This is a genomic window from Priestia sp. ABM2_011, assembly GCF_056158845.1.
This window is the reverse complement of record NZ_JBSWUB010000001.1, coordinates 2358409-2473751: the sequence shown is the minus strand read 5'-3', so window position 1 is coordinate 2473751 and position 115343 is coordinate 2358409. Positions and strand designations below refer to the sequence as shown.

The window sequence follows — 115343 nt, the reverse complement described above, 5'->3', positions numbered from 1 at the left end:
TTTAAACCACTCAGCAAGAGGCGTTGTCGGATTATTCGGCCTGAAGCCAGCTTCTGAAAATGAAGTAGCTCATAGTGAAGAAGAACTTAGAATTATTTTATCTGAAAGCTATCAGAGCGGTGAAATTAATCAATCGGAATTTAAGTTCATGAATAATATCTTTGAATTTGATAATCGTACGGCTAAAGAAATCATGGTGCCTCGTACAGAAATTGTTAGCGTATCAGCAGATGAAACGATAGAAGAATTCTTAAAAATGGCTAGAGTAGAGCAATATACTCGCTATCCAGTAGTTATAGATGGAAACAAAGATCAAGTGGTGGGATTAGTTAATATTAAAGAAATATTAGCGGATTACATAAAAGAAGATGATATCAAACCACGTCCCGTGCAAACGTATATGAAACCCATCATTCAAGTCATTGATTCCATCGCCATTTACGACTTATTGCTTAAAATTCAAAGGGACAGAATTCACATGGCCATCTTAATAGACGAGTATGGAGGAACAACCGGGCTTGTAACGGTAGAAGACATTTTAGAAGAAATTGTTGGTGAAATTCGTGATGAATTTGATGATGATGAAATACCGGACGTACACAAAATTAATGAAAATCACTACGTACTAGATGCGAAGGTGTTGATTGAAGAAGTAAATGATTTACTCGGAACAACTATTGAACAAGAAGACGTTGATACCATTGGCGGCTGGATGCTGACCGAAAAGTTTGATCTTGCTAAAGGTGATAGCATCAAAAACGAAGGTTTTTCATTTAAAGTCATTGATATTGAACATCACCATATTAAACGAATCGAAATAACAAAGGAAAAAAGTACGGATCCCAGCTGATTATCCGTACTTTTTTTGATGCTCTTTTTTCATTTTCAAGTACTCTTTATTCTCTCGTACCTCTTTCCATTTTTCCATAAAAATAGATGCCGATTCTGCTTTTTGTTCATCAATTTGCCGTTCGTTACGCTCGCCGTCTTTGTTGTATTTCTTTCCGCCTTTGTAGTTCGCGTAGCGCCTCGATCGCGTGTATCCCATTTGGAGAAATTTCCGGGCCATGTCCATTCCAACAAAATCGCTTTTTTCTTTGTAGGTTAAAAAAAGCTGATAGATGGCGGCGGCGGATTCCTCAGCAATGTCAGGTGTACGAAAACGCCAGTGAGGAAGAATTTCACTTTTGTATGGCTCAACAAGGAGAACTCCTTGTTCTCCTTTTCCTACTCTATACTTTTCAGGATGCTTTCTAAAATCGATATGTTCAAAGTCAAGTGAATAATCAAATGCCACGGTTCTTCCCTCCTTTTTGATCTCTACCCTTTACAAATGAATGATAAAACTTTTCTTAAAGAAGTTTTTCACATGCAGGTGAGGGTAATAATAGGTGGATAAGTATGGTTAACTTTTTTCTTCATACTAAAAGAAGTCCGAACTTATTAAATCATGATACGGGAGAGTTCGCTATGTCAATAAAGCTACAGCAAAATCGAATAAAAGCTAATTTTTGGATTACTCCTTCTATATACGGAATTGTTGCTTTTGTTTTAGCCACTATTAGTACATTTTTAGATCGATATTTGACAGCTCACAAACAGTGGTTAAAGTTAGTTCCTTCCGTGTTTCTAACGGATAAAGAGCTTGCTCATACTATTTTAAGTTCAGTATCAAATTCCTTATTAACGATGACGACAATTACGTTTTCTTCTGTGTTAGTGGTACTGACTACGTTTGTAGGTCAGTTTTCTCCTAGAACGATTCAGAACTTTAATACAGATGCCAAAACTCAGCGCGTGCTTGGCACTTTTATCGGTGGATACGTATACGTGCTTGTACTGCTCATTCAAGTTCGCAGCAACCAAGTCAGCAATACTTTTATTGTTCCTTCATTAGCCATCGTGGTAGCATTCATTTGCTTAGGGATGTTTGTGTTTTTGATTCACCACGTCATCAACTGGATTAAAGTCGGAAATTTAATTTCAAACATTGCAAAAAAAACGATGCTTACCATTGAAGAGAGACGGCTAGAACAACAAAAGCACCCCGAATCAAAGAATGAAATACAGGTTGATTTTGATAGTGAAAACACACTGCAAATTAAAAGTAATAGACAAGGATATATTCAATATATAGAACTCAACCATTTAACAGCACTAGCATCTAAATTAAATGTCATTGTTAAACTCGAAAAAGCACCCGGAGAGTATGTAGAAGCAGACACACCGTTATTAACTGTAATCACTCACAATCAATCGTTAGAACGTGAAAAATTTCTTCATTGCTTGTTTATTACAAATGACCAAGAATCGATCCAAGACGTAAAATTAGGTATTCAAAAACTAAGTGAAATTGCATTAAGAGCTATTTCACCAGCTATTAATGACCCTGAAACAGCTATTAACTGCATTGAACAGCTCACGCAAGTGTTTATCAAACTCGGACAAAGCTATTCTTCCTCTCCTTATTATTGCGATGAAGAAGGACGTATTCGAGTGCTGCTAGAAAAACCTTCTTTTACGGATTATTTGTACAAAGCGTTCTATCAAATTCGCCATTATGGAAAAGAAGATGTTTCCGTGATGTCTGCTGTCATTAAGGCATTAACTGTAATCGCTGAAACAAATCGCTCTGCCATCAAAAACGACGTGTGGGTTTTTTCTTCCTATATCGTAGAAGGACTGCAAAAGGAAGAGTGGCTTAAAATGGACAAAGAGTTTCTTAATCAGCTTCTCAAAAACCTTGCAAAAGCTTGTGAAAAAAAATGCGGGTCTATGTTGATAGAATAAAAACCAAAAAAAGCCGCTCATCAACTGAGCGGCGTTTTCTTACGATATAAAGTGCTCTATCTCTTCTCTCTTTTTCACTATTATAAGTTTATCGTTATATGACGTACAAAGGATATGCAAAATTTCAGGTTTACTTTGCTTTTTGAAAGCTGAATTCCACTGAAACATTTTAATGAAAATAGAAAACGTGGGTGCATAATTCGCTTTTTCGATTTTAGCTTTTTGCAGAACATACCTTTTGATAATAAACCATATTCTTCTTAGGTAATGGGTATCGAGAAAAATAATAAGGTCAGCTTCATTAAAGCTTTCATTCACCCACGTATAGTGTACACCTTCTATGATCCATCCTTGTGAAGCTGCAATATGATGTAAACACTTTTTTCTATCCGCTTCACTTCTTCTTTTATCTCCTTCATGTGTTCGTTCCCACATAATATTATCAAGTTCGTAGTGAGGAACTTCTAATCTATGGGATAACAAACGGGCTAGAGTCGTTTTTCCACTTCCAACGGATCCAACGATATGTATTTTTTTACATGAAGCGCTTTGAATACTTCATCTCCTCCTACTTCAAACCTGTTCTTCTATACATATTGTATCATTCAAGTTCTTTTTCTCTAATGCAAACCAAAACGTTTTATGCTAGTATTTTATGGTACTTGACTGACAAAAGGAGTGAAAACACAGTGCCTAAAACCCTTTTTGGAAAACTTACGCTGTTTTGGATTGGACTATTTTTATTAATTACAGGTCTATTTTTTTATTATAAATATACAAACCAAGGGTTTACAGCTGCAGATTTATTCTTTCGCGCCTCTCCTCCTTTAGCTACTATTGGCTTTCTTTTAAGCGCAGCCGGACTATATGAAGAACGAGGAAAAAACAAGCTAATTCCTCTTGTTGTACTCACCATTAGTTTTATCATGCTCTGCCAAGCAGGCTATCACTTTATCCATATGCATACTCCACCGCCGCGTCCCTGACTTTGTCTCATTCTCATTTATAAAAAAGCTCTCGTTTAGTATATTAAACGAAGAGCTTTATTTTCTATTCAAATAAACGCACAAGCTTTTTTGTATAGGGATGCCTGTTTTTATCAAATAGCTGTGCACGGTCAAATTGATCGATAACCTCGCCTTGCTGCATAACCATCATGCGACTGCTCATAAATTTTACTGCTGCTAAATCATGCGAAATAAAAAGATAAGACAGCTGAAAAGTCTCCTGCAAATCTTTTAATAAATTTAAAATCTTTGCTTGTACCGTAACATCAAGGCTCGCTGTTGGTTCGTCTAACAGTACCAGAGACGGACCTACGCTAATGGCACGCGCAATCGCTACACGCTGAAGCTGTCCTCCGCTGAGTTCATGGGGATAATTCAACGCATATTCTGCGTTAATTCCGACTTTTTCTAACAAATAAAAAGCGATTTCTTTTTCATTTCTGCTCACATGAGATAAAAATGAAGGAACGGTTCGCTGCTGCCGCAAAGGCTCGAGCAAAGAATCGATGATTTTTACTTTTGGATTAAAAGAAGCCGCGGGGTTTTGAAATACCACTTGCATGCCTAGACGAGCTTGCTGCAGTTTTTTCCCTTTTAACCGGTGAAGAGGTTTCTCTGCAAACCATACTTCTCCCTGCTGAGTCTCTGTTAACCTTAGCACGCTTTTTACAAGCGTACTTTTTCCGCTTCCACTTTCTCCGACAATCCCTACACATTCCCCTTTATCGATATGCAGGGAAACATTATTTAGCGCTTTAACGTCTTTATACTGTTTCACAAGCTGCGTGACGCGTAATATATTTTTTTCTTTCATATCTCACTCCTATATCAACACTTTTTTCTGCGTATCTAACAATCGATCAGGCGTTTTCCGTAAAGAAGGAATGGCGTTAAACAGTTTTTTTGTGTAAAAATGACGCGGAGTGTGAAGCAGAGATTCGATACTGTTTTCTTCCACGATTTCTCCTGCTAGCATAATGGCTCCCCGGTCCGCATATTTCCGCACATGACGCAAATCATGAGTAATAAACAGAATGGCACAGCCAGCTTCTTCTTTCAGCTTATACAGCAGCTGAAGAACTTCAGCTGCTGCCACGCTATCTAAAGCCGTAGTTGGTTCATCTGCGATAATCAAGGCAGGCTTCATCACCAGCGCTAAAGCAATCGCTGCTCGCTGAAGCTGTCCTCCGCTCAGCTGAGCAGCATAGCTTTTATACACGCGTTCATTAGGTAAATTCACCGCTTTTAAAGCCTGAAAAATGGCGGCTTTCCTGTCTTTTTTAGACAGCTCACTATGAGTACGAACCGTTTCATCAAACTGCTTTCCAATTGTTAAAAAAGGCGTAAAAGCGCTTCGATAATCTTGAAAGATATACGAAATATCTTTTCCAAGGATAGGAGCCTCTCCTTTCTGTTTAAAGGTGATAGAGCCTTCTTTAAGCGTTACACCTGAAGGCAGCAGTCCTCCTATCGAAGAAGCAGTGATGCTTTTCCCGCTTCCGCTTTCTCCAACGAGCGCCATCCACTGTCCTTGTTCGATTGTGAAAGAAACGTCTTTTATGATTTGTTTTGTTTTATTATAAATGGCTAAATGCTTTACTTCTAAAACGATGACGATCACCTCTTTTATCGATTAACTTGATATTTCCCTCGAATATATTCACCTAAAGCTGTAAACGTCAGCACAAATAAAATAATGGCCACACCTGGTATCAACATTAGCTGCGGAGCATTGTAAAAGTAAGCCCTGCCTTCATTTAGCATCGTTCCCCATTCCGGAGTAGGCGGCTGAGTCCCTAGTCCAATATAGGATAATGAAGCCATCATTAAAATAATTTTCCCTATATCCAGCGTAGCAAGAACAAGAATATGTCCCCCGACGTGAGGAAGAAAATGGCGAAGGATTAAAGGTAGTGTTCCCACTCCGTTTAATTTAGCAATCAGCACATATTCTTTTGACTTCTCTTGAAGCACAATACTCCGCACTACCCTTGCATAACTAACCCACTTTACAATAACCATTGCAGCAATTAAGTTAAATAATCCAGGCCCTAACAGTCCGCTTAAGACAATGGCTGCAATATAATCAGGAAAAGCTAAAAAAGCATCTACAATTCTCATTAAAAAGCGATCTATCTTTCCTCCAATATACCCTGAAACTAAACCAACCGGGACTCCAATCAAAAGAGAGAGCGCTAAGACAAGACAACTAGTTCCAATCGTAGTCTGAGCTCCAGCTATGATTCGTGAAAAAAGATCTCTGCCTAAGTGATCAGTCCCTAGCCAGTGATCACTGTTGGCTTTTTGAAGCCGGTCTTGCATATTGACTTGTGTGGGGTCCATTGGTATTAGCTGACTTCCAAACAGACAAAATAAAATAAGCACAATACCACACATGCTTATTACTACAAAAAGAAGCTGCGGCTTTTTCACGTTTTATCCCCTCCCTTTACATAGAGCTGGGGATTTACATATTTGTAGCTCAAATCCACAAGTGAATTGATTAAAACAACAAACAGGCCCATCCACAAAATATACCCTTGAATCACAGGATAATCACGATTCATAATCGCATCAATAACTAGTTTTCCGATTCCAGGATAAGCAAAAAGCACTTCAATAATAACCGTTCCTCCAAGTAAACTCCCTAAGCTTGTCCCTAAAATGGTAAGAATGGGTGTTAAGCTATACCGAAACGCATGGAAAATAAAAATGCGGCTTTCACTTATTCCTCTTGCTCGAGCAGATCGTACAAAATCTTGTTTCAATCCTTCTAGCAGACTAGCTCTAATCATTCGCATATACACAGCGGACATGGCAAAACCAAGTGTTAAAGAAGGCAGCACAAGATGGGCTGCTGTGCCTGTACCCATTGAAGGAAGCCATTGAAGACGTACAGAGAACAGCTGTATAAACAAAAGACCGAGCCAAAAGCTTGGAATAGACGCTCCAATTAAAGAAATACTTCTGCTGAGATAATCAATCCACTTATTTGGATATAGTGCTGACAGCGTTCCGAGTGGCACAGCTATTAAAAGCATCACAACCAAAGATGCAACCGTCAAGCGCAGCGTAGCCGGAAACTTCTCAACTAATTCGTCGATGACAGGCTCTTTTGTCATATATGAAGATCCTAAATCAAACTGAAAAAAACGCTTCAGCCACTTTACATATTGAATATATACGGGTTCGTTAAACCCTAGCTCTGTTCGCAAACTATTTATTTGTTCCTCAGACACTGCCACGTCATCTACGCGAAGCATTTGCTTAACTGGGTCTCCTGGAGCCAGCTTCATTAAAACAAAGCTGAGAAACGATAGGATAACTAAAAAAATGAGTAATTCTATTATTCTTTTACCAATTAATTTCATATCTATTTCACATCTAAATCCTTTGTTATCACATAGTATTCACTTTTGGCTGTAACCCAATTTTTCACATTGTCTCTATAGGCTACAAAATTGTTCGGGTGAACAATCGAAGAATGCAGCGTTTCCTTTTCTGCTATTTCTCCCGCTTGTCTTGCTAACTTATTGCGCTGTTTTTGATCAACGGTTTTATTAAGCTCATCAATAATGGAAGCTAATGCTGGTTCATGAAAATGTCCAACATTAAATGCCCCTCCCTCCGTATAAAGAGCATTAAAGAAATATCCTGCATCTCCTCGCGGCGCGGTTACTAGGCTGTATGTAACGATTCCCCAATCATCTTTTGTTGTCATATACTCATCCATATTTTCCACTTGTTGAATGTCTATTTTCACACCAATCTTTTTGGCTTCTGACTGAAGCATTTGTGACATTAAAGGCAGTTCTGGACGATAAGGGTATGTAACAAGCTTAAAAGAAAGTTGTTTTCCATTTTTTATTGCTTTTCCATCCTTGAGTATATAACCGGCTTTTTCTAAATGTTTTTGAGCCTCACTTGGTCCGTAGGTTTTCGTTTTTTGATCGTTCGAAAAATCCAAACTATCTAAAAATGGACCTGCTGCTGGTGAACCTTGACCTGCGAGCGCTGTGTTGACAACATCCGTGGGATTTAATAATACATCAAACGCTTTTCTCACATTTTTATCTTTAAACGCTTCTTGCCTTGAATTATAGAAAAGCATTTGATTTCTGAGGCTCGGCTGTATATCTACTACAATAGATGAATCTTGTTTTAAAGTATTTAAGCTTTCAATTGCCGGACGATATACAATATCAGCTTCACCTGATTGTAAAGCAGACGTGCGTGCATTTTCATCATCATTAAATGTTAACACAACTTCATCCAATTTTGGTTCCCCGTCCCAGTATTCTTTGTATTTTTTTACTTTCATTTCACTATCCGGTTTAAACGAAGCTACTTTAAATGGTCCCGTTCCCACTGGTTTACTTTTTATATCTGAAGTATCTACATCAATAATTGCCGTGTTTGGATGAACAAGTTCAGAAGGCAGCGTAGCAAGCGGCTCTGTTGTTGTAATGATCAAGATTTGGCCACTGGCTTTCATTTCTTTAATTTTAAGTGCACTTTTCATTGCTTCGCTTTCTTTTATCGTTCTTTCTAACGAATGTTTCACGGCTTCAGCATTCAGAATCCTTGCCATTTTGAAACGTAATCCCGCCTCTAATCTCAAATATCCAGGTCGTCCCATTATCTTCTGTTTTCCATTTCTTTGCGAGCCATGGTTCAATCTGTAATTGCTCATTCACTTTGACTAGCGTCTCAGCAATTCCCGCTCTTACAGTTGTATAATTTAGCTGCGGATCGAGCGTGTCGCTTGGAAAATTTGATACAAAAGTAAGTGATTTCTTTCCACTCTTTTGTTCGGTACTCGCGGAGTTATCCGAACATGCAGCCAGCAGACCTATCGTAACAAGCATTGAGCATAGCAGACTTATCTTTTTTCTCATATAAACCCTTCCTTTATTAAAAACTATCCTTCTTTTATGTACTGCCTCTAAATATAACCCTCCTTTAAATCGTAACGATTATTATTATCATAAAAAGTTTAATTTGTTTACCTTACTTTGTCAACAAAGGTTTTTAAAGGATACAGGTGCTCTAGCACCTGCTTTCACTCGTTGTGATGATTGAATTTATTGATAACGTATACAAATGAGCATAAAAAAACAAAGCCTTCTCGAGGCTTTGTTTATACAGCATGTTTTTTTCTTTTATATTTCCACATCATATATCGATAACGAATCGTGCAGCCTATACAATATCCCATCAGCGCTACACCCGCAGCAAGAATCACCATTATACTAAATACATAGCCAACAAACGTATAACTAAGTAAAAATGAAATGAAAGCAATCCCAATGCATATCGTTGCAATCCATTGATTAAAAAGCTGCTGATCACGGTCTTCCATCTGATACGAAGAAATAGGTTTTTTGAGAAGCTTTTTACCTGCCATAATTACAGGATTACGCTTTGTTACAAGTGTGACTACTCCAACGAGAAAAGGCAAAAGTAAAAGCCACTTTGCCGCAAGTAAAGCGAGCACAACCGTTATAACGATAAAGAGTTGATTAAGCTGAACTAATGGTTTGGGAATGCTCATGGAACTCCTCCTTCTTAAAACCTATTATACAAATTGGTTTACTAATTTAAAAGAAAAAGCACTCCAAATGAGCGATAAGACTTATATAAAAAAGTTACATAATTTCACTAACGTACTTTAAGATCAGTATCGTAAATAAAATCAAGACAACGTATCGTAAAGAACGGATTCGACGTTGAAGAAGACGTTTTACATGCCTTTTATTACGCATATGGGTTCTTCCTTTCGTATATTGAATTGTCTTTAGACACACTTATATCATACTTTTTCGGAAAACACCAACGTCAGAAAAAATTGCCAAGAACCACAGCTTTATGCGCTTAAAAAGCCTTTTCCAATTACGTCTCGTACATCGTGTACAATCACAAATGCTTCATCATCAATTTTTTTAATTAACTTTTTAAGTTTAAGAAGCTCTTGTTTATTAATGACAACGTACAAAATTTCTTTTGATTCTTTTGTATAGTTCCCTCGACCGTTTAGAATCGTTACCCCGCGATCAAGCTGTTCATTGATTTGGTCCGCTACCTCGTTTTTGTTGCTTGAAATAACGGTAACGGCCTTTTTGGCATCAAATCCTTCAATAACGAAGTCAATTACTTTTGTTGTAATGTAAAGCATGACGATCGTAAATAGTAACTTTTCGATTCCAATAATAAAATAAGAAGCCAATACCACTAGTAAATCAACAATTAAGAGTGCATGACTGACTTTCCAGTTTAAAAACTTATTTAGAATTCGAGCAATAATGGCTGACCCTGCTGTTGTTCCACCAACTCGCAAAATCATCCCAATTCCAACGCCTAGCAGTACACCGGCAAAAACGATGCCAATGAGCTCTTCGTGAAGATGAAGACCCCAGCCTTCAGTTACGTGAAGAAAAATAGATGTAGTGATAATCGTAATCATTGTATAGACGATGGTTTTTTTCTCTAAAAATTTATACCCTACGATAAGCAAGATACCGTTTAGAATAAAGTTAGTGACGCCTGTTGAAAGATGCGTTGTATAATATAAAATAATGGATATACCCGTAACGCCGCCTTCACCCAGTCCTATTGGAATGACGAACATGTTAACTGCAAGTGAAAATACAAACGAACCTATTAATAAAAAGATGACATCTTTTACTATTTTACTCATCGATTAAACCCTCCTCGGCATAAAAATTCACATAAAAAAGCCCCTTCTCCAAAAGAGAAGAGACGCTTATGTTTAGTTTTTATATTACGTATTCTTAAATTGCCATGTATGACTATAATATGTTCACATACGTTTGTCAAACGGAAAGTTTATGCATTATGTGTAACCAAGGCTATGAGTCATTTATCTTTTATGTATACTAGGAATGTTTTAATTTATTTAAGCAAAGACGGATGCAGGAATTAGTCGACTCAATTAATTCTTTATCGCCTTTTTTCAATCGAATTTCTAACGCGCGTTGAAAATAGTGATGTGCTCTGGAAACAACCCGCTGATCAAGTAAAAATTTTCCATAATGCTGATAGACAAAGTCTTCATATATGTGAAGGTCTTCATCTGCTTTTAATTGTTCGATGAGTAGCTGAAACGTTTCATTCGCCTTATCCCACTGTTCTTGCCAGTGATATGTATGTCCAAGTCGGATTGTATTCAAAAATTCACCTATTGTATCAGCATGTCGGTCATATAGATAAATGGCCAGCTGCAAGTGTCTTTCACTGCTCGTTAATTCTCCAAGTATGCGCTCGTATACACCAATATGTCCATATGTTTTAGCAGCGGCACACTCATCCTCTTCTTCAAGAGCTCGTTTCTTTAAATAGATGATTCCCTGCTTCATTTGGTTTGGGTTAACCGGAACTTCTCGAAGCTGTTCATTAAATCGATAACTCATATTAAACGGAAGATCTCTGATGTTCATGCACGCTCCTTTCATGTGGCACATCAGCAAACATACTTTCATGACCGCTTGCTTATGGTCCATTGGATGTAGGATTCTTTCCATTTTGATACGTTTACGCGATTTACAGGAAAGCTCAGCAAAAGTGCTGAGCTGTTGGTTCTTATTATTTTACTTATATATCCATTTTATCACAAAAAATACTACCGTAAAGATGATCAGGCAGTCTTCATATAAAAAAATGGTTTTTTATCAATAAAAATGGTTTTATGCTCTTGAAAGCCTATACGCTGATACAATTTTTTGGCTTCTATGTTATTGTATTCAACGTTTAACGATAAAAACATCTTACGCTTTTTGGCTTCTTGCTTGGCTACATTTAAAAGAGCCGTTCCTATCCCTTTTCCGCGGTAATCTTCGTCTACACATAGAGAATCAATATAATAATCTCCATGTTCAGTTTCTATATCAATTTCCCACGCTGGATTATTAAGTTTCGCACGCACAAAACGCTTAACTGGTTCATAAAGCGTTTGTAACATACTTCCTTCGTAGCAAAGCATAAGTCCAACTACCTTCTCATCGACTTCTGCGACTGTAATATGATGATAGCTATAGCGATTCTTCTCAGACAGAATAAACGCTTTAAGTCTTAAAAGCGCTTCTTCATTCGTTGTAGCCGCCGTATGAGAGCGTGCAATACTCCCAAGCATGTCATAAAGTAATTCCGTTACAGCAGAAGCATCTTCTTTTCTTGCTTTCCTTATTTTCACGATTTTCAAACTCCCTTTATTCTCTTCGCTTGCGTTATTTGTAGCAAAACTTCTTACCTATCTACTTTAACACGAAAAAGAAAAGAAAGAAAAAATTAACTCCTAATCTTCCTTTCATTGTATAATTAATGTATATTTTCAAATGAATGGATGATGACTATGAAAAAACGCTGCCAGCAGAAAGATAATACGATGAGCGGGAGAGAACTTATAGCGGAGGTTCTTTTACAAGTGCCTCAGCTGCTCATATGGCCCCTGCGTCTTCTTATACGAATTGGTCGTTCTTTGTTGGACGGTATTTAGCCAATCCTATACACATACTTACGGAACTCACAAAAAAAGAAACTCAGCAGCTACTGAATTTCTTTGTTAGTTTTTTGCTTTTTTGTATCCTGCTTCTTGTGCATCTTTTTCAGTACAGAACCAAATGACGTTGTTCATTGTTTGATTGTAGTGTGCCCCTGTTGGCACGTGATAAATTTTAGAGTTTTGATTTCCTTTTATTTTACCTTCGCAGCTTGTGGCAGATTGAGTATCTTTTTGATTAGAAGAGGACTGATTTTTTACAGCATCCGTATTATATCCTTTTTCTTGGGCATAGTTTTCAATACTCCAGATGCCTTTTTCGCTTTTCCGAGCCTGCTCCTGTATTTTCTTAAATTCGTCTACGTACTTTGTGTTAGGAGGAAATACCGCTACGCGGGCTAGCCCTTTTGCTAGCAGCTCTTCATTGTATAGCTCATTGTCTATCCATATATACGCAAGTAACCGTCCATATTGATCACGTTCTTGCACATCAAATTCAAGAGTGATTTCCTGCCCTTCTAGCCTTTTTTTCGTGTAAGCAGATGCTTCTGGACCAAAGGGCTGTACGCCTAGTTTGGGATGCTTTGTTTCTGGGGTATCGACAAGAAGTAGTCGTACGCGATCCGTCTTTCCGTTCAGCATTTTTACTTTAAGCGTATCGCCATCCACCACTCTTTCTACCGTAGCTGCCTCACCTACTACGTCTTCACGACTTGCTTTAGAAGGACTATGGTCTTCTTCTTGATCTGATGAACCTTCTACTTGAACTTCTTGTTTTGTATCCGTAGAAGGTGTGCTTGAATGACTTGCCTGCTCATCACTGCATCCAGTAAGAAGCAGCATAAACATCGCGATCATGATGTAAATAATTGCTTTTATTTCTTTCAAAACCCGGGTCCTCCTTTAACACATTCCCTATCTACTATATAAAAGTAAAATGATTTTATAAATAGTGTAAATCACCTAAAAACAAAAACTCGTGAAAATACCTTTCACGAGTTTTTCGCGCAGCTTGTTTTAAAGTCATTATTTTAAATAGCATTTATTTTATTTTTATTTCACAAACACATTTTTCGTTTTTGTGTATCCAGATTTTTAATCATGAGGATATTTTACACTACAAATACATTTATCGTCTACCGGCTTATAAAAATAAGGAATAGCCGCACAAATAGAATAAGTGTGAATATTTCAATATCATAACTGACTACCATAATGACTATTTTTTTGTAACATAAATAAGAGCCCTTACTAACAATAGCTAATAGGGCTCTTCAAACCTTTGTTTTTACGATCGAATTTTTTGTTTGCGCATCCACTGGGTAGCGACCCACTTTTCTCCTTTTATAACAGGAGCTCCCCCGTGGAGAGTACGGTCATTAAGTTCAGCATCACTATAAAAATATTCAAAGTACACGGCCATTCCCTTTGTCGGAGATACGGAAAGACCCAGCTTAGGAAAATAAGTTTCTCCTCCTTCTTCCACATCATTTAAGTACATAACCAATGTACTAATACGGTTATTTTTAGATGCTTTACTTGCAGAAGTGAAATAGTCGTGATGCGCTTTGTATTCTTGATCAGGCAAGTATTTTAAAACTTGAAGGCCTTCAGCATATTCAATAGACGGTCCCATTATCTTAGAAAGTCTCTTTTCAATTTGATGTACAAGCTCGTTTTCACTTTCTTCAAAAAACATGCCGCTGCTCGTTCGAATACTGTTTACTTCACGTTCAGCTCCAATTTTTGATCGCTGCATTTTATCTTTGGATAGCTGTACAAGTTCGTCACATTCTTCGGTACTTAGGACATTTCCTAAAACTAGAACAAGAGGCTCTTCAAATCGAGCAACAATATTAATCTCTCTGTCTTCTAATTTAATTTTATTCCCTGAATGGCTAAAAATCGTTTGTTCTTTCGTTAGTAAAGATGTATTAGTTGTAATCATCTTTTATCGGCTCCTCAAAATAGCTATTTTCCAATTCTTCACTCCATTACATGTAAACGCTTACTAATAAGAATTATATCATGTATACGAAGTAAATTCTGCTAGCAAAGGAAATAAATAAAAAGAAGCCCGCAATATAACGGAGCTCCTTCATTTTTTCTTATAGATTTCACTTATATTTTAAACACTTTATAAAGCAGCCTAAAAAAATTCTTTTAATCTAAAGCATACGTGCCAAAGGCCGCCTAAAATCAGCGGTACGCAAGTTCTTTTTTACTTAAATTCAGCGTTTGTGCTGTAGAAACATGAATTTCGTTAAAAAGCGCTGGATTTTCTACCAGTGACAAGCCGTAAGAAGGAATCATTTCTTTTATTTTTGGTTCCCATTTCTTCATATGCTGGGGGAAACACTTTTCTAGCACTTCAAGCATAACATGAACGGCAGTCGAAGCGCCTGGCGAAGCCCCGAGCAATGCAGCAACGGAACCATCCGCTGAACTCACAACTTCTGTACCAAATTGAAGAGTTCCTTTACCTCCGGCTTCCGTATCTTTGATTACTTGTACACGCTGACCCGCTACGACGATATCCCAGTCTTCGCTTTTTGCGTTTGGAATAAACTCGCGAAGTTCTTCCATACGCTTTTCATTGGACAACAGCACCTGCTGAATCAAGTATTTCGTTAAGCCCATCTCTTTGACGCCTGCTGCTAACATCGTTAAGATATTATTCGGTTTTACAGAATTGATTAAGTCCAAATTTGAACCCGTTTTTAAGAACTTTGGTGAAAATCCGGCAAAAGGTCCAAACAGCAGTGTTTTTTTGCGGTCGATATAGCGTGTATCAAGGTGTGGAACCGACATCGGTGGAGCGCCAACCTTTGCTTTTCCGTACACTTTCCCGTGATGCTGCGCCACAACTTCGGGATTAGTGCATACCATAAATAATCCGCTTACCGGGAACCCTCCAATATGTTTGGACTCAGGAATACCCGTTTTTTGGAGTAAAGACAGACTTCCGCCTCCTCCTCCGATAAAAACAAAGTTCGCCGTGTGATATTCCTGTTTGCCGCTATGAATATCATGTACTTTTACTTCCCACGAGCCGTCTGCGTTACGTGTCAGATTTTCAACGCTGTGGTTATAGTTTATTTCTACGCTTTTACTTTTTAAATGTGTAAACAACATACGAGTTAAAGCTCCAAAGTTCACGTCCGTCCCTGAGTCAATTTTGGTTGCCGCAATTGCTTCAGTCGATGTACGCCCTTTCATAACAAGCGGCATCCATTCTTTTAACTTTTCAGGACGATCCGAATACTCCATCCCTTGAAACAACGGATTATTTGATAGCGCTTCAAAACGTTTTTTCAAAAAGGATACGTTCTTTTCTCCTTGTACGAAACTCATGTGAGGGATTGGCATAATAAACTCTTGCGGATGATGAATTAAATTACTGCTTACAAGGTACGACCAAAACTGTCTTGAAAGCTGAAACTGTTCATTAATTCGCACGGCTTTCGTAATATCTATGGATCCGTCAGCTTGTTCAGATGTATAGTTCAACTCGCACAGTGCAGCATGGCCCGTCCCTGCATTATTCCATTCATTGGAGCTTTCTTCTCCTGCATCTGCGAGTTTCTCAAATACTTTGATTTCCCATTCCGGCGCTAACTCTTTTAGTAAAGATCCCAACGTTGCGCTCATCACTCCGGCCCCAATTAAGATAACGTCTGTTTTTTTATATACATTGCTCATCACAATCTTCCTTATCTTTTATATTTTAAAAAAGCACCTTTTAGCAACACGCCTGTTCTACCTGACTCTCTATAGATTAAGTATGTCTGACAAGTTGTCTGTCTTACATAATGGGAGTTTTTATACATACCCTTTCATCTTGTCCTTTTTTAACATGCTCAATATCACTTCAGCGGTTTCTTCAACTGCTTTACCTGAGACATTAACAATAGGACAGCCAATGCGCTTCATAATTTTCTCAGCATAGTCCAGCTCTTCAAGGATTCGATCTACATTGGCATAATTGGCTTGAGACGCTAAACCTAAATTTTTTAATCGTTCTTTTCGGATTTCATTGAGCTTATCCGGTGTAATAACTAAACCAATACATTTATTTTTTGGAATAGTAAAAAGTTCGTCAGGAGGCGTCACTTCTGGAACTAACGGTATATTCGCTACTTTAAGACTTTTATGAGCTAAATACATAGAAAGTGGCGTCTTAGACGTTCTCGAAACACCAATCAACACTAGATCAGCTCGCTTGATGCCTCTGAAGTCTTGTCCATCATCATATTTAACAGCGAATTCAACTGCTTCTACTCTTCGAAAATAGTTATCGTCTAATTTTCTTGTTAATCTCGGTTGAAGATTAGGTTCTTTATTAAAGGTTTGGCTAAAGGCACTCATAAGAGGGGTCATCAAATCAATGGCTACAATTCCTTCGTCTTGTGCCGTTTGGTCAAGATACTGTTTTAAAGGTGGGATGACGATAGTATACGCAATGATGGCCTCGTTACACCTTGCTTCGGCAATGATATTATCAATATTTTCCTCATTTTCTACGTAAGAAGTATTTTGAATTTCAATATCTTCTCCACTAAATTGAGTTAAAACTGCTTTTACCATCAGCTCAGCCGTTTCACCTACTGAGTCGGAAACTATATAGACAATTTTTCTTTTATTCACATTAAATCTTCCTATTCTTTGATTTTAATAGTTTAATAACGCTAATATTTTTTATTTAGCAGCTTACAAGATACACAATTTAATAGTAATGAATAGATAAATATGCTGGTCACTGTGATTATAAACACTTTAACAAAACAATTAAATTAAGAATTTGTGTCATACTAATTACGAAATAAAGCTAAATATGTTATACTATTTTCATTAAATGTTATATTAGCATTAAATATACGGAGATACAATCCCTTTTCTGCGCATTTTATAAAAAGTTTGAAGAAAGAAAAAGTTTAGATTTTAAAATGTTTTATGCTTTGGCATGGTGCACTCATCAGGGCTGAGAGGCGTTTTGCAGGAATAGGCACGAGGATAGTTATGTTGTTTATAACATGATTTTTAAATTATAGAAGATTTATTCTTATCTATTCTTTTTAGCTAAGAGTGCTATAACTAAAAATAATGAACGGTTTACTTTTTACCTTATGCATACTAAAAACACCGCCTAAAAGACGATGTTTTGAATAGTTGGTTATATGTCGTAAAATAGATTCATTTTTATAAAACGGGATTACTTCTAGTAGATTTTTGTAATAAAAATTTAGAAAGGTAATGGGAGACGCCGTTTTCGTCACAGTTAAATTCCGTTACGTCATCGACAATTTCTTTAATATGATCCGGCGCGTTTTTCATCGCTACAGCATAGCTGGCAAACTGAAACATTGGTAAATCATTGTTGCTGTCGCCAATTGCTAGAATGTCTTGCTCGGGCAAATTAAAATGTTTTAACATTTGCTGAATTCCCGTTGCTTTATTTACGTTTGCCACCATCACTTCGACATTGTGTTTAGATGAAGTAGAAGTTGTAAAGTCTGTTTCTTGCTTGAGTTTTTCAAGCTCTTCTTTCCATTTATCGATATGCTCGTGCGTTCTTGCAAAGAAATAGAACTTTGAAAATTCACTTCCTTCTACGGAATCTTTCCAGTCAATTTCTTCTTTAATTGCTTGTTTACGAGAAAGCCATTCGTTAATTTCCACACTGTCTGGCTTTGGCTCTTTAATTTCATTTTCAACATACGGCTGATCTTGTTTTAACGTCACGCGAGGTGTGCCATACGGGAAAAGCTCGTAGTATACCTTGTTCGCTCTTGCTTTTTCAATAATAGTTTCCACCAATTGAAGTGAAAGCGAATGCTGAAAGACTGATTCTTTTCCTACGTATCCTGCCATACCATTTGATGTGATAAATCCATCTACTTGAAAGCCTTCAGGAACTAACTCTTCTATTTCATCAAACGCTCTTCCCGTAGCAATAAAAACAAAAATTCCCTGTTTTCGTAATTCGTCAATGGTTTCTTTTGTTTGAATACTTACTTTGTTGGAGCGATTTAATATCGTACCGTCCATATCTAAAAAAATTGCTTTAGGTTTTAACAACATATTTATTCCCCCTATTTGTAAAAAGAGTGTACTTGGCAAGTATAAACTTTTCCATTTTCAAACTCAATGAATGTACTTTGCTTTTCTCTTTTATAAAGCTACTATAATACTCTCCTTACATCTAAAATTGTACAAGCGCTATAAAGAAAGAATTTTATATTTGCAATAAGCCTTTATATACTAATAGCTGGTTAGGCTAATTTGATATAAAACAGCATTCACAAAAACGAATTTTCCTTTTAGCCTTTAGAGTATCGTTCAAAAAAGATATAATAAGAGTGTTACAGATTAAATACATGCAGAGGAGGTCAACATGAACGAACCATCCAATTTTTCTCCTTACCTTATTAAACAAATCAGCGATGCGATCGATGACAATATCAAAGCAAAGTGTATAGACTTTTTATATGATTCTCATTCGTTTTTTTCGAATGAAAAAGATTTTATAGAAGACTACATTTTAAATATATTGCAAGATACGTTTGTTTTAGAGAATAAATTAATAAATCCTAAGGAAATACGAAACCCAGCCTACAAAAGAAGACAATCAAATAAGAAAAACTGGCTGCAAACATTAAAAAAAGATATTAAAGCAGAAAAGCCTAATCCTATTTTTGAAGACATTGAATTAGCCAAAAAAGTGATGGATAAAAAAGTAGATACCGAACACTTAAAAAAGCTGTTTGGCGTGGAAAAACCTGAAGATATTTTAAAGATAAAGTTAAAAGAAGTAGAGGCATGGGCTAAAAGCAAAAAAACAAACATTACCGATTTTCCTTATTTAGATTCAAAAATGAATTATCAAATAGAGAAAGCATTTCACACGGACTTTACTTTTTTAATTGCGGAAATCATCTTAGAAAAATACAATGGAAATTTAAGCAACTGGATTGATAAACGATTAAATTCGTGGGTAGAGGCGCCTATCTTCTCAAACGAAAGTCATTCTCTTAAAACCAATATGGAAGTTAAAACAAACTCCCAAGAAGTCGTTTTATATAATGACTATAAAGTTGATGAAGAATATTTCATTCGCACCATTATCCCTGTGAATGATAATCAAACGGTTCTTTCCAAACGAAATATGGTTTTAGACCCAAAAGATTCCCAAATTATCCAGTTTGCTCTTTCACAGCGCGACGAGATGTTTTATAAAGAAAAAACGGTGACTCTTGATTTAGCGGATATCGTGAAAGAAATTTATAATTCAAAAGGTGTAAAAAACTATGAAGCCGTTGAAGCCCGCATTATGAAAATTGCCAGGTATCACGTAGAAGGTGTAGCAAAGAAGAAAAATTCCAGAGATACAAAATTTGCGATCAACTTCTTTCAAAAGGCTGTTATTGAAACCGATGAAGTAACGGGCAGACGATATGCAACGATTGTATTTAGCGATGATACGCATCAAGGCTTTTTAAATCAGCAGTTTGTACAAATATACAGTGATGTTATTAAAAAGTTTAAAGATAACTCGCTGTCTTCTTTACTGCTTTATGCATTTCAAAAAGAGCGTTTAGACTGTTATTTACAAGAAAAGTCTTACACTCATTTTTACCCGTATCAATATTTTGCTTCAAAAGTTCGTTTTCGTTCAAAGAAAATTGATGTAAACCTAAAATTAATTAATGAATCTCTAGCAGAATTTGTTAGCAATCAAGTACTGATCCAAAGTTATCAGCAAAAACTTCAAGGATTTGAAATCTCTTTTATTCCTCTTCAAAATTATGAAATTCAAGACTATTTTGGAGGAGAACATAGAGAAACATTGGAAGGGTAAATCATTCCCTTCCTTTTTTATTTGACATTTTGCCATTTTCGTCTTTTTGATACAAAATCTCCCTCTATTTTCATTTCATAGTTTGGAAGTTTTGTCATTTTTAACGTACTACACAAAAGCTTTTGCCGTTTTTGACGTACTACTCCGCTACTTTTGCCGTTTTCTGCGTACTAATTACTGTCTTTTGCTGTTTTTGACGTACTACTTTGCTTCTTTTGCTGTTTTTGACGTACTAAATTCATTTTATTTACTCGTCATCACTTATTAATTGTTAATTATTCTCTTTTTTTCGTAAAACAATCCTACCTTTTGCCATTTTTGACGTACTCCTTCACTACTTTTGCCGTTTTCTGCGTACTAAACATTGCTTTTCCCTTTGTTATGTCCTTTTCAAACCCTATTTTTTATTTTTTTCGCAGCATATATAAAGCTTTTGCCATTTTTGACGTACCAAACGATATCTTTTGCTGTTTTTAGCGTACTACCAGGTCGTTTTTGACGTTTTTCACGTACTAAAAATAGCTTTTGCCATTTTTGACGTACTATTGAAATTCATTGTGTTATTTACAGCGATCAGAGAAGTGATTTTTTTCCCTTTTTTTAGGTGAATCGAGATCACTTTTGCTGTTTTTGGCGTACCACTCTTCACTTTTGCTATTTTCGGCGTACTATATTGAGCCTTTTGCCGTTTTTTACGTACTAAAACGCATAAAGTTTTTTTTGATTTTTACTGATCGTAACAAACACTGTTCTACCGGCGCTTGCTTGCTTTTGCCGTTTTTGTCGTACTAAAAAACCTATACGCTGAATCCCTTGCTATGACAGCATTCTTTGAGCCTTTTGCCGTTTTTCGCGTACTACTCGTTCGTTTGCGATTCTGTTTCTTATTGATATAATTTTCACAAGGTATTCTTTGTTATTTTACCCTAATAAATTATTGTTGATATGAAATAGATTGGAGGGATTCTCATGATAAAAAAAGAATTTGCAAAAATTGGAAAACAAATTATTCGCCAATTGTCTAGCACCGTAGAAAAATATAAAGATATTGAAGATCACATGGACCTAGACGCTCATGGGAACCCTACAATCAAAACAGTGGCAGAACATCACCGTTTATCTAAATCTCAAATTTCACAATTAATTTTTTATCACTTCCTTCACGTTGATGAAAGAGGTATTATTTGTGATGTTTCTGAAAAAGAGATTGCAGCCGCTTTGAATTGTACAGTTCGAACAGTTCGCAACAACAATGTAGTATTAGCAGAAACAGAATTAATTTCCTATTCTCGCAGCGGCAAAGGAATCAATATTTGTATTGTTCCCTACCCTCAATATTTTGAAGAACACGGCTTTGGGTTTATGGAATTAGAATATACTCGCTTTGAAGAACTTATTCTAATTGAAAACGTAAATGCCCTTCGCTTAGAGCTGCGCAAAGAATTGGTTTATGACAACGATACGATTAAGCGTCAGTTTAATCCTGGAGAAAACACTTCAAAAATTAGCTTTAATGACTATAAAATTTTTACGCCGAAATATACTCACTACAAGGGTATGATGCAAAAAATAGCTGAAACGCAGGCGAGCGCATTTAAAACCGTTGTCCAAGGATCTACTATTTTCTTTGTTTTAAAAGACGGAGCTAAAAATGGCAAGATGTCAAAACAAGAAAAGAGAGATCAATACGATGCGGCGATTCGACGTACTATTGAAGAGACTTTTGTAAAATTATCTGGACACAGCACAGATTCTACAGGAATTGTTATGTCTTCATTCCAAAACGAAGACATCGCTGATTTGGTTCAGCTTTCTTTTGAATATGGTATTGAACGAGTGAAGTCTGCCCTTTATACATTGATTGAACAGGCCTTCTTCAGCCATGATGCTCAAGTCGTTGAAAATTACGGTGGGAAAATCCGTACGCTCATTCGAAAAGAGCTTTCAAAAAATCTTCAAGATCAAGTCCCTGCCGAACTTACAGCTTCATAAGGGGCTTCTTTGGCATGCCTTTTTTTTATTTTCTATCCCTTCTCCTCTCTTTTTGATACAAATAGTACAAACAAACACCCATTTTTTCAGCTCTCCAATTCCATTATCCTACCCATATAAACGTAATGAGTTTAAATAAATGATATTTCTTGTGTATAACTATGGAATATTACTAAAAAAACACCTTCATACTTATCCACAAAAGAAAGAAAACATATTCAATGACTGTTATATCATCCTCTTTATTAATAAAAACATCCCTTTTATTTTTTTATTAACGATAATTTCCAGGTTATTTACTCTTTAATATAACTACTTTTATCCACAGTGGAAATAATTCATACTTTTAACAGCAATCTTCATACTATTGATTTTAAAATCCATCTATTATAGAAGAAAAAACATAGTAAATAAAATAGCTTCCATATCTACTACGATAAAAAACATCCTTTAGCCAAAGGATGCTGTTCACAAAAAAGGGCTATTTTCCACACAGTTATTTATTGAAATACTATTTTCTTTCTAACCCTTGATATCATTGGGTTTTTAGAGGATTTTTCTTTCTTTAATATCTGTATATAATGTTTGCTAATAAGATCTATACTAATCTCTGCTATAAGATTTTATTTAATATTTGTATAAAGAAATGTTTTAAAAATATCTATACCTGAGGATTTTCACTTTTTCTAAATTAAGGAGTTTTCATTACATATACCAAATACAAATAAATTAAAATAAAATAAAACAATAGTTCAAACGCCTCTTAATAAATTCTAGTAGTATATTTTTTAAAATAAATTATACTATTCAGTAGAGAAAAATTTATAAAGCAAGAAAGGGACTTAGTCATGAAATACATACAGTGGGTACAGCAAACTTTATTTAATACCGGTAGGTGGATTGACATTAGTGAAGTAATCATAAAGATTATCCTCATTTTTATCATTGCTCAAATTGTCATCCGGTTTGCTCGCAGTGTCATTAATAAAATCTTTGATTTCAGATTTAAAACTAAACTGCTGAGGTACAACGAACGAAAAGAAATAACGCTGAAAAAACTTTGTCTGAGCATTGTCATGTACGTTGTGTATTTTATTGCACTTATTACGTCTTTAGAGGCAATCGGAATTAATATGAAAGCACTTTTAGCTGGTATTAGCGTAGCAGGGTTTATTACAGGCTTAGGTGCACAGAATTTGATTAAAGATATTTTAAATGGGTTTTTTATTCTATTTGAAGATCAATTCTCAGTAGGAGATCACGTATCTATAAATGATACGAAAGGAACTGTTGAAGAAATTGGATTACGCACGACAAAAATTCGCGGAGTCGACGGAGAGTTTTATTTTTTTGCTAATAGTAACATTACAAAAGTAGCGAACTACACGCTCGGTGAAATCCCCGAAATACATACACCTGAACAAATAAAAACTCGTGAAGAATAGCTTCACGAGTTTTTATTTACGACCGTTGTAAAGAATTGATCATATGATGTAAGGTGATAATCTGCTTCAATATCGTTATTTTGAAATGCACATGTTTTAATTCCCAGTTCACGGGCAGGTTTTAAGTCGAGTTCGCGATCCCCAATTACTAAATCGAGCTGATACTTATCGTGAAGATAGGCATAAGCTCCGCTATCAGGCTTTCGTTTGTAGCCATCATCCTTTGTAATAATCTCCGTGAAGTAGTGCTCCATATTAAAAAATGCCAGGATATCAAGCGTAGATTGTCTAGACTTGTGCGTAACAATTACATTTGTATCCGCAAAGCTCAGTACGTCTTCTACGTGAGAAAAAGCAGGCTTATCTTTAGGATTGATTTTTTGTTCGAGCACATGGAAGTGTTTATCAAACAAAGACTTTTCAATATTAAAATGCTTGATTGCTACGTCAGAAGATATTTTCATTTGTTTTAAAATATCATCTTCTGAAATCGTTTGATCTGTTAGTAATTCTTTGAATGCTTTCACGATAGTCGGATAGGTATCAAAGATGGTTCCATCAAAGTCCCATAAAATATTCATTTTCGCTGTCTCTCCTTTTTAAAAACGTAACGATTATACCAAATTTTTCACCGCTTGTCAGTGAATCATTTTGTCGTCGTTGCATTTAAAGTAAAAAAACTCGTTTTATACGAGTTTTTTTACTTTATTAGCTGCTGCTGCACCCACTCCCGCAGCTAGAGCTTGAACAGCTTGAACTGCTGCAGTTTGAACTCGAACAGCTGCTGCCGCTGTCATGATGGTGATGGCCTCCATCGTTGTGGTGATGGTGGCGGTTGTCTTCCCAGGGGCTTGAACAGCTATACCCACTGTAAGAGGCTGTCTCTCCCGCATACATCGTCTTTTTATATAGCAACAGTTCATTCATATGGCTTGAAAAGTTGGTGGCTTTGTAGAGAGAATAAAAAACAAAGCCTTGAAGAAGAAGTTCGTTTGATACATTTCCTTTTTTAGCCGCTTTTTTAAAATAAGTTGATCCGCCCGTTTTTTTTCTTTTTCGTGCAGCAGTGACTTCTTCTTTTAACGTTTGAATCAGGGCTCTCTGCTGTTTTTCCCATTTGCCGTTTCTTAAAAAATAGCGATCTAGTAATTCATCTTCTGATAACCTTTGAAAATCTTGAAGCGTACTTTTATCAAGCGGATGCTGAAAAAATTTCCCCCAAAGCAGTCGGCTGTTACCCGTTATGTCAAACAAATGAGCATACATCCAATCGAAGAACGCTCGCTTATCCGGCTGTGGGGATGGAGCTGTTTCTACATTTGGCTGGTGATGCAAAAAGCGGTTGAAAAAGTGTTCTGTAAAACGCTCATAATCTACTGTAAACATAATCATTTCATGCCATACTTCATCCACTTTTGCACTAAACATCGGTACGTCTTTGATGACTGCATTTAATAAAAAGTAGCGCTTCATCTCAAAAAACGTCCATTCCACTTCATCGTCTTTTGTATTTTTTCCTTTCATGCGCTGTTTCACTTGCTGAACATAGGCTGCCGGTAAAGAATCTTCTAGTGAATGAACAATATCTTCAAAGCCATTATCTTTATGTATTCCGAGCTCATCTGGAAGCTCCTCTTTATACAAGCGAAATCTTCTCGACTTTGCAACCCCTTTAATAATCAAAACTAAAAGAATTACCGCTACTACTATAATTGCTGCTATCATCTTCTTCCCCCTGTATCGTATCTATATATTCAATATTTTACCACATTCGTAAAACACAAAAAAAGAGCTCAATTAACTTGAGCTCTCGTCATCATCGGGTATCTCGTCTACCTTTTCTACTTTGACTAGACCTTTCGTGCTATATTCAAGATCAAAGTATGCTTTGACGATATCCCCTTTTTTCAAATTGCTTGGAATCGGTTCATTTAAATTTTTATCGGAAAATTTAATGCCCGTTCCTTCTTTTGTTGTTCCGCTGTATGTACCATTTTCGATTTTTTCAATAGTAATATAATACACTCGATATTTGTGCGCTTCCTCGTCGCCTTTCGCTTTTTCTTTAACGGTTTCTTGTTCAGGAAGCTTACTCAGTGTTTCTTGGGCCTGTCCAGAAGTCGGCTCTGCTGATCGATTTATGAATTGCATCACAACTAACACTAAACATATAACTACTAAAACTAATAATAATATCTTTTTTGCTGATAAAGACAATGAACTGTGCCTCCTTACACCTTTATGTATATCATGCTGCACACAAGAGATTATACACGATAAAGGATTAGAAATTGGAATAAATTCTATAAAAATAGTAAAAATATGAGAAAGTACCTAGAATTTTTTACGCTTTTCTGCACTTTTTTGAGATAGAAAAGAAATTTGGTACCTTATCCTTAAATTGTAACTGATTCACTTCATTTTCGGAAAGAGTTTTGCCCATTTTGTCGTAAAAAAGTCATAATAAGAAGGAATATCACACCATATTGTCGAACGTATGTATATACTTATAATGAACTGCCGAACTGCTTTTCTCTATCCTCATTGTTGAGGCAATATGGCAACTGAAACAGCTTGCTGTTAAATTCAGATTACACATCTATACTCAGGAGGTGGAATGCAAAATGATGTTTGCACTTATTGTTGTGGTTGGTATCGTAGCACTTGGCGTAGCTAGCTTCTACGTCATTAAGCGACCTCAAGGCGCTGTTGATCCTGAGGATCGCAAACCGCTTGTTTCTGTAAACGGGCATGTTAAATTTGCAGAAGGAATTAATCAAATTTCCATATCTAAAATTGACATGTACGATCAGCGTCTTGTTATCAATCAAGTAGCTATTATTCCATTTAACCGTATTCAACGAGCAGAATTTTCAAAGGTTGTCAAAAATGAAAAAGGCCTTCACGGAGCTCCTGTTCAACGCTATTTCGGTGAGTTAACCATCCATTTCACAGACAAGAACGGGCAAGAAACCTACATTCGCTGTGAAACACCGAAAAAAAATCAATTTCACCTCATCTACCAGTACGATTTAATGAAAAGACAATTAAATAAGCGTCTTGGTCTTGAAGATCAGCAGCCTTACCTTACTCTTCAAGAACCATACGAACTATAAGAGAAAACCTCCCTTTTTCACATATTATTTCACTTCCCTGTACATACTAGAAGCGAAACTGAAAATGGGAGGTCATTTCAATGGATTTCGTCCGTTTTTTGCAATATTTTTGTTCAATCGCCGGCGCTCTATGCTTGGGGTTTACCTACTATCACATGTTCAAGCGTGACGCTCCGGTTAAAAAAGAAGAATCACAGCAAGGTGGAACTGAGTGAAGTTCGCCTGCCGTGATTCTTCTTTTTATTTATATATTATTTATTTTTAGCCCAACAATAATTTTTGGTAAGTACATTTTTAATAATATTCCGTAGCATACAAATAGAATTGTAGGAATAATAATGAATTTTGAAAAAAGTAAAAATGCAGTAATAGACAAAGTTATAAAAATAATAAGAAAAATAACTAAGTGTTTCATGCTAGACACCTTTTGGTTATTAATAATATCAGCGATACCAACTAATATCATTAAGAAACATATGTAATCTATTACACCTTGTATCAAATAATATTGTTTGACAACAGATTCAACAGTTGACATAGCAGACGTGAGATATAATAGCATAAATGAAACCACTACAGTTAATAAAGTCAACAAGAAAGGTATAAGCACAGGTGAAAGCATTGTTCTAAATAAGTGACCAAATGACCGAGATATACTTCTTTCATTTAAATAAGAGAAAGCATTAGGTTGGTTATATTTAAGGTTAGTTCTCTCTGTACTCAATCTTTCGACGAATTCCTCGACTTTTTTCTTTTCTATTCCAGTACTGAAGCTTCCAACCTCCTTACTTAGATCATAAGATAAATACGGATAAGCAGCCTTTAAATTCTCTTCTAATTGAGTAAACTCTACTTCATTTATTAAGAATCTATTTAGTGCATACTCCAATTCTAATAAAATTGTTAATACCTCACTGTACTTTTCTCTTTTATAGTTTTCACTATTTAGTAATTGAGTTCTGAACTCTTTTTACAACCATGTTCCAATTAATGCTATTAATAAATAAGTAATCAATTGCACATAATTTTTGCCAAATAATTGGTCTACGCTATTTAAAACAATTTTTACTAATTCATTCATTTAACGTATTACTCTCCTCTTTACATTAAAAAAAACTTATAGCCACTTCTATAAATCGAGAAGTGGCTATAAGTTTATTACCTTGATTATTGTAGAGACTTCATAGATTAAACTGTTTATTAAAACGCCCAGTTCCCTTTTCTAAACACAGGCTCGCTTGTACCGTCAGCTTTGATGCCGTCGATGTCCATTTCAGCTGAGCCAATCATGAAGTCAACGTGGGTGATGCTGTCGTTTGCTCCGTTTTGTGATAGCTCTTCTTTAGACATCGTTTTTCCGCCTTCTAAACAGAAGGAATACGAGCTGCCGATGGCTAAATGGTTGGATGCATTTTCGTCAAACAGCGTGTTATAGAAAATGATGTTTGACTGAGAAATTGGCGATTGATGCGGTACTAAGGCTACTTCTCCTAAGTATTTGGCACCTTCATCTGTTTCAATTAGGTGCTTTAACGTTTCTTTGCCTTCTTCTGCTTTTACATCCACAATTTTTCCGTTTTCAAATGTTAGCGTGAAGTTTTCAATTAAGTTTCCTGCGTAGCTAAGCGGTTTTGTGCTTGTTACTTGACCATTTACGCCGTCTTTTTTTGGGAGTGTAAATACTTCTTCTGTTGGCATATTGGCCATGAACGAGTTACCCTCTTCATTAACACTGCCTGCGCCCACCCAAATATGTTTGTCAGGAAGTTCAATTGTTAAATCTGTTCCTGGCGCTTTATAGTGAAGCTTAGAAAATCTCTTTTCATTTAAAATGTCTACTTTTGTATGTAATGAAGCATTATGCTCTTCCCATGCGGCCACTGGATCTTCTTGGTCTACGCGCACAGATTTAAAAATAGCTTCCCATAGTTTTTCTTGCTGCCGTTCTTCTGGAACATCAGGAAATACTTTAGCTGCCCAGTCTTTGGAAGGAACAGCTACGATGGACCAGCTAATTTTATCAGATTGGATCGCTTCACGGAATTTTTTCATTGCTTTTCCGCTTACTTTTTGGAACGCAGCAATACGTTTGCCGTCTACTCCTTTTAGTAAGTCAGGACCGCTTGAAATTACAGATAAAACAGCGCCTCCGTTTTTCACAAGCTCTTCTCTTGCCTGAGCTTTCCAAGCAGGAAATTCATTAAATACAGATTCATCCGCTTTTTCATATTTCAAACGAACTAAATGATCGTCATGCCAGTCTACATCAACAGACTTTGCTCCGGCTTCGTACGCTTTTTTCGCAATCTCACGAACAAAATCAGCGGAAGAAATATCAGCATTAATGTTTAATACTTGCCCTTTTTGAATGTTTACACCGACTTTTACAGCTAGCTCGGCGTACTTTTCAATATTGCGCTCAAACTGTTCCATAATTTATCTCCTTTACGTATATATTCTAACAACTTTATTGTATCATGAATAAAACATCAATTAAAAATCCTAGCCTATAGTTTACATAATATAATTACGTTATTTTACAGATTATTATATAGAAAAAGTTTGTTCTCTAAGAATCAGAACAAACTTTTGTCTTTCACAGATTCCGTTTTGTAGCCGAGCCGCTCCGAAATGCTCTTGCCTATATCAACCATGCGTTCTTGAAGGTACGTTAATCGCTCATTGGTCATACGCATCGTAGCACCGGAAATGCTGACTGCAGCAACGACTTGACCAAGGTGATCAAAAATAGGGGCTGCGATGCAGGTAATTCCGTATTCATTTTCTTCTAAATCCAGCGCATATCCCTTTTGCTTCACTTCTGAAAGTTCCCGGAGAAAGCTTTCTTCATCTGTAATGGTGTGATCGGTATGAGCTGGTAAGCCTTTTCTTTCAAGAATGCTTGTTACCGTGTTAAGCGGTAAAAAAGCTAGGATAGCTTTACCGACAGACGTACAGTGCATAGGCGCTCTTTTCCCCACTTTTGAGTGCATGCGCAGCGTCTGATTTCCTTCTAGCTTTTCAATATACACTACTTCACCTTGATCGTAGACAACAAGATGAATAACTTCATTTGTCTCACTTTCAAGTTCTTGCAAAAACGGCTTTGCTTCCGTTCGTAGATCAATAGAATCTAAAAGCTTTGAACTTACTTCTAAAAACTTATACCCAAGCTTGTACCGCCCGGTTTCTTGATCTTGTTCAATATAGCCATACTGAGCAAGAGTAGTTAGAATACGGTATACGGAGCTTTTATTAATGTCCATTTGCTTTGCAATTTCTGTGACTCCTACCCCTTCTCTTTCCATGCTGACAATTGTGACAATATCCAATGCCCGGCTTACAGACTTCACCATATTTTCTCGCTCCATTTTTCCTCTCTCCTCTATGTGTCGTTTTACTGCCGGGCATTTTTTATCACTTTTATACGTTTACACGTTCTTTCTCTGCAACAAACGGATTTTGGAGGGTCCCAATTTCTCGGATGGTGCATTCAATAATATCGTTTGTGCTCACCAGTTCCGCGCCGACCGGACTTCCTGTTAAAACCACATCTCCCGGCTTAAGGGTCATAACAGTAGAAAGGTAAGCAATCATTTCTCCAACGGAAATAATCATTAAATCTGTTGAGCTGTTTTGTTTTTCAACGCCATTTAAAAACGCTTTTACATGAATGGACTTAAAATCAAGCTCTGTTTCGATTACGGGGCCAAGAGGCGTAAATGAATCAAAGGATTTTCCAATGGTCCAGTGCCCGTCTTCATGAAAATAATCCGGAGCCGTTACATCGTTTCCAATTGTATACCCAAATATATAGTCCCGTACGTCTTCTTTTGCGATGTTCTTCGCTTCTTTTCCAATAATAACTGCAAGCTCAGATTCAAACTTAACGTGCTTAATAGCAGTTGGAATAACAATGTCTTCGTTTGGGCCAATCACAGAAGATGTGGGCTTAAAAAAGAAGACAGGAATAGAAGGCATTTCCTTTGGAAGCTCCGATTTTGCAGCTGCATAATTTGCGCCTATTCCAATAATTTGATTCGGCTCTAAAGGAGCCAAAAGCTTTACTTCATTTACTAAAAAAGTCTGTCCTGTATAGTTCCATTTCTCAAATATATTTCCTTCAATAACGCTGATCGTATCTTCTTTTAGTACACCTGTATGACGGCTATCTTGTACAGCGAACCTTACAAATTTCATGACATAGCTCCTTTTCCCATCTGCTTTGTTTTAATAAGGATCATAGGTAGTCAGGTTCTTAAGATGTAAGTACAGCCTGCCATTTCTATGCTGACAGGCCGTTTTTTTTACTGTTTTATAGCTGCTTTTGCCTTTGCTTCGATACGACGGCGGTGTAAAATGGGCTCCGTATAGCCGTTTGGCTGATCATAGCCTTGAAATACTAAATCGCAGGCTGCCTGAAAAGCAATGGATGCGCTGTAGTTCGATGACATTGGCTGATACAGAGGATCATTTTCATTTTGTTGATCCACTACTTTTGCCATTCGCTTTAGCGTTTCCGTTACTTGTTCTTTTGTACAAATCCCATGATGAAGCCAGTTGGCTACGTGCTGACTGGAAATACGAAGCGTTGCCCGGTCTTCCATTAGCCCTACATTATTAATATCCGGTACTTTTGAGCACCCTACTCCTTGGTCTACCCATCTTACTACATAGCCGAGTATTCCTTGAGCGTTGTTGTCTAGCTCCTGCTGGATTTCATCTTTGCTCCAATTTGGTTTTTCGGCCACAGGAATTTGCAAAATGTCATCTTGTAAATCAGTGGACTTAGTAAGCAATTCGTTTTGAACATCTCTTACATCAATTTGATGATAGTGAAGAGCATGAAGCGTTGCTGCGGTTGGTGAAGGCACCCATGCCGTATTCGCTCCTGCTTTTAAATGCCCCACTTTTTGCTTCAGCATTTCGGCCATCATATCCGGCATTGCCCACATTCCTTTTCCGATTTGAGCGCGGCCTTGGAACCCGCTTGCTAACCCTACATTTACATTAGACTGCTCGTAGCCTTGAAGCCATTTAGACGCCTTCATATCATTTTTACGAATAACAGCTCCTGCTTCCATAGAAGTGTGAATTTCGTCACCTGTTCGATCCAAAAATCCAGTATTAATAAACGCCACTCGGTCTTTTACTTCTTTGATGCACGCTTTTAAATTAAGCGTTGTGCGGCGCTCTTCGTCCATTACGCCAATTTTAATCGTATGACGCTCAAGCCCTAGCATATCTTCAATTGAATTAAATAACGTGTTGGCAAAAGCCACTTCTTTGGAGCCGTGCATTTTCGGTTTAACGATATAGATAGAGCTCTTTTTAGAATTTTGATACGTACCGTTTTTAAGCAAGGTGTGTTTGGCAATTAAACTAGTAATCACGCTGTCTAAAATACCTTCATAGATTTCGTTGCCATTTCGATCTAAAACAGCGCTGTTTGTCATTAAATGCCCAACGTTTCGAACAAACATAAGCGAACGGCCAGACAGTGAAATCTTTTCCTTGTGGGGAGAAATATAGGTACGGTCTGGATTTAAACGCCTTGTCATGTTTTGACTTCCTTTTTTAAAAGTAGACGTCAAATCACCTTTCATTAATCCCAGCCAGTTGCGGTAAACGTCTACTTTGTCTTCTGCGTCTACTGCCGCTACTGAATCTTCACAGTCCATGATTGTCGTAAGAGCTGCTTCCATTAAAATATCTTTTACACCCGCATCGTCTGTTTTACCAATCGAATCCGTACGATCAATTTGAACTTCAAAATGCAGGCCGTTGTTTTTGAATAAAAGAGCATCAGGGCTTTCTTCTTCCCCTTGATACCCTACAAATTTATCTTCTTCCTGTAACTCTGTTAAACTGCCATCGTTTAATTGAGCAACAAGCTTTCCATTTTCAAGACTGTACTGAACCACTTCTGCATGAGAAGACTGAACGAGCGGAATAACTTCATCAAGAAAATTCTTTGCAAACGCAATAACTTTTTCTCCTCGAATTGGATTATAAGAACTCGTGCGCGAAGCTCCATTTTCTTCACTGATTGCATCAGTGCCGTAAAGTGCATCATAGAGACTACCCCAGCGTGCATTAGCAGCGTTAATAGCATACCGAGCGTTATTCACTGGTACCACAAGCTGTGGTCCCGCTTGATAGGCAATTTCGCTGTCTACTCCTTCTGTACCAATAAGAAAATCTTCTGCCTTGTCTTCTAAATAGCCAATTCTCGTTAAAAACGATTTGTATTCGTTAAAGTCACCGTCAGGATTTTCTTGATGCCATGCATTAATTTGAGCTTGAAGCTGATCACGCTTTTCTAACAAACGTTTATTTACGGGGGTTAACTCAGTTACTAACGCTTCAAAATCAGACCAAAAATTTTCTGTACTTAGGCCGCTGCCCGGGAGAGCTTCCTCATTAATAAATTGATAGAGAACTGGAGCTACTTTCAGATTTCCAACTTGTTTGTAGTTTGTCACCGTCTGTTTCCTCCTCTTACTTCTTTACATTTTTAAATTTGGACGCGCTTTCAATTCTTTTTGCCAAAATGGTTAAGACGAACATATGCGGTGCTGTTTCTTATTACAAAACAGCGTTTTATTTTTGTTAAAAAAATCATATCATCGAGCGAATGTATTTTCAAGAATTTTCTAAAAATAACCCACTTTTTTCTTTTCTTTTTTGACTTCAGCGCAGCGGCTCGGACTTGGAAAAAGCTTTCCTGCATTTAATAGATTTTTAGGATTAAATACTTCTCGTATATTCGTTTGTGCTTGAATTTCATCTTCATTAAAAACAAATCGCATTTCTTCTTTTTTTTCAATGCCCACACCGTGTTCCCCGGTAATCGTTCCTCCTACTTCTGCACATACTTGCAAACATGCGCTTCCGGCTTCGAGTGCTTTTTCAGTTTCCCCTGGCTTTCTAGCATCAAATAATACAAGCGGATGCAAGTTCCCGTCTCCAGCGTGAAAAATATTGGCAATACGAAGGCCTGCTTCTTCGCTAATTTTGTTGATTCGCTTCAGCACTTGAGGCAGTTTACTTCTTGGAATAACGCCGTCTTGTACGAGGTAGTCAGGGGATATAGCTCCCATCGCTCCAAATCCTGTTTTGCGATTTGCCCACCACCTGGCGCGCTCTCCTTCACTTTCAGCTACTTTCACTTCCCGTACGTTTTGTTTTTTGCATACGTCTAAAATACGTATGATTTGCTCTTCGATACCGGCTGAAATGCCGTCTACTTCAATTAATAAAAGAGCTTCAATATCTCTAGGGTGTCCGACTGGAAACGCAGCAGCTTCCACTCCTTCAATGGCGGTTTTATCCATCATTTCAAGCGCAGCGGGCACAATGCCGGCTGATATAATGTCGGATACCGCTTGACTGCCGTCTTCTACGCGGTCGAAATAGGCAAGTACCGTTTGTTTGGCTTCGGGGTTTTTCAAAATGCGCACCGTAATTTTTGTAACGATTCCTAACGTCCCTTCTGATCCTGTTAAAAGTCCTAATAAATCATATCCCGGTTCATCTGGAATACCTTGCTTGCCAAGTTCAATCACATCTCCATTTGGAAGCACCACCTCTAGCCCTAAAATATGGTTGGTAGTTACGCCATATTTTAGACAGTGTGCCCCTCCCGCGTTTTCCGCTACATTTCCACCAATGGTGCAGCAATACTGACTCGAAGGATCGGGTGCATAATAATATCCTTTTTCAGAGATTGAATTAGTTAACTTAAGATTAATAAATCCGGGCTCTACAACGGCACGTCTGTTTTCATAGTCGACGCTAAGCAGCCGCTTCATTTTTACTAAACTAATAATCACTTCGTTATTAAGCGGAATCGCTCCTCCGCTCAGTCCTGTGCCTGCTCCTCTTGCAAGAAAAGGCAAGTCATGTTCATTGCAGTATTTAACAATGCTAGAAACTTCTTTCGTATTTTTAGGAAATAACACCGCTTTAGGCAAGTGTCTGTGAATAGTAAACCCATCGCAGTCGTACGCAAGTAAATCTTCTTTGTGATACAAAATAGAATGAGCATCTACTAGTTGAGAAAGATTTTTCACGTGAAGATCTTTTATTCTATTTTTCTTCAACACGATGCGCTTCCTCCTCTTCTTTTTGATAGGCCCACTCCAAAAGCTGTACCGTGTGAACAATTTGCTGACTTCGTCCATATTTTTTCACTCCTACTGCCATCTGCAGCATACATCCTGGGTTTCCCATTGAAATCATTTCTACGTCAGGGGGCACATTTTCCATTTTACTTTGAAGCACGGCTCCCGCCATGTCAGGGTTTGTTAAATTATAAATTCCTGCGCTTCCACAGCATCTGTCTGCGTTAGCCATATGAACCATTTCAACTCCCGGAATAGAAAGCAAAATATCTCTTGGTTCTTCTCTAACTCCTTGACCATGAGCTAAATGACAAGCGTCGTGATACGTAATGCGCGTATGCAGCTTCGCCTGCGGAGGGCGATATCCCGTATCGTGAAGGTATTTTGAAATATCCTGGACTTTTTTAGCAAAGACTTCGGCTTTTTCAAGCCACTCTTGCTCTTCTTCTCTAAATAGTTCAGGATACTCTTTTAACATGCAGCCGCATCCCGCAGCGTTTACAATAATGGTATCGGCATGCTGAAACGCCTCTATATTTTTTTTGGCAAGCTGCCTTCCCATGTCTCGGTCTCCTGCATGAACGTGCAAAGCACCACAGCACGTCTGAGAATGAGGAATAACAACGTCGTTTCCGTTTCTTCTTAATACATTAAGAGTCGCTTCGTTAATATCACTGAACATGACGTCCATAATGCAGCCCGTTAAAAAAGCAACTTCGGCTTTTCTTTCGGCTTTTGCTTTCAGAACGCGTTCTTTTTTATATTTTTTTCGAACAGAACGGGTAATTTTAGGCATTACATGTTCCATTTCTGCTAGATGTGTTGGCATCATATTTAACATGCCTGTTGTGCGAACCATTTTTTGCATCCCGCTTTTTTGATACAACTTTAATAGACTTCCTGCAGCTTCTAAGCGATGGGAATGAGGAAAAAGTTCCTTTAGAAAAAACTTGCTGATCATTCCTTTCCATCCCGTCAAAGGCATCGCCTGACGAATTTGGCCGCGAGCTTCTTCAATGAGTCCGCCAACGTCTACATTTGCAGGACAAGCAGTTGTACAGGCACGGCAGTCCAAACAAGCAAATACAGGATCTGTAAACTGTTCATTCACGCTTATCTTTCCTTCTGCTACCGATTTGATAAGGTGCACGCGTCCTCTTGGTGAATGCTGTTCTTGCCCCGTTATTTCGTAAGTAGGACAAGACTCCAAGCACATTCCGCAGTGTACACAATCCGCCCATTTTTTTTCGTCTGGCGCGTCTTTCCACAAATAATTGCTAACGCTTTGACATGGAGCATCTTTGATATCCGCTTTCGCTGAATTCACTTAGATTCCTCCTATAAATCGTTTATAGTTAAGCACATTTTTAGCGTCCACCTTTGCTTTAATTCCTGCTAGTAACGGAAAATGAGAAGGTTTTTCCCCCCACACATTTACTTTTTGACGCAGTATAAAAGGCAAATGTTTAACGACCACATATCCTCCGTACGTTTTAGCCGTTTCAGTAAATGAAGTGATAACGGAAAGAATGGCTTCTTCTGAGCCCTTTATGTAGACTGAGCAAAGACCGTGTCCAACTCCTCCATGTGCTTTTACCAGCATGGGAAGGGATGTTTTTAAAGCAGTACTTTTGTTTATCACGTCAAGTACATTCATATTTGGTACACCGACTTTTAAAGTGGCTTCCGTTTCCTCTTCGGAAGAACAGCATGCACCATTTGGACTAATGTTACTAAAAAATCCCCAAAATACCTCGGCTTCTTTTTCATGAAGCACTTTTAAAATCGTATCAGACGGCTGAATGCTTTTGATGTAATTCTCTTGATAATGAACGGAACTTTCCACATCTTCAAAGCTGATTACAAGCGTAAACAGATGCTGCCCTATTACATCTTCAGCTAGAGAAGGATTTAATAATTCCAAGGAAACGGGCTCTATCATGGAGTCTAAGACTTTGCTAACAAACGCATGAATTTCTTCGATATTGCCTGTTGAAAAAGAAAGAAAAAGAACGCTTTGATACTTGGGCAGCGGACGCAGCTTTAACGTTATTTCGGATATAACGCCGAGCGTTCCCATTGAACCAATAAACAGCTTATTCATATCATAGCCAGCCACGTTCTTGACGACTTTTCCCCCTGAACGAACAATGGTTCCATCTGAATATACGACTCTCATACCGATTACTGCATCTCGAGCTGATCCATAAGACAAGCGCTTTGGGCCACTTTCATTCGCTGCAATAACTCCGCCGATTGTAGCGTAGTCTCCTAGAGCTGGATCAAGTGAAACTTGCTGATTGTACGTTTTTAAATACGTTTGCAGCTCTCCAAACGGCGTACCAGCTTTTACAGTAACCGTCATATCGCCTACTGTATGTTCAACAATTCCGCTGTATTCAGTCAGCGAAAGCAAAAGATCTGCTGTGTCTATAAGCCCGCCAAAGCCTTTTTTGGTACCGTTCCCTTCAATGACGACTTTTTTTCCGTGTTCCGCCGCATACCTTAAAACGGCTGCTATTTCTTGTTCTGAAGTTGGCTTAACATGCACGGACCCGTTATTTCCAAGGAAGTGATTCATATGCTGTTCTTCAAGTGTGGAAGGATGAGATAAAATGGATTTTAAATGACCTGGAAGTTCTAACGTACTCAATAAATTGACTCCTCTCGTTTTGTAATAGCAAACAACGTTTCACTAATAACATACAGAAGTGCCATGTATAATACGACTGAAAGTAGTAGATTAATAAGAAGAATAATTAGTAGAATAGATGAAAAGATATATTTTAAGCGCTTACAATCATTTAATCACCTATTCTTGGGATTTTCAACCAGTATTTTCTTCTTATCAACAAAAAAATGTCCGTTCTTTAGAAAAAAAGTTTCTTTTAGTACTTGCCTATCACGAAAGTATTAGAATATAATGTAAGCGAATTCATTTTTACATAAGTCATCAGATGACCTTATCATCGTAGTTTTAATGGTTTCGTTTTACTAAATTCGTAGTTCACTAATTTGAAAATGAGGTGTTAGTTATGACATGGACACAGCAGTTCACTCCTGTAGGAAACAGCGTCATTTGGTCTTCATTAATCGCTTTGATTCCTATTCTTTACTTCTTTTGGGCTCTGGCTATTAAACGAATGAAAGGTTATATGGCTGGGATTACAACCTTACTGGTCGCACTTGCCGTTGCGATGCTTGCCTATAAAATGCCGGCTAGCATGGCTTTTATGTCAGCTAGTCAAGGAGCCGTATACGGTATACTGCCGATTGGATGGATTATCATTACGTCCGTTTTTCTTTACAAACTAACCGTCAAAACCGGTCAGTTTGATATTATTCGTACCTCTGTCGTATCTATTACAGAAGATCGCAGACTTCAAGCTTTGTTAGTTGCTTTTTCGTTTGGGGCTTTTCTTGAAGGTGCCGCTGGTTTTGGTGCACCTGTTGCGATTTCAGCAGCTTTGCTTGTAGGACTAGGTTTTAATCCGCTGTATGCCGCTGGCTTATGTTTATTAGCAAACACAGCACCCGTTGCTTTTGGTGCAATCGGTATTCCTATCACGGCTATGGAGGGTCCTACTGGAGTAGCGGCAATGGAAATCTCTAAAATGGTAGGCCGCCAGCTTCCTTTTATTTCTGTATTTATTCCGCTATATTTGGTTTTTGTAATGGCTGGATTTAAGAAAACAGTAGAAGTACTCCCTGCTATTTTAGTATCCGGCGTCTCTTTTGCTCTTACACAGTTTGTCAGCTCTAACTTTTTAGGACCTGAACTTCCCGATATTTTATCGGCACTCGTTTCACTTTTTGCGCTCGCTATTTTCTTAAAATTCTGGAAACCGAAAACAACGTTTCGCTTTCAATCTGAAAAAGCAGCACATGAAGTAGCTTCCGCTTCGGCTGAGCCAAGAGAAACTCAAGGTCAGCCCGCATTCACGGGGGCTCAAATTGCAAAGGCGTGGTCACCTTTTTTAATTTTAACGATCTTTATTTCTATATGGGGAATCCCTCAAATTAAAACCGCTTTGACGGGTCACTATGAAGGAGCTAACGCTTTTTTGAGCGCTATCAATTCCGTCGGACATTATTTAACGTTTATGCCAGAAGTACCTTGGTTAAATAATTTAATTTTAAATGGAAATGGAGAACTAATTGCTGCAGTGTATAAGTTAGAATTACTAGGCGCTGCGGGCACAGCTATCCTGTTGTCTGCTGTTGTCACAAAATTTATCGTCAACATCTCTTGGAAAGACTGGTTTATTACGTTTAACGAGACGTGCAAAGAATTAGCGCTGCCGCTTCTTACCATTATGTCCGTAGTTGCATTTGCTTACGTGACAAATGCTTCTGGAATGAGTACAACCTTAGGTCTGCTTTTAGCTAAAACAGGCGCGTTATTTCCCTTTTTCTCTCCTGTACTCGGCTGGCTTGGTGTTTTTATTACAGGATCAGATACATCAGCCAACTTATTGTTCGGCAACTTGCAAAAAATCACGGCTACGTCTATTGGAATGGATCCGCTTCTTGCGCTTGCAGCAAACTCTTCGGGCGGAGTAACCGGTAAAATGATTTCACCGCAGTCCATCGCCGTCGCCTGTGCTGCGGTTGGGCTGGCAGGAAAAGAATCCGATTTGCTTCGTTTTACGGTGAAGCACAGCTTATTTTTACTGCTGATTGTCTGCCTACTAACATTTTTACAATCCAATGTATTATCGTGGATGATTCCTTAATCAAAAAAGCTTCCGCAGCTAGAGGTGAACCTCTGCACGGAAGCCTTTTTCTTTTAGTTAAGATCGATTAATGGCATATACAACAAATAAAACTATGTCTAGCAAAATCATGACAACACCGACAAGCAGCCAGATGTTTCCTTGCGTCTTTTTCTCTCCTTCTTGCATTTCAAACGCTCGAATAGCAAATACAATTCCAAGGGTAAACACGAGAAAAAACAGCTGACGGTAATCAAAAAACGACAGTACGACAAAAATTAAAGTGAAAAACACCATAATCATTTCTAAGATCCGATAAGGCTGCTTTTGACATGCTAATAATAGTTTCATTTCTTGACCTACTTTCATCCCGTTTTTAATAGCGTTATTTTACTATTAATTTTAAATGAGATGTTAGTGTTTTGTGTATTGTTCACTGTTTTGTAACAAAGGTTTCTATGTAAAAAAGATAGCCGTAGGAATGTTCTATGGCTATCTTACCTTGTATTGGCATGTGGTATGCCAGATAATATAAAAAATCTTATGTTAAAGAACGATCCGGGCGTACTCCAAACCATAGTATAATAGCTACAATAATTGGGAGGATACTAACTAGTAAAGCTCCTTCCCATCCAATAGTTTCAGCAAGCCATCCGCACAGAATAGGTGATAAAAATGCTCCAATATTTCCCCATAAGTTCATCCACCCCGAAACAGACCCTGAATACTCATTTCCTAAGTCAACTGCTGCTGCCCATGATGTCACGACAGGAAATCCGAGCGAACCTAAAGCAAGGGTTAACCATAAGACATTCATCCAAGGTGTAGTTGCATAGGCTGCCAGATACATGGAGATAGAAAAAACAACCAATCCGCCAATAGCTAAAGCACCGCGTGCAAACATTTTAGATTTCCCTTTCTTTAACAATGAATCCGAAAGTGCCCCGCCAGTCATAACCGTGATAAAAATGCATAGCCACGGTAAACTTGCTGCGAATCCCATGCTGCTGAGAGAAAATTGACGCGCTTCTAGTAAATAAGTGGGAAGCCATACAAGGAAAAAAGTTACAATATATAATACAACGAAGTACTGTAGACCTAAAGCCCAGAAGCGTCCATTTTTCAAAAACTTTCCCCATGGGGCCGTTTGCTTAGATTTTTTTTGAACAGTTCGATTCTCTATAATGTATGAAAGCTCTTCTTTGCTAATCCACGAATGTTCTTCTGGGCGATTTCTGCCTATTGCATACCAAACGAATGCAACAAGTAACCCTATTAAAGCAAAAATATAAAACACAGCTTTCCAGCCGAGAGATTGATAAATTGCAACGGTTACAATGGGAGCGATAACAGGTCCAAAATAAGAACCAGCAAGCAGTGCACTTGCAGCTCTTCCTTTTTCTTGCTTTGGGAACCAGTACGTATTAAATACTGCGTTTCCTGGATACATGGGACCTTCTCCAACTCCAAACAAAAACCGAACAAGTCCGATTAAGCCGTGTGACTTTACTAAAGCCGTTAAGCCTGTGAATATAGACCACCAAACTAAAGCATAGAAAACAATTTTACGAGCGCCGAACTTCTCGGCCAGCAATCCAGCTGGTATTTGAGACAAGGCGTACCCTAGTGAAAATAAAGAGGCTAGCATGCCAAACTGAACTTTATTCATATTTAAATCTTCCATCATTGGCTTAGCAATAATGGCGATGTTAGAGCGATCCATGTAAGCAATTAAACCAATTAAAAAGAATAAAAGTGCTAACCACCAACGCAGCCCTACGACCTTTCTCGACTGTGTTTTGTCAGATGAATTTGCTTCATAAACTGGTTGCCCCATTTACTTTCCTCCTCAATATTTTTGAAAATTCTGTATTTTTAATATAAATCTAACCGTTGATCAGTGATAACTGGAATATGTTCTCGAACATTTTTCACCTTCTCTAAGTCAACTTCAATAATATATATATCTTCTTCTTGAGACCCCTCCAACAGAATTTCACCTAATGGATCTATTACCATTGAATTTCCTGGAAAAGGAGTTCCTTCACTTTCCCCGCAGCGATTCACAGCTATAACAAAACATTGATTTTCAATTGCTCTTGCAATTAATAGGCTTCTCCAATGATCTACTCGCGCTGTTGGCCATTGTGCAACGTTAATTAACATTTGGGCGCCATCATTTACTAACTTTCGAGACAGCTGCGGAAAGCGCAAGTCGTAACATATCATAGTACCTATTTTTATATCTTGATAAGAAAACAGCCCAAACCGATTTCCTGCTTTTAAAAATTTATCTTCATCCATCAAACGAAATAAGTGGATTTTATCGTACTCCAGTACTTGTTCTCCTTGTCCATTGAAAACTAGCATAGTATTGGTTACTTCCTGTCTGTGGGATTGACAATTTAAAATGCTTCCACCAACAACCGTTACATTATGCTCTTTAGCAAATGAGGATAACAGTTCTTTTGTGAGTACACCGTTTCTATCTCCTAACTCTTGTGCACGCTCTAAAGCATAGCCTGTATTCCACATTTTATATCTGGCTTTTCTTTCATTGCCTTGGACATAAGCGTTTTAACATGCTGATAGTTCCAATCTGGTTCACCAATTTGAACATCTAATTGAATGAGCGCAATCTTCATACTCTCACCTCTTGTATAGCAATTGAATAACTGCTTTCAATCTTTCGGTTTAACACCGGATCAGCAAGCTCATATTCAAATTCACTCCCATATACAAAGCCTTCTAATGTTGGAACTGTTCCTGAAAAAATGACTGTATTTGAGATATCTTTATAACCAAATCCCTCTAATTTATTGAGAAGATCATTAACACTGAGCAGAGAAGTTAGGTCATGTTCCTGGTATTTTCGTCTCCCTTGTTCATCTGTAATCCAAGATCGTAAATATAGCTGATCCCAATGATTTTGAACGTCTTCTAAACGCCAAAACTTAGTCGCAAGAGGCTTAGGACAAGATTCTTTTGAAAGTTGAATATCTTCAATTTCGAGAAATCGATCCGTATGGTCACTTCCAAGGGTAATTAGCCATTCTGCTCCATTATGAAATAAAACATATTCTGCTTCCCCCGACGTTTCTTTTCTTGCAACGTTAATTGCTTGTTCAAAAGACAGATTAGATAGTTGCATTGGATAAACAGCTGGTATAGTTGACGGCGGTGCGACACCAATTTCCGCCAACTCGTCAATGTGCTCCTGAACTTTTTTAAGATCTCTACCACCATAGCCAACAACAAGAACAGCTTTTATATGAATGTCTTCCTCTTTTATTCCCTTTTCTACACTTTCCACATAAACGGTTACTTTTTTCATTTACTGACATCTCCTTCTTTATTTTTTAGACTGGCGAGTACAGCTTCTCGAGTAAGATCAATATGATTAAGTACAGCTTTCTTTGCTTTGTCGACGTCTTTTTCTTTTAAACAATCAATAATAGCTGAATGTTCTTTTAACGTCTCTTCTATTCGATTAGGTAAGTAAGAAGCGCTAATTCCAAACCAGCGCATTTGGTCACTGACAGTTTGCACTAGATTAACTAATCTTCTATTTCCACTTAATTCTGCTAAAAAGATATGAAAGTCTTTATCTGTAGAAATAAATAGTTTATTTTCTTTTTGGAGTCTTACCTGCTGCTGATAAAGCTGTTCAATCATTGAAATTTGTTCCTCTGAGATTATCGGAATAAGTAGCTCTACTACCAACACCTCTAAACCACGTCTAATTTGAATGACTTCTTCTACATCTTTTGCGGTAATACTGCTCACTAGCGTTCCTTTTCTCGGAATTGATGTAACCCACCCTTCTAATTCTAGAAGCGGGATAGCTTCACGAATTGGCGTACGGCTGATTCCTAATTCTTCACTTAATTTTCTTTCATACAAGACTTCTCCAGGAGCAATGGTATGATCGATAATAGCGTTTTTAATTCCTTCATACGCCTGCTGCTTTAGTGATAACGGCTGTGTTAATTTTGATAAACTCATAATTTTATCTCCTTTGATTCTTTTGGCATGTGGCATGCCAGTTACTTCTTATTTTTAGTATATACATGAAAGAATCTCTTTACAACATATTTGTCAGAAAATTTAACAAACTTGTTTCTGCATTAAAAAAGCGTACGTTAGCTAAACGCACGCTTCTCCTTTTATTCATTTACATTTGGATTCATTGGATTATCCATCCCTGTTTTATCTTGAATTTTTTTATAGATAAAATACGTGTAGACGGCAATTAAAATGGAGAATGCCCACGTAACGGCTTGACGGAATACAATCATGTTCCCGTACCCTTCTACTCCGTACTTTTGAATCAATACGTATTTTACAATTGCTAAAAATACATAGCGACCTGCGAACAGTACTGTAAGCCAGTTCATCATCTTGAATAAATCAGGCTGGTGGAAGAGCTTAAGAGAATCTTCTCGCTTATAGCCCATTAAGTACGCCGTATCTACAAAAAAGTACAAACCAATTGGCTTTTTTATCACAATGGTAAAAAGGACAACTACAGCCAGTCCAATCATAAAGTATACTTGATTGTTTAACATCGTCGCTGCGTTTCCTGAAATTAAATCAATAATGGTACGTGCCAGCAGCGTAATGACAATAAACAATCCTGTTACGTTAAACTGGCGATCTTTAATAAATGTATAAATGGTATACACAAACGCTGGTGCTGTTGAAAGCAAAATGGCATAGTAATCACCAATAATATCTTTTCCCTGATTCCATATTAGGTAAGGAATAGCGATATAAAAAAGTAAATCAAACCATACTCGTTTTGTATTGTTCATATATAACTCCTTTAAAAACGTTGTTCCTGCTATTATATGGGATACTACGCAAGAAAAAAAGGCTTTTACCTGGAATGTTATGAAATTTTAATCATTTATGTTTAGATCCAAAGCGACAGGGAAAACGATTTCTAGAAAGACTTCAAGAATTATAAACATCGAAACACTTGAGCAGCAATACATGTGCCACAAGTGAAAAATGCTGAAAGGATTGATTCATTATCGCACTTCACCTAACGTACACGTCAGAAATGGAAAAGGCCATGCAGCTTTCTCACGGCGTGGGGTATGCTGAATATAGCCGTAAACTAGACAAACGTCTACAGGTGGAAAAAGAACGGGAAAAAGATTATCAGGCTAGCAAAGATATACTTCGTGATATTAACCAGCATCGATAATAAAAAGCCGCTTGCTACTCTTGGTAGCAAGCGGCTTTTTATTTACAAATGAACCAAAATTATACATAATAAGGAAGTGCGTGTATCAAAGAAAGGAACTTACTTATTATGATGGAAAAATTACTGATTATTTGTGTATTTGTAGGAATTATTCACATGATTGAAACACTAGCCTACTCTGTGAGACTCGCGGGCTTGAAAACTGGAAAACTAGTCGTGGCCCTATCTCTTTTTAATATTATTGTCATCGTTTCAAGAACAGCTAATATGGTGCAAGCTCCGCTGACCGGCAAATTAGGAGATGCGGTCCAGTCTAAAGAAGATTTGTCCCTTCTACTTCATCAGCTTCAAACTATCTTGCTCGCGGCCTCTATTGGGACAATCGCAGGTGCTCTTTTAATTCCTAGCTTTGTATCAATCTTCTCTCGCATGATTTCACACTTAGAAGTAGCAGGATCTGTACCCAAAATGATGAAAAACATTACTTCCATACATACCCTTGAGAAAGCAAAAAAACACGTGAAGCGTCCTAGGTGGATTATGCTGTCTCAGCTGCGAATAGGCGGAGTGCCCAAGCGATTGCTTCTTTTAAATTTAATGGCTACGACCATTTATACAGTAGGTGTTCTTTCCACTCTTTATGCTTCTACGCTCGAGCCTACTCTTTCTAAATCGATTCTGATGTCTTCTGGTCTTATTAACGGACTAGCGATGATTACCCTTGCTGTGTTTGTAGATCCGCAAGTAGCCATTTTAACTGAAAAGGTAATGAAAGGTGAATCTACTAAGCAATCTATGAACAAAATGGTTGGTACACTCGTCATCTCTCGATTATGCGGGACAGTATGTGCCCAGGTTCTCTTAGTCCCTGCTGCTCTTTATATCGCTTGGATTTGCAAATTAATTCCCTAGAAAAAAGACTTCGTTTCAGAAGTCTTTTTATACATATTCTACTTTTTTGTATCTATAAACAGCAGCAATTAAAAGAAGAAAACAGCTCACTAATGTAACAACTACGGTATAGGTGACACTTTGTGACCAGTGCAATTGTTCAAGTATACGACCGGCGTATTGTGACAGCGCCGCAGGACTCCACTTTAATTGATTCGTAAACAAAGTACTTAAAAATGAAAGTGACGCAATAATCAAAATGCTTACTCCAGCAATTCCTCCGCTTTGTAAAAGAAAGGTTCCAGCTGCCACTAGCACGGACAAGATAAAAATCAGCCACAGGCTGTATAAAAGAAAGCTAACTATCATATGAGTCCAATCCACATGTGAAAATAAAAGGTTTGTATAATACCACGCTGCTATATAGCTTATAAACATTGAGCCAATAACCAGTACGATTTGCGCAGCCCATTTACTCATAATGTATTGAATGACGCTCACCGGTCTCATCATAACAAGTACAGCCGCATGATTTTGTCGTTCATTTGAAATCATATTCATGCTTGCTAGTACAATCAATAAGATTCCTATTGTGCTATATTGTGAAAGGACACCTTGCAATACTTCTTGACCGGTGGGCGTAGGAAGTTGAATAATGGCTCCTTTTGGCAAATTTCCTGCCATGTTAATGATTTGTGGCATATAATAATTCGTTAAAGGCTGTGTGATGCCTAGCAAAATTAGAGAGATGGGCAGCCAAATTGCTTTGCCGTTCGCAAATAATTCATGCAGCTCCTTTTTAAATAAGACTCCAAATATATTCATTTATTCATCACCTCTAGATACACATCTTCGAGAGAATGCTGTTTTCGTTCAAATAAAACAAGATTTGCTTGTTGATCAACAAGCAGTTGAAGCAGCAGCTGCTGCTGAGATGTATCTTTTACACTTACAGTGGCTTTATAAGGAGAATGAAACAGCACCTGTTCACTTGGCAGACTGCTAAATGATGCAGGGAGCCTTTCTTCTGTTTCAATCGTAAAAGCAGGATCCGCAAACTCTTGGCGCAGCGAACTCTTTGTTCCATTCCATTTCATGCGTCCGTTTTTAATCATAATCATGTTATCGCATATTTGTTCCGCATCATGCAAAATGTGAGTTGAAAAAAGGATGGTCGTATCTTTTTTTAATGTTTCGATAATCATTAGGACATCTTTTCTGCCTTCAGGATCCAAAGCCGAAACGGGTTCATCTAAAATTAGCAGTTCAGGTTTATGTAACAAGGCTTGTGCTAAGCCCAAACGTTGTTTCATTCCTCCAGAAAAGCCTGCAATTTTCTGCTTTTCCTTTCCTTTTAAACCTACCGTTTCAAGTACTTCATCTATTCGTTGAGAAAGCACATTTTTTGAAATGTTAGATAAAAGGCCTAAAAAAGTTAAATACTGCTGAGGCGTCATCCAATTAAAAAACGTAGGATGCTGCGGCAGAAAGCCAATAAATGATCGTACGTCTTGATGCTGTTTATCTTCAAAAGAAATTTTCCCTTTATTAGGTGCAGTAAGACCTGCAATCATATGCAAAGTAGTCGTCTTACCTGCACCATTAGGGCCTAACAATGCTGCACATTTTCCTTTATCGAGATTAAATGAAAGGTTATCTACAACGGTTATATTACGGTACGTTTTTGTCAGTCCTTCTACTTGCATAAACATCTTCGCTCCACCTCACTGTTTTTTACGTCCTAAAACAAAATATAAAACGGGACCGACTGTACTTACACATAAAATGATGAGTCCCCATAACCATTTTGGTCCGTTTGTCTCTTCTTACTTTATGCAGCTTATTAACGCTGGAATCATTAAAAGCAATTGTAAGAATAGAATTGGAGCAATTAACAACCAGTTAATGTCCTTCATTTACATCCCCCTTTTTTTTCGTGCTGGAAGCCAAATAATAAAAAACCAATAAAAAAGCGTTGGCATTGGAATTTGAATCAGTCCCCATATTCCCCAAAACCATGGATGGGCGCCGCGTTTTTTTGCATTGATAAAAAGTAGAAAGCTTTGAAGAAGGAGAAATGGTGAAATAAACAGCACAATAATCCATTTTTCATTCATTATAAAAACATCTCCTTTTTTCGTTTATAGTGAAAAACGATAAAAGAAAGAGGCGCAACAATGATGCCAATTACCTCAATGGCGATAAATAAGGCAGGTATTTGTAAAATAGCCGTTGCCACTACCGTTAAAATAACAAGTGCTGTTAATGTAAATAAGCATAACTCTTTCCGGAAAGCTTTTTTCTGCTTTTGTTTTTGAATGAGAAGCTGTTCTTGAATTGCATGAAGAGAAATACGTTCATGACTTGCTAAACTCTCTAGCTGCTCCCAATCTTTTTTTAAAGAATGTAAGGACTGATTGTCATTTTCTTCCCTCATTCTTTCCACTCCTTTCTCAGTATATTTACTCCTTTATTTACTCTTGATTTGACCGTTCCTGCTCGCATATTCAGCATATGGGCAATCTCATCGTATGTATATCCGTAATAATGTCGAAGCAAGACAGGAATTCGAAAGCGCGAATCGAGTTCATTAAAATCGGAAAACATCTCGCTCCACTCCACTCCTTTGTATTTAGCTTTCCACTGAAGCTGATGCGATAAAGCCTGCTTTATTCGCTGAAGACTGCTTTTTTCACGTTTTTGCTTACGCAAATAATCCATGTACAGTCTTGAAGCAATGGATATCATCCAAGTCGAAAACTTTGCTTCATTTTTGTATGAAGAAAGATTCACGTAACACTTCATCATTGCTTCCTGACACAATTCACTGCATAAGTCCTCATCTAATGTCAGCTTTAAAAGGTATTTATATAAAAATGAATGATAGCGCTGAAATAATAATGAAAAGGCATCATCATCACCTTGTAATGCTTTTTGGACAAGGATGAAATCATCTTGTTCCAAAGCGGTCACCCCTCCTTTTTGTTTCATCACCTATATGACGCTTGAGCGATTGAAATCGTTCATTTTTTATATAAAAAAAACGCCCCGCAGGACGTTTTTATTTAGTACGAAGCATTTTTAATCCTTCTTCATCTTCTTCTAATGAATAGACTTCATCGTTTTTAGCGAATAAAACACCGTGGAAGATTTGAATATCATCATCACAGGCTTCACAAAATTCCTTTTCGCCTTCGTTCCAAAAGCTAAAGAGCGCTAGTTCATCACTTCGCACGCTTGCGTATTTTTGATGAAATTCATAAATCATCATCGCGTAGTAGCGAAGCGCTTCTTCTTTTTTTTCAAATTCAATGGTTTCAATAATATCTTTTTCCCAGCCTTCTAAAAACAGCCAAGGTTCACAATCACTTTTTATTTTATGAACTCTCCATTTATCTGTCATGATTGAACATCTCCTTACTTACAGCTTACTTCTAAAAATTCTCTTTTCCTTATTATTCAGCAAAAATAACTTTGAATCAAGTAAAACGGAAAAAAACGCCTATTTTTAGGAAATAGGCGCTAACAAGTTGGCTTAATCTGAACTTCTTTTTTATATTAGTAATAGCCCCTTAAACTATAAGGAACTAAACTGCCCGTATAATACTGGGTAACAGGAGGGAAAACGCCGGCTGAAGGCGTGATTTTCCCCCACCAAGATGGTTTTTTGCCCCACCAGTTATCCATCGCTCCATCAGGTGACACGACAAATCCAATTGGACGTGCAAAAGAAGGCATAAAATACGGATAAAACGAATACTGAAAAGGCGTGTAGAAAGAAGAGTAAAACATCTCTTTCCTTATCCGTTTCCGAAGCCGTTTTGGTCAGAACCATCCGGATCGAGCGTATTTGTATTAGAAAGTCCCGAATTTGTATTTACACAAATTCCTGTATTTGAAGACCCTGAACCTTGCGCAGTTTTACTGTTACTTTTTGGAGAAACATAGTACGTGTCGCCAAATGTAACGACTCCTCCTGTAACATTTGGAATCACTACATGATTAATAACAATCGGCATTATCCTCACCCTTTTTATTTTCATCGTGATGTAATATATGAATGATTTATCAAAAGGGTTATAAATTAATGGATATAAATAAAAAATCCCCCTGCAGAGTGGGGTATTTTTACGCTTTTACCTCTTTTTTAGAATGACTTAATTCATCTCGAAGAATATCAAAATCTCGTTCTGCTACTTCTTCAATTTTAGTATACAACTCATTCTCTGTTAGAAGTCCTTTTTCTTCAAGTATTTCGACAAGAGCCTTAAACTTTATTCTAGATAAAAGCATTTCGTTGACCGTGCTCTCTGTTGGACGTTCATTTTTCACTTGTTCTTTTTCTTTAACAGGTTCTTGCTGCAGCTTCACTCTGAAAACAATATTTGTATGATCTGTAATTTCAGGTGACTGATAAAATGTGCTATGCGAAATGTTTTTTAGTGTTAGCGTTTCTTTTGTCTCCATATTTGTTACTTCAAAGTACGGATCCTCAAAAAATGCATCATATTTATCATAAGCTGCTTTGCCTACAACCGAAAAAGAAAAGTTTAGCCTTTTCAACTCTTCACCTGTATTCGCATCAGTAATCATTTTTTCTTCAAACATATCAACGTGAAAATTTACGTTATTAATCATTAGTTGTGTCAATTCAATCGCCTCCTTCTTTATTAATACGACATGGAGTGACAAGTTCCCTGTTTTTTTATATAAAAAAACATCTCCCAAAAATGGGGATGTTTTTCAAAGAGCTAGAAAAATGCTTTTTTTAGCTCTACAATTCTTCTTCTGCTTTGTCGTATTTGCGTTCGTGCGCCGTATCTTCTTCGTTATCACGAATGGTTTTTTGAAGCACAAAAGCGGACATCGTTAAGTATAATGTTCCAACAGCATAATAACCTTTTACCGGTAATGATGCATCTAAGGTATAAATTCCTATAAACATAGCTAATAGTGCTGTAATAAAAGCTGTCCATGCTAAAAATGTAAAAGCTGCTGTATTACGCTTTTTCATCGTATGACCTCCTCTTTTCCTTTTTCTGTTAAGCGTCGCTTTCATTTTACATTGTAAAATAATTGTTGTCATGGGTATTTATAGTCAGTTACCCTTTTAATCAGAACAAGAAACGGAAGAATTTAGGTCTTACATCCTATTTTTATCATAAAGCTTTTTTTCGAAATGATGAGATATATGGAATTTCTCTTTAAAAGTATGTTCATTCGTTTTCATTAAGAAAAGCTCCATTTAATTATTGCAATAAAAAAATCATCGCCGAGACGATGATTTTTTTGTTTAGCCTTCAAAGTATTCTTTATAAAAGCCGCCGACTTGGCCAGTGTTATCAACAACAAAATAAAATTCTTCTGTTTCGTTTTTTACATCATATGTTTTTCCTGCTGTTAAAACATTTTCAACCACGAATTTTTTTGCATCTGTATGTATGCATTTTACTTGTTTAATTGTTGGACGATCGTTCCATTCTAAATGAATCATGTATGTACACTCCTTTGTTTTCATTCAAGATTCATTTTATCTTACTTGAAGTAAAAAAGAAACGGAGCGAATTTAAAAATTAAAAAATTCGCTCATGCACTTTTTTTTTGGCAACTGTTGCTTGTACAAACTGTGCCGTTTGTGCAACAATTGTGTCTTTATCAAAATCCATCGACGCAACATGGTAAGAGTTTCGAAGCATGTGCTGTCTTTTTTCTGCTGATTGAATATGGTTTAAGATATAAGCTGAATTCTCAGGCGGTACTACGTTATCAACGGTTGATGTTAGTACTAAAGCCGGGCACGTTACATAAGGTAAGCGTTCTTTTGTTTCGTCCATTAAAGAAAGCAGCTCACGCATAGAGCGCACTGGTACTTTGTCGTACGTAATTTCATGTACGTTTGGATCCTTAATATCAGGATGATCTTCTTTTAAATAACGAGGCGTATGACGAGAGCGGTAAGGCTCCATTGAAGGAATGGACGTCATAGCCGGATTGATTGCAATAACTCCGTCAAGATCTAATCCTTGGCTTGCTGTATGAAAGGTGAGAGTGCCTCCCATGGACTGACCCAAGATAAATACATGACGGCATTCTTGCTTCAAACGCTGATACCCATTTAAAAAGTCTTGCTTCCATTCCTCGTACGTTGTTTGTTCAATATCATAGTAGTGAGTACCATGTCCCGTTAGTCGCAAACCGTACACAGTAAAACCTTTTTCAGCTAATTCTTTTCCGATATATTCCATACTTTGAGGAGTCCCCATAAATCCGTGAGAAACAAGTATACCAATGTCGTTGCCTTTATAATAAAAAGATTCTGCGCCTTGAATTACGTCATAACGTTCCATTTTCTTCACCCTTTATCACAAATTTTCTGACTAAATGAACTATCTTTATAATACACCTATAATTCCTATAAGTCAACTGGGGTATTTATTTTTTTACGATTCAAAAAGAACGAAGCAAGAATTATCTCTTGCTTCGTTCTTTTTGAATATGTGGAAATACTAGCTCAGCAAACGTATACGCTTCTTCTAGATGCGGGTAGCCTGATAAAATAAACGTATCAATTCCTAGCTCTTTGTATTCTTTTAAACGATCCGCTACAATTTCAGGACTTCCAACAAGAGCGGTTCCAGCTCCTTCTCGTGCTAAGCCAATTCCAGCCCATAGATTCGGAGCAATCTCCAGTGCACTTCGATCTTTTGTGCCGCTGTGCAAACTTGACTGTGTTTTTTGGGCAGTGGAGTCAAATGAGGCAAACTTATCTTGAAACGCTTTGATCGTATCATCATTAACATGTTTAATTAATTTATCTGCAGATTCCCACGCTTCGTCTTCCGATTCTCTTACAATAACGTGGAGGCGAATACCAAAACGAATGTCCCTACCTTCGTTTGCAGCTTTTTCTTTCATCTCATCAATTTTTGTTTTAATCACTGCAGGTGGCTCTCCCCATAACAAATATACATCTGCATGCTTTGCTCCTACTTCTTTTCCTGCTGGAGAAGATCCGCCAAAGTACAGCGGAGGATACGGTTTTTGGACAGGAGGCGATGGAATGTACGCGCCTGTTACATCAACATGTTCTCCTTTATAATTCACTTTTTTTCCTGCCATTACATCTCGCCAAATCGTTAAAAATTCATCTGTTAACTCATAGCGTTTATCATGACTTAAATAGTTACCGTACGTTGCTTGCTCCACGGGATCTCCTCCCGTCACAATATTTAACATAAGTCGGCCGTTTGACATTTGATCGAATGTCGAAGCCATCCGTGCTGAAAGTGTGGGAGACATGACACCTGGGCGAAGTGCAATTAAAAACTTCAGTCGATTCGTAACGGAAGCAAGTGCCGATGCAATCACCCATGAATCTTCACAATTTGAACCAGTAGGCAATAAAGCGCCGTCATATCCTAGATAATCCAGCCCGTGTGCGATTTGCTTTAAGTAGTGAATGTCACTTGTTCTGCTTCCTTCGGTTGTGCCTAGATAATGTCCGTCGCCTGCTGTAGGGAAAAACCATAAGATGTTCATTTCCATTTCCTCCTAAATATTCTCGTATTCTATATAAAGCGTTTTCATATTGTTTGTTCAATTCTTGTCCGCTAATTACAGAGATGCATTTTTATATTAGCGTATGTAATACAACTCTTTTTATTTATTAAATTAGTAAAATCATAATACCTCTTTAACCTATATGTCAAGTGTGAATTGAAATAAAAAAAACAAGAATTAAAAGTAATTCTTGTTCGCTTTATTTCCTCATACGTGAGGCCATTGCATTAGCAAGGGTTGATTTTGTTGATATATTTTCAAACGATAAACCTAAATGAGAAGCGGTAATTGCGATTTCAGGACGTACCCCAGAGATCGTTGATTCTACGCCTATTAATTTTAAGGCATCAATCAGCTGGAAAATCTGATGAGCAACCATCGTATCAACAATAACTACTCCTGAAATATCAATATAAAGGTGATTCACTTGCTGTTCAGCACAGCGAGTTAACGTATTCTCTAAAATTCGTCGCGCTCTTGCTGTGTCGATATCCCCAACAAGCGGAAGAATCGCAATATGATCGCTCAATGGAATAACTGGGGAACTCAGTTCGTTAATCAGCTCTTTGTGTGCTTCAAGCAACCGTCTTGAATGCTGATGGTGCTCTTCAACAAATTTATAAACGGTGATATCAAACACGCGTACAATCAATTCGTTCCATTCGTCTAGTTCTTCTTGCGTAATATCTTGGTCATACGCTTCTACAAATTGATTTAAATATGTTAAATACTGTTTTCTAACTCGGAAAAATTCTCGAATAATATAATGAATAGGCGTTCTTACATGCTCTCCGTCTTCCGCAATCTTTAAAATCCACGTTTCAAATGAATCAAAAAATTCTTTTTCACTTTTTATAAATACATCGGCTATGTATAAATGAAATTCATTATTTTGACCTTTTAATACTGAAATGACTTCCGGATGAGTAGATGCATAAACCGATTCTGGGTCATTGTCTTCAAGGCTTTCATACCATTCTTCCGTTAGTTGATCTGCATGTTTTAAGAAAAACATTCGAAGTGCTTCGTTTTTATTCAAAACAATTCCCCTTTCCATACGAGCTACTACTATCATTATAATTCAACTTTTTCCCCCTTACTAGTTTTATAAAAAGAGGAGAAAGAAAATTTTTAAAAAAATACGTTTAGTTTATTGATTTTATGCTACATTGAAAATGGCTATAAAAACACGAAGGAGTTTTCAAATGATACGAACGTTAGCTCTTATGAACGATAACAAACTTGTGAAACATATACAATTAGATCAGATTCACGACCCCTCTATTCAGTACTATTGGATTGACTTTAACTGCCCTTCTGAAGAAGAAGCGCTGCTGCTTCAATCATCCTTTCACTTTCATCCGTTAGCGATTGAAGATTGCTTTCATTTTCTGCAGCGTCCAAAACTCGATTATTATGAAGGATACAGTTTTTTTGTCCTTCATTCGTTAAATCGGCAAACGTTAGAAGCTGAAGAAGTTGATCTTTTTATCGGCGATAATTATATGGTTACTTTTCATTTTCACCCGTCAGCTGCAATTGATAAAGTATGGGAAAAGCTGCTTCATACACCTTCGATTCAAGAAAAAGGAATAAGCTACCTTGCGTATTCTGTGATGGATAAAGTGGTAGATGAATATTTTCCCACTGTATATCAAATTGAAGATGAGCTGAATGATATAGAAAACATAGACGCAAAAAAATCCATCTCTGTTTTAATGGAAGATGTATTTAAACTTCGAAGTGATTTGCTAAAAATCAGAAGAACCATTTTGCCTATGCGCGATTTATTGTACCGTGTTATAAATTCTGAACGCTTAGATGTTCATCCTGAACAAAAAAGGTATTTTAAAGATGTCTATGACCACTTATTAAAATTAGCCGATATGATTGAATCAAACCGGGAAATGACGTCTGATATGCGCGATAATTATCTTTCTCTTAATTCAAACCGGATGAATTCAATTATGATGACACTGACTGTTATTTCATCTATCTTTATTCCCCTTACCTTTATCGTTGGCGTATACGGAATGAATTTTGAAAATATGCCTGAGCTAAAGTGGCACTATGGCTATTTCTTTGTGCTTGGCTTCATGGGATTGATAACGCTTGGTTTAATTCTATGGTTCAAGCGAAAAGGCTGGTTTAATGCTGATAAAGAGTAGAAAGATTGAGACATACCGAAATCAATCCAATGTAAAGATGAATAAATTGGATAAGTGAGCTAGTGCTATCAATTTCCGCGGGCGGCCGATGAGTCTCCTCGTCGCTTACGCTCCTGTGGGGTCTCCCCTGTTCCGCTTTTCCTGCAGGAGTCTTCGCCTTGCTCTCCAATCAACCGCTAGAAATCCTGCCTACATGAAGCCTACGTTCATCCTATCAATGAAAAAATTCGAAAGGTTTCGATTTCTACTAAGAGTATGGATTCATTGTTCGGCTCTTCCTTCAACGAAAATATGTTTGCCTCAACCGCCTTTCTATGCGATGATAACTAGTTATTTCCCAAAAATATTTATAAACTAACGTGCTTGCGTTTCCTTTTTCTAAAAAATTTCATAAGATAGTGAAAATAATGCTCAGAAAGGAGGCTGAAGTAGTGGATATTAAAGGCGAACACTTGCTAATGGATGCGTTCGAATGCGATGAAGTGATATTAAATGATCCCTCACTTTTAAGGCAAATTCTTATTGAAGCTGCACTAGATGCAGAGATGGAAGTTTTGCACTGTTATTTTCACCAGTTTACGCCCCACGGCATTACAGGCATTCTCGTATTAGCTACCTCTCACTTGTCTATTCATACTTGGCCGGAGGAAAACTACGCTTCATTAGATTTTTATACGTGCGGAGACAAAGAAATAATTGAAATTGGTTATGCGTTGCTGAAGCAATTAGCTTCAAAAAAAGCTGTTGTATATTCAATTTCTCGCGGAATTCAACACGTCGAAACGCCAACAAAAAATCGTCAGCATGCTGAAAGCACTCGTCTTCTCGATCGTGGAGATGACTCAGATCACGTTAGTCTACAGCAGATCTTATCAGGCCAGCATGACATTTTGTTTCATCAGAAAAACAGTATTCAAGATATTCAGCTGATTAAAGCATCTGATATTCGAATGTATTTGGATGAACAGCTGCAATTTAGTTCATTGGATGAACATGCGTACCATGAAGCTCTTGTACACCCTATCTTTGCAGCTTCCTTAAGTCCTCGCCGCATTCTTATTCTGGGCGGTGGAGATGGTTTAGCTTTACGAGAAGTCCTTAAATATAAGAAAGTTAAAGAAATAGACCTTGTGGAAATAGATGCTGACGTTGTAAATGCTGCGATGAATATAAAAGAATTAAAGAAGTTAAATCAACGCTCATTTGAAGATTCTCGTGTCACCGTTCATATTCAAGATGCTGTTGACTACCTCTCTTTGAATTCAGCGTTTTATGATATTATCATTGTCGACTTTCCAGATCCTACTAACAAAAAAATAAGTGCTCTTTATACAAAAGAATTTTACGAACTTCTCCAACGTTCACTATCGCGCAGCGGCTTGGTCGTGTGTCAGTCAAATTCTCCTAGAGACACACCTATCGTTTTTTGGAGCATTAATAAGACGATGAAAGCTTCTCAGTTTTATACGTTGAGCTACCACACCATTATTCCCTCTTTTGGAGATTGGGGTTTTCACATCGGCTCGAAAACATCTTTGTCTGCCCCTATACTCTCTACTGATGTTTCATCTACTACGCTGCCATCAGACTTTACTAAGTTAATGCGTTTTTCTCCTCATTCTCTTTCTAAAAAACAGTTTGCCGTTGTGAACTCTGCTGAGCACTTGGTTCTGCATAAAATATTTAAAAAAGAAGGCTTATATTTGTAAAAAAGAAAGCTTGGCTTATACATTCCTTTTCTTTTGACATACTAAGATAGTCTCGTCATCACTGCGCGTTAGAAAGGATTGTTATGAGAAAAATTTCGGTTTTTGTTATCTTATTGCTAACTGTTATTTTCCCTTCCCCCGCTTTTAGCCAAGTGAAAGTACCTATACTGATTTACCACTCTATTGATTCCTACACAGGCCACGGGGAAAAAGAACTGTATGTGACACCTGAAAATTTTGAGAAACAGCTTCTTTATCTTAAAAAGCAAGGATATACGCCGCTAACATTTGAAAAATGGCAGGAGCTGAAGCGTGTAAAAAAGCCTATATTTATCACATTTGACGATGGATATAAAAATAATCTTACTATCTTGCCTATTTTTCAAAGAGCAGCCAGCCCTCAGTTTCATCCAGCGGCTACAATTTTTGTGATTTCAGATTTTATTGGCCGTCCCAACCGTTTGTCTCCAGCGGATCTAAAAAAATTTGTTGATTCAGGATTTTTTTCTATTCAGTCTCATACCGCTACTCATCCGGATTTAACTAAGACGAAAAATTTATCCTATGAGCTAGCTGAATCAAAGCTGAAAATTGAAGCCATCACGAGCCAGCCCGTTATTGCTCTTGCTTACCCTTACGGAAAGGTCAATAGCCGCGTAGTCGAAGAAACAAAAAAGAATTATACATTTGGTCTTTCAACGATTCCAAAATTTTTTACTGAAAGTGGACAAAAAAATGAAAACTATCTTATTCCCCGTCTGTACGTCACGTATTCTACAACGATTGAGGATTTTGCTAAGCTATTAAAAGAAAGCTAAAAACCCTTTCCTTAAAAGGAAAGGGTTTTTAGAATTTTGTTATTTCTAGTCCTCGCTCTTGCTGCCATTCAGCATAAAAAACTTCGCTGTATTCCTTTATTTTCTTGATTGCCAGCTGTTTTTTTAACCACTTTTCATCTACGTTTGCTTCTTTCAAATTGCCAGGCACTACTTTTCCATCCATGATTAAAGCAATAGGTAAATTAGTTTGAGAATAAGGGATGTTTAAATCATTTTTCGTCGGAGGGCCGAATTCATGTTTAGGAGCGACGCTCACCTCTCCATTCGTTTCTAAAATGACATATTCTGCTTCATACAGTGAAAAATACCCTTGCTGTCTCATTAGATGCTGAAGCTGATTCAAATCCAAGTTGTTTTTCTTAAGCTCTTTATAATGAATTTTCCCTTTATAAATAATCATTGAAGGCTTGCCTTCAAGAACTCCCCTAAATCCTGTAAAGGTTTGAGATAGCTTTGTCACTGCGTAAATCAGAAGCCCCCAAATCAAAACACTATAAAGAATTTCAGTTAATTCTACTCCTTTTTCAAGAGCTGCATCCCCCACAATATTTCCCAGGACAAGCGTTGTAATAAAGTCAAACGGAGTAATTTGAGCAAACTGTGTCTTACCTAAAAGCTTCAGCATAATAAATAGCGCTAAAAATCCACATATCAGTTCAATCGCAATATCTTTATACATCGATACCCTTCCTCTATAGCAAGCATGTTATAGTATCAGTTTGTATCATATGTGAGAGTGATAAACCTGACTTTTCATTTTTCTTTCCTTCGTTTTCCAGCTATAGAACTTTTGATTAAGCTTTTGTCTTACTTGCATAGGTTTCTAACGTTATATATTGATTAAAAATGGATGCGGCTGCTTTTTTTCCTACATATCTAAGGTGCCATGGTTCGTATTTATAACCGGTAACTTCTTCTTCACCTTGAGGATATCGAATAACGAATCCGTATTGATACGCATGTTTTGAAAGCCAATGAGCTTCTAGTGTATCAGCAAAGCAGTCTGCTGCAGCACATATTCCCTTTCCTCCTGTGACATCGATTGCTAGTCCCGTTTCGTGTTCACTCGTTCCTGGGTAGGCGCTATAAGTGCGTGCTTGTTCTTCACCGTCTCGTTTTGCGTAAAATGCAAAAAGCTCTTTTTGCCGCTCGTGAGATCGATAACCAGATACGCCAAGTAAGCTGATCCCCTCTTTTTCCGCGTCTCGAAAAAGTTCTTCAAGCGCTTGTGCCGCAGGCTTTCTAAGCATTCGTTTTTCTATTTTTTCGTTAAAGATAAACGGAACGTCGGCATAGACTAAATCGGAAGGCTGGTAAGATTCAGGAAGCTGATGCTTCTTATTAACTAAAGTCGTAACCGATTCTGGATTGGCTATTACCACTGTTTCGTCTACATTAGATTTCGTTAAAGATGAAGAAGCTGATGAGCTTTCTAGTTTTTGAGCCTGTCCATTTTTTGTGAATTCTCCGGCAGGCTTTGATGAAGAATTGCTTGTGCCGCACCCTGCTATCATCAGCGCAAAAGCTAAAGAACAAATAAATAAAAAGTATTTCATGATGTCTTACTCCTTTCACATGGCTTTTGATACGCTATAAAAGCCTGTAAAGAAAGAATAAAACATAAATGTTTCTGTCTTTTATTCAGTTGTTTCAAACTTGTAAACACTCTTAAAGAAGTTTAGTATGCGTAAAAAAAAGACTGCCTAAGCAGTCTATTTCAAAAAGATAATATACGTATGAACTTGATTTTGCGTAAAGCTCGATGCAACTAGTTTATTTCCTGATTGACTCCAGGCAAGCTGATCAGCGGCATAGTCTAAATTTACGTTTAAGTGTGTAACATCTCCTGTTAATCCATCTGCTATGAATATCCCTTTATCTCCCTCTTTTTCAGAAATAAAATTATAAGCTAATTTCGAACCGTCGGGAGACCAGCTGACACCAAAAATTTGAGTGGACAGAGCAAGCTGAAAGGCCTCTGATCCTTTTAAATCTGTGATAGACAGCGTTCTCGTTTGGGCATCTTTTTGCTGAACGAGCGCTAATTGCTTTCCATTTGGAGACGGGATAATAGAAACCACATTATCTCGGATTTTTTCAGGGTCCGTCTGTTCGTTATGAAGAAAAAAAAGCTGGTTGTTTACACCAATATAATAAATGCCACCTATCCCTTTAACTGCATCTAAGATTCGATCGTCTCTGTGCAATAGAGGTTCTGCTTTTCCTTTTACATTTGCTTTAGAAAGCTTTCCTTCCATTGTAATAAACATTACTTCTGAATTATTAAGCCACTCTCCGCTTGATGGGTAGAGAAGAACATTCTTGATTTCAACTGTTTTTTTTGTTTGAACGTTCATTATATAACCAAATGTATCTTCGCCTTTTGCAACTTTATAAAAAAGATATTTGCCATTTGGAGAAAGCTTCGCCGCATGTTGAATTTCATTGCTTGGATGCAACACAAAAGTAGACTTGTTTTTTAGATTATAAGTAGCTAAATTCTGCGCATATACCTCTTTGGGACCGAAATCGTGCGACCGAAATTGTTTATTTTCTTGACTAACAATCACTGTGTTTTCATTCAAAAATTGAAACGCTCTTACTCCGTTAATATCTTGAACGTCTTTCACTTCTATTTTTCCATCTTGATCTACGTGGTCCAATACAGTAATTTTCTTGTCTGGTTTTTCAACCGTTTCTCTATGACCTTCTCCTTGGCCGCATGATGCTAAAATAAGAAAAGTGCTTGCGATATATATCATTAATCTATACCGTTTCAATAACGGTTCACTCCTTTTAGCTAACTCAGTTCTCGTTTTTTAAAGGAAACGACACTTTAAAAGTTGTCCATGTAGAGTCAGAATGATGCAGCTTGATAACACCGTTTTGTTTTTCAGTTAAATCTTTGGCTAATGCTAAGCCAAGACCTGTTCCTCCGGATAAACGCGACCGATCTTTATTTACGGTGAAAAATGGTTGGAATAATTTCTCTTCTGCTTCGGGTGGAATTCCTATTCCGGTGTTGGCTACATCTACAATGATAGAATTCTCTAAAGTATAAGATGCTACTTCCACTTTTCCTCCGGGTTCATTATATTTAATAGCATTGTCAATTAAATTAATAAAAATGTGTATTAAGCTTTCGCGATCAGCCCAAACAACCGCTTCTTTTATATTTGTATGAAGAGTCAAATCAAATTTAGCAGCTTTTCCTTTCATACGATCGCATATGTCTTCTAGAAGCCGTTTCAATTCAACTTGCTCTGGTCGCTGCTCGAAATCATATTTCTCAAGTGCTGAAAGCTTTAAGATTTTATCCACCATTTCATGGAGGCGATTCGTTTCTTTACGAATGTTTTGCACACCGTCTTCCATAAGCTGAGGATCATCTCGATACATATCAAGTAAGTCAACATAAGCTTTGATCGATGTTAAAGGCGTCTTAAATTCGTGGCTGATGTTACCGATAAACTGCTTTTGCTGCTGTTCGAGAGACTGCAGTTTCGAAATGGCGAACTCAAGCTTTCTTTTTTCTTTATTCATTTGATCGATGTTTTTTTCAATCGACGTACTCATAAAAAACAAGCCTTGACTGAGCTCTCCGAGTTCATCGCGCCGTTTGAAGGGCACATGAGTTAAATAATGGCCTTTTCGAATCTGCTGTGAAGTTTTTTGAAGCGTAGCGATGAGAGAAGCAATGCGATAAAAATAAGCATAGCCAATTAAAAAAGCTGCTGCCGCTGCAATCGTTCCCCCCATACGAAATAAGTGCCTAATGTCAGCTATAAACTGCTGATTATTTTTTAGGGAATGGTCAAAACGAAGGACTCCAATAAATTGATTCTCGATTGACACAGGTGCAAAGTAAATAAGGGAAGAACCCGAGATTTGATAGGCTATTTTTCCTTTCAAAGCATAGCTAAGCGTATCAGAAACATCCACATCTTTTTGGCCGATGGGAATAGAGCTTCCTGCTTCCTGTCCTTTTTGATTATATAGGACTGTTTGCATTCCGCTTTGTGATGCAATTGAAGATGCAAGGCGCTGTCCTTTTTGCTGAAGAAAGGAATCTGTATTCAGAGACGGGTCACCTGTTACATAACTTTGATGAATCGTTTGCTCCGCTGCTTTGCTTTTTTGAATAAGTTCACTTTCTAGCTGATCACGCTGATTGGTCTCAATTCCTTTTAATACGAGTACGCTCAGTACGGTTACTGTTAAAATAATTAAAAAAGCAAGAACGAGTCCCATCTTAGCTTTTAGGCTGATTTTCATTCATTGATCCCTGCAGTCGCTTTATATCCAACCCCGTATACCGTTTGAAGCAAATAAGGCTCTGCTTCTCCTACTTTTTTTCGAAGGCGCTGCATGTGAATATCTACCGTACGTGTACCGCCTGCATAATCCATTCCCCAGACAAGATCTAGTAAATCTTCTCGTGTGTACACTCTCTCTAAATTGGCAAGCAATAAAGCAATAAGATCAAACTCCTTTGGTGTAAGCTTAACTAACTCATTGGCAACATGTAACGTGCGCTGAATTAAGTTCACTTTCACTTTTCCCACCGTGATTTCTCCCACAGCTTCAGGAGCTTCATTTTTTTCTATTCGCCGAACAAGTGCTTTAGCTCTAGCTACAAGTTCTCTTACATCAAATGGCTTGGTCATGTAATCATCAGCGCCTAACTCTAAACCTAGAACTTTATCGACGATATCATTTTTAACCGTTAACAAGATAATCCCCATTCCTCTTCGATTCTCAAGTTTTCGGCATACTTCATAGCCGGTTAATTTTGGCATCATCACATCTAATATCATTACGTCAGGTCGAAAGCTTTTTACTTTTTCAAGTGCTTCTTCACCGTCAGATGCTGTGTCTACAATATATCCTTCGCGCTTGAAAGCGTAAGATACCGCTGTGGCAATACTTTTTTCATCATCTACTACTAAAACCCTTTTATTCAATGTATCACGTACTTTCATTTGATATTTCTCTTCGTCTATCTTATCAAACAGCTTTAGCAAAAACATCTCCAAGTTGTTTCGAAATTGTAAACAAAAATAAAGAGATTGAGACATAACAAAATCAATTCAATCTAAAGACGCACAAATGAGATAAAAGAGGCTTAGTATGGAGCGCTTTTGACACCGCGGTTGATTTCCGTGCAAGGCTTCGCTTTCCGCGGGCGGCCGCTGAGCCTTCTCGTCGCTTGCGCTCCTGCGGGGTCTCACCTGTTCTGCTTTTCCTGCAGGAGTCTGCGCCTTGCCCTCCAATCAACCGCTTGAGTAAACTAAATAGATGAAATCTACGTTTACATGACCATAAAAAAATCCGAATAAAGTTGATTTTCCTTGAAGAGTCTCGATTCATCAATCCAATTTTCTTTTAGCTAAAATCATGTTGTCTTAGCTTTTTATTAGCGTTATTATTCATTTGTAAAAGGACGGATTTTATGAGTATTCAAATATTGATAAAGAAGCTCTATACGCTGTTCGCTGTTAATAAAACCGATATACCCGTCCGGTCTAATAACATACAGTGCATCTTTTTGAAGCCCTGCTTTCTTCATATAGGGGTTCCAAGAAAACTCATGCAAAGAGAAGCCTTTTTCTCTCATGCTCTTTTTTAGCTTCTGTGCTGCTGTTCCATAGACGTGTATTTGCCAGTTTAAAGACTGTAAAGATTCAAAATTCCCTTCCACATAAGGTAACCGATCACCACTTTGCACGTTTGTCCCTTGTCCGCTGCTTAGGTTACTATTTCGATATTTAATGCGGATTTGAGATAAAATTGTAAATGCTTTGTGACGGGGATAAGGAAAGCGAAATAAAAAGGATAGTACAGGCGGAAAGATATGCTTTCTAAAAAATTGACTCGTTTTATCTCTTGCCACCATTCGCTTAAAAGCGCGATCAGTTGTATTTACAAGCAGCTCTGCAAAAGGTAACCTTTCTTCTTCGTATGTATCTAATATGGAAAGTGCCGCTTTGTGTTGAAGGACAGCTGCTAATTTCCATGAAAGGTTGATTGCATCTCCAATTCCTGTGTTCATTCCTTGGCCGCCTGCAGGACTATGAATATGGGCTGCATCTCCACTTAGAAAAATACGCCCTTGTCGGAAACGACTTGCTACTCTGTGATGGATATTGTATGTTGAGAACCAATTTATATTTTCAATCTCAGCACCAAATGTTTGTTGAAGAAAAGTTTGAATATTTTCAGCTTTTATATCGTTTTGATCCAAAAGAGCTGAAGGGATAATGCCGATCATTCGATACGTTCCTTTACTTCTAACAGGCATACAAATCAAAAATTCTTCATTGCTAAATGAAATACTGATTTTTTGATCCTTCATCACTTCACCAGAGCCGTGAACATCCATCACATAAAAATGCTGTTTATATTTTTCTCCTTTAAACTCTATATTCATTTGTTTACGAACTGTACTGTGTGCTCCGTCACATCCACAAATATACTTAAAATAAGCGGTTTCCTCTTGCTGGGCTTTTAATAAAGTTTTTATCCCTTCTCCGTGTTCAGCTAGAGATAGTAGCTCCGTCTTCCATTCTACTTCAATCCCAAGATTTTTTAATTTTTCAAGCAGAAACCGCTCGTGGTCGTCCTGTGGAAATGTAAGAACAAAAGGAAAAGGACTTAATCTTTCTCCTAAAGATCCTAGATGAACTTTTGCTTTTATTTTATTCTTTACTCGGACGTATACATCTTCCATCTTAATCCCGCGGTCTATGACTTCATCTGCAAAACCGAACTGCTGATATAATTCAAGGGTTCGCGGTAAAATAGCCATTGCCCGGGAGGCTTGCCCAGGCCCTTCGTTTCTATCAATAATTCGAAAAGAAATGTTATGTCTTGCTAAATTATAGGCCATCACAAGGCCAGTAGGTCCGGCACCAACTATTAGGATTTGTGGCTTCATCATTATCTCTCCTTCTCATTCAGTTGCAGTATCTTTTATATTGAGCGAGACTTCTCTTTTTTTACAGAAGATGCAGGTAAAGCAGAAGCAAACAGAGCACACAAACTTATTAAAGAGATAAGAGCTAGAGCAGATACAGAATGATTCCATGTCAGATGTTCTCCAAAGAAAAATAGTTCTCTTACGCCATCTACCATAAACCTCATTGGCAGCCATGGATAAATCCACTCTCGATAAAAATCAGGCATAATTTCTGGGGCCATTGGAAGCAGCGGTGCGCCAAAAAATAGAATAATAACGAAAATCGGAAGTCCCTTTAGTCCTAACCATGAAAGTGCGGCTGATATCAAGGTGAAAAAACTGAAGTAAGCAATAGCTAAGAATAGTGCTGTATCCAAAAATGAAGGAACGCTTATTCCAACTACTTCAGCTAGCCACGCTAGCCCGAAACCTGCAGCTAAAGCAAGTGTAGCACCAATGATTACGAACCCTACTTGGTTAACAATTTTCTCTTTGCGAGAAGAAAACGTGATTTTGTGGATGCTGAGGAAGACAACTGCTGCCCCTGCTCTGCTTGCCATCCACAGCGGCTGAAATAATGAAACGGGGGCATTTCCGTTGACACTATGAGTCCCTGTTTTATTGACGTTTATCACTGTCTTTTGAATCGGTACAGCGAGTGCTAATGCTTGGTTTGCACTTAGTTGCGTTCCGCTTTGTTCAAATCTTTTCACTAGCTGCAAGCGCATATTTTCATTCATCTGATCAACTGCTCCGTTTAGCACCTGACTGGCTAGTGTTGAAGCAGCTGTATTCATTCCTTGATTCACTAACAATCTAATAGCAGGTGCCTCAGGCTGAGCCGTCTGAAGAGTCACCTGTTTTTTGGTGAAATCTTTTGGAATGATAAGCGCTCCGTAGTATTTTTGATTATTTAACCCTTTTTCAACTTCTTTAGTAGTTGATACAAAAATCCATTTAACCGAAGACTGTTCAGCGCTTGAACTCTTCATATTTTGTTTTATATGATCTCCTATATTTACCTTACCCTTTGCTGGAACTGTCATTCCTTCGTCGGCATTTACAAATGCGATTGGCAAATTCTTAGGTGCTTGGCTTACTGAAGGAATTAACGTTAGGGTAAAAATGAAAATAACTGCTACCACTATAATTGGTGAAAGATATATAAGCTTTTGGTTACTTAATTTCATATAGATATTCCCTTCTTTAAGCATATACACGTTGACCGAGAGATAATGTACATGCTGTTGATTAGTGATCACTATGTAAATTATAATAAATTTACCTGCATTCTCAATATGCAATAATCATGGGAATGTCGCTTACTTAACACAAAACACATAACTGTTCATTATTAAAGAAAAAAGTAGGTGTTTAAAAACTGTGGGGAATTCAAAAACAGATCGTAGAATTATTCGAACGAAGAAATTTATCCGAGATGCTTTAACAGAATTAATGGAAGAGAAAGGATTTGAAGGCGTAACGGTCAGAGATCTGACGAAAAAAGCCGATATTAATCGAGGAACTTTTTATTTACACTACCAAGACAAATACGATTTGCTTGAAAAAAGTGAAAATGAAGTCATTCAAGAAATAAAAGAATTTATCAAAAAAGCAAATCCAAATGAGATTGTATCTGCTAATTTGAAAGAACAGCCTTTGCCGTTTATTATTGCGCTTTTTGAATATATTCAAGAGAATGCGCGTTTTATGCAGGTTATGCTTGGTCCAAAAGGCAACCCTGGCTTTCATCTTAAAATTAAAGAAGTTATGAAAACCAATATACTGGAAAAATTAGAGCTCATGGATAGTAAAACGCCTCCGCTTGTTCCACTTGAACATTTAATGTCTTATGTAACGTCAGCCCATCTTGGCGTCATTCAGCACTGGCTAGAACAAGATATGAAGCAGTCACCTAGAGAAATGGCTCTGACACTCGCTAGCATGACTTTTTTGGGTCCTGCTTATGTTGCAGGCATTAAGCGAACATAAAAGAACCTGCTATTCTCTCGGAGAATAGCAGGTTCTTTTTATTAACCTTCTAGTAATAAAGATTCTGGATCTTCTAATAGTTCTTTAACAGTAGCTAGGAAGCTTACGGCTTCTTTGCCGTCAACGATACGGTGATCGTAAGAAAGTGCAATGTACATCATCGGACGATTTTCGATACGCTCTTCATCAATTGCTACCGGACGAAGCTGAACTTTGTGCATTCCTAAAATACCAACTTGAGGCCCGTTTAAAATTGGTGTAGACATTAATGAACCGAATACACCGCCGTTTGTAATTGTGAACGTTCCACCTTGTAAATCTTTTAATGCTAATTTGTTGTCGCGCGCTTTTTTCGCTAAATCAACGATAGATCCTTCGATACCAGCGAATGTTTTACGGTCAGCATCACGTACAACTGGAACAACAAGACCGTCTGGAGCTGACACAGCAATACCAATATCGTAGAATTTTTTAATTAATAACTCGTTGCCTTGAATTTCAGCATTTAATAATGGGTATTTTTTAAGTGCTGCTACTACTGCTTTTGTGAAGAATGACATAAAGCCAAGTCTTACGTCGTGCTGTTCAAAGAATTTGTCTTTGCGTCGTTTACGAAGAGCCATAACAGCCGTCATGTCTACTTCGTTAAACGTTGTCAACATAGCCGCTGTTTGCTGAACTTCAACGAGACGTTTGGCAATTGTTTGACGACGACGTGACATACGTTCGCGTTCAACAGGTTTGTCGCTATTTTCACTTGCCGCTGGAGACGGAGATACCGGGTTAGCTGGCTTACTTGCTTGTGCCTGCTGTTTTTGCTCATTTGATTTTTGATCTGCATATGAATCAATATCATGTTTACGCACACGGCCAAGAGGATCAGTAGTTGGTACTTGATCTAGCTTGATTCCACGTTCTCTTGCTGCTTTGCGAGCTGCAGGAGAAGCAATCAGCCATTGTTTTTGATTTCCTTGTTGAGGCGCTTCAGCTGCTGGCGCTACTTCTTCAACTGTTTTTTGCTGAGCTGGAGCAGCTTCTTGTTTTGGTGCTTCTTCTGCTGGTTTTTCTTCAGCTTTTGGTGCTGCTGGTGCTGAAGCTCCTTCTTTCGCTTCAAGACGTGCAATTGTTTCACCAACTTGCACTGTGTCGCCTTCGCCAGCAAGAAGTTCTGTTAGCACACCAGAGTCTTCAGCTGTAATTTCAACGTTAACTTTATCTGTTTCAAGTTCAACGATATAATCGCCTTTTTCAACGAAATCTCCTACTTGTTTTAGCCACTGTGCAACTGTTCCTTCAGAAATTGATTCTGCTAATTCCGGTACTTTAATCTCTCCCATGATTCATTCCCCTTCCTTATCGTGTAACAACGTCGTTAGCAATTTCATTTTTAGTTAATGCATCTTGTAAAATACGTTCTTGTTCTTGTCTGTGAACTGTTGGATCTCCTTCAGCTGGACTTGAGCGTCTTGTGCGGCCGATGTAGTCAACAGTAGCTCCTTCTGGTGCTACTTCACGCAGTCGATCTTCTACATAGTTCCATGCGCCCATGTTTTCAGGCTCTTCTTGTAACCAGACAATCTCTTTTAAATTTTTATAGCGAGCAAAGATTTCAGCAATTACGCGTCTTGGGAACGGATAAATTTGTTCTAGACGAAGAACGTGTAGCCAATCTTTATCATCTTCTGCTTTGTTTAAGCGTTCCGTTAACTCACTGCTGATTTTTCCGCTGCACAGAACGATTCGTTCAACTGCATCTTCTTTTTTGCCTAATCCAGGCTGTTCTACTACTAAGCGGAAAGAGCCTTTTGTAAACTCTTCAAGGTTTGACACACTAAAAGCATTACGAAGCAAACTTTTTGGTGTCATAACTACTAGCGGTCTTACTTCTTCGCGCTGTAAAATGGCAGCTTGTCGTCGAAGTAAGTGGAAATATTGCGCAGCGCTTGTTACGTTTGCGATTGTCCAGTTGTTTTCTCCAGCTAGCTGTAAATAACGTTCTAGACGAGCGCTTGAGTGTTCTGGCCCTTGACCTTCATGGCCATGTGGCAGCAATAAGACCATTCCAGATTTTTGTCCCCACTTAGCACGACCTGCTGCAATAAACTGGTCAATAATAACTTGACCTGCATTGGCAAAATCACCGAATTGTGCTTCCCAAAGAACAAGCGTTTCAGGAGCAAATACATTATAGCCGTATTCAAATCCAAGCACTGAACCTTCAGATAATGGACTGTTACGAATATCAAAGGAAGCGCTTACGTTCTTCATTGCGTGTAGTGGTGAGTAAACATCCCCTGTCTTATGATCATGAAGAACAAGATGTCTATGTGCAAACGTACCACGTTCAGAATCTTGGCCTGTAATACGAATTGGCGTGCCGTCTCTTAAAATCGTAGCAAATGCAAATGCCTCACCCAATGACCAATCCACGCTTTCATTTTCTTCAAACGCTTTGGCACGTTTAGATAAGATGCGATCAAGTTTTGGAAATACGTTAAATCCTTCAGGGTATTTCACTAGCTCTTGATTCACTTCAAACAGCTCTTCTTTTGTAACAGATGTATCAATATCTGAAATTCCTTTGAAGACTGCTTGTGGCATTTCCATAATTCTATGTTGTTTTTCAGCTTTTGGCGGTACTTTCTCATAAGCTGCTTTTAACTTCGCTTGTAACTCTTCATTAATTTGATCTGCTTGACCGCTTTGAATAACGTTTTGTTCTTCGAGCTGCTTTGCATACATAGCACGAACGGTTGGACGTTTTGTCACAATTTCATACATCTTCGGCTGCGTTACAGACGGTTCATCCATTTCATTGTGGCCAAATCGACGGTATCCAATTAAATCAATCAAGAAATCTTTGTTAAAACGTCTGCGATACTCATAAGCAAAATAAGCAGCCGCTAAACAGGCTTCCGGATCATCCGCGTTTACGTGAACGATTGGAATTTCAAACCCTTTTGCTAAGTCACTTGCATATTTTGTTGAACGAGAATCGACGCTTTCTGTTGTAAATCCAATCATGTTGTTAGCAATAATGTGGATTGTTCCACCTGTTTGATAACCAGTCAATTGATTTAAGTTCAGCGTTTCTTGTACAATACCTTCACCAGGGAACGCAGCATCTCCGTGAATTAAAATCGCGAACGATTTTTTTACATCTTGTTTCGGGTATCCATTCACATCACGCTCATCTTGAGCCGCTCTTGTAAACCCTTCCACAACCGGATTAACAAACTCCAAGTGACTAGGGTTACTAGCCAATGTCAAACGAGCTCGAACTGTGTTCTCTGCTTTAATTTGTTTGTCGGCACCCAGGTGATATTTTACGTCTCCCGTCCAGCCGTAGTTGATACCGATTGAACCTTCTGAAGGAACTAATTCCTTGTTAGGCGCATGCTGGAATTCCGCAAAAATCATTTCATACGGCTTGCCTAATACGTGTGCTAATACATTTAAACGTCCACGGTGAGCCATACCGATATTAACCGTTTTTGGGCTTGTTTCCACTGAGCGTGCAATCAGTTCATCTACAAGTGGAATTAACATATCTACGCCTTCAATAGAAAAGCGTTTTTGTCCGACAAATGTACGATGTAAAAATTGTTCAAAGCCTTCTACTTCTGTTAAACGCTTTAATACAGAAGTTCTTTTCTCATTTGAAAGAGGTTGGAAAATAGCACCTGACTCGACCATATCAGTCAGCCACTTATTCTCTTCCATGTTATGTACGTGATGGAATTCAAACGCAATGGTTTTTGTGTAGACATCTGTTAAATAGTTAATTGCGTCTAAACCATTTTTGACGTGTGATGGCGCATTCGTACATAAAATATCAACCGGAATTGATTTTAAATCTTCTTGCGTTAAATTGTAATCTTCCAAGTGAAGCAAGACAGGATCTTTCTTCTCGCTTTCAAGAGGCTTAATTGACGCGTATAGATGACCATAAGCACGGATGTTTTCCGCTAGCTTAATAGCCGATGCAATTTTAGATGTGTTAGCTGAAGGTGCAGTCTGTGCGTATTCAGCTTGCTGAACCTGCTCACTTTCGTTTAATGGAGGAGCACCCCAATAATCAAATAATTCTTTTAAGTCTGGATCTACTAGATCTGACTGCTCTTCATATAACTCATACTGTTCTAATACATAGCCGTAGTTCGGACCCAAAAATCCTTGCCAAGGCTCCCCTCTATTCGACGTTTCGTTACCCATGATAAAACCCCCAACGAGTTATAATAATTGTCGTACTCAACAATCTTTCCATTTTGAATGTCGATTACCTTATCGTCTGACATCTTTACAACGAGTGATAAATCTCACTGCGTGTGTATCTGATATCTGCTTATATTTTACCACTCTTTTACTCGTCAATCAAAATGAAATCGCTATATTTCTTTAATTTTTTTTACTTTTTTAATAGTCTTACTACTTTTTGAAAGCGTTTTATAAGTAAAGCTGATTAAAGGTCGAATCAGGTGTTAATTAATTGTTATTGACCTAGCTTTTGGCAAAATTAAATTGCTTAAAATATATTTTATGACTATTTAAAAAAAGAAGCAGTGTTTTGCTTCTTTTTTTAAAACTCATCTACGATTTTTTCAACGTCTTTAAAATAACCATCATCTACTTCTGTAAGCTTGCTGCTTTTCGCCGCTTCGAGTAAATGAGTGAACCAAGTTAGTTCTACTTTCAAATGCATAATCGTGCGCATAATGATCGACAGATTTGCAATGGAATGATCGACCTTTTTAACTTGGTACAAATTTTGCATTTTTTCTAAATAAGCTGCCGTTTCCTCAATCTTTTTTTCTAAAGCAGAAGCCACTTTTTTTTGATCCACGTAAGAAGTAAATGAAAGAGCAGCATAAACAGGTCTATGCATATGCTCTTTTTTTAACAGCTGTTCAAAATAAAGGCGTTCAAATTCTTCTCTTCCTGCATCCGTGATAGAATAAACGGTCTTTTCAGGTCTGTTCGTCTCTCGAATCACATCGACTACTTTCACCAACTGATCTTTTTCGAGCGTATCAAAAGCGTAATATAAAGAACCGCTTGCAAGTTTAATATAGTGCTTCATTTGTCTTTCATTAATGGTTTGCTGAATTTCATAAGGGTGCTTATTTCCTTCCATTAATAAGCCCAGTATGACTAATTTAACACTCATAACACCTTTCACCTCTTGACATGCATCTTATTTAGTAAAAAAAGCACGAATAAATTCGTGCCTTTTCTATTTTTGAGCTGCCGGTTCCTTAGCTTCTACCCGCTTTTTAGGGGGAACTTCCACTCGTTCATTTCCCATTAAAAAGACAGTAATAATAGCTACTGCAATTGGAATAAGAGCAAGCATAAATGCATACGTGATCGATGTAGACATAGCATCAACAATCTTATCTAATATTTGAGGCGGAATGCTGTTTCGGGCACTTGATTGAAAAACTGCACTCGGATCTCCTATTTGAGAAAATGCTCCTTGTGATCCATTTCCCATACCTTGAAAATTGCGCTGCAGCTCATTTGTAAATGTATTGCTTTGAATCGTTCCAAAAATCGTAACTCCCAGCGTCATTCCTAAAGAACGAGCAAATGAGTTTGTTGAGTTGGCAGAACCTCTAAACTGTGGATCTAGCTTATGAGTTGACGACGTTGGTAAAAGAGAAAAGCTAAACCCTACGCCAAATCCAGTCAAAATCATAAATACCGTGAGCATCCAACGAGGTGTATCAGGTTCCATTGTTCCTAACAAGAACATTCCTACTGCAAATGAAAAAACGGACATAATCATCAAGTTTCGGAAGCTTGTTTTTGTGAGAAAAATCCCGCCGATCGCACTTCCTGCTACTGAGCCTAACATCATCGGAGTTAAAATTAAACCTGCATTTGTAGCAGAACCTCCGTAGACAGCTTGAACGAAAATAGGAATAAATACCGTTAAAATAATAAACGTTGCTCCGTATAAGAAAGCGAGAATCTGTGATGTTGCAAATAAACGGCGCTTGAACATCCAAAATGAGATAATCGGCTCTTGCGCGCGCTTTTCCACAAAAAAGAAGAGTGACAGCGCCACAGCAAAGATAGCAAAAAGAGATAAAATTTGCGGAGAAGACCACTCATACTCTTTTCCTCCAAGTTCAAGAGCAAACATTAAACTTACTACTGAAATGACAAGAGTGGCTGCACCAGCCCAGTCAATTTTTTGCTTTTTATGACTTTTTGACTCTTTATAAAAGCGCATAATAAAAAATAACGATAAAAGTCCAATTGGCACGTTCACGTAAAACACCCAGTGCCAGCTGATGTATTCCGTAATGTAAGCACCGAGAAGTGGACCAAATACGCTTGCTGAGCCAAAAACGGCACCTAATAATCCCGTCATTTTCCCGCGTTTTTCAGGAGGGAAAATATCAAATACGATGGTAAAAGCAATCGGAAGAAGCGCTCCTCCTCCAATTCCTTGAATCACTCGGTAAATACTTAGCTGCACAATGCTTTGTGCTAAACCACACAATGCGGATCCAAGTAAGAATACGGTTAACCCAAAAATAAAAAACCGTTTACGGCCGTACATATCAGATAGTTTACCAAATATCGGCATACCTGCCATCACGGCAACCATATAAGCGGACGTAACCCAAACAAACTTATCTAATCCGCCTAGATCAGAAATGATTTTCCCCATAGCCGTCGCTACGATGGTATTATCCATGGCTGACATAAAAATACCGAGCAGCAATCCTGCTACGATAAAACGAATATGTTTTTCTGATGAAACCATTTCAGTTCCTCCTTTCGCGTCATCTTTTTGATGAACAGAAATGATAGCTACTTAAATTATTATATTCAAATTTGAGTATTTTACAATCTTAAATGTGCTATTTTTTAGAAATAAACATAACAAAAGCGTAATGGATTCATTACGCTTTTACTGTGAGCTGAGGTTCTAATTCGATCTCTACATTTCCTTGAATGGCTCTTGAAATCATACAGGACGTTTCTGCTTTTTTTATAAGTCGATTGATTTTCTCTTCTTGGGCCGCAAATTTAGGTGTGACGATCACGTGAGGTTTATGAATGATTTTTTCGTACGTAAACACACCATTCGTTACGTCCACGATAGCTTCTGATTCCATCGTTAAAGCCTCCTGATGGATTCCACTTCTTTCTAGCATCGCTGCAAGCGTGATAATGTAGCAGGTGGCTGCTGCTCCTAGCAGCATTTCATCTGGATTTGTCCCGGCTCCTGGCCCGTCCATTTCTGGTGGAATAGAAATGCTTGTTTTTAATTGCCCTGCTTCAATTGTTCCCACTTCATTTCGGCCTCCTGGCCAATTTGCTTGCAAATGAAAGTGATGTTTTGCCATAGTGTATCCTTCTTTCTTCTATATAATGATGTATACTTAGCGTACCTTTTTTGCTCATAAAATAAAAATGTTCTGCTTGTAACAGCAAAAAGACTGCTAAACGTGCAGTCTTTGTTGTTCTCTAACTTAAAGGTACTTTCTTTTCGCTTTCAACGACAGTTTTGATTAATGAAGGCAGCCAGTCCTGCAGGTTCGTAAATGAATATCCCCAAAAGCTAGCTTTTTCATTGCTCATCGTCCAAGAATGATCTACTCCGTACGGAGAACTATTTTCATCCGTTAAACGAGAGGTTGTTCTTGCTGTTTTATCCGCTGCTTGTTCAATATATGAAAATAAATTTTTGAGTGAAATGGTACCATTTGAACAAGCGTTAATCGGCCCTTTTAGCTTCTGTTCTGCACACCAAACTAAAAATTCACCTGCTTCTTCCTGTGAAATGAAGTTCATTTCTGCTTCAATAGCCGGTACACCAATTTCTTCTCCATGCATAATTTTTTCTATGTGAAAACGCAAGCGGTCCGTATAATCATCTTTTCCCATAACAATTGGAAAACGGACAGCTGTTACCGAAAACGGTGCTTTTTGAAAGAATACTGCCTCGGCTTGGCGTTTTCCTTCTTGATAGGAAATATTTTCACGGCGTGTATATGAAATAGGATACTTGTATGGATCAAAATCTTCTTCATAACACGTTTTTTCTAAAGAACCATATACTGAAAGAGTCGAGGTAAGTACATAGTGACTCGTACTATGACGAAAAGCTTCAACAGCAACAGCTGCGCCGTGTGAAGAATAGCATATTTGATCGAAGATAACATCCCATTTTCTTCCTCTTGTTGTTTCGATTACAGAATCTTTTTCTACACGATCAAGAAAAATTCGCTCAACTCGGTCGCCGAAATCATCCGGTGTTTTACCTCGCGTTGCTAACGTAACCTGTACTCCTTTAGAAAGCAATGTCTGAACTAAATTTTTTCCGAAAAAACGCGTTCCACCTAACACAAGTGCTGTTTTCATCTTTTTCTCCACCTTTCATATTTGATATGGGTGACCATACCATTATTATCCAACTTTTTCATCCATAAAGCTATGAATCTTTCCGCTTATTTTTTTGTACTTCCACCTATTTTTTCGCCACTGCCGTGTTAAGATGTACATATCTAACCAAAAGGAGCGACAGCGATGAATCCTTCTCCACTTCCCCTTAACGAACGTCTTGTTGTTCTTGATATTATTCGGGGCATTGCTTTGCTGGGCATTTTTTTAGTGAATATACCGGCTTTTACTTCTCCGATATTTATTTTTCAGCTGTACAATGTTTCTTATAAGTATGAAGGAATAGATGCTTATATTGATTTGTTCTTGCAGCTGTTTGTGCAAGGGAAGTTTTTTACCATTTTTTCTTTTTTGTTTGGACTTGGATGCGGAATTTTTTTGCATAGAGCTGAAGAAAAGCAGTACTTTGCCGCTGCTTTATGGTCAAGAAGAATGGCTGCTTTGCTATTAATTGGGCTTTTTCATCTTGTCTTTTTCTGGTATGGAGACATTTTGCATGTGTATGCTATTGGCGGTTTTTTATTATTCTTTTTTTACAATCGAAAAGCTAAGACGATTTTGCTGTGGGCAATAGGCTTGCTATGCTTTTTTTATCTTTTGGCTTGTATGCAGTTTTTTATTCCAGCACACGTCTTGCAGGAGGCTCAGTGGGAGTATAAAGCTTTACATGAACATGTCTTAACCCAATATTTATCCACCTACAGGCAAGCAGACTATTTATCTTGGCTGTTTTATCGTTTGAATGTTGAAGTGGTGCCTATGCTATTAAATCTACCGTTTTCTATCTTTCCCGTATTTTCTATGTTGTTATTTGGCTTATATACTGCTAAAAAAGGATTGGTACATAATATCGAACAAAATCGTTCTTTTTTCAAGAAAATTCAGTCAATAACAGGCGCAGCAGGTTTCACTTTAACTATTATTCTGGCCATGCTAAAAACAGAGATTTTAAGATACGAACTCTATCAGCAGGCGGCCATTCACCTTTTTACAAGTTTGAGCGGCATTTTTCTATGTTTTTTTTATCTTACCACCTTACTGTTATTCCTGCAATTTTCTCCTTATGCTTCAATGCTGGGTCTTTTTAAGTATAGTGGAACAATGGCATTAACAACTTACCTTAGCCAAACTTTAATTTGCCTGTGGATGGTTCGAGTCTTTGGTTTATACGGAACTCTTACCTTAACGGAAAGCACGGTTATTTGTCTCATCATCTATACACTCCAGCTTTTTCTTAATAAGTGGTGGCTTTATTATTTCTATTACGGTCCGTGTGAATGGTTATGGCGGAGCTTTACATACCGATCTCTCCCGCCTCTTAGGCGGAATAGAAAAGCTTCAGCTTAACAGCAAATCGGCCTTCAAGGTTGAAAGCCGATTTGTCTCCTTTACTGCAAAGGCGGTATAGTTATTCGTTTAATTCCATTTGTCTCAAACTCTCGTATATAATCCATTTCTCGATGAAAAATTTGCATAAAAACTTCATTTTTTATTTCTTTAGTGGGTCCTATTTGCTCTATCACATCTCGTTTAGCCATGCGATAGGCTAGCGCTTCCCAAAACACTTCGTTATCGTATTCTCCAATAATATCTTGAAGAGAATCTTCATGTTCTTCTGTAAACATAACCTCACTGTTTAGCGTGTGAAAAGGTCCTTTTTCAAGGAAAGGCTCTGCGTGTGAAAACATTTGTTTTTCTACATCCGTATATTCCTGTGCATGCTCATCTTCCACTCCAGAACATGCTGTGACCATCCAGTTACCTAAATAAATTAAATCAAGCAGTTGAAAAAAGTGCGTTTCAGATAGTTGAAGTTCAATATCGTTTTTTACAGGAGCTTTTGACATAAGCGCGATATCTCCTTTAATTTTGAGGGTAGTTGCTACTAAATAAAATAGCTAAAAGGGTTAATATGCAGGCTAGCAGGAAAACTGAAGAAATGGCTTCACCTCTTTTCTGTAGTGTAAAAATAGAGGTACTGACATCCAAAGAAGTGAATACGAAGGGTGTAAACTTATCATAATCGAAATAAAGACAAGATACAAGACTTTTTTACTAAATTTTCTGACTATCTTCGTCATAAATACCTATTTTTGTTTTGTTTATACTAGAAAGGTCCGGAATTTGTGTGCTGAGCTGTTCAAAATAAAAAAGCGCTGAACCAGGCGCTTTAACGGTGTAAAAAAATAGATAAACCAATAAAAAAAGCAGCTAAAATAAAATCAAAAATCCATTGCCACTTCTCACGTTTTAACAATACGTGCTCTACCCCTGATAACAGCGAACTTATACTAACCAAAACAAAAATAAAGCTCAATTGGTTAAACGAAAATTTAGTGACAAAATTTGATACAAGTATGACTGCTACGGTGATGAACAGTGCCATTTGACTTATAAGTACCCATTTAATTCTCTGTTTATATCCGTCTTTTAAAGCTTGTAATAAATCGTTGCTGATCACTCTCACTAAACCCCTTTTGTATTCCTATCGTCAAAAGTAAGAACGCAGCAAAAAACGCTTCTCTGCATCTTAACTACTTAGCAAAACTAGCTATTAAATCGAAACATAAATATCAACTTGACTGTACTCAGGATCAATACAGCGTTCATCATATAGTTCAAAATCTATTTTATAGGCACGATGATTTTTTTTAGCCCACTCGCGAATATAAGCCCAAGCCTCTACGACTACCTGTCTAGCTGGCCCAACAGCTGTTGTAAACACCATATATTCACCTTCTGGGATGATGAACTCTCTCATATCCTCTTTCAGTTCGCCGCCGGGTAAAACTTCGTAGCCGAGAGCAAATGTAAAATCCATTTTTTGATTATATTCAAATTCTGTATAAAGAGCAAATGTATTACCATTTACTTTATTGGCGATTTTATTAGCTAACTGTTGTTTATAAAAAGTCTGCCAGTGCTCAGGAATAAGACCTGTGCCCGTTTCTTCCACAGGTTCATCTGTTCGAATAGGCACTCCTACAACAGTGAATTCATTTACCTTGACTACTTTTTGACTTACGACTAAGTCAGTCAACATATTGAGCCCCCTTAATTCTTCTTTTTCTGTAGTTACAATGAGGGAAATACTTCTTAATATGCATTTTATTTGTATTCAAAGAAAACGTCAACCTTTTATGCAAATCCCTTAACGAAGGGGCTGAAGATCCTTCTTCTAAACTATAAAAAAACGATTCTATTTTCTTTGTACACATCATACGTATAAGATACCCCTAATTTACAATAGAGTGAGGTAAAAAAATGAAGATCATTGAACTTGCCGAATTCATTAAAACAAGTAAAAAAACAACTAAACTTGCTCTCTCCTCTTCTACAGTACAGTATACATTAGAAACAGATGATTTGAAAATTGAATTAAAAACAGGCGGCACGAATAAGCGAATCGTGTTTTTTCGCATCTTCTTAAAAGGAACATACAAGGATTGGATTTGTTATCACCGGAACGAACATCATATTTACGAATTGTATCAAAATATTCCTTTATCTCCTAAAATGCAAAAGCAGCTTTTGTATGCTATTGCATCATAAAAGAGCTGGCTTAGTTAGCCAGCTCTTTTATCGGTATATCTTTTGTTTTATATATACTAAGCACAATGCCAATGAACACCGCATTTGCAATTGTGGGACCCATACCATAACTTATAAATGGCAACCATACACCCATAATTGGAAGGAGATTAAACGACATACCTAAATTATAAAGCAACTGAAATGCATACACGCTTACGCTTCCGGAAACAAGCATTTTTCCAAACGGATCGCGAATCTGTTTAATTAACAGTATCATTTTTACTAATAAAGCACTCAACACTAGCATAATAAAAATTGAAATTCCCCAGCCGTAGGCATAGGTCAAACCTGCATATACAAATTCTGTGTCGATTCCACCTATTCGGTATCCCTCTGATGGATTAGCTTGAGGAAGCCACTCAGCTTGATGGAACAGGCGAGAAAGATGTACAGGGACGTAGCCTGCCCCTGCTGGATCTTTCCCTAGATGCAGCACAATTGATAGACGACTTAAGTAATAAGAGCTTCCTGAAAGGAGCAGCATAACGGCTATAATTATAAACAGTGTGAGCAGAAACAACAAAGTGATCTTTTTAGCATGTTTACGAGCACTAAATATAAACATAGAAGCGATCATGATGATGTACATCATCACATTAGGAATACTAGTTAAACGCCCGTATAAGACTATGGTTAAAATAAATAGTACTGCTATAATGGGAACGTTACATGACCTACGTTGTAAAATATATCCCCAACCTATTAAATAAAATATTAAAATGAAATTTAAATCTAGGCTAAAAAAAGATAGGTTTACTACGGTTGTACCTTGAACGTTTGGTTGAATCCTTTCTGGCAATATATGCAGATTAAATACTACAAGGAGGAGTGTAGGAGCTATAAATGCTACCCACCCCCACTCTCTCCACTTGCGGTAGTTTTGAAAAGCACATACTGCTGTCAGGGCTAGTCCAATTAATGCAGTAATAAGTTTGGTTTCCATTGATATAGATGAACCTAGCTTAATTGTCAACATTCCTAAGCCTAACGCTGCAACAAATAATGAAACTAAGATCCAATCAATCTTTGTGCGGTATAGCTTTTGAAAGCGTCTGCTTAGTTCCGCTGAACTGCCCATTTGTTCAACAGCTTTTTTTTCAGCTTCCTCTTGAGAAACACCGCGCTGAATAGATTCTCGTTCTAAGTTTTTAATATGGGCATCAAGCTCTTGATACACTGCTTCTTTTGCTTCTTTATGTTTTATTTCTTGAGTAATTGACTGTAAAAATTCTTCTTTTTTCATTGTCCTCCTCCTAATAACCCTTGAAGGACAAAAGCTGATCGTTGACTTCCATTTTCTAAGCTTTTCATTACCTTTTTACCTTTACTATTCAGCTGATAGTATTTCTTCTGATCTTCTTTCCAGCGGCTTGTTACGTATGATTTTTGCTCAAGCTGATGCAGCAGAATGTACACAAACCCTTCTTGTTCATCAAACTCTTGAATTCCTCTACTCCGTAGTTTTTGAACAAGTTCTATTCCATTTTTTTCAACTGACAGAAGCTGTAGCGCTGGCAGTAAAATGTTTTCTTGTTTTATTTTTCGCTTAATAGCTTGCTTGTGCTTGTCAGTAAACTGCAGGTTTTGGAATACAGATTGCTTCATTGAGCCTTTTAGATGACGTAATCTTTCATCCATATTAGCCCTCCTCTATCATTTGTTTTAACAATTCTTTTCCACGCCGTAATCGTGTTTTAATCGTATTAGAATTAATAGATAAAAGCTCAGCTATTTCTTTAATTGTGTATTCTTCGAAATAATGCAGATAAATGAGTTCTCTATACTTTAATGGAAGACTCATTACAGTTTGAACCAATTCTTCAGACTCCTCTTTTTTTACCATTTCTTCTTCGATCATTTCTTTGCTTGATTCAAAAATCATATGTATATGTTCTGTAAATTGCATTTTTCGCACGTACCAACTTTTTAAATAATCTTTGCAGTGATTAATAGCAATGCGCCATAACCAAGTTTTCAAACTAGATTGCTTAGAATACGTAGAAAGAGAATTATAAAACTTCACAAAAATTTCTTGTGTCAAATCCTCACTAACAGTAGAATTTCGCACGTAAGAATATACAAGCTGCAAGATGGATTGACCATATTCATTCATAGCCTCTTCTAAAAGAATTTCATACTCTTCTTGCTCTACTAATGCAAATAGCAAATCGTTCACTTCACTCACCTCTTTTTCAATACATTAGACGAAGCTCAAGCCAATTAGGTTTTAAATTACTCATTTTTTATCAAAAAAACACCGGAAGCTTTGGGGTCAGTCCCTTGCTCCGGTGCTTTTCTTATTTATGCTGTAGCTTTGTAAACGAATGTTTGTGCGGCTTTGCATGTAACTTTCCCTTTGTCCATTGAATCCCTCTGTATAAATAGTACGAGCACCAAAAAACTGCTGGGACGATAAGTACATATGCGACGATACTATTTGTAAAGAAAGAAGAATCTATGGAACGAAGCAATCGATAGGTCTCATTTAATATACATATATGCACGACATAAATGCCAACTGAATTTTTCCCAACCTTTGAAAAAAACGAGTTTTTGCCAAGACTTGGACTGCTTAATACGAATAAAAACAATGATGCCGATAAAAAAATCGTAGAAATAAAATAGTCTCCGGGCTTGCTGTGCTGGATATTGACCAACCAGTAGCGCTCGGCGATATCTAACGCTGAAAACACAAAAAAGCTGGCTAAATAAATCATGGGCCTTACGTTTAATACTGACAGAATTTGCTTACCATAAAGGGCAAACATAGCTCCTAATACTGTATAGAATAAACCAAAGAACAGGGCATCTCTCGTTTGAAAAGAAAGTGGAAAAAATAAAGAATAAGACTGTCCAAATAACCCAGTTACATATAATACGGTGCTGATAATCATTAATAAACCGATCTTTTTCCATCTTTGAAATAAGAAAACGATAACAACAGCCCAAATTAACGCAATCAAGTACCAAAGCTGAAATCCGCTTGTGTCACTTCCATAATAAAAGATATCTTTGAATGTGATGGATGATGTTAAATAATCAGCTACTGCATCTTTTCGCTCTGCTAATGTTCCGTGGTTTTGAAATAAGCGCAGAACTACACCAAACAATAAATAAAAGATGAACCAACATGCATAAAGCTTTGAAATATTCCACGTGTATTTTTTTAAGTATGCAGAAGGTTTTGGATGTTTTTGAATTTTATTCATAAACAAATACCCTGATACAATAAAGAAAAAAGGAACCGCGAATCGTGCAAATGTGTCAACAATGACATCTAGCACATTTTCCTGGTTCCCTAAAAAGAAATCGTCATGTGATGGATTAACATGAATACAAACCACAAACACTGTAGCAAAAAACTTAATAAAATCAATTGAATAATTACGTTCCATCTTGTTGTCAGCTCCTTAAAATAAACTCGAGCTCTATTTTAGCATAATTATCCAAACGAAAAAGACATTTTGGTAAAATTAACCTTATAGTCATGGAAAAATTTTCTTAACTTCCAATATTCTAGTCTTGTTTACTTGTATGATGTCTTTCAATATTCCAAATAAATGATTCTAAAGAACTACAAAACAAAAAAACAGATTACCGGTAACCTGTTTTTTAAATTAACATTTTCCATGCAAACTTATTATCTTGTTTAATATCGATTTCTTTTTCATGCAAAGCCTGCACATGCTGTTTAATTTGTTTGAGAAACAGCATTACTTCTCCGCTTGATACGGCAGCTGAGTTGAGAGATAACGAATGTTTTTTAGCAATTTTTAATTCCTCTGTTTCCACTGAAATACTCACGTGGCGAAATAAGTGCCAAGGGTAATAAACTGTTTTAAAAGATTTTGAGAAATAAATTCCTTTAGAACAAACGGTAATCCCCTCGGTTTTTTGAAGAGGATATGTATTTAAATGAGCTACAATTTTTTCTTTTGCAGGTAAATAGAGCCTGTTTCGCATCTCTTTTTCAACTTCTTCACATAGTTGTCCTGCTACCGACAACACATCTTTTGGATCAGGTGTTTGATGAATTTGAAAAGATGAACAAATAGAAGTTAATTCTTTTGAGGATACACATGGATATATATAGTCTTGACACATATATTCATGGGAATGAGTGCGAATAAATTTCTTGATTTTTTTTAATAGAGATACTAGCTTTCTAGCTGAGTAATCGTTTTGATTGACTTGAAATTTCTCCACGTCATTAAAACAAATCATTTCTTCTTTTCGAATGGTAATGGATTGAATGTTAGCGAAATCTTCCCATAACATTTTTCCTTTTTTCATCCCTCTGCTTTTCCAGTAAATCCCCTTATTTGTAAAGCAAATTCCCCTTTTATCTAGGCCCGCTATAAAAGAGCTGTGTAAATACGCAATTATTTTTTCTTGGGGCTGAAACTGAAAGTATTTGCTAGCCATTTTTTTGTAGAAACTAGGTATTTGCATTACATAAAATTGATTTTCTCTATAGATTAAGCATAAGTCAGTCAAATAATTAGTTTTCAGCGTCGCCACGCTCTCACTTCCTTTTTGAGTGTAAATAACCGTACCCATTTTTTTCTATTACTTTATAAACGTTTTTTGATGAAAAAAGTTTCAACTTTTTTTGTTTTTTATGAAAAAGCTTTAAATTGAAGCATTCCTTTCATCTAGGAGGTTATCTAATTACTCACTTATTCAATAATCTTATTTTAAACGTTCCCTACTTAATTAAGAAACTAAACCAGATAATAGCAATGCTTACCTGCTTTATCCAAATCATCCCCTGTGAACAAAAATAAACCGCAGCGTTAAAACGCGATGCGGTTTGTTTTTTAAGCTAAATAAGCTTCTTTTATTTTTTCATTGTGAATTAATTCCGGTCCTTTTCCTTGCAAAATAATTCCTCCCGTTTGAATCACGTAGCCTCGGTGCGCGATTTGCAGTGCTTGATAAGCGTTTTGTTCAACGAGCAAAATGGTCATTCCGCTTTTATTTAATTCCATAATAATCTCGAATATCTTTGTAAAAAATGTTATTTCTGGAAACGATGAAAAAGATTACTGTTTATGTACCCCTTTTTTCTCGCAATCTTTCATAATAGATTCAATCTCATATACAAAGAGAAGCTGGAAAAATAAAAATATAGTTATTTTCTACAATATACTCTTTGGCTGTATATATAACAAAAAAGCATGTCACCATAAAGAAACATGCCTTGTAACTATTCAACCTAAAAAAAGGTGCATATTATGCACCTTTTTATGACCCTTTGTTTTCCGCTTCTCCCCGAGTTTAACTATTGTTTCGTAATGCCTGTGATCCCTCTTCCCCTGTTCGGATCTTAATCGCATTTTTTAATTCATAGATAAATATTTTCCCATCTCCAGGCTGACCTGTATTTAGTACTTTTCTTGCTTTATCAACAACGTCGGATACGGGAACTTCGCAGACCACAATTTCCACTTTAATTCGGGCGTGCATATTGTCTTGTTTTTTGACCCCCCTGTAAAGTTCCGTAATGCCTTTTTGCAATCCGCATCCTAACGCATCTGTAACCGTAATACCGCTCACGCCAATTTTTGCTAGTTCTTGCTTAAGCTCTTCAAACTTTGAAGGGCGCGTAATAATTTCAATTTTTGTTAAAACATCACTCACTGTGCCCACCCCTTTTACATATTCGATTCGTGATACGCTCTTTCACCGTGCAGCGTAATATCAAGCCCGAGCGTTTCTTCTTCTTGTGTTGCGCGTAGAGATACTACCAACCCAACCACTTTAACAATAATGAAGGTAGCGATGCCGACAAACAGATACGTTGCTACGATAGCCACCAGCTGTTTCCATAGTAGACTTGGGTCTCCGTAGAATAAACCATTCGCGCCGGCATCATTTACAGAAGTTGTGGCAAATAAACCCGTTGCGATACCTCCCCATGTTCCCCCAATACCGTGAAGACCAAATGCATCTAACGCATCGTCGTAACCGATTTTCTTTTTAAGTGAGAAGATACCCCAGAAACAAACTGCTCCGCCGATAAAACCAATTACAATAGAAGCAAACGGTGTAACGAATCCACAAGCTGGTGTAATAGCTACAAGTCCAGCAATCGCTCCCGAAACGGCTCCAAGCAGCGTAGGCTTTTTATTAATAATCCACTCTACTACAAGCCAGCCGATAATTCCTGTTGCTGCCGCTGTATTCGTGTTAATGAAAGCCGTCATTGCAACGCTGTTAATAGTTAAGGAACTTCCAACGTTAAATCCAAACCACCCGAACCAAATCAGCATTCCGCCTAAAAGAGTTAGCGGTAAATTGTGAGGTGCTGCAGCATCGGCATTTTTTCGTTTTCCAACAACAAGAGCTAGAATTAATCCTGCTACACCTGATGAAATGTGAACGACGTTTCCGCCAGCAAAGTCAATAGCTCCTAGTTCACGAAGCCATCCGCCAACTCCCCAAACCCAGTGTGCAACGGGTGCATATACAAATAATGACCATAGGATAGCAAATAAGATAAATGCTGAAAACTTCATGCGCTCTGCAAAAGCACCCGAGATAATAGCTACTGTTAACACAGCAAATGTTAGTTGAAACATCATAAACATGTTATGCGGGATCGTTGCGCTGTAGTCCCCGTTTGGAGTGAATCCAACGCCTTTTAATCCCACCCAGTCCAAGTTTCCAATAAAAGCATTGCCACCGGTCGAAAATGCTAACGAATAGCCAGCTACTATCCAAAGAACAGATATGACAGCTAATGAACCTACGCTATACATCGCGGTACTTAACATGTTTTTACTTCGAACCATGCCTCCGTAAAACAATGCAATAGCTGGTGTCATAATCCAAACCAATAATGCTGAAAAAAACATAAATACTGAATCGCCCATTTGCATGATGATTTCCCCCTTAAGTACGAATAAATAACCCCTAAATTTAATGTTAGATTATATAACATGTTTTGTTATGTTTACTATCATATTTGATTTATATGTATTTAGCAACTACTTTTTGCAAATTTATTCAGAAAATTTTTGTTTTTTTATCCTCTTTTCTTTTTGTTATTTATTCTCCTATGTACACATAAGCTGAAATATCATTTATAAGTGTTAGAATTTCTAACATAAAAAATCCTCTTCTTGGAGTAGAAGAGGATTTTTCTTTACAAATACATATATACACCTGGTCCTAGAGGAATACCGAATACAGCAAAAACAATCAACATTATAATCCAAATTCCTAAGAAGGCTAAAGTATAAGGAAGCATAAGTGAAATGATGGTTCCAAGCCCTGCTTTTGGCTCGTATTCTTTCATAAAGGCTAAAATGACAATCATGTAAGGATTTAAAGGAGTGATTACATTGGTAGACGAATCTGCTATTCGGTAAGCTGCTTGAATAAATCCAGGGTTGTACCCTAACAGCATGAACAATGGAATAAAAATAGGTGCTTCTAGTGCCCATTGAGCAGAGCCGCTGAAAATAAGAAGATTCAGCAGAGCTGTTAAAAATACAAAACCAATTACAACGGGAAAGCCTGTTAGATGTAATGCATTCAATATATCCGCTCCTTCTACTGCGATCCACGTTCCAAGATTCGTCCAATTAAAGTAGGCAATAAATTGAGCAGCCGCAAAAATAAGGACGATGTAGCTTGCCATATCTTTCATCGAATCAGTCATATAAGCAGGTATATCTCTAGAACTTTTGATTTTCCCTACTGTTATTCCATAAACAGAGCCAACTACCACAAAAAACAGCAGCGTAATCGGAATGATACCATCTAAAAAAGGAGATGGAACAATTCCGCCGTCTTCATTTCGTAGAGGAGAGTTGGGCCAAAATAAGAAAACAGCTAGTACAACGACATAAATACATGCAGCAACGATACTGTTTTTTAAGCCTCTTGCTTCTGCCTCACTAATTTCACCAAAATCATTGCGTTTTTTTCCTTTATAATTACCCAGTCTAGGTTCTACAATCTTTTCAGTGACGATCGCTCCTATAATAGTTAAAACAAATACAGAAGCCGCCATGAAGTACCAGTTCGCTGCAGGACTGACAGCAGCGCTTGGGTCAATTGTTTTAGCAGCTTCAGTAGAAATGCCCGATAACAATCCATCGGTTCCGGATATAATAAGATTCGCTGTAAAGCCTGATCCCACCCCAGCAAATCCTGCCGCTAATCCAGCAAGCGGGTGCCTTCCTACTGTATAAAATATCATTGCTGCAAGCGGAGGAACGATGACAAAAGCAGCATCTGCCGCTAAGTTGGCCATAATTCCTGTAAAAATGATGGCGTATGTAATAAGAGCTTTTGGAGCATTTAAAATCGTTTTCTTTATGGCCACTTCAAGCAGACCTACTTTTTCTGCAAGTCCGACTCCAAGCATCATAGCAAGTACAAGTCCTAGGGGCTTAAATTCAGTGAAATTGGTCAGCATCGATGTTAAGATATACTGAATGCCTTCATGCGACAACAAACTTTTAATTGGAAGAGTCTTATTAGTACCAGGATGGACCACTGTTACTCCCATACTATTAATAGCAACAGACGCTAATACGATAATAAGCGCTAAGCATACAAACAAAATAAAAGGATCAGGTAGTTTGTTTCCGAATGCTTCTACTCTTCCTAATAGTTTGTCTAGAAAGGTTGTTAGATGTGGTTTTTGCTCTGTTTGCAAATTAGGTTGTGCCATACTTTCTCTCCCTTTTCTTTTAGATTCTTTTTGTTTTTTTTCCTTTTAATTACCAAAAAGACTATTAGTACATAATAATCTGAATATTTATATTATTCAAGTATTATTTTTAAGGAATTTTTATTTATCTATTAAAACTAATAGCATTTAGATAAATAGAAAGCCAGAAGAGATCTTTTGAATCGACAATCAAAAATAACAAAAAGCTCTCCGTTTGAAGAGAGCTTTTTGTTATTTCGCTATACTAGATGGGGCAGACTCTTTTCCTGACTCGTTAACAGCTGTTACATAATAACGAGACTGAGATGCGTCGGAGTCGGCAAAGCTTTTTCGCTCAAATTCCGAAACGCTGCCAATATGGACAAATGTTCCGCCTGGGTTCTTTTTATAAATTCGGTAACCGATAATATTGCCTTCTCGTACCGCGTACCACGTAAGCAAATTACCGCTCATCTTTACATGTGTAGGAGGTTGTGGTGCAGTTGCTTCACGCTCCAATTCTTTTGCTTGGTCAGCTTTTAGTTCTGTATATACAACTAACCTCTCTTGATGGGTTCCTTCTGCACGGTCAAACGTGCCTGTACACGTAATTAGATTTAAATTACGTTTGTTGCTGTACCCAAAAATTTCGTTTAAAGGTGCCTTATCTCGCGGATAGCTTTTTGTACGTTTAACAACAAAGGTAAGCGTGGTCCCCTGTGCATCTCTTACGGTAATTTCATCGTCTTTTTTTAAGTTTTTTAGATTGTAAAAGACGGCAGGACCGGTTTTACTGTCTACGTGTCCTGCTAGTACAGCATTTCCTTTTACGCCAGGTTTAGCTCCTGGTTCAAACCAAGCAACTCCATTTTCTGTAGATGGCGCTGCCATTTCACCGCTGTCTAATAACCCTACTTGTTCAATTGAAGCCTCCACATGAATAGCTGGAATGGACACTTTTGCAGGAATGATTCCTTTGAATTCTTTGTTTAACTGTTTGGCTTCTGTTTTATGCTGTTTTAATACAGCAAATTCCTCTTCAAGCGTTACCCGGCTTTTTAAATCCTTTGATTGTGATTCTTTTTCTTTTTGCTTAGCTGCATTCTGTTGCTTCATTTCTTTTGCTTCTACCATTTGTTCTTTAAAATATAGTCCGCCGCTAACAAGCAGGACTAAACTTAATATACAGTAGGCGAGAACAATCGCTTTTTTCACATCGTCACCTCGTTTCACAGCTGTTTATAAAAAAGAAGAGAGAACAACCTCTCTTCTTTTTTTAGGACTCTTGACTTGTAATTCATAAGGAAAAGGAGAAAAAATATTATTTGCTTACTGGTTTCTTGCGTAAAATAACTCCAGCTGTTAATACAGCTAACGAACCTAGTGCAATATAAATCGCTGTTAGTGGGTTCATCGTTGATTCAGATGCCCCGCCCATACCTGTTTTCGGCATATCTGTTGGCATAGCTGTCTCAGCAAACTTATCGGGATTTTGTTTTACAATCGCTTCACCTAAAGCTTGGCCGACACCAAACATTAATTTATACCCTTCACGGTACGTATCATAACTTCCAGCGTAGTCGCCGGATGCATATTGCTCAAATGTTTTAATAACCGTATCTTCATGTGCTTTTATAGCTGCCTGTGCGTCTGCAGTTGGAAGGTTTCCATCTGTTGCTGTTCCTAAGAATGTACCAAATTCTTGCGCGAATTTATGGAGCTTGTCTTTAGCAGCTTTTTCTCCTGCTTCATCGCCTTTTACTTGTGCACTTACTAGTTCAGCTTGGGCATTGATGTGATCTCCTTGCCAAATTTTTTCGAATTGTGCAGCCCCTTCATCGCCATATACTGAACCGATTGCAGCTTTAAAATCTGCTGTGTTAGCATTTTCTAACCAGCTAACATAGTCGTAATCTTTTGAACCGTTGAACCCTTTTTCCATTCCCATTGTTGCTAAAGCAAAATGTTCTGCTGCTAAGCTGTTTAATGAAGAACGTAAATCTGCTGCTGGTGTATCTACTTTGGTATTATCGAATTTATCGGGCATTTGCGTTACGATTGCATTTGATAACGCTTTACTAATGGCAAACATTTGCTGATATCCTTCGCGGTATGTTTTAGCGGCCGCTTCGTAGTCACCTGCTACATAATCTTCAAATGTTTCTTTTACTTGGTCTTCATGTACGCGAAGCGCTTCTTTTGCTGCATCTTCAGGTAGTTTGCCTTCCGTAGCAGTACTTAAGAACTTAGCAAATTCATTTACGAATTGATTTACTTCTTTATCTACTTCAGCCATGGCTTCTTTGTCATTTTCTTTTGTTGCTTTTACAAAATCATCTGTGTAACTATTATGTTCTCTGAAAATTCTTTCAAATTCAGCTGCTCCTTTATCACCATAGACAGACGCAATAGCAGGCTCCATGTCAACGGCATTTTGGTCCAATGCTTTAAACGCAGCGTCAGCGTCTTTAGAACCGTCATAGGCTGTTGTCATAGCGGCAACGGCAAGCGTAAAGTGTTCAGATAATAAGTAGTCTAAGTTCGCTCGTAAATCTGCAGCTTTTGTTACTGCCGTTGGTTGTGCTTCCTCTGCGTTTGCAATTGTGGGCATCAATAGTGAAGCTCCTAGTACAGGGATCATTAACTTTTTGCTTAATTTCATCATTTTCCACTCTCCTCATTTTTAGTTGATGTACGCTACTTTTTTCATTCTTACTACATCTTAAATCATTAAACAGATTGAACATTTTGAATATTCTTTATATTTTACCTTCATGTTCTCCCGTATTTAATGACTCTTTTTAGGAAGTATTCTCTTTCTATCTACTAAACGATTGGCGAATGACCTTGGATCACTTTTTTAAAACTTTTTTAAGATGTCATTTTCGTCAAGAATTCCTTCCCTTTCTACTTATCTAACGAACGCTTTGTTCAGCTAGATCACTTTTTTTGAAAAAGTTTTTAACCGCTTTTTTCAAGAAGTACTTCCTTTTCTACTTACCTAACGATCACCTTATTCTGTTGGATCACTTTTTTTAAAATTATTTTAAATTCAAAAGAAAAAGAAAGGTTTCTAAAGGAAACCTTTCTTTTTCTCTTTACTTATTTAAAAAATTCCACATCACGTTGTTTACTTCTTGAGGCTTTTCATGCTGAGGGGCATGAGATGCTTCAGCTAATCGGTGAACAGATATGTTTGGCACATATTCTTCAATACCATCTAAGTTTTCAGGCATAAAAGTAGGATCTTGATTTCCCCAAATAATTTGTACCGGGATGTTTAACACTTCTTCTTCTAACGGAAACAAAGATTTTCTTCGAAGGTCTTCTTCCGTGAAAATCTTTAAATTGCGGTAATAACTTAGCATGGACAGCACAGAGCCATTTTCCCAAGAGTTCATGTATGCTTGAACATCATCAGCTGTTAGGTATCCTTTTTTTACACCTGGGTCGATCACAAGCTTACGCAAACCTGAGAAGTTGTCTCGTTCCATATAGTCCTGTGCTTCTTGTTTTTGAAACCATTTCATATACTCGCTTGCTTTTTGCTGATTTTTATTTGTTCTAAGCTCACGCATAAATGTATAAGGGTGCGGACCGTTAAAAGCAATTAATTTTTGTACATATTCCGGGTAGCGATAAGCGAATGTCCATCCGATTCCTGCTCCCCAGTCGTGTACAACTAGCGTGCAGGAGCTATATCCTAGGCCTTCAATCACTTGGCGAATATCTTCTACTAATACATCAATCTCGTATGATTTTAGTCCGCTTGGCTTTTCAGATAAGTTATATCCTCTTAAGTCCAGAGCAACTGTGTGAAAATCACTAGAAAATTCATCTATCTGGTGTCGCCAAATATGCGAAAAGTCAGGAAACCCATGAAGAAATAGCATAAGCTCTCCTTGTCCCTTGCTTATGTAGTGCAAATTAACGCCATTTACGTTTATATACTGTTTGCTCATTGTTCATTTCCTCCTTTTATGTAGCTGTAGAGCAGTATAACGCTGTAAAAAATGAACGTCAATTCATTTGCTTCGTTCACTTCTTTTTAGTTCTTTTTATGAATATAGTTAATTATTTAGAGTGGATTTTTTTGAAGGAGTGATTAACAATGGCTCATATCTATTCAAAGGGCTGGTTTGTTCAGCAGTTAAAAGCGGCCAATATATCTAAAATCGATGGAAGAAAGCTAGAAAGTTATAAAACCTACATTCTTCGTAATTTACATGCTGAGCTTATAGAACAAGGTAAAACCAACGGCTAAAAGAGGTTGAGACATAACGAAATGAAACCTACGTTTGTCCTAATAAAAAAACGAACCACTAATCAAAAGTCTTGATTAATGGTTCGTTTTTCATTTCGTCTAAAATATTTTTGTCCCATCCACTTTTTTTACAGCGATTGCTCAATAAAAGATAATACGCGCTTTACATATTCTTTTTTGTATACATGATAATTTTGAACGTGTTCTGCTTTATCAGTTTTCCAGAAGGAAAAAGCATCCGGGTGTGTTTTAGCCATTTTTTCACTTTCAGTGTAAGGGATTTTTGTATCTCCTGTGCTGTGTATAAATAAAATTGGTCGAGGGTAAATATGCTCGACTGCTTTAATAGGACTAGCTTCAGCAGGATTTACATCTGCAATAACAGGAAGAATAGCAATGGTTAGCGGTGTAAATGGAAAATTTGGTAAATGAGACCATACAGATAGATTTTCTTTTAAATAAGAGGTTAAATCACTAAAAGGACTATCGGCTACCACTGCTTTTACGTCGTCATCTTGAGAGGCTGCTAATAAAGAAGTGGCTGCTCCCATTGAAATGCCGTAGAGCACAATTGGCTCTTTTGTTGTTTCTTTCATTTTCTGAATAACGCCTAATAAATCGAGCTGTTCTTTTACACCAATCGTCGTTTGATTTCCTTCTGAGTCTCCTGAATCTCTAAAGTCAAACATGACTACTCGATATCCCGCTTTTACAAATTCTTTACTCAGCGGCAGAAAGCCAGCTCCTTGTGCTTCACGGTTATTTCCGTATCCATGTGACATAATAACGGTCGCTTTTGGCTGTTCCGTTGGTTCAATCATCCATCCTTTTAAATGGGTTATTCCGTCTTTGCTCAAAAATACTTGATTGCTATAGTGCATGCCGTAATCACTAGGATTTTTCACAGCAGGATTTTTATCTAGTTTTGTCAGGCTTATGCCTACATAAAGAGAAATGGCCGTACAAAGTACAAAACAAAGAATAACAAAGGATATCAGGCTGATCCATATTGTTTTTTTCTTTTTACCTGTATTTGTCTGTCGATTTAGAACTGGAGTCAAGCTCGTTCCTCCTTTTTATCTAAGATCATCTTTCCTATTCTTATTGCTGCTTCCCTTTCTCCATTTTAAAGCTAGCCCATCTATTTTATGAATAAAATTCGTTTTATTTTCCACATATTTTTCCGGTTCAAAGCGATAGCGATGCGCTAGTTCTGTTTTCAACGCTTCGTATTCTTTCGCTGCATCAAGGTTAGCACGCAGATAATCTCGAAACCATATATGCCGATTAATTTCTGGATGGCCTTTTTCATAAATATGAACATGATGGGTTCTTTCATTTCCGCCTTTTTGGAAGTATCGTCTTCCTTTTATGCCGTTTTCACCTCTCGCTTCGTAACCAAGCTGTTCCATCTTCTGATTATATGTATCTACTTTTTTTATATCTTTTACTTCAATAAGTAAATCAATAATCGGTTTTGCGCTTAAGCCGGGAACAGCAGTGCTTCCGATATGATGAACCTCTAAAACTTGAGCTGACATTATAGTTGTTAAGGTGGCAGCTTCTTTTGAAAATTCCTTTTCCCACGCGATATTATGAGGTGTCAGCTGAATTTCTCTTACGGACTTCATCTTCAATTCCTCCTTTTGTAACGAAAAAACTGCTTACTATAGAATAGCCTATAATAAGCAGTTTTTCATCATTTAACATGTTATTAAGTTTTATCTAGCAAACGCCTGCTTCGCTAAATTAACAACCGTCATATCATCCATTGGAGGGTTGTGGAGCCCAGCACGCACGTCTCTATAATAGCGCTGCAGCGGATTACTGCGCTGCAAGCTACGCGCTCCTACTATGCGCATGGCTTTGTCAACAACCGTACAGGCACTATTGGTCACTACGTGTTTGACAGCTGCTAATTCTCCCGCTAATGCTGCTCGGTCGCTTGTTTCATCCCATTTATTTGCCACGCTGTACATAAAGTGACGCGCCTGCATGAGTTCAAGTTCCATCTCTCCGACTAAACGCTGCACATTTGGCAACTCGCTAATCGTTCCTTCAATACTATTAGGCGAATATTCTGTAGCAAATGCGACAGCATAATCTCTTGCTGCGATGGCTGTACCCATGTAGCAAGCTGGTATATGAAGCAACCAGCCGCTTGGCTCATTCTTTTTAAAGCCACCTAGGCGTTCAACAAGAAAGTCTTGCTCAATATCGACATTTTCTAGCACAAGATCGTGACTTCCTGTCCCGCGCATTGCAATCATATCCCATGTTTCTTCTATTGAAAGTCCGCTTGTTTCACGAGGAATTAAAAATAAGCCGATCTCTTCTTCACCTTCAATGCTTGCTTTTACTAAGAAGTAATTTAACACTGGAGACATCGTGGTGAATGTTTTTCGGCCATTGATTCGCCAGCCTTTTTTTGTTTTTACAGCTAGCGTTTCCGGTTTGCCTCCTCGAGTAGGACTTCCTGTCTTCGGTTCAGTAGCGGCGGTATTAATAAGTGCACCTTTTTCTATTTCTTTAAAAATAAAATCGAGCATTTGCTGACTCCAAGGCTGTTTTTCACGCAAGTCCATTGTAATCCCCATATGCCATCCAATACTAAGAGCCGTAGAAGCGTCCCCTTGAGCAATTAATTCTTGAAATAATAAAAAATCATAAAGGCGTAATTCATCTCCTCCATAGTTGCTTTCTAGAGAAAGACGTGTATAGCCAGCTTCTTTTAACTCTTGAATATTTTCAAACGGAAACGTACCTTCTTCATCTATTTTAAAAGCTCGTTTCTTAAATTTTTCGACTAGAGGTAGCAGTTTTTCGTACGTAGACTTTTGATTTTTATTTACAAATGAAACACTCATTTGCTTCATCTCCTTTTTATATGACAGAGTGTCCCTATCGGATTAATATATAGTTCTTATCATAGCATACCTCATCTTTTCTGTGCATGTTTGGTGTGTTTATCTTTCTCGTTAAATCTATTCTTTTTCCAATTTAATGGTCTGTTTTACCTATACGTTCCATACATTTAATGGAACAAAAAGAAGGGAATGGTGTGAATGAATCAATGTCCAAAATGCGGTGCCAGTGCAAGCACAGATCAATTATTTTGCAATAACTGCGGCTTTTCTTTCACCGTGTCGCCAGCTGCAGCTAAGCATAAAAAGAGCTGGTATATTGGCGGGGGTATTGTGCTTATACTTCTTTTAACTTTTGTATTTTATTTCTTTTTCTCTGGTTCAGAAGAAAAAACGGCTGACCGCTTTATTGAGGCATTGGAATCGAAAGATACAGCTGTGTTAAGAGAGTTATTAGACTCTTCGCAGTCTACTATAGTTATTAATGACACATCTATTCAAGCTCTGTTGGATGCAACTTCCGATGGTTCTATTTTACGAGACGTTGAAAATGATTTGAAAAATAAATCGAGTATCTACTTTACAATAAAAGAACAGAAACATTCACCACTCTTCAAAAAACAGTACGTGGTTGTGCCGTCATCATATTATATCTCCCTCACCACGCCAGAGGATGCAACAGTTACAGTCAATGATACAAAACAATCCATATCCAAAAATCAAACGCAAAAAATAGGGCCTTTTATGATTGGAAATTACCCGCTTACAGCTTCTTATGAAAGCTCTTACGGAAAGCTTACAGACCAAACCACTGTAAATTTTTACCGTCAAAAAGAAAAAAATATATCTGTTGTATTTAAAGGGGCTTATGTTACAATCTCATCGAATAGAGATGACGCTATTTTATTCGTAAACGGAAAAAGCACGGGGCTTCAGGTGAATAGCTCATCACAAATAGGGCCTGTTGCCACGGATGGAAGCGTCACTGTTCATGCAGAAGTGCAAAAAGGCGGCACCACGTTCAAAAGCAGTCCTTACACCATTCAAAATGAAGAAAGTATTATATTAAATATACAAACGCCGCCCGTTGAAAAGGAAAAAACCGTCATAAAAGAACGAGAAGTAATCGTGCCTGGGCCGCGCTCTTATGCTACTTCAAGCTCTTATATTCTTCCGGGTTCGGATTCTTACAAATTAAGTTATGGTGATATTAGCAGTTTGAGCTCGAGTGAACGAAGGCTAGCTCGAAATGAAATCTATGCGCGGCATGGGTATGTATTTAAATCGAAAGATCTTCAAGCCTATTTTTATGAAAAGTCATGGTATACGCCTGATTCATCATTTAGAGACTCCTACTTATCAAGCGTTGAAAAATATAACGTTGATTTTATTAAATCATATGAATAAAGTGAACTCCCCTTTACCCAGGGGAGTTTTTTGATTGAAGCGAGTGCTTACTCCTACGTTTTTTTACATACCATGATCCCTACATACGTTAATAAATTTTTTATAGCCTTCTTCATTCTTTTCACTGTAAAATATAAAGTAGATGTACATAAACTTACTACACGCATAAGGAGAGATGGAGAATGAATGGAATTGGACGACTTCCACAAAAGCTTAATGGACATTTGATTTTAGAAAATATTCAAGAAACCATGATCATTGCAGATCAAGACTATCGTGTGCAGTGGATGAATGCAAGAGCAATTGAAACACTTCAGCCAGTACTCCCAATCTACCAGTTATCTCATATCGAAGAGTTAATTGGAAAGCATATGGACTTCTTTCATTCCAATTCTGAAGAAGCGGAAAATTTACTCACCTCTCTTCATACAACCTACAGAACGCGTATAACGATTGGCAGTCAATACGTAGCAGAAGCTGTGATTCACCCCATTGATACAAAAGACGGCGAGCGTTATGGCTACTTGCTTATGCTATTAGACTTTACAGATCAAGCCGAAGCAGAGCTTGAAAAAGAACGGTTAATCGAGGATTTGTCCACTCCTTTATTAAAGATATGGGACGAGGTTTTAGCTGTGCCCATTACCGGTAAGATGGATATAGAACGTGGAAAGAAGCTAACTGAAACGGTATTGGAGGCAGTTGTAAAAGAACAGGCGCGCTATTTGCTTATTGATTTATCTTCCCTTCATTCATTAGATGAAGAACACGGTTATTATATTAACACGCTCCACGATGCTTTGCGTTTGATTGGTACCACTTGCCTTATTGTTGGTCTTTCTTCAAAAATGGCTCTGTCGCTTGTAGATTCTCAGTTTAATTGGCGAACATTTTCCACTGTCCAACAAAGCATCTCTTACATTTTAGAAAAAAAGAATTGTCGTATTGCACCCATTTCATAAGCCCATCATATCATTAAGTAATCCTCTCTCAATCGCTTTTTCCTTCAATCGGAAAAGGCGATTTTAGTTATGAGGAATTGTGAACGTTTAGGCACTTATCATCATAGGATACATTAATCAACCATAGAAAAGGGTGAGAGCCTATGCCAAGTGTTATTAACATTTATAATTTAAAGATCAACAGTATCTCAAGCAACGGTTCTGTCAACATTGGCGAAGCACTCCATAACAGTCACACGGCTCATTCAAAATCCACTGGTACGAACTCTTCTTATGGCGATGTCTCACCTGCTTCCTCGAAAATGCGAAACATTTATATCGATCCTGATACAAATGACCAAACAGATATTGCAAACGTTGATCATGTCAATGGTTATCAGCAGTGATATAGGGCAATGCTTGTCAATAGCATGACGACAAACGGTGAATACATTCTCTCTGAACGCAATAGGCCGTTGGAGTAGAATGAATAAAAACAGTAAGGAGTCTCTTTATGCCTCTTCAAATTAACGTTTTTAATATCGTAACAAACGGTGTCACGCAAAATGCAAATATCGATTTCGGTTCCACCATTCAAAACAGTCACACGGCGAACTCAAAGTTTAACGGCGCAAATTTCTCTTTAGGTAACTTCTCTCCTACTTGCTCTCAAATGAATACGGGCGTGTTAGATCCTGACGTAAGTGATCAAGATCAAATTGCAAACCCTTCAGCTCCAATTGGAAATCAAATTTAGATTTAACGATTTTGTCGTTTTACTTGGCACATTACAAGGAGGTGTGTAAATATGTTTCCATTTGGAAAGTCTCCGTTTAAAGGAATGATGGAAAATATCCCAAAAGGAATGGCATCTAAAGACATGAATAAATATATTCAGCAAATGATTTCTTCTACGATGTCCCATTCTTTTCCGGATTTTATGCAAGGAAATGAATTCTTTAAGCAAGCCCAAGACATGATGAAAGAACAGCAGGATGTGGGAAATGAAGGTCATGGACAACAGCTAAGAAGATTTGATTCAAACGTCATTAATACATTAGACGAATGCATTGTTCAGTTAAAAATTCCTAACCGCGATATTGTATCAAGCATTAAAGTCTATCATACTCCATACGTGTGTACGATTGAAGGAATAGATGGAGAAGAATCCTTCAAAGAAGAAATTCAGCTTCCTTGTTCGGTTCGCAAAAAAGGTACACGCGCCGTATATCGTTCCGGGGTGTTGGAAATCCGGATGCCTAAACATGTTAATATTCCTATGTCTCAAATAGACGTCCACGATTTAGATTAAAGTGGACGTTTTTTTCTGTTTTCATGCATACATATAAAATAGAAAGCGGCAAAAGGCCTTGTTTTATTTTTTTAAAGAAGGTGACAAATATGAATCATGGAAAGTTTAAAAAGTGGGCAGAAACGTTACAAGAAGAAAACCATACAAAATTTTGGGAAAAGATTTTTGATGATGATCCTGAAGAAAAGAATGATACGGAAGCAGATGCTTCTCCTCAAATTGTAAATGAGTATCGAGATTATCCTTTAATTGATGTATACGAATGGGCAAATCAACTGTTAGTTGTGATTGAAATACCCGGTGCTAAACGAACGGACGTCGAATTGACCATGCATGAAAATACTTTACACATATCCGGTTCATCTCTTTTAACGATGAAGGATGCAAATGTTCTTCACAAAGAAAGACGTGAAGGAACGTTTCAACGATCAATCATCCTTCCACCTGCTGTAGGGGAAGCGCCGTGTCACGCATCATTTAAAGATGGTCTATTGCACGTGAAATTTGATTTGTAATTTATTGTGCAGAACTATACGTAGCATGAAAGGCAGGGAATTTCATGTTTTCTAAGTGGTTTAAACAATCGCCTAAAATTGAAACAGTCCGCAAAATAAATCCGTCTTCCCTTCCAACCAAAAAAAAAGTAAGTCCCATAGACCAAAGCTCTAATCAAAAGCGGAAAGAATTACCCGAAAAGATGAAAACTAAAAAACAGTCTAATCTAAAGAAACCCCCTCAGCAGCCAAAGAAGTTGCCGAGCCAAACGGAGCCTAAGACATCTGATGAAGTTGAATTCACAAAACCTGTTCATTCGTCAGATTCAGCGCTGAACCTGCAGGGAATTATTGATCAAGTGACGCGTTTAACCGACGCGATTCCTAAAATAGAAGAGCTTCATCAGCAATTACATGAATCAGCTCATCTTATTCAATCATTGTCTCAACTGCACGAGCAAACAGCTCATTTACTTTCGGCTATGCAGTCAGCTCCTAATTTCGAAGACATTCAGAATCAGCTCTCTGCGTTAAAGGAAGAATCGTCCAATACAGCTTTATATGAGATGGTGAAAACTCTTGACAAAAAGATTGATGAAGTAACTCAGCCAAAGCAGTCCATTGTTGTTGAAAAAATTATGGTGGAAAAAGTATTGTTAGACAAAATTGACCTTAGTAATAATTTTGGCCAGCTAGGCATTAAAGATTTGACCGGCCACTTAAACATTGGTACAACTTACAGCGCTGACTCCGATCAAGTGGATGAAGAAGTCAAAGACTTATTTTCTGTTAAGCTAAAAGAAAAAAAGATTGATGAACATACAACTGAGACAACGATGAGTTCAGGAGGTGAAACAGAAAAGCCTGATCACTCCGAAGAATAAAAAATGACCGCTACTGCTTATTTAAAGCAATTGTCGGTCATTTTTGTTTCCATAAATAGTTGTAATTCTTTCTGTAGGCGTTCCATTAAGAACGCTGAAATTTCTTCTTGATTTTCTTCTTTATGATGAGATGATGCTACAACAATACGGCCTGTTTTTCCTAAGAAAGCCCGGTATTCAATTACCTTCATCGCAGCATGAAGTAAGTTCGCGTCCGAAAGCGGTGTATTTGTTAGTAGAACAATATTCATTTCATTCTCTTTTTGTCCATGTGTCAGTACAGTCAGCCACGAGTAACCTTTATCGTCTTTTAAGCGAACTTCATGACTAGATAAAGACGCAGATTTCCACGCCGTGTTAGAACTGCTTTGCTGTTGAACAATTTCTTGACACCAGTCTAGACCTGTTTCATTGGAACCCAGTGAAACAGTTCTCAAAGGACGAGCAAAGGATAAACATAGCTTGCCCGGTTCCTTTTGCAACTGATACAACTCATGGAAGTCCGTCTCTGGATATTGATACGGCGGCACAAAAGCAATTTGCCGCTTGTTCACAGCGGGATGGTGAAATACATGCAAATCAACGCCATATACTCTTTTTAACGTAGCTGCATCCTGAAAAATGGCATCCATCCCCGTTTCTTCTACTCTTCCATCTTTCAATAATACGGCATTATCTGCAAACAGCGAGGCAATGTTGAGATCATGCAAAATGGCCAGAACCGTCAAGCTCATTTCCTGCTGTAACGTTTTTAACAGCTGAAGCAGTTCCATCGTATGTTTTACATCTAAGTGATTCGTTGGTTCATCAAGAAGTAAGTAGTCAGGTTCTTGCGCCAGTGCTTTAGCAAGTAAAACCCGCTGTTTTTCTCCACCGCTCAGCGATTGAAAGGTATGATTTCGATAGTGCCAGACGTTTGTTAATTTCATCACGCTTTCTACCACTTCTTCATCCTGTGCTGATACAGTGCTAAACAAACCTTTTGCCTGATAAGGATAACGTCCCAGTGAAACAATTTCTTGAACCGTAAATTCTAATCCAATTTGATTTTCTTGCGTCATGACTGCAACTTTTTGCGCCAGTTGTTTTGGTGAATAAGCCTTCACTGACTTCCCTTCTACCTTCACTTCTCCTGATTGAGTGGTTAATACATTCATAATTAAGCGAATAAGCGTTGTTTTTCCGCTTCCATTTGGTCCTAGTAAAGCAACAAAAGAACCTTTGTCTACGGTGAACGTGATGTCACGAACGGTCGGTTTCTGTTTATCGTATCCTCCCGTCACATTATATAGTTCAATCATGATATTCCTCTTTTCCGCATACGTTCTTTTACAAGCAGCAGCGTAAAAATTGGCGAACCAATTAAGGCGGTTACGACTCCAATCGGCAGTTCACGAGGTTCTAATATCGTTCTTGCTAATAAATCGGCTAAAACCAAATAACTTCCTCCGATTAAAATAGAAAGCGGCAGTACATGCTTATGATTAGCTCCCGCTACGAGACGCACTACGTGGGGAATAACTAAGCCAACAAATCCAATTGCCCCAGATACTGATACCGCAGCCCCGGTTAATACGGATGCACCTATTAAAATCATTCTTTTTTTCTTCTTTACGTCTATCCCCATAAATTGAGCGGATTGATCGCCAAATGCTAAGCCGTTCAGCTCTTTCACATGTAACAGCAGCATAATCGTACCGACTAAAAAGAACGGCCCTAAAATTTGAATATGCGACCATCCTCTCATTGATACGCTTCCCATTAGCCAATATAAAACCTGCCTTACATCTTCTTCAGGAGAAAGAGCTACAATTAATGAAATAAGCGCGCTCATAAAGGATGATAAAATAATCCCCGCTAAGATGATGGTTTCATTGGCCAAATTGCCGCTTGCGAGTTTCGTAATACCAAAAACTAAAAGAAGAGTAATAAAACCAGATACGATGCCGACTACAGGCAGCGTGAAGATAGACAAACCAAAAATACTCCAGTGAAAATAAATTGCCATGACAGAGCCAAGGGTTGCACCTGAGGAAACTCCGATCGTGTAAGGATCCGCAAGAGAGTTTCTTAATAGCCCTTGAAAGGCAGCCCCTGCTATTGAAAGCGAAGCTCCTACTAAAAATGCCACCAGTACTCTTGGAAAACGAATTTGCCAAATGATTAAATCCATGTTTTCCGGACCATGATATAAGGATAGTCCGGTAAGGTGGCCAATAATAATTTTGATTGTATCTCCTACGGTTAACGAAACTGTACCAATAAATACTCCCATAATCACCGAAGTACATACAATAAATAAACTGACTATGTATAAAATAGATGCTTTGTTTAAAAAAATACGTTTAAAAATCAATACTTTCAGCTCCTCTAGGAAACGAGGCGTGATGTTTTACATTACATTAACCATTCATTTTCCTGTCCATAAACCATGTTTCCATCCTACATAGTATTGGAAACAATCATCTTTTATTTGTTACGAGTGCTAGACTGTTGAACTAGGCAACGTAGAATAGCGTACTAAAGTTCTCGGTGAAAAAACAAGCGAAAACCTCTACAAGCTACACTTTTTGTGCTTGCTCCGGGCTTTTATAGTTGTCTATTAAATGATACAGCTTTTCCATATCTACAGCTTCTCTCACATATGCTGCTGCTTTTGAAAAAGACTCCTCTTTTTGCAGGCGACTGTTGAATGTATCCGTAATAGGCGGCAATTTTTTATGTTTACGAATTTGATTAAGCAAAGCTCTGCGCAAAGCATCGTTATGAAACACATCATGAACATACGTGCCAATGATGTTGTCTTTAACCGTTCCTTCTTTTTGATCATCTACCACCGCAAAGGCTTCCGTCATGCTTTTAGAAATCGTCTTTCCCATATGAATTTCATAGCCTTCAATTGAAACCTTCTCACTCTCTAACTGAACATATCCAGAAACTCTTTCTGTTTTTTTGCTGGTTGTCATAACGGTTTCCACTGGAAGCAAACACAGCCCTTTAATAGATTCAATCCGGGACTCTACTGCATCGGGGTCCGTAATTGTCTCGCCTAACATTTGATATCCCCCGCAGATGCCAATAACGTGAGCGTTCGTTGCGTTCAAGACTTGATTAATGGCTAGATCCAGGCCGCTTTCTTGTAAAAACTGCGCATCTTCAATCGTATTTTTGCTTCCTGGTAAAACAATTAAATCAGGCGTACCTAGTTGTGATGGCTTGGTTACAAGTCTCACATGACAGTCTTCTTCTAAGCTTAGAGGATCAATGTCCGTAAAATTTGAGATGCGAGGATACGAGATAACCGCAATATCGATTTCTTTTAACGGATTCACAAGCGTTGAGTAATTTCTGAGTGATAGCGAATCTTCAGCGTCAATTTCCACGTCGTGCATATAAGGAATCACTCCTAGTACCGGAACTCCCGTGTATTCTTCAAACCACTTCAACCCCGGTTTTAAAAGCTCTAAGTCTCCTCGGAATTTATTGATTAACACTCCAATTACTCTAGGTTTATGTTCATCTGGAAGCAATTGAAGAGTACCCACCAGACTCGCAAAAACCCCTCCTTTATCAATATCTCCTACTAACACAACAGGCGCTTGGGCTATCTTTGCTACGCGCATATTTACCAGTTCCCGATCGTTCAAATTGACTTCAGCAGGACTTCCAGCACCTTCAATCACAATTCGATCATAATGACTGGCAAGCTCTTTATAAGACTCAGTGATAACGTTCAAACCTTCATTAAAAAATTCTTGCCGATACTGAAAAGCAAACATATTACGAAGCGGCTTTCCATGAACGACAATTTGAGATTCATGATCACGAGTTGGTTTAATTAAAATAGGGTTCATATTAGTTGTTGCTTCTACTCCAGCAGCTTCTGCTTGAATTCCCTGCGCTCTGCCAATTTCTTTTCCATCCATTGTAATGTATGAATTGAGCGCCATGTTTTGCGATTTAAACGGTGCAGTTTGATAGCCGTCTTCTTTAAAAATACGGCAAAATGCTGTAGCAATCATGCTTTTTCCAGCGTCTGAATGCGTTCCTTGAATCATAAGAGGTTTTCCTTTTTTCACTTTATCCACTCCCTACCACATAAAAAAACCTTAACTGTAAAAGTCAAGGTTTGGTCATGCGCTCATTAACACATTGTCTTGACTTATTTCTCCCACCGAAAAATAAGGGGTTTTTAAAAGCAGGTCTCCTGGCTTATGCTTCATTTTACTTCTGCACCCTTCCTAGTTTGACTAGTGGGTCTTTGCAGGTTCATCCACATTTACAGTAGCGGGGGCTGCACCGGATTCTCACCGATTTCCCTATTATCCTCCTTAGAGGCACTTTTAAAATCATTTATTCTTTATTGTAACGAATTTTATAGCCATTCACAATAACGATTTTCTTCTATTATTATATATTACTGTGTTTATACTTATTTGGGTCTCGTATGCTATAATAACAATTATTTTCCAAACATCTTATGAAATAGCTAGGAAGGTGCTCACAGTTGAAGAAAAAAATGATTTATACCTTTATTGGTTCGCTTGTTCTTTATATAGTAATTATATCTTTTTGTATGTATCAAACTGCTCACAAGTCTGTTCCACAAAACGCAGATTATGTCCTCGTTTTAGGTTCTAAAGTAGATGGTGATCAAATGTCTCCTAGTTTAAAAGAGCGAGCAAAAACAGCTTTATCTTATTTAAAGACTCATAAACAAACAAAAGTTATCGTAACGGGTGGAAAAGGATCTGATGAAGAAATTTCTGAAGCAGAGGCAGCCTACCGTTTTCTACGAAAAGCAGGAATTAAAAAGAATCGAATTATAAAAGAGGGTCAGTCAACTTCTACTTTTGAGAATTTTACTTTCACCAAAAAGAAAGTTGATATTCAAGATAAACGAATCGTGCTTGTTAGCAGTGATTTTCATCTGTTTCGCGCTTCTATTATTGCAAAGCGCCAAGGTTTTGATGTTTATCCTTTAGGCGCAAAGACACCAAATTCAATTAAACTTCAAGCCTACTTTCGTGAGTATGCTGCTATATTAAAAACATGGCTGTTTGATAAATAAATAGAGTACACGCCTATACAAACGAAAAACACGGCATGAATTCATGCCGTGTTTTTTATTAATCATCTGTATCGATAACTGCTTTTGGTAAACCTGTGTATTTCGCCCAGTAGAAAATACCGAGTGAAACAAGAGCAATTAAAATTAAGTCAAGTGGGTTGCTTAACACACCTTGTCCTCCACCAAATGAACCTAGATAAGAGATAACAAGCATAATAATATAATAAGCAACTAGCCACCAAGCAGATTTAAGCTGCTGTGCAAATTTCACAACGTCAGTTGGTACGTATTTCTTAAACGCTACGTAGATAACAACCATTAGAAGCTGTGATCCTAGCAGCCAAGAAATTGTTGTCCATCCTGACCAGTATACGATGTATGAACAGAAGATAAATGAAACAGGAGCAATAATGCTCATGCCTTTTAATTTGAAAGGTTTTTTAAGATCTTTTGCATTTACTCTGAATGCTGCAGCTGAAATTGGTGCGATAGCATAAGACAGAATAAGTGCTACTGAACATACGTTTACTAGCGCTTCCCAAGAAGGAAATGGCAGTGTCCAGAATACGGACATTCCAAATGATAGCCATAGTGACGCACGTGGAATTCCTGTTTTCTTATCTACTTTTGAGAAACGTTTAAATAGTGTTCCATTACGAGACCAAGCATAAACTAGACGAGAAGTTGTATTCATAAAGATGTTTCCGTTACCGCCTGGTGATAAAATAGCATCAAAAATAACAAGCGTTACTAACCAGCCAAGGCCTAAAATAAGTGCAATATCTTTAAATGGTAAAGAGAATTGCTCTTGAATTGTTCCCCATCCTCCTGATAGCATATCAGCCGGGATGTTACCGATGAACAATACTTGCAGTGCTGTGTAAATAATCGCTGAAAGTACAATACAGATAATTAGCGCGATTGGAATATTACGCTGCGGATTTTTAACTTCACTGGCTACCGAAACAATAGGGTGAAGTCCTAAGTAAGCAAACATAACGCCACCTGTTGAAATGGCTGCTTGAATACCATTAAAACCAAACGGAGCAAAATCGCCAGTTGTAAAGTTAGCTGATTTGAAGTGATAAGCTAACACGACGATAATTGTAAGAGGAACCGCATATTTAAACACAGATATAATGACATTTGACTTAGCAAATGCTTTTACACTTACGTAGTTAATAATGAAAAATAGTGTTAATAACGCGAACTGGAATAGCCATCCAATCGTTGTAGGCGATTCAGAACCATGTTTAGTTAGACCAGGAATCCATACAGCAACATACTGACGTACAGCTGTTACCTCAATGGCAATTAAACTTGTATAAGCAATAATGGTAATGAATGAAATTAAGTAACCTACTAAATGACCATGTGAATAAACCGGATAACGGATAATTCCACCGGTACGCGGCAGCGCTGCTCCAAGTTCAGCATACACTAAGCCGATAAGTAAAATAATGACTCCGCCAATCAGCCACGAAAAACTTCCGGCTGGACCAGCCTTTGACGCCACGTTACTAACCGCAAATAACCAGGCGGAACCAAAAATAGCTCCCATCCCAATTAACGTTAGGTCAAGTAACGATATTGATTTTTTAAATTTTCCTTGATTTCCTTGATCAGACATAAAATCCTCCTTTAAAATTCCCACTCCACATATCTACGCCCTTGCGTCCGATATGGGATTCTTTACATCATCCTCCTCTTACTAAGACCTCACAAGTGGATATGTTAACAAATATTCTCTAAAAAACCAAGTTAAAAACTTTATTTTTTTACAAAACATCATTGAATTGCTTATGTATAGCGCATAAATTCCACCGAAGATTTGAGGACTACTCCTCCTATTTAACCGCATTTTTCTTAGATTAAACATAAAAGAATATTCAAACTATTTATCATAACAAAAGGGCTGAGGCATAACGAGATCAACCGCTAGAAGCAGCTACATACGCAAAACCTACGCTTGCCATCCCAATAAAAAAACCCGAACGATGAATCGTTCGGATCTTGCTTCAAATAAAATAATTTTGTCCGTGCCTTTTTTTGCTTATTTAAATACTTTTACACGTTCAGTTAGCGGTTGAAATTCTTTTTCTCCCGCAGGTGACACAGGATTACCAAATGGCATTTGAGCAATTAATTTCCATGAGCTTGGAATATTCCAAGTTGCTTTTACTTCATCGTCAATCAATGGATTGTAATGTTGTAAAGTTGCTCCTAGGCCTTCTAGCTCAAGTGCTGTCCAGATCACATGCTGCAGCATGCCTGATGATTGGTTAGACCAAACCGGGAAGTTTTCGCTATAAGATGCGAACTGCTTTTGCAATCCTTCAATTACTTCTTGATCTTCAAAGAAAAGAACTGTTCCATAGCCGCTTCCGAATAAGTTCATTTTTTGATCCGTATCTGAAAAATTTTCAGCTGGAACAATTTTACGAAGCGTTTCTCTCGTAATATCCCATACTTTATCATGCTGTTCACCAAATAAAACAACTACACGTGCGCTTTGAGAATTAAATGATGAAGGAGTATGTTTTACCGAAAAATTAATAATTTCTTCAATTTTTTCTTCTGATATTTTTACATTTTTATCAATTGCATAAATAGAACGTCGGTTTTTAATTGCTTCATAAAAATCTTTTCCAACCTGTTGTTGATCACTTGATTTATCAAATAATTTATCTAAAAAACCCATTTTCCACACTCCTAATTGTTTGTTTTTTTAAGCTTAAATTGCATGTTTATACCCTTCCCCCTGATAAAAGGAGATAAACAAGATATAATGAATTCTTATATCTCTAATTCGAGATATTAAACTAAAAAAATATTAATTGAAATTTAATTACTTTATGTAACTTACTTTACAATGATTATTATTATCTGTCAACAGAAAAATTATTATTTCTTCTGTTGATTATCAAAAGAGGTTGAGACATAACGAAATGAATCCAATCTAAAATGAACAAATGGGATATATGAGCTGAACCGCTTTTTCCGCCGGAGTCTTCGTCGTGCCCTTCAATCAACTGCTAGAAGGAACGAAACAGGTGAAACCTACGTTCACCGTAATAAAAAAACGAACCGCTAATCAAAAATTTTGATCAAGGGTTCATTTTTTCACTTCGTCTAAAATATTTTTATCTCAGCCTTTTTTATAGATACTTAATGTTCATAAATCATCTTTCGCGTCATTCCCCCGTCTACTACGAGGTTAGCTCCTGTTACAAAATCATTTTCGACGTTTGTTAAGTACATACACGCTCTTGAGATATCCGCTGGCGTTCCTACCCGATTAGACGGATGCTGCGTATGATCGATTTCACGAAGGCCATCGTAGTCAGATGTCTCAATCCATCCTGGAGAAATAGCATTTACCGTGATGTTGTCATCACCAAGCGAAATGGCAAGTGCATGAGTTAAAGCAACGATTCCTCCTTTTGTAGCAGCATAGGCTTCTGTATCTGGTTCAGACATTGAAGCTCTTGTAGAAGCTAAGTTTACAATGGAGCCTCCGCTTTCGTTTTTCCTCATCACTTTAGCTGCTTCGCGAGAACATAGAAACACGCTGCGCAGGTTCGTATTGATAATGTCATCCCATTCATCAATGGTTAGCTCATACGGTGATTTCCAGCGAGAAACGCCTGCATTATTAATCAAAATATGTATCGTTCCATACGTACTGACCGTTTTTTCAACGAGATGTAAAATGTCGCTTTCTTTTCGGACGTCTGTTTTTACAAAAATGGCTTCTCCGCCTTGTCTTTGAATAGCTTCTGCGTGACGCTCGCCTTCGGTTTCGTCCACATCTGCCAATACCACTTTTGCTCCTTGTTTTGCGTATGCGCGTGATACATCTTTTCCTATTCCATTCGCAGCTCCCGTAACAACAACAACTAAATCTTTAAATGACATATCATCTCCTCCTTATACGCTTTATTCACTTTTTTCTTCGTCTTTAAACAAGTGATCCGTGACGAAAAGAGCAAATGTTTCAGCCGTTAACTTGCATCCAGAAGCTTTTGGATGACCCCCTCCTCCAAGGTGCCCAACAATTTCGGCTAAGTTGATTTCGTCTTTTACTGCACGGAAGCCAATCTTTTGGCGTCCCATGTCCACCATAACGGAAAAGTCGATATCTTCGTTTTCTAGACACAGTGCATTTCCTAGCTCAGACTGATATGTATCTGCAAATACAATGCCTACGTTGTACGCTGTTTTAGCAATTTCAACACTTTCTTTTATGATTTGTTTTTGCTTGTCGTAAATATATTTTTCAATCTTTTTTTCTTCTGCTTCTAGTAAAATTTCGTGTTTGTCCGTAAACGTAAATTCTTGATTTTCAGTATGGTACGATTCACGAAGCGTTTCTAGAATGGTCTCTTTAAATTCTTCATGCGGGATTAGATAATATAGGTGATTGAGGCGCTTTGCTTTCAAATTATTTTCATGAAACCAGTCCCACGTATCAAATAAGCGCACAAGTTCTACATATTCATCAAGCAACTCCGTTTTTTGAAGCATGTTGTTGCGCACTAAGTAGTCGTAGAAAAGAGATGTAGCTGCTGTCTTTTTACCGTTTTCGTCTTCTGCAATAACATGAACCCAATCGTATTTCTCAGCTAGTGGAAGAGCAGAGATATGATGGTCAATAAGAGTGATTTTCTGTCCTTTTTTTACCAGTTCATTTAATTTTTCCGCTACTTCATCGTTTACGCTAATATCCGTTATGTATAAAGCTGTGTCTCCATCGTTTTCTTCTTCAATAAAATGCGTCACTGTGTCATTGATGCGGCCAATGCTTACCGTGCTGTAATCAAAGTTGTCGTCGCCAAACGCTAACCGACCCAACAGTGCTGGACTTACCCCGTCTAAATCGTTATGTGAAATTAATTTTATTTTTGTCATTAATCAAAACTCCTTTATTTTCAGTCGCCTTAGTATATGTACCGGCTTGTATATTATAGCAATTTCAACATAAAAATGCTGTCATTTACTTTGAAGAGAAGGAATATATTCGCAATAAACAAAAGCGAAGTAAACGTTTAGACTTAGACTTGCCTGTATCAAAAGAGAGTGAGACATAACTACATCGATTCAATCAACAGCTAGAAGCAACTACACACATGAAACCTACGCTCACCCATACCAATGAAAAAATCCGAACGAATGTGATTCTTCATCAAGAATCTCGATTCATCGTTCGGATTTTCTTTTAAATAACCTACTTTTGTTTCAGCCTCTTTCCACTTACTCTAAATTGCTATGCTGCTTAAACGCTTGTTCATGATCGGTGTGATTCAAATTCCCGTATTCTAAACAAATGGTATCAAATACAACGTGAGCACATTGATCAAACAATGAACCAAGCGGCTGAATGGAAGCTGCTTCATTTTCGCTTCGATATTTAGTTGCAGCGGGAATGTGCAGCAGCTCATCAGTATGAGCAGTTAATGGTGATTCTGTACTAGCTGAAATGCCGATAACTGAACATCCTACTTCTTTAGCTTTTTTCGCTACACTCACCACCTGCTGTGTTTTTCCTGAACCCGATACGGCCACCAACACGTCACCTGCTGCAATCGAAGGAGTAATGGTCTCTCCTACAACATATACTGTCGCACCTAAATGCATCAGTCTCATCGCAAATGATTTGCCCATTAGCCCAGAGCGGCCTTCGCCTATAACAAAAATTCGTTTCGCTTGGTAAAGTGAAAACGCTACTTCTTCTATTTGCGGTTCTTTTATGTGATTCATTACGGCCGTAATTTCGTCTAAAATCGTTTGTGTTTTTGTCATTATACGTTCCCCCTGCTCATAAATAAGTCTTGAAATTCAGCAGATGCCTTTGCCACATCCGCACTTTTTGTAATCGCTGATCCAATAATCGCGACGTCCGCTTTCATTTGAAGTAATGATGCTGCTGAGGTTGGATTAATTCCCCCTGCTACTGCTATTTGGGCATCTGAATGAAAATACTGCCGCAAATTTATTTGACTCAGCGATTTCCCTTCTTTTTCTTGCTCGTCTTTGCTGATATGATGGCAAAAAATAGCGTTTCTATAAGTACCTACTTGTTTTTGAGAGCTGCTTGACATGTTTAATAAATCCACCATCATTTTTTTATTCCATTTTTCGCTGACATTTGCGCAAGTCTCTATCGTGGGTAAAGGTGATACGCCCATGACTGTTGCTATATCTGCTCCTGCTTGATAGCACATGGTAAATTCATACTCTGCGTTATCAATCGTTTTGATATCTGCTACAATCGTCTTGTGCGGAAATGCCTGTTTGATTTTATAAATACTTTCAACTCCATACTCTTTTATAAGAGATGTACCTACTTCAATCCAATCAACAGAGGGTTCTGCCAGCTTGGCAAGGATAATAGCTTCTTCAATTGTGACGCGATCTAATGCTAATTGTATCTTCATATTTTTTCTCCTCACTTTCTACTAAATCGGTTTAGTAACAGCGTAAAAAAAACCAATATTTTGATGAGCTAAAAAGAGCACGCCATAGGCGCTCTTTTTAGCTTAATGGGATAAAGTTGTTTCTCGAATAATTAATTCACAATCATACTGGTACTCTTCATAAGCTATCTTTTCTTTCAAAATTTGTTTAATAAGTAAATCTGCTGCTTTTGTTCCCATATCAAAAGCGGGCTGCGAAATCGTCGTAACGGCAGGCGTTGCTACATCTGCGTAAGGAATATTATCATAAACAATTAAAGATAAATCATTTGGGATATTAAATCCGTGTTGTTTAATAAATTTCTGCACTTCAATGAACACTAAATCGTTTCCAGCAAGCAGCGCTGTCGGCGGACTGTCGGCTGAAAATAGGTTCTCAAGCGCTTTTTGCATGTCCGCTTTTTTGCAGTTGATAATCATGGATTCATTTACAGGCATATTGGCTGATGTTAACGCTTCTTTGTAACCTTCTACACGTTCAATCCGGGGTGTAATAGTTAAGGGTTCTGTAATGATCGCTATATGCTTATGTCCAAGCTCGAGGAGATGCAAAATAGCCTGTTTTGTGGCTTCTTGATTGTTTGCCACTACGGATGGAATTTTCCCTTTTACATCATGAATTTTACGGTCCATAATAACAACCGGATATTCTTCTTTGATCATCTGCTCATAAAGAGAAGTATTCGCACCCGTTGGAAATAAAATAAGGCCATCTACTTGCTTTGCTTTTAACATATTAATATATTTCTTTTCTTTATCAGGGTCATCATCTGCGTTGCAAATGATGGCATGTATATCTTGCGAATGGCAATAGTCTTCAATGGCACGAATGACTTCCGTAGAAAATCTGTGCATAATATTGGCGACAATAATCCCAATCATCGACGTTCGCTTTTGTTTTAAGCTTCGTGCTAGATAGTTGGGCTGATAGCCCAGTGTATCAATCGCTTCTTTAATTTTCTTTCGCGTTTCTTCGCCCATATATTCGTATCGCTTGTTAATGTATTGTGATACGGTGCTTTTGGAGACATTTGCTGCTTTTGCAACGTCCAGCATAGTAACTTTTTGCATCATGATCCGTCCTTTTCATTCAATCCCTAAAATTATGCTACTCCTAGTGTAAACGAAAAAAACGAAAAAGGAAAAGCCTTCTTGCTAGCAGAAGACTTTATTTATTAAGCGTACGCAAGCCTAGCTTCTTGAATTTCATGAGTAAAACGTTTCGCTTCCCTTGTTACTTGAAGTAAGTATTCAGGAGTTGGAAGCTGCTTGCCATCTACTAATGTGCTTCCTGCTCCAATAGCAGCTGCTCCAGCTTTAATATAAGCTCCCGCATTCTCAGCCGTAACGCCGCCCGTTGGCATTAACGGAATATGAGGAAGCGGTCCTGCTATATTTTTAAAATAAGCGGGGCCTACTACGCTTGCCGGGAAGACTTTAATCATATCTGCGCCGCATTCATACGCTGTTAGTATTTCAGTAGGTGTAAAAGCGCCCGGAACGCTAATGACTCCGTATCTTTTAGCCGTTTTAATTGTTCGTTCGTTCACCGTAGGGGAAAAAATAAATGACGCTCCTGCCATAATGGCAATTCGTGCTGTTTCTTCGTCTAGAACAGTTCCTGCTCCAATAAACATTGAATCGTCAAATTCATTTTTCAATTCTTTAATAACCTCTACGGCAGCAGGGTTTTCCATTGTGATTTCTAGATTTGTTACTCCGCCTTCTTTTAACGCGTAGGCAAGCGGAATAATTCGCTCAGCGCTTGCTCCTCGAATGACCGCTACAATACCGCTACTTGTAATTTTCTCAATATGCATCTCAATTCTCCTTTTCTATCATTACATTAAGCCGTTGTTTCAACTGGCTTCACACTCTGAACTTCTCTTGGCTTTTTCGTTGCGACAATGGTTAAAACTGCCGCAAGGAATAATGATCCAGCCATAAAGATATAGGAAGCGCCAAACCCTCCTGTTGATCCATTTAAAAATCCTACAATATAAGAACCGGCAAATGAACCAAGTGCCCCCATGCTATTGATTAAAGCCATCGCTCCTCCGGCAACATTACGCGGTAAAATTTCAGGAATAATCGCAAAGAACGGTCCGTACGGAGCATACATCGTTCCTCCGGCGATAACGAGTAAAGTAAAAGAAAGCCAGAAGTTGCTTGTGCCAACTAAATAAGATCCGTAAAAGGCAAGAGCTCCTACTAATAAGAACGGCCATACAAATGCGCTTCGTTTTAAAAACTTATCTGATAGATATGAAACCGTTAACATTAATACGACTGCTAATACGTAAGGAACGGACGCTAACCACCCTGTCTTCACTATACTCATGTTAGGCGCTGCTTTAATAATAGACGGCAGCCACATAACAAATCCGTAGACACCAATACTCCATAAAGCATATTGAATGCTTAATAAAATGACAGTACGATTTTTGAAAGCTTCTTTATAGCCTTTAACAGGTTTGATTCCTTCTTGTTCTTTTTGCAGCGCATCGTGTAAATCTGCTTTTTCTTTTTTCGACAGCCAGCCTGCATCTTTTGGCTCGTCGTTTACTAGTTTCCACCATAAAAACGCCCAAATAACAGCCGGAAAACCTTCTAAAATAAACATCCATCTCCAGCCAAATGATTCTAGTAAATATCCAGAAACAATTGACATCCAAAGAACGGTTGCCGGGTTTCCTAAAATTAAGAACGTGTTGGCTCTAGAACGTTCTGCTTTTGTAAACCAGTGGCTTAAAAAAACGAGCATAGCGGGCATGACGGCACTTTCCACTACTCCTAAAGCAAATCGAATAACAAACAAAAATCCGACGTGGCTTACCATACCCGTAGCTGTAGCAAGTGCTCCCCATAAAATCAGAGACCAAAAAATCAGCTTTTTGGCGCTTTTATTTTCAGCATAGTGAGCGCCTGGAATTTGGAAAAAGAAATAACCTAAGAAAAAGAGCGATCCTAATAAAGACGAAATACCTGGCGTAATATGAAGATCTTCTGCCAGCCCTGCCGCTGCTCCAAACCCGTAGTTTGCACGGTCTAAATATGCAAGGCTATACGTAATAAATACGATAGGAATTAACCGAAGCCATCTTTTTTTTGCTAGCTGCTGTTTCATTATCACTTCACTCCTTGTTTTTGGAATTCCATATATTTTTGCAACTGCTGTTCAGTTGGATATCCGTCGTTATCTCCAGGACTTTGTACAGCTAATGACCCAATAGCATTTGCTCTCATGACAGATTGAGTAAGAGAATCATGTTGAAGAAGTCCGCTTAACAGCCCTACTGCAAAGCCGTCTCCTGCACCGACTGTATCCACTATTTGTTTCACTTTAATTCCTTCAACCATTCCTTGCTCTCTTGCTGTCTTAAAGAAGGCTCCTTGTTCACCCAGTTTAATAACGACAAGTTCTACGCCTGCATCTAAATAGTAAGAAGCGATGTCTTCTGGGTTTTCGTAGCCGGTTAAGATTTTTCCTTCTTCAATACCCGGAAGAACGTAGTTTGCTTGTTTAGCAGCTTCGTTGATTGTAAAAATCATTTCTTCCTTCGATGTCCAAAGAGTCGGTCGCAGGTTCGGGTCAAAGGAAACCGTTCTGCCAGCTGCTTTCATCGAGGTAAGCGCGTGTAGAGCAAATTCACGCATGCTTGCTGACACAGCAAGCGGTATTCCTGTCATATGCATGTGTTTTGCCGCTAAAAAATAGTTTCGATTAAAATCGCTTGGGTGCAAGTGACTGGCTGCTGAATTTTTTCGGAAGTAACAAACTTCCGGATCTCCCACTTCCACTTTTGATTTAATTTGAAAACCTGTTGAATGTTCGCTATCTACTAGTACACAATCGGTGTTGACCGACTCCTCTTGTAGCCGTTTCATAATAAACGTACCGAAAGGATCATTGCCTACTTTGCTCACCCACCCTGCGCGCAGACCGAGACGAGCGAGACCAATTGCTACATTTGTTTCTGCTCCGGCTAGCTCTTTTGTATAATGCTTAATCTCATACAGCGGTCCTGGTTGTTCTGCCATGAACATCGCCATT

Annotated in this window: 114 protein-coding genes, 4 pseudogenes and 1 riboswitch (2 of these 119 only partly in view); of the genes and pseudogenes, 27 read left to right on the top strand and 91 right to left on the bottom strand. The window is 37.8% G+C overall.

Annotation, left to right across the window (positions count from 1 at the left end; genetic code table 11):
• A protein-coding gene (locus ACXAE4_RS13395) for a hemolysin family protein (RefSeq protein ID WP_028412924.1) crosses the window boundary here: on the top strand, positions 1–850 show its 3' portion. It extends 464 nt beyond the left edge of the window; 850 of the gene's 1314 nt are visible here — the last part of the coding sequence; its start codon lies off the left edge, out of view; it ends in the stop codon at positions 848–850.
• Here ACXAE4_RS13395 and ACXAE4_RS13390 read toward each other — a convergent pair whose 3' ends face one another.
• Positions 851–1297 carry a DUF4385 domain-containing protein gene (locus ACXAE4_RS13390; protein ID WP_028412923.1) on the bottom strand — a complete coding sequence of 149 codons (447 nt, stop codon included), beginning with the start codon at positions 1295–1297 and terminating at the stop codon, positions 851–853.
• A gap of 173 nt (positions 1298–1470) precedes the next feature.
• Between ACXAE4_RS13390 and ACXAE4_RS13385 the strand changes: the two genes are divergently transcribed.
• A complete protein-coding gene (locus tag ACXAE4_RS13385; protein WP_228307261.1) occupies positions 1471–2790 on the top strand; it encodes a DUF2254 domain-containing protein in 1320 nt (439 codons plus the stop codon).
• A 689-nt stretch (positions 2791–3479) separates the two neighbouring features.
• The gene (locus ACXAE4_RS13380; protein ID WP_028412920.1) at positions 3480–3776 is read left to right on the top strand and encodes a hypothetical protein; all 297 of its coding nucleotides are present in this window, start codon (positions 3480–3482) and stop codon (positions 3774–3776) included.
• Positions 3777–3840: 64 nt separating this feature from the next.
• Here the strand turns inward: ACXAE4_RS13380 and ACXAE4_RS13375 are convergent, their stop codons facing one another.
• The 9 genes and pseudogenes from ACXAE4_RS13375 to ACXAE4_RS13335 form a co-directional block, all read right to left on the bottom strand.
• Positions 3841–4611, bottom strand: coding sequence for an ABC transporter ATP-binding protein (locus ACXAE4_RS13375; RefSeq protein ID WP_033579363.1), 771 nt, complete (start codon positions 4609–4611; stop codon positions 3841–3843).
• A gap of 9 nt (positions 4612–4620) precedes the next feature.
• Complete coding sequence (locus ACXAE4_RS13370; protein WP_047750653.1) at positions 4621–5418, bottom strand: ABC transporter ATP-binding protein; 798 nt, start codon at positions 5416–5418, stop codon at positions 4621–4623.
• A 5-nt stretch (positions 5419–5423) separates the two neighbouring features.
• Positions 5424–6230 carry a nickel transporter permease gene (nikC, locus tag ACXAE4_RS13365; protein WP_033579365.1) on the bottom strand — a complete coding sequence of 269 codons (807 nt, stop codon included), beginning with the start codon at positions 6228–6230 and terminating at the stop codon, positions 5424–5426.
• Positions 6227–7168, bottom strand: coding sequence for a nickel ABC transporter permease (gene nikB / locus ACXAE4_RS13360; protein ID WP_033579366.1), 942 nt, complete (start codon positions 7166–7168; stop codon positions 6227–6229). Before nikB ends, nikC begins: the two co-directional genes overlap by 4 nt.
• A 2-nt stretch (positions 7169–7170) precedes the next feature.
• Positions 7171–8695: pseudogene (nikA, locus tag ACXAE4_RS13355) on the bottom strand (nickel ABC transporter substrate-binding protein).
• A 242-nt stretch (positions 8696–8937) separates the two neighbouring features.
• Positions 8938–9351 (bottom strand): DUF4395 domain-containing protein, encoded by a 414-nt coding sequence (locus ACXAE4_RS13350; RefSeq protein WP_205664133.1) that lies wholly within the window; start codon positions 9349–9351, stop codon positions 8938–8940.
• 312 nt (positions 9352–9663) lie between these two features.
• Positions 9664–10494 (bottom strand): YitT family protein, encoded by an 831-nt coding sequence (locus ACXAE4_RS13345; protein ID WP_205664135.1) that lies wholly within the window; start codon positions 10492–10494, stop codon positions 9664–9666.
• A gap of 199 nt (positions 10495–10693) precedes the next feature.
• Positions 10694–11254 (bottom strand): hypothetical protein, encoded by a 561-nt coding sequence (locus ACXAE4_RS13340; RefSeq protein WP_289577934.1) that lies wholly within the window; start codon positions 11252–11254, stop codon positions 10694–10696.
• Positions 11255–11451: 197 nt separating this feature from the next.
• Complete coding sequence (locus ACXAE4_RS13335; RefSeq protein WP_047750646.1) at positions 11452–12006, bottom strand: GNAT family N-acetyltransferase; 555 nt, start codon at positions 12004–12006, stop codon at positions 11452–11454.
• A 159-nt stretch (positions 12007–12165) separates the two neighbouring features.
• Here ACXAE4_RS13335 and ACXAE4_RS13330 point away from each other — a divergent pair, with 159 nt between their 5' ends.
• The gene (locus tag ACXAE4_RS13330; protein WP_155017337.1) at positions 12166–12309 is read left to right on the top strand and encodes a hypothetical protein; all 144 of its coding nucleotides are present in this window, start codon (positions 12166–12168) and stop codon (positions 12307–12309) included.
• 66 nt (positions 12310–12375) lie between these two features.
• Here the strand turns inward: ACXAE4_RS13330 and ACXAE4_RS13325 are convergent, their stop codons facing one another.
• The 5 genes from ACXAE4_RS13325 to ACXAE4_RS13305 all read right to left on the bottom strand — a co-directional run bounded on the left by ACXAE4_RS13325 (position 12376) and on the right by ACXAE4_RS13305 (position 18393).
• Entirely contained in the window at positions 12376–13200 is an 825-nt protein-coding gene (locus ACXAE4_RS13325; RefSeq protein ID WP_028412910.1) for a thermonuclease family protein, read from the bottom strand.
• Positions 13201–13600: 400 nt separating this feature from the next.
• Entirely contained in the window at positions 13601–14260 is a 660-nt protein-coding gene (locus tag ACXAE4_RS13320; RefSeq protein ID WP_028412909.1) for a 2OG-Fe(II) oxygenase, read from the bottom strand.
• A 251-nt stretch (positions 14261–14511) separates the two neighbouring features.
• Positions 14512–16014, bottom strand: a complete 1503-nt coding sequence (locus ACXAE4_RS13315) for a malate:quinone oxidoreductase (RefSeq protein WP_028412908.1) — start codon at positions 16012–16014, stop codon at positions 14512–14514.
• 120 nt (positions 16015–16134) lie between these two features.
• On the bottom strand, positions 16135–16959 hold the full coding sequence (locus ACXAE4_RS13310; protein ID WP_028412907.1) for a pyruvate, water dikinase regulatory protein: 825 nt from the start codon (positions 16957–16959) through the stop codon (positions 16135–16137).
• Positions 16960–17511: 552 nt separating this feature from the next.
• A complete protein-coding gene (locus tag ACXAE4_RS13305) occupies positions 17512–18393 on the bottom strand; it encodes an HAD family hydrolase (protein ID WP_028412906.1) in 882 nt (293 codons plus the stop codon).
• 313 nt (positions 18394–18706) lie between these two features.
• Here ACXAE4_RS13305 and ACXAE4_RS13300 point away from each other — a divergent pair, with 313 nt between their 5' ends.
• The 3 genes from ACXAE4_RS13300 to ACXAE4_RS13290 all read left to right on the top strand — a co-directional run bounded on the left by ACXAE4_RS13300 (position 18707) and on the right by ACXAE4_RS13290 (position 23607).
• Positions 18707–20170, top strand: coding sequence for a hypothetical protein (locus ACXAE4_RS13300; RefSeq protein WP_013083667.1), 1464 nt, complete (start codon positions 18707–18709; stop codon positions 20168–20170).
• A 969-nt stretch (positions 20171–21139) separates the two neighbouring features.
• Positions 21140–22162 (top strand): hypothetical protein, encoded by a 1023-nt coding sequence (locus ACXAE4_RS13295; RefSeq protein WP_033579375.1) that lies wholly within the window; start codon positions 21140–21142, stop codon positions 22160–22162.
• 848 nt (positions 22163–23010) lie between these two features.
• Positions 23011–23607, top strand: a complete 597-nt coding sequence (locus tag ACXAE4_RS13290) for a mechanosensitive ion channel family protein (protein WP_028412904.1) — start codon at positions 23011–23013, stop codon at positions 23605–23607.
• A gap of 2 nt (positions 23608–23609) precedes the next feature.
• Here the strand turns inward: ACXAE4_RS13290 and ACXAE4_RS13285 are convergent, their stop codons facing one another.
• From ACXAE4_RS13285 to ACXAE4_RS13275, 3 genes are all read right to left on the bottom strand, one after another.
• The gene (locus ACXAE4_RS13285) at positions 23610–24188 is read right to left on the bottom strand and encodes an HAD-IA family hydrolase (RefSeq protein WP_289577937.1); all 579 of its coding nucleotides are present in this window, start codon (positions 24186–24188) and stop codon (positions 23610–23612) included.
• A 127-nt stretch (positions 24189–24315) separates the two neighbouring features.
• Positions 24316–25332, bottom strand: coding sequence for a glycine-rich domain-containing protein (locus tag ACXAE4_RS13280; protein ID WP_047750637.1), 1017 nt, complete (start codon positions 25330–25332; stop codon positions 24316–24318).
• A gap of 72 nt (positions 25333–25404) precedes the next feature.
• Complete coding sequence (locus ACXAE4_RS13275; protein WP_028412901.1) at positions 25405–25824, bottom strand: hypothetical protein; 420 nt, start codon at positions 25822–25824, stop codon at positions 25405–25407.
• Positions 25825–26231: 407 nt separating this feature from the next.
• On the opposite strand from ACXAE4_RS13275, the gene ACXAE4_RS13270 reads away from it, so the two are divergent.
• Together ACXAE4_RS13270 and ACXAE4_RS13265 are read left to right on the top strand one after the other, a co-directional pair.
• On the top strand, positions 26232–26723 hold the full coding sequence (locus ACXAE4_RS13270; RefSeq protein ID WP_028409022.1) for a hypothetical protein: 492 nt from the start codon (positions 26232–26234) through the stop codon (positions 26721–26723).
• Between the two features lie 80 nt (positions 26724–26803).
• Positions 26804–26938, top strand: coding sequence for a hypothetical protein (locus ACXAE4_RS13265; protein WP_014459590.1), 135 nt, complete (start codon positions 26804–26806; stop codon positions 26936–26938).
• A gap of 985 nt (positions 26939–27923) precedes the next feature.
• Here the strand turns inward: ACXAE4_RS13265 and ACXAE4_RS13260 are convergent.
• The 7 genes from ACXAE4_RS13260 to ACXAE4_RS13230 form a co-directional block, all read right to left on the bottom strand.
• Positions 27924–29156, bottom strand: coding sequence for an aminopeptidase (locus tag ACXAE4_RS13260; protein ID WP_475236181.1), 1233 nt, complete (start codon positions 29154–29156; stop codon positions 27924–27926).
• A gap of 143 nt (positions 29157–29299) precedes the next feature.
• Positions 29300–30094, bottom strand: a complete 795-nt coding sequence (locus ACXAE4_RS13255; protein ID WP_475236178.1) for an IclR family transcriptional regulator — start codon at positions 30092–30094, stop codon at positions 29300–29302.
• Positions 30095–30146: 52 nt separating this feature from the next.
• Complete coding sequence (locus tag ACXAE4_RS13250) at positions 30147–30923, bottom strand: fumarylacetoacetate hydrolase family protein (RefSeq protein ID WP_154973677.1); 777 nt, start codon at positions 30921–30923, stop codon at positions 30147–30149.
• A gap of 107 nt (positions 30924–31030) precedes the next feature.
• Positions 31031–33208: a malate synthase G gene (locus ACXAE4_RS13245; RefSeq protein WP_028412896.1), complete on the bottom strand. Its 2178-nt coding sequence runs from the start codon at positions 33206–33208 to the stop codon at positions 31031–31033.
• A 171-nt stretch (positions 33209–33379) separates the two neighbouring features.
• On the bottom strand, positions 33380–34831 hold the full coding sequence (locus ACXAE4_RS13240; protein ID WP_028412895.1) for an FAD-linked oxidase C-terminal domain-containing protein: 1452 nt from the start codon (positions 34829–34831) through the stop codon (positions 33380–33382).
• Positions 34815–36176 (bottom strand): (Fe-S)-binding protein, encoded by a 1362-nt coding sequence (locus ACXAE4_RS13235; protein WP_028414362.1) that lies wholly within the window; start codon positions 36174–36176, stop codon positions 34815–34817. The genes ACXAE4_RS13240 and ACXAE4_RS13235 overlap by 17 nt, the downstream gene beginning before the upstream one ends.
• Positions 36177–37502 carry an FAD-binding oxidoreductase gene (locus ACXAE4_RS13230; protein ID WP_028412894.1) on the bottom strand — a complete coding sequence of 442 codons (1326 nt, stop codon included), beginning with the start codon at positions 37500–37502 and terminating at the stop codon, positions 36177–36179.
• 382 nt (positions 37503–37884) lie between these two features.
• Here ACXAE4_RS13230 and ACXAE4_RS13225 point away from each other — a divergent pair, with 382 nt between their 5' ends.
• Entirely contained in the window at positions 37885–39585 is a 1701-nt protein-coding gene (locus tag ACXAE4_RS13225) for an L-lactate permease (protein ID WP_028412893.1), read from the top strand.
• A gap of 57 nt (positions 39586–39642) precedes the next feature.
• Here the strand turns inward: ACXAE4_RS13225 and ACXAE4_RS13220 are convergent, their stop codons facing one another.
• From ACXAE4_RS13220 to ACXAE4_RS13195, 6 genes and pseudogenes are all read right to left on the bottom strand, one after another.
• Positions 39643–39915, bottom strand: a complete 273-nt coding sequence (locus ACXAE4_RS13220) for a hypothetical protein (RefSeq protein WP_223260190.1) — start codon at positions 39913–39915, stop codon at positions 39643–39645.
• A 190-nt stretch (positions 39916–40105) separates the two neighbouring features.
• Positions 40106–41401, bottom strand: a complete 1296-nt coding sequence (locus ACXAE4_RS13215) for an MFS transporter (RefSeq protein ID WP_051418554.1) — start codon at positions 41399–41401, stop codon at positions 40106–40108.
• A 38-nt stretch (positions 41402–41439) separates the two neighbouring features.
• Positions 41440–42209: pseudogene (locus ACXAE4_RS13210) on the bottom strand (carbon-nitrogen family hydrolase).
• Positions 42206–42898 (bottom strand): DUF2848 family protein, encoded by a 693-nt coding sequence (locus ACXAE4_RS13205; RefSeq protein ID WP_289577945.1) that lies wholly within the window; start codon positions 42896–42898, stop codon positions 42206–42208. The pseudogene ACXAE4_RS13210 and the gene ACXAE4_RS13205 overlap by 4 nt, the downstream one beginning before the upstream one ends.
• Positions 42895–43569 (bottom strand): GntR family transcriptional regulator, encoded by a 675-nt coding sequence (locus tag ACXAE4_RS13200; RefSeq protein WP_289577946.1) that lies wholly within the window; start codon positions 43567–43569, stop codon positions 42895–42897. Before ACXAE4_RS13200 ends, ACXAE4_RS13205 begins: the two co-directional genes overlap by 4 nt.
• A 161-nt stretch (positions 43570–43730) precedes the next feature.
• Positions 43731–44378 carry a VC0807 family protein gene (locus ACXAE4_RS13195; RefSeq protein WP_013057564.1) on the bottom strand — a complete coding sequence of 216 codons (648 nt, stop codon included), beginning with the start codon at positions 44376–44378 and terminating at the stop codon, positions 43731–43733.
• A 251-nt stretch (positions 44379–44629) separates the two neighbouring features.
• On the opposite strand from ACXAE4_RS13195, the gene ACXAE4_RS13190 reads away from it, so the two are divergent.
• Together ACXAE4_RS13190 and ACXAE4_RS13185 are read left to right on the top strand one after the other, a co-directional pair.
• The gene (locus ACXAE4_RS13190) at positions 44630–44776 is read left to right on the top strand and encodes a YuzK family famiily protein (protein ID WP_014459567.1); all 147 of its coding nucleotides are present in this window, start codon (positions 44630–44632) and stop codon (positions 44774–44776) included.
• A 108-nt stretch (positions 44777–44884) separates the two neighbouring features.
• On the top strand, positions 44885–45688 hold the full coding sequence (locus tag ACXAE4_RS13185; protein ID WP_289577948.1) for a lipid II flippase Amj family protein: 804 nt from the start codon (positions 44885–44887) through the stop codon (positions 45686–45688).
• Between the two features lie 27 nt (positions 45689–45715).
• Here the strand turns inward: ACXAE4_RS13185 and ACXAE4_RS13180 are convergent, their stop codons facing one another.
• The 15 genes and pseudogenes from ACXAE4_RS13180 to ACXAE4_RS13110 form a co-directional block, all read right to left on the bottom strand.
• Positions 45716–46492, bottom strand: coding sequence for an ABC transporter permease (locus ACXAE4_RS13180; protein ID WP_289577949.1), 777 nt, complete (start codon positions 46490–46492; stop codon positions 45716–45718).
• Positions 46489–47379, bottom strand: coding sequence for an ABC transporter ATP-binding protein (locus ACXAE4_RS13175; protein WP_048019062.1), 891 nt, complete (start codon positions 47377–47379; stop codon positions 46489–46491). Before ACXAE4_RS13175 ends, ACXAE4_RS13180 begins: the two co-directional genes overlap by 4 nt.
• Positions 47380–47391: 12 nt before the next feature.
• A pseudogene (locus tag ACXAE4_RS13170) lies at positions 47392–47583 on the bottom strand (PLD nuclease N-terminal domain-containing protein).
• On the bottom strand, positions 47584–47784 hold the full coding sequence (locus tag ACXAE4_RS13165) for a hypothetical protein (RefSeq protein WP_033579387.1): 201 nt from the start codon (positions 47782–47784) through the stop codon (positions 47584–47586). It abuts the pseudogene before it with no gap.
• On the bottom strand, positions 47784–48104 hold the full coding sequence (locus tag ACXAE4_RS13160) for a YxlC family protein (protein WP_033579388.1): 321 nt from the start codon (positions 48102–48104) through the stop codon (positions 47784–47786). Before ACXAE4_RS13160 ends, ACXAE4_RS13165 begins: the two co-directional genes overlap by 1 nt.
• Positions 48101–48658 carry an RNA polymerase sigma factor SigY gene (gene sigY / locus ACXAE4_RS13155; protein WP_232217030.1) on the bottom strand — a complete coding sequence of 186 codons (558 nt, stop codon included), beginning with the start codon at positions 48656–48658 and terminating at the stop codon, positions 48101–48103. Before sigY ends, ACXAE4_RS13160 begins: the two co-directional genes overlap by 4 nt.
• Before the next feature lie 70 nt (positions 48659–48728).
• Entirely contained in the window at positions 48729–49070 is a 342-nt protein-coding gene (locus ACXAE4_RS13150) for a DUF1033 family protein (protein WP_475236169.1), read from the bottom strand.
• Positions 49071–49225: 155 nt separating this feature from the next.
• Positions 49226–49459, bottom strand: coding sequence for a hypothetical protein (locus tag ACXAE4_RS13145; protein WP_028412882.1), 234 nt, complete (start codon positions 49457–49459; stop codon positions 49226–49228).
• 8 nt (positions 49460–49467) lie between these two features.
• Positions 49468–49686 carry a spore germination protein gene (locus ACXAE4_RS13140; protein WP_013083687.1) on the bottom strand — a complete coding sequence of 73 codons (219 nt, stop codon included), beginning with the start codon at positions 49684–49686 and terminating at the stop codon, positions 49468–49470.
• Between the two features lie 109 nt (positions 49687–49795).
• Complete coding sequence (locus tag ACXAE4_RS13135; RefSeq protein WP_028412881.1) at positions 49796–50317, bottom strand: hypothetical protein; 522 nt, start codon at positions 50315–50317, stop codon at positions 49796–49798.
• 124 nt (positions 50318–50441) lie between these two features.
• A complete protein-coding gene (locus ACXAE4_RS13130; RefSeq protein ID WP_013057577.1) occupies positions 50442–50681 on the bottom strand; it encodes a YiaA/YiaB family inner membrane protein in 240 nt (79 codons plus the stop codon).
• Between the two features lie 279 nt (positions 50682–50960).
• Entirely contained in the window at positions 50961–51161 is a 201-nt protein-coding gene (locus tag ACXAE4_RS13125; RefSeq protein ID WP_013057578.1) for a DUF6501 family protein, read from the bottom strand.
• Positions 51162–51240: 79 nt separating this feature from the next.
• Entirely contained in the window at positions 51241–52014 is a 774-nt protein-coding gene (locus tag ACXAE4_RS13120; protein ID WP_115654222.1) for an alpha/beta hydrolase, read from the bottom strand.
• Between the two features lie 121 nt (positions 52015–52135).
• The gene (gene ssuD / locus ACXAE4_RS13115) at positions 52136–53206 is read right to left on the bottom strand and encodes an FMNH2-dependent alkanesulfonate monooxygenase (RefSeq protein ID WP_140451444.1); all 1071 of its coding nucleotides are present in this window, start codon (positions 53204–53206) and stop codon (positions 52136–52138) included.
• Positions 53207–53426: 220 nt separating this feature from the next.
• Positions 53427–54302: an STAS domain-containing protein gene (locus ACXAE4_RS13110; protein ID WP_049165233.1), complete on the bottom strand. Its 876-nt coding sequence runs from the start codon at positions 54300–54302 to the stop codon at positions 53427–53429.
• 130 nt (positions 54303–54432) lie between these two features.
• Between ACXAE4_RS13110 and corA the strand changes: the two genes are divergently transcribed.
• The 3 genes from corA to ACXAE4_RS13095 all read left to right on the top strand — a co-directional run bounded on the left by corA (position 54433) and on the right by ACXAE4_RS13095 (position 57922).
• Positions 54433–55395, top strand: coding sequence for a magnesium/cobalt transporter CorA (corA, locus tag ACXAE4_RS13105; RefSeq protein ID WP_028412877.1), 963 nt, complete (start codon positions 54433–54435; stop codon positions 55393–55395).
• 431 nt (positions 55396–55826) lie between these two features.
• Positions 55827–57104 (top strand): polyamine aminopropyltransferase, encoded by a 1278-nt coding sequence (locus ACXAE4_RS13100; RefSeq protein ID WP_028412876.1) that lies wholly within the window; start codon positions 55827–55829, stop codon positions 57102–57104.
• An 83-nt stretch (positions 57105–57187) separates the two neighbouring features.
• Complete coding sequence (locus ACXAE4_RS13095) at positions 57188–57922, top strand: polysaccharide deacetylase family protein (protein WP_099000462.1); 735 nt, start codon at positions 57188–57190, stop codon at positions 57920–57922.
• 28 nt (positions 57923–57950) lie between these two features.
• On the opposite strand, the gene ACXAE4_RS13090 is transcribed toward ACXAE4_RS13095, so the two are convergent.
• The 8 genes from ACXAE4_RS13090 to ACXAE4_RS13055 form a co-directional block, all read right to left on the bottom strand.
• A complete protein-coding gene (locus tag ACXAE4_RS13090; RefSeq protein WP_028412875.1) occupies positions 57951–58622 on the bottom strand; it encodes a DUF421 domain-containing protein in 672 nt (223 codons plus the stop codon).
• A 115-nt stretch (positions 58623–58737) separates the two neighbouring features.
• Positions 58738–59499 carry a M15 family metallopeptidase gene (locus ACXAE4_RS13085; RefSeq protein ID WP_049165243.1) on the bottom strand — a complete coding sequence of 254 codons (762 nt, stop codon included), beginning with the start codon at positions 59497–59499 and terminating at the stop codon, positions 58738–58740.
• 156 nt (positions 59500–59655) lie between these two features.
• Positions 59656–60723: a TolB family protein gene (locus ACXAE4_RS13080; RefSeq protein ID WP_028412873.1), complete on the bottom strand. Its 1068-nt coding sequence runs from the start codon at positions 60721–60723 to the stop codon at positions 59656–59658.
• 25 nt (positions 60724–60748) lie between these two features.
• Positions 60749–62218: a sensor histidine kinase gene (locus ACXAE4_RS13075; protein ID WP_034268979.1), complete on the bottom strand. Its 1470-nt coding sequence runs from the start codon at positions 62216–62218 to the stop codon at positions 60749–60751.
• On the bottom strand, positions 62215–62907 hold the full coding sequence (locus tag ACXAE4_RS13070; RefSeq protein ID WP_289578965.1) for a response regulator transcription factor: 693 nt from the start codon (positions 62905–62907) through the stop codon (positions 62215–62217). The genes ACXAE4_RS13075 and ACXAE4_RS13070 overlap by 4 nt, the downstream gene beginning before the upstream one ends.
• A 121-nt stretch (positions 62908–63028) precedes the next feature.
• Positions 63029–63220, bottom strand: a complete 192-nt coding sequence (locus tag ACXAE4_RS13065; protein ID WP_168760334.1) for a hypothetical protein — start codon at positions 63218–63220, stop codon at positions 63029–63031.
• Positions 63221–63368: 148 nt separating this feature from the next.
• Positions 63369–64880, bottom strand: a complete 1512-nt coding sequence (locus tag ACXAE4_RS13060; protein WP_289577954.1) for an FAD-dependent monooxygenase — start codon at positions 64878–64880, stop codon at positions 63369–63371.
• Between the two features lie 35 nt (positions 64881–64915).
• The gene (locus ACXAE4_RS13055) at positions 64916–66091 is read right to left on the bottom strand and encodes a YhgE/Pip domain-containing protein (protein ID WP_475236163.1); all 1176 of its coding nucleotides are present in this window, start codon (positions 66089–66091) and stop codon (positions 64916–64918) included.
• Between the two features lie 193 nt (positions 66092–66284).
• Here ACXAE4_RS13055 and ACXAE4_RS13050 point away from each other — a divergent pair, with 193 nt between their 5' ends.
• Positions 66285–66893, top strand: coding sequence for a TetR/AcrR family transcriptional regulator (locus tag ACXAE4_RS13050; protein WP_028412868.1), 609 nt, complete (start codon positions 66285–66287; stop codon positions 66891–66893).
• Positions 66894–66934: 41 nt separating this feature from the next.
• Here the strand turns inward: ACXAE4_RS13050 and odhB are convergent, their stop codons facing one another.
• From odhB to ACXAE4_RS13020, 6 genes are all read right to left on the bottom strand, one after another.
• A complete protein-coding gene (gene odhB / locus ACXAE4_RS13045) occupies positions 66935–68230 on the bottom strand; it encodes a 2-oxoglutarate dehydrogenase complex dihydrolipoyllysine-residue succinyltransferase (protein ID WP_014459542.1) in 1296 nt (431 codons plus the stop codon).
• A gap of 16 nt (positions 68231–68246) precedes the next feature.
• Positions 68247–71108, bottom strand: a complete 2862-nt coding sequence (sucA, locus tag ACXAE4_RS13040) for a 2-oxoglutarate dehydrogenase E1 component (protein ID WP_028412867.1) — start codon at positions 71106–71108, stop codon at positions 68247–68249.
• A gap of 364 nt (positions 71109–71472) precedes the next feature.
• On the bottom strand, positions 71473–72060 hold the full coding sequence (locus ACXAE4_RS13035) for a PadR family transcriptional regulator (RefSeq protein ID WP_028412866.1): 588 nt from the start codon (positions 72058–72060) through the stop codon (positions 71473–71475).
• A gap of 66 nt (positions 72061–72126) precedes the next feature.
• Positions 72127–73671, bottom strand: a complete 1545-nt coding sequence (locus ACXAE4_RS13030) for an MDR family MFS transporter (protein WP_289577956.1) — start codon at positions 73669–73671, stop codon at positions 72127–72129.
• A gap of 139 nt (positions 73672–73810) precedes the next feature.
• Positions 73811–74257, bottom strand: a complete 447-nt coding sequence (locus tag ACXAE4_RS13025) for an OsmC family protein (protein ID WP_099000296.1) — start codon at positions 74255–74257, stop codon at positions 73811–73813.
• A gap of 121 nt (positions 74258–74378) precedes the next feature.
• Entirely contained in the window at positions 74379–75275 is an 897-nt protein-coding gene (locus ACXAE4_RS13020) for an NAD-dependent epimerase/dehydratase family protein (RefSeq protein ID WP_028412863.1), read from the bottom strand.
• Between the two features lie 165 nt (positions 75276–75440).
• On the opposite strand from ACXAE4_RS13020, the gene ACXAE4_RS13015 reads away from it, so the two are divergent.
• Complete coding sequence (locus tag ACXAE4_RS13015) at positions 75441–76661, top strand: DUF418 domain-containing protein (protein ID WP_099000297.1); 1221 nt, start codon at positions 75441–75443, stop codon at positions 76659–76661.
• A 41-nt stretch (positions 76662–76702) separates the two neighbouring features.
• Here ACXAE4_RS13015 and ACXAE4_RS13010 read toward each other — a convergent pair whose 3' ends face one another.
• The 3 genes from ACXAE4_RS13010 to ACXAE4_RS13000 all read right to left on the bottom strand — a co-directional run bounded on the left by ACXAE4_RS13010 (position 76703) and on the right by ACXAE4_RS13000 (position 78357).
• Positions 76703–77161 (bottom strand): hypothetical protein, encoded by a 459-nt coding sequence (locus ACXAE4_RS13010; RefSeq protein WP_033579407.1) that lies wholly within the window; start codon positions 77159–77161, stop codon positions 76703–76705.
• 323 nt (positions 77162–77484) lie between these two features.
• A complete protein-coding gene (locus ACXAE4_RS13005; protein ID WP_013057601.1) occupies positions 77485–77775 on the bottom strand; it encodes a hypothetical protein in 291 nt (96 codons plus the stop codon).
• Between the two features lie 93 nt (positions 77776–77868).
• Complete coding sequence (locus tag ACXAE4_RS13000; RefSeq protein WP_028412859.1) at positions 77869–78357, bottom strand: GyrI-like domain-containing protein; 489 nt, start codon at positions 78355–78357, stop codon at positions 77869–77871.
• Positions 78358–78578: 221 nt separating this feature from the next.
• Between ACXAE4_RS13000 and ACXAE4_RS12995 the strand changes: the two genes are divergently transcribed.
• The gene (locus ACXAE4_RS12995) at positions 78579–78866 is read left to right on the top strand and encodes a hypothetical protein (protein WP_028412858.1); all 288 of its coding nucleotides are present in this window, start codon (positions 78579–78581) and stop codon (positions 78864–78866) included.
• 10 nt (positions 78867–78876) lie between these two features.
• On the opposite strand, the gene ACXAE4_RS12990 is transcribed toward ACXAE4_RS12995, so the two are convergent.
• From ACXAE4_RS12990 to ACXAE4_RS12935, 12 genes and pseudogenes are all read right to left on the bottom strand, one after another.
• Positions 78877–80151 (bottom strand): FtsW/RodA/SpoVE family cell cycle protein, encoded by a 1275-nt coding sequence (locus ACXAE4_RS12990; RefSeq protein WP_099000298.1) that lies wholly within the window; start codon positions 80149–80151, stop codon positions 78877–78879.
• Positions 80148–80546, bottom strand: coding sequence for a PadR family transcriptional regulator (locus tag ACXAE4_RS12985; protein ID WP_033579410.1), 399 nt, complete (start codon positions 80544–80546; stop codon positions 80148–80150). Before ACXAE4_RS12985 ends, ACXAE4_RS12990 begins: the two co-directional genes overlap by 4 nt.
• A gap of 1 nt (position 80547) precedes the next feature.
• A complete protein-coding gene (locus ACXAE4_RS12980; RefSeq protein ID WP_099000299.1) occupies positions 80548–81084 on the bottom strand; it encodes a sigma-70 family RNA polymerase sigma factor in 537 nt (178 codons plus the stop codon).
• A 121-nt stretch (positions 81085–81205) separates the two neighbouring features.
• Entirely contained in the window at positions 81206–82303 is a 1098-nt protein-coding gene (locus tag ACXAE4_RS12975; RefSeq protein WP_475236157.1) for an acyltransferase, read from the bottom strand.
• A 217-nt stretch (positions 82304–82520) separates the two neighbouring features.
• Positions 82521–83201 carry a hypothetical protein gene (locus ACXAE4_RS12970; protein ID WP_223546143.1) on the bottom strand — a complete coding sequence of 227 codons (681 nt, stop codon included), beginning with the start codon at positions 83199–83201 and terminating at the stop codon, positions 82521–82523.
• 527 nt (positions 83202–83728) lie between these two features.
• A pseudogene (locus ACXAE4_RS12965) lies at positions 83729–83917 on the bottom strand (ABC transporter ATP-binding protein); the annotation flags it as partial.
• A 271-nt stretch (positions 83918–84188) separates the two neighbouring features.
• Positions 84189–84551, bottom strand: a complete 363-nt coding sequence (locus ACXAE4_RS12960) for a P-II family nitrogen regulator (RefSeq protein ID WP_013057611.1) — start codon at positions 84549–84551, stop codon at positions 84189–84191.
• A 14-nt stretch (positions 84552–84565) separates the two neighbouring features.
• Positions 84566–85792 (bottom strand): ammonium transporter, encoded by a 1227-nt coding sequence (locus ACXAE4_RS12955; RefSeq protein ID WP_028412855.1) that lies wholly within the window; start codon positions 85790–85792, stop codon positions 84566–84568.
• Between the two features lie 266 nt (positions 85793–86058).
• Positions 86059–87597, bottom strand: a complete 1539-nt coding sequence (locus tag ACXAE4_RS12950; protein ID WP_176551777.1) for an AbgT family transporter — start codon at positions 87595–87597, stop codon at positions 86059–86061.
• A 231-nt stretch (positions 87598–87828) separates the two neighbouring features.
• Positions 87829–88791, bottom strand: coding sequence for a class F sortase (locus ACXAE4_RS12945; RefSeq protein ID WP_099000301.1), 963 nt, complete (start codon positions 88789–88791; stop codon positions 87829–87831).
• A gap of 106 nt (positions 88792–88897) precedes the next feature.
• Positions 88898–90241, bottom strand: a complete 1344-nt coding sequence (locus ACXAE4_RS12940; RefSeq protein ID WP_099000302.1) for a copper amine oxidase — start codon at positions 90239–90241, stop codon at positions 88898–88900.
• Between the two features lie 433 nt (positions 90242–90674).
• A complete protein-coding gene (locus ACXAE4_RS12935) occupies positions 90675–91538 on the bottom strand; it encodes an alpha/beta fold hydrolase (protein WP_099000303.1) in 864 nt (287 codons plus the stop codon).
• Between the two features lie 149 nt (positions 91539–91687).
• Here ACXAE4_RS12935 and ACXAE4_RS12930 point away from each other — a divergent pair, with 149 nt between their 5' ends.
• Positions 91688–91840: a YflJ family protein gene (locus ACXAE4_RS12930; RefSeq protein WP_081732856.1), complete on the top strand. Its 153-nt coding sequence runs from the start codon at positions 91688–91690 to the stop codon at positions 91838–91840.
• A gap of 128 nt (positions 91841–91968) precedes the next feature.
• Here the strand turns inward: ACXAE4_RS12930 and ACXAE4_RS12925 are convergent, their stop codons facing one another.
• From ACXAE4_RS12925 to ACXAE4_RS12915, 3 genes are all read right to left on the bottom strand, one after another.
• Complete coding sequence (locus ACXAE4_RS12925) at positions 91969–92901, bottom strand: alpha/beta hydrolase (RefSeq protein ID WP_099000304.1); 933 nt, start codon at positions 92899–92901, stop codon at positions 91969–91971.
• A 15-nt stretch (positions 92902–92916) separates the two neighbouring features.
• Positions 92917–93471: a GrpB family protein gene (locus tag ACXAE4_RS12920; RefSeq protein ID WP_099000305.1), complete on the bottom strand. Its 555-nt coding sequence runs from the start codon at positions 93469–93471 to the stop codon at positions 92917–92919.
• Between the two features lie 90 nt (positions 93472–93561).
• Complete coding sequence (locus ACXAE4_RS12915; protein ID WP_033579423.1) at positions 93562–94707, bottom strand: acyl-CoA dehydrogenase family protein; 1146 nt, start codon at positions 94705–94707, stop codon at positions 93562–93564.
• Positions 94708–94905: 198 nt separating this feature from the next.
• On the opposite strand from ACXAE4_RS12915, the gene ACXAE4_RS12910 reads away from it, so the two are divergent.
• From ACXAE4_RS12910 to ACXAE4_RS12880, 7 genes are all read left to right on the top strand, one after another.
• Complete coding sequence (locus tag ACXAE4_RS12910; RefSeq protein ID WP_475236153.1) at positions 94906–96111, top strand: TcaA 3rd/4th domain-containing protein; 1206 nt, start codon at positions 94906–94908, stop codon at positions 96109–96111.
• Positions 96112–96293: 182 nt separating this feature from the next.
• Positions 96294–97073 (top strand): STAS domain-containing protein, encoded by a 780-nt coding sequence (locus ACXAE4_RS12905; RefSeq protein ID WP_028412846.1) that lies wholly within the window; start codon positions 96294–96296, stop codon positions 97071–97073.
• A gap of 143 nt (positions 97074–97216) precedes the next feature.
• Entirely contained in the window at positions 97217–97459 is a 243-nt protein-coding gene (locus ACXAE4_RS12900; protein WP_013057625.1) for a spore germination protein, read from the top strand.
• A 107-nt stretch (positions 97460–97566) separates the two neighbouring features.
• Entirely contained in the window at positions 97567–97809 is a 243-nt protein-coding gene (locus ACXAE4_RS12895) for a spore germination protein (RefSeq protein WP_013057626.1), read from the top strand.
• A 51-nt stretch (positions 97810–97860) separates the two neighbouring features.
• Positions 97861–98364, top strand: coding sequence for an Hsp20/alpha crystallin family protein (locus tag ACXAE4_RS12890; protein ID WP_028412845.1), 504 nt, complete (start codon positions 97861–97863; stop codon positions 98362–98364).
• A gap of 89 nt (positions 98365–98453) precedes the next feature.
• A complete protein-coding gene (locus tag ACXAE4_RS12885; protein ID WP_028412844.1) occupies positions 98454–98879 on the top strand; it encodes an Hsp20/alpha crystallin family protein in 426 nt (141 codons plus the stop codon).
• A 44-nt stretch (positions 98880–98923) separates the two neighbouring features.
• Positions 98924–99742 (top strand): hypothetical protein, encoded by an 819-nt coding sequence (locus ACXAE4_RS12880; protein ID WP_028412843.1) that lies wholly within the window; start codon positions 98924–98926, stop codon positions 99740–99742.
• A 17-nt stretch (positions 99743–99759) separates the two neighbouring features.
• Here ACXAE4_RS12880 and ACXAE4_RS12875 read toward each other — a convergent pair whose 3' ends face one another.
• The 3 genes from ACXAE4_RS12875 to ACXAE4_RS12865 form a co-directional block, all read right to left on the bottom strand.
• Positions 99760–101043: an ABC transporter ATP-binding protein gene (locus ACXAE4_RS12875; protein WP_099000306.1), complete on the bottom strand. Its 1284-nt coding sequence runs from the start codon at positions 101041–101043 to the stop codon at positions 99760–99762.
• Positions 101040–102098 (bottom strand): FecCD family ABC transporter permease, encoded by a 1059-nt coding sequence (locus tag ACXAE4_RS12870; RefSeq protein WP_028412841.1) that lies wholly within the window; start codon positions 102096–102098, stop codon positions 101040–101042. The genes ACXAE4_RS12875 and ACXAE4_RS12870 overlap by 4 nt, the downstream gene beginning before the upstream one ends.
• A gap of 205 nt (positions 102099–102303) precedes the next feature.
• A complete protein-coding gene (locus ACXAE4_RS12865) occupies positions 102304–103830 on the bottom strand; it encodes a cobyric acid synthase (protein WP_098113847.1) in 1527 nt (508 codons plus the stop codon).
• 92 nt (positions 103831–103922) lie between these two features.
• Positions 103923–104102, bottom strand: a riboswitch (cobalamin riboswitch).
• 147 nt (positions 104103–104249) lie between these two features.
• Between ACXAE4_RS12865 and ACXAE4_RS12860 the strand changes: the two genes are divergently transcribed.
• A complete protein-coding gene (locus tag ACXAE4_RS12860; RefSeq protein WP_099000307.1) occupies positions 104250–104813 on the top strand; it encodes a YdcF family protein in 564 nt (187 codons plus the stop codon).
• 58 nt (positions 104814–104871) lie between these two features.
• Here the strand turns inward: ACXAE4_RS12860 and ACXAE4_RS12855 are convergent, their stop codons facing one another.
• The 10 genes from ACXAE4_RS12855 to ACXAE4_RS12810 all read right to left on the bottom strand — a co-directional run.
• Positions 104872–106443: an APC family permease gene (locus tag ACXAE4_RS12855; RefSeq protein ID WP_014459507.1), complete on the bottom strand. Its 1572-nt coding sequence runs from the start codon at positions 106441–106443 to the stop codon at positions 104872–104874.
• A 423-nt stretch (positions 106444–106866) separates the two neighbouring features.
• A complete protein-coding gene (locus ACXAE4_RS12850) occupies positions 106867–107514 on the bottom strand; it encodes a nitroreductase family protein (protein WP_099000308.1) in 648 nt (215 codons plus the stop codon).
• Between the two features lie 467 nt (positions 107515–107981).
• Positions 107982–108731 carry an SDR family oxidoreductase gene (locus ACXAE4_RS12845; protein WP_028412836.1) on the bottom strand — a complete coding sequence of 250 codons (750 nt, stop codon included), beginning with the start codon at positions 108729–108731 and terminating at the stop codon, positions 107982–107984.
• A 21-nt stretch (positions 108732–108752) separates the two neighbouring features.
• On the bottom strand, positions 108753–109724 hold the full coding sequence (locus ACXAE4_RS12840; RefSeq protein ID WP_098113318.1) for a DHH family phosphoesterase: 972 nt from the start codon (positions 109722–109724) through the stop codon (positions 108753–108755).
• 342 nt (positions 109725–110066) lie between these two features.
• The gene (gene hxlB, locus ACXAE4_RS12835; RefSeq protein ID WP_028412834.1) at positions 110067–110615 is read right to left on the bottom strand and encodes a 6-phospho-3-hexuloisomerase; all 549 of its coding nucleotides are present in this window, start codon (positions 110613–110615) and stop codon (positions 110067–110069) included.
• Positions 110615–111250, bottom strand: a complete 636-nt coding sequence (hxlA, locus tag ACXAE4_RS12830; protein ID WP_289577965.1) for a 3-hexulose-6-phosphate synthase — start codon at positions 111248–111250, stop codon at positions 110615–110617. Before hxlA ends, hxlB begins: the two co-directional genes overlap by 1 nt.
• A 102-nt stretch (positions 111251–111352) precedes the next feature.
• Positions 111353–112363, bottom strand: a complete 1011-nt coding sequence (locus ACXAE4_RS12825; RefSeq protein ID WP_098113316.1) for a LacI family DNA-binding transcriptional regulator — start codon at positions 112361–112363, stop codon at positions 111353–111355.
• Positions 112364–112464: 101 nt separating this feature from the next.
• Positions 112465–113109, bottom strand: a complete 645-nt coding sequence (locus ACXAE4_RS12820; RefSeq protein ID WP_014459503.1) for a bifunctional 4-hydroxy-2-oxoglutarate aldolase/2-dehydro-3-deoxy-phosphogluconate aldolase — start codon at positions 113107–113109, stop codon at positions 112465–112467.
• 26 nt (positions 113110–113135) lie between these two features.
• A complete protein-coding gene (locus tag ACXAE4_RS12815; RefSeq protein WP_013083743.1) occupies positions 113136–114416 on the bottom strand; it encodes an MFS transporter in 1281 nt (426 codons plus the stop codon).
• A gap of 2 nt (positions 114417–114418) precedes the next feature.
• On the bottom strand, positions 114419–115343 hold the 3' portion of the coding sequence (locus ACXAE4_RS12810; protein ID WP_155010033.1) for a sugar kinase. It continues 35 nt past the right edge of the window; the window shows 925 of its 960 coding nt (coding positions 36–960); its start codon lies beyond the right edge, outside the window — the gene reads right to left on this strand; its stop codon occupies positions 114419–114421.

Excerpts from the sequence above, each read along its gene's own strand:
- ACXAE4_RS13180 (WP_289577949.1), bottom strand. The coding sequence starts at position 46,492 with ATGAATATATTTGGAGTCTTATTTAAAAAGGAGCTGCATGAATTATTT.
- ACXAE4_RS13165 (WP_033579387.1), bottom strand. The coding sequence starts at position 47,784 with ATGAATGAAAAATGGATTATTGTGCTGTTTATTTCACCATTTCTCCTT.
- nikB (WP_033579366.1), bottom strand. The coding sequence starts at position 7,168 with ATGAAATTAATTGGTAAAAGAATAATAGAATTACTCATTTTTTTAGTT.
- ACXAE4_RS13190 (WP_014459567.1), top strand. The coding sequence starts at position 44,630 with ATGGAAAAGGCCATGCAGCTTTCTCACGGCGTGGGGTATGCTGAATAT.
- ACXAE4_RS13200 (WP_289577946.1), bottom strand. The coding sequence starts at position 43,569 with ATGAGTTTATCAAAATTAACACAGCCGTTATCACTAAAGCAGCAGGCG.
- ACXAE4_RS13085 (WP_049165243.1), bottom strand. The coding sequence starts at position 59,499 with ATGAAATACTTTTTATTTATTTGTTCTTTAGCTTTTGCGCTGATGATA.
- ACXAE4_RS13110 (WP_049165233.1), bottom strand. The coding sequence starts at position 54,302 with ATGATAGTAGTAGCTCGTATGGAAAGGGGAATTGTTTTGAATAAAAAC.
- ACXAE4_RS13215 (WP_051418554.1), bottom strand. The coding sequence starts at position 41,401 with ATGGGGCAACCAGTTTATGAAGCAAATTCATCTGACAAAACACAGTCG.
- corA (WP_028412877.1), top strand. The coding sequence starts at position 54,433 with ATGATACGAACGTTAGCTCTTATGAACGATAACAAACTTGTGAAACAT.
- ACXAE4_RS13285 (WP_289577937.1), bottom strand. The coding sequence starts at position 24,188 with ATGAATATTTTATGGGACTTTGATGGAACCATCTTTGATACCTATCCG.
- ACXAE4_RS13020 (WP_028412863.1), bottom strand. The coding sequence starts at position 75,275 with ATGAAAACAGCACTTGTGTTAGGTGGAACGCGTTTTTTCGGAAAAAAT.
- hxlA (WP_289577965.1), bottom strand. The coding sequence starts at position 111,250 with ATGAAGATACAATTAGCATTAGATCGCGTCACAATTGAAGAAGCTATT.
- ACXAE4_RS13010 (WP_033579407.1), bottom strand. The coding sequence starts at position 77,161 with ATGTCAAAAGCTCCTGTAAAAAACGATATTGAACTTCAACTATCTGAA.
- ACXAE4_RS13125 (WP_013057578.1), bottom strand. The coding sequence starts at position 51,161 with ATGATTCATTTAGAATGGAACGATCGTCCAACAATTAAACAAGTAAAA.
- ACXAE4_RS12975 (WP_475236157.1), bottom strand. The coding sequence starts at position 82,303 with ATGGAACGTAATTATTCAATTGATTTTATTAAGTTTTTTGCTACAGTG.
- ACXAE4_RS13265 (WP_014459590.1), top strand. The coding sequence starts at position 26,804 with ATGGATTTCGTCCGTTTTTTGCAATATTTTTGTTCAATCGCCGGCGCT.
- ACXAE4_RS12850 (WP_099000308.1), bottom strand. The coding sequence starts at position 107,514 with ATGGGTTTTTTAGATAAATTATTTGATAAATCAAGTGATCAACAACAG.
- ACXAE4_RS12950 (WP_176551777.1), bottom strand. The coding sequence starts at position 87,597 with ATGGCACAACCTAATTTGCAAACAGAGCAAAAACCACATCTAACAACC.
- ACXAE4_RS13185 (WP_289577948.1), top strand. The coding sequence starts at position 44,885 with ATGATGGAAAAATTACTGATTATTTGTGTATTTGTAGGAATTATTCAC.
- ACXAE4_RS13350 (WP_205664133.1), bottom strand. The coding sequence starts at position 9,351 with ATGAGCATTCCCAAACCATTAGTTCAGCTTAATCAACTCTTTATCGTT.
- ACXAE4_RS12930 (WP_081732856.1), top strand. The coding sequence starts at position 91,688 with ATGGCTCATATCTATTCAAAGGGCTGGTTTGTTCAGCAGTTAAAAGCG.
- ACXAE4_RS13025 (WP_099000296.1), bottom strand. The coding sequence starts at position 74,257 with ATGGCAAAACATCACTTTCATTTGCAAGCAAATTGGCCAGGAGGCCGA.
- ACXAE4_RS13295 (WP_033579375.1), top strand. The coding sequence starts at position 21,140 with ATGATAAAAAAAGAATTTGCAAAAATTGGAAAACAAATTATTCGCCAA.
- ACXAE4_RS12990 (WP_099000298.1), bottom strand. The coding sequence starts at position 80,151 with ATGAAAAAAGAAGAATTTTTACAGTCAATTACTCAAGAAATAAAACAT.
- ACXAE4_RS13120 (WP_115654222.1), bottom strand. The coding sequence starts at position 52,014 with ATGGAACGTTATGACGTAATTCAAGGCGCAGAATCTTTTTATTATAAA.
- ACXAE4_RS13130 (WP_013057577.1), bottom strand. The coding sequence starts at position 50,681 with ATGAAAAAGCGTAATACAGCAGCTTTTACATTTTTAGCATGGACAGCT.
- ACXAE4_RS13345 (WP_205664135.1), bottom strand. The coding sequence starts at position 10,494 with ATGAGTAAAATAGTAAAAGATGTCATCTTTTTATTAATAGGTTCGTTT.
- ACXAE4_RS13315 (WP_028412908.1), bottom strand. The coding sequence starts at position 16,014 with ATGAGCAATGTATATAAAAAAACAGACGTTATCTTAATTGGGGCCGGA.
- ACXAE4_RS13205 (WP_289577945.1), bottom strand. The coding sequence starts at position 42,898 with ATGAAAAAAGTAACCGTTTATGTGGAAAGTGTAGAAAAGGGAATAAAA.
- hxlB (WP_028412834.1), bottom strand. The coding sequence starts at position 110,615 with ATGACAAAAACACAAACGATTTTAGACGAAATTACGGCCGTAATGAAT.
- sucA (WP_028412867.1), bottom strand. The coding sequence starts at position 71,108 with ATGGGTAACGAAACGTCGAATAGAGGGGAGCCTTGGCAAGGATTTTTG.
- ACXAE4_RS12900 (WP_013057625.1), top strand. The coding sequence starts at position 97,217 with ATGCCAAGTGTTATTAACATTTATAATTTAAAGATCAACAGTATCTCA.
- ACXAE4_RS12970 (WP_223546143.1), bottom strand. The coding sequence starts at position 83,201 with ATGAAAAAAGGAAAAATGTTATGGGAAGATTTCGCTAACATTCAATCC.
- ACXAE4_RS13060 (WP_289577954.1), bottom strand. The coding sequence starts at position 64,880 with ATGAAGCCACAAATCCTAATAGTTGGTGCCGGACCTACTGGCCTTGTG.
- ACXAE4_RS13160 (WP_033579388.1), bottom strand. The coding sequence starts at position 48,104 with ATGAGGGAAGAAAATGACAATCAGTCCTTACATTCTTTAAAAAAAGAT.
- ACXAE4_RS13015 (WP_099000297.1), top strand. The coding sequence starts at position 75,441 with ATGAATCCTTCTCCACTTCCCCTTAACGAACGTCTTGTTGTTCTTGAT.
- ACXAE4_RS13255 (WP_475236178.1), bottom strand. The coding sequence starts at position 30,094 with ATGGAGCGAGAAAATATGGTGAAGTCTGTAAGCCGGGCATTGGATATT.
- ACXAE4_RS13270 (WP_028409022.1), top strand. The coding sequence starts at position 26,232 with ATGATGTTTGCACTTATTGTTGTGGTTGGTATCGTAGCACTTGGCGTA.
- ACXAE4_RS13340 (WP_289577934.1), bottom strand. The coding sequence starts at position 11,254 with ATGAACATCAGAGATCTTCCGTTTAATATGAGTTATCGATTTAATGAA.
- ACXAE4_RS13280 (WP_047750637.1), bottom strand. The coding sequence starts at position 25,332 with ATGATAGCAGCAATTATAGTAGTAGCGGTAATTCTTTTAGTTTTGATT.
- ACXAE4_RS12815 (WP_013083743.1), bottom strand. The coding sequence starts at position 114,416 with ATGAAACAGCAGCTAGCAAAAAAAAGATGGCTTCGGTTAATTCCTATC.
- ACXAE4_RS12910 (WP_475236153.1), top strand. The coding sequence starts at position 94,906 with ATGAATCAATGTCCAAAATGCGGTGCCAGTGCAAGCACAGATCAATTA.
- ACXAE4_RS12955 (WP_028412855.1), bottom strand. The coding sequence starts at position 85,792 with ATGCAAATGGGCGATTCAGTATTTATGTTTTTTTCAGCATTATTGGTT.
- ACXAE4_RS12890 (WP_028412845.1), top strand. The coding sequence starts at position 97,861 with ATGTTTCCATTTGGAAAGTCTCCGTTTAAAGGAATGATGGAAAATATC.
- ACXAE4_RS12885 (WP_028412844.1), top strand. The coding sequence starts at position 98,454 with ATGAATCATGGAAAGTTTAAAAAGTGGGCAGAAACGTTACAAGAAGAA.
- ACXAE4_RS13330 (WP_155017337.1), top strand. The coding sequence starts at position 12,166 with ATGAAAAAACGCTGCCAGCAGAAAGATAATACGATGAGCGGGAGAGAA.
- ACXAE4_RS13290 (WP_028412904.1), top strand. The coding sequence starts at position 23,011 with ATGAAATACATACAGTGGGTACAGCAAACTTTATTTAATACCGGTAGG.
- odhB (WP_014459542.1), bottom strand. The coding sequence starts at position 68,230 with ATGGGAGAGATTAAAGTACCGGAATTAGCAGAATCAATTTCTGAAGGA.
- ACXAE4_RS13300 (WP_013083667.1), top strand. The coding sequence starts at position 18,707 with ATGAACGAACCATCCAATTTTTCTCCTTACCTTATTAAACAAATCAGC.
- ACXAE4_RS13305 (WP_028412906.1), bottom strand. The coding sequence starts at position 18,393 with ATGTTGTTAAAACCTAAAGCAATTTTTTTAGATATGGACGGTACGATA.
- ACXAE4_RS13095 (WP_099000462.1), top strand. The coding sequence starts at position 57,188 with ATGAGAAAAATTTCGGTTTTTGTTATCTTATTGCTAACTGTTATTTTC.
- ACXAE4_RS13225 (WP_028412893.1), top strand. The coding sequence starts at position 37,885 with ATGACATGGACACAGCAGTTCACTCCTGTAGGAAACAGCGTCATTTGG.
- ACXAE4_RS13055 (WP_475236163.1), bottom strand. The coding sequence starts at position 66,091 with ATGAAATTAAGTAACCAAAAGCTTATATATCTTTCACCAATTATAGTG.
- ACXAE4_RS12920 (WP_099000305.1), bottom strand. The coding sequence starts at position 93,471 with ATGAAGTCCGTAAGAGAAATTCAGCTGACACCTCATAATATCGCGTGG.
- sigY (WP_232217030.1), bottom strand. The coding sequence starts at position 48,658 with ATGAAACAAAAAGGAGGGGTGACCGCTTTGGAACAAGATGATTTCATC.
- ACXAE4_RS12880 (WP_028412843.1), top strand. The coding sequence starts at position 98,924 with ATGTTTTCTAAGTGGTTTAAACAATCGCCTAAAATTGAAACAGTCCGC.
- ACXAE4_RS12985 (WP_033579410.1), bottom strand. The coding sequence starts at position 80,546 with ATGGATGAAAGATTACGTCATCTAAAAGGCTCAATGAAGCAATCTGTA.
- ACXAE4_RS13030 (WP_289577956.1), bottom strand. The coding sequence starts at position 73,671 with ATGGTTTCATCAGAAAAACATATTCGTTTTATCGTAGCAGGATTGCTG.
- ACXAE4_RS13385 (WP_228307261.1), top strand. The coding sequence starts at position 1,471 with ATGTCAATAAAGCTACAGCAAAATCGAATAAAAGCTAATTTTTGGATT.
- ACXAE4_RS13145 (WP_028412882.1), bottom strand. The coding sequence starts at position 49,459 with ATGTTTTACTCTTCTTTCTACACGCCTTTTCAGTATTCGTTTTATCCG.
- ACXAE4_RS12915 (WP_033579423.1), bottom strand. The coding sequence starts at position 94,707 with ATGAGTGTTTCATTTGTAAATAAAAATCAAAAGTCTACGTACGAAAAA.
- ACXAE4_RS13175 (WP_048019062.1), bottom strand. The coding sequence starts at position 47,379 with ATGTTTATGCAAGTAGAAGGACTGACAAAAACGTACCGTAATATAACC.
- ACXAE4_RS13375 (WP_033579363.1), bottom strand. The coding sequence starts at position 4,611 with ATGAAAGAAAAAAATATATTACGCGTCACGCAGCTTGTGAAACAGTAT.
- ACXAE4_RS12820 (WP_014459503.1), bottom strand. The coding sequence starts at position 113,109 with ATGCATATTGAGAAAATTACAAGTAGCGGTATTGTAGCGGTCATTCGA.
- ACXAE4_RS12935 (WP_099000303.1), bottom strand. The coding sequence starts at position 91,538 with ATGAGCAAACAGTATATAAACGTAAATGGCGTTAATTTGCACTACATA.
- ACXAE4_RS12845 (WP_028412836.1), bottom strand. The coding sequence starts at position 108,731 with ATGTCATTTAAAGATTTAGTTGTTGTTGTTACGGGAGCTGCGAATGGA.
- ACXAE4_RS13250 (WP_154973677.1), bottom strand. The coding sequence starts at position 30,923 with ATGAAATTTGTAAGGTTCGCTGTACAAGATAGCCGTCATACAGGTGTA.
- ACXAE4_RS12940 (WP_099000302.1), bottom strand. The coding sequence starts at position 90,241 with ATGATGAAATTAAGCAAAAAGTTAATGATCCCTGTACTAGGAGCTTCA.
- ACXAE4_RS13075 (WP_034268979.1), bottom strand. The coding sequence starts at position 62,218 with ATGAAAATCAGCCTAAAAGCTAAGATGGGACTCGTTCTTGCTTTTTTA.
- ACXAE4_RS12905 (WP_028412846.1), top strand. The coding sequence starts at position 96,294 with ATGAATGGAATTGGACGACTTCCACAAAAGCTTAATGGACATTTGATT.
- ACXAE4_RS13320 (WP_028412909.1), bottom strand. The coding sequence starts at position 14,260 with ATGATTACAACTAATACATCTTTACTAACGAAAGAACAAACGATTTTT.
- ACXAE4_RS13260 (WP_475236181.1), bottom strand. The coding sequence starts at position 29,156 with ATGGAACAGTTTGAGCGCAATATTGAAAAGTACGCCGAGCTAGCTGTA.
- ACXAE4_RS13195 (WP_013057564.1), bottom strand. The coding sequence starts at position 44,378 with ATGAACAATACAAAACGAGTATGGTTTGATTTACTTTTTTATATCGCT.
- ACXAE4_RS12895 (WP_013057626.1), top strand. The coding sequence starts at position 97,567 with ATGCCTCTTCAAATTAACGTTTTTAATATCGTAACAAACGGTGTCACG.
- ACXAE4_RS13220 (WP_223260190.1), bottom strand. The coding sequence starts at position 39,915 with ATGAAACTATTATTAGCATGTCAAAAGCAGCCTTATCGGATCTTAGAA.
- ACXAE4_RS12855 (WP_014459507.1), bottom strand. The coding sequence starts at position 106,443 with ATGTCTGATCAAGGAAATCAAGGAAAATTTAAAAAATCAATATCGTTA.
- ACXAE4_RS12875 (WP_099000306.1), bottom strand. The coding sequence starts at position 101,043 with ATGATTGAACTATATAATGTGACGGGAGGATACGATAAACAGAAACCG.
- ACXAE4_RS13035 (WP_028412866.1), bottom strand. The coding sequence starts at position 72,060 with ATGAGTGTTAAATTAGTCATACTGGGCTTATTAATGGAAGGAAATAAG.
- ACXAE4_RS13150 (WP_475236169.1), bottom strand. The coding sequence starts at position 49,070 with ATGACAGATAAATGGAGAGTTCATAAAATAAAAAGTGATTGTGAACCT.
- ACXAE4_RS13090 (WP_028412875.1), bottom strand. The coding sequence starts at position 58,622 with ATGTATAAAGATATTGCGATTGAACTGATATGTGGATTTTTAGCGCTA.
- ACXAE4_RS13000 (WP_028412859.1), bottom strand. The coding sequence starts at position 78,357 with ATGTTGACTGACTTAGTCGTAAGTCAAAAAGTAGTCAAGGTAAATGAA.
- ACXAE4_RS12840 (WP_098113318.1), bottom strand. The coding sequence starts at position 109,724 with ATGACAAAAATAAAATTAATTTCACATAACGATTTAGACGGGGTAAGT.
- ACXAE4_RS12995 (WP_028412858.1), top strand. The coding sequence starts at position 78,579 with ATGAAGATCATTGAACTTGCCGAATTCATTAAAACAAGTAAAAAAACA.
- ACXAE4_RS13140 (WP_013083687.1), bottom strand. The coding sequence starts at position 49,686 with ATGCCGATTGTTATTAATCATGTAGTGATTCCAAATGTTACAGGAGGA.
- ACXAE4_RS12825 (WP_098113316.1), bottom strand. The coding sequence starts at position 112,363 with ATGATGCAAAAAGTTACTATGCTGGACGTTGCAAAAGCAGCAAATGTC.
- ssuD (WP_140451444.1), bottom strand. The coding sequence starts at position 53,206 with ATGAACATCTTATGGTTTTTCCCTACAGCAGGCGACGGACATTATCTA.